Raw genomic sequence first — 113,775 nt, 5'->3', positions numbered from 1 at the left:
GATCCGCCATGCGTGCCGATCACGTTGCGGTCCGCCGGGCGCGACACGGTGCCGATCACCGGTCCACGTTCGCGCGCGCTAGGTGCGCCCCAGGTGATCGGGAATTTAAGCTTGGCACCCGGTGCCGGGTGCGACGTAATGCGAATATGATCAATCCGATTGGAACGAGTCATCGCCACGAACCCTGAAACGGCGACGGCCCGCCTAAATAGACGGGCCTGGTCACCAATAATTAAATCTCAGCAGCGGTTGCGGCTGAGACAGTAGTATAATCAGATTTCGAGCGAGCACAACGGCGATTTGAACGCGGCGCCGGTGGGCTACCGGCCGTTAACCCTTTCAGCGCGGGAAGGGCTGCCGGTTGTTGCGCCGCCACAAGTCATCGCCGAAACGGCGGGATCATTCGTCGTGCGCTCCGCGCACTCGATCAGGCGGGGTCGCGCGGCCCGTACCAAGACCCGTCGCTTCGTTGCGTTGGCGATCATTGCCGCATCAGAACTTCCGATCGCAACTGGCGAGCAGAAACGCAGAACTGACGTGCGTCACGCGAGCTGTCTGCGGAATTGACTTCGTGTGAACCAAAACTTTAACTGCTGACTTCGATCGAGTCCGACAGGACTCCAAGCTCCGCAGGCTGCTTCATTTTCATGCAAGCGCCGCCTCAAATGGAAGCATCCAGAAAGTTATCCATGCGCGTCATCAATGTTGCCGCCGCCCAGTTGGGCCCGATCCAGAAAGCCGACAGCCGCGAAGCCGTCGTCAAGCGCATGATCGCGCTGATGGATGAAGCCAAGGCGAAGGGCGCCGATCTGATCGTCTATCCGGAGCTCGCCCTCACCACGTTCTTTCCGCGCTGGTACATGGAGGATCAGGCCGAGGTCGACGCGTGGTTCGAACGCGAGATGCCGAATGCGGCGACAAGAGCTTTGTTTGAGCGAGCCGCCCATCACAAGATTGCAATGAATTTTGGCTATGCCGAACTGACGCCGGATGGCCATCATTTCAACACCTGCATCCTCACCGACAAGTCTGGAAAAATTGTCGGCAAGTACCGCAAGGTTCATCTGCCCGGTCATTCGGAGTTCGACACGAAACGCGCGTTCCAGCATCTGGAGAAACGCTACTTTGAGCCGGGCGACCTCGGTTTCGACGTCTGGCGCGCCCTCGGCGGAATCTTCGGCATGGCCGTCTGCAACGACCGGCGCTGGCCGGAGACCTATCGCGTGATGGGCCTGCAAGGCGTCGAGATGGTGCTGATTGGTTACAACACCCCCTCGGTCAATGCCGAGAAGAGCGAGGAGGGGCCCGAGAAGCGGCTGTTCCACAATCGGCTCTCCGCGCAGGCCGGCGCCTACCAGAATTCGACCTGGGTCGTATGCGTTGCCAAGGCCGGCGTCGAAGATGGCCATCCCTTGATCGGCGGCAGCCTGATCGTCGATCCGGACGGCGAGATCGTCGTCGAAGCCAAGACCGAAGAGGACGAACTGCTGGTTCACCCCTGCGATCTTGACGCCACTATCTTTGGCAAGAACACGATCTTCAATTTCGCGCGCCACCGCCGCATCGAGCATTACGGCCTGATCACCAGCCGCACCGGCGTGGTGCTGCCTCCGGAAAACTAGATGTCCGGTATCTCCTTCCGCGAACTTGATCCGCACGACCGGTACAAGTTGCTGTGCGGGGTGGTCGTGCCGCGGCCGATCGCGCTGGTCACGACACTTGACGAGAACGGTAGCGTCAACGCGGCGCCGTTCAGCTTCTTCAACGTCTTCTCCGAAGATCCACCGCTCGTGGTGCTCGGCCTGCAACACAAGGCCGATTTCAGCCCCAAGGACACCACGCGCAACATCCACCGCAGCGGGCAGTTCGTCGTGCATTTAGTGGACGAGGCGCTGGCGGCAGCCATCAACGATTGCGCGATCGACTTTCCCTCCGGTGACAGCGAAGTGGAGGCGACGGGGCTGAAGACATTGCCGTCGATCGATATTGACGTGCCGCGATTGGCCGCGGCGCCTTTCGCGCTCGAGTGCCGACAGCACGTCGCACTCGCCTTCGGTCCCGGCCGCGAGCTTCTTGTTGGGGAGGTGCTGCGCCTGCACGCGCGCGAGGGCCTGATCGACTATGAAAAGATGTATGTCGATTTCGATGTATACCGACCGATCGGGCGCTTGTTCGGCAATCTCTACGCTGCCCAGCGCGATACCTTTGCGCTGACGCGTGAAAGCCACGCGCAGTGGCTCGCGCGCAACGGAGCGGCCGAAACGTCCGACCAAAGTCAGTGATGCGAGAACTGCACGGTGCCCAGCGCCATGGTCACGGCTGCCTGGGTCGGATCGATCACGGGAATCCCGAGCGCCTGCTCCAGCGGCCGGCGGTGACGCGCCATGCCGGCACAGCCCATCACGATGGCGCCGGATCCGTCTTCGTCCTTGAGCGCGCGTCCGACCTCGATCATCTTCGCGAGCGTTCCTTCGCCCGACGCCGTCTCCGCCACGCTCATGTTGAGCGGCCGCTCCCTGGTCAGACGATCCATCAGGCCCATCTGCCTGAGGTAACGGACATGGCGGCGGATCGAGCGCTGCGCGATCGCAATGACGCCGAAGGTCTCGGCGCGCGCGAGCGCCGTCAGCACGCCGCATTCGGCGATGCCGAATACGGGTCGGTCGGTGGCTTCGCGGCAGACATGCAGACCCGGATCGCTGTAGCAGGCAATGACGAAGGCGGCCGAATGGTTGTCGCCTTCGACGAGGCGGCGCAGCGGCATCGCCACGCCGTCGACGTCGGCCTGGCTCTCGATCCCGTAGGGGCCCTCGGCCAGCGTTTCGCAGACGATCTCCGGTCCGCCTTCAAAGTCGAGCGGCTTCAAGGCTTGCTCCAGCCCTTGCGTCACGAGCTGGTTGGAATTGGGATTGATGACAAGAATGCGTGGCCGGGACATGGTGTTTTCCTGCGGGATGACGCGTCGGCCGATACGGTCAGACGACGCGCAACTGGACGGCAATGGAAGCAATGACCATGCCATCCAGTAATGCATGGTCCACTGTCTGCTGCGAAAGCGCAAGGGAGTGTAACGGCACGATCTGTGCTTTTATCCGGCGAACGCAAGACTTAGGATTCAGGACTTAGTAGTTGGGGAGTTTGCCATGACCGAGCCCGCCTACGACCTTCTCATTCGCGGCGGACGCGTCGCGACTGTGAGCGACGTGTTCGAGGCCGACGTCGCCATTTCCGGTGAGACGATCGTCGCCATCGGACGCGGGCTACAGGGCGCGCGGCGGGAGATCGACGCGCGGGGCAAGCTGGTGCTGCCCGGCGGTGTCGACAGCCACGCCCATATCGAGCAGCTGTCGGCCGCAGGTATCGTGAACGCCGATACGTTCGAGAGCGCGACCGTCTCGGCGGCTTTCGGCGGCACCACCACCGTGATCCCGTTTGCGGCCCAGCACGTCGGCATGAAGCTGCCGCAGGTGCTGGAGGAGTATCATGCGCTCGCGCGAAAGGGCGCGGTGATCGACTACGCCTTCCACATGATCATCGCCGATCCGACCAGGGAAACGCTGGAAGCGGATCTGCCTGCGCTGATCAAGCAGGGCCATGGTTCGATCAAGATCTTCATGACCTATGATCGCCTGAAAATCGACGACGAACCGCTGCTGGACATTCTGCTTGCGGCGCGCGACGGCGGCGCGATGCTCTGTGCGCATGCCGAGAACCACGGGATTATCTCCTGGATGGTGAAGCGGCTGCTGGCGCGCGGCTATACCGATCCAAAATATCACGCGATCAGCCACGCCCGCGTCTCGGAAGCGGAGGCCTTCAACCGGCTGATCGGCATGGCCGCGCTGATCGACCAGCCGATCATGATCTTTCACGTGTCGACAGCCGAAGGCGCCAAGGTGATCCGCGATGCGCGCGGGCAGGGGTTGAAAGTGTTCGCGGAGACTTGCCCGCAATATCTCTTTCTCACCGCCGACGATCTCGACAAGCCCGGCGTGGAAGGCGCCAAATGGATGTGCAGCCCGCCGCCGCGCCGCGCGGCCGACCAGGAAGCGCTGTGGCAGGCGCTTGCGCTCGGCGATCTCCAGACCGTGTCGTCCGATCACGCGCCGTACCGGTTCAATGAGACCGGAAAATTGCGCGCCGGCCCCAACCCGAATTTCAAGCAGGTGGCGAACGGTCTGCCCGGCCTCGAGGTCCGCCTGCCGCTGCTGTTCGACGCCATGGTTTCGAAGGGCCGATTGGGCCTCGAAAAATTCGTCGAGCTGACCGCGACCGCGCCGGCAAAGATCTACAATCTGCATCCGCGCAAGGGCTCGGTCGCGGTTGGCGCCGATGCTGACATCGCGATCTGGGACCCGCAGCGCGAGGTCACGCTGAGCGACGCGATGATGCATGATCTGGCGGGCTATACGCCGTTCGCCGGCCGCAAGCTGCGCGGCTGGCCGGTCACGGTGCTATCGCGCGGGCGCGTGATTGTCGCGGACGGCAAACGTTCGGTCGAAGCGGGCTCCGGGCGTTTCCTTCCGCGCACGGGAGGCGAGGCGGCGAAACCGACCGGTCGATTGGTATCCGATATGGACCCCGAGCAGAATTTCGGTGCGAGGCTGCTGTGATCCGTCCGCTGCGACGCGTTCGGATTAAACGATGAGAATCCTTGTCTTCGGCGGCACCGGTTTCGTCGGGCTCAATATTGCCGCGGCGCTACTGGCGCGCGGTCATGCGGTGACATTGTTCGACCGCGCGGGCTTGCCACCTGACGCAATGAAGGATTTTGCGTCTCACGGCGATCGGCTGACCGCTATCCAGGGCGATGTGACGGATAGTCAAACCGTGGAATCGGTGATCGCCAGGGGTTATGACGCCATCATTCTGGGAGCCGCGATCACCGCCGGGCCGGAGCGCGAGGCGAGCGATCCCGAGACTATCTTACGGGTAAACCTGCTGGCTCAGACGCCGATCCTGATCGCGGCGCGAAGCCGCGGCGTTAGACGCATCGTCAATCTGTCGTCTGCGGCAGCCTACGGTATGAGCGCATTCCGGAACGTGCTGCTCGATGAAGAAACGCCCTGTGATCCGGCCTCACTCTATGCCATCACCAAATTCGCGTCCGAGAAGGTCGCTGCGCGCCTGGCTGGTCTTTGGCAACAGGAGATCATCAGCGTGCGGCTGAGCGCCGTGTTCGGGCCGTGGGAGCGGAGCAACGACGTGCGTGACACGCCAAGCCCGCAGGCGCAGATTCTGACCGCGATGCAGGAGGGGTACGAGGCCGTTCTATCGCGTCCAGGCGTCAGGGACTGGATCTATGCCGTGGATGTCGCGGAGGCCGCGACAGTGCTGATCGAGGCCGCGAAGCCGAAGCATCAGCTCTATAACATTTCAACCGGCGTGGAATGGTCGGCGTTGCAATGGGGCCAAGAGCTTGCTGCGTTGCACCCGGGCTTTGTTTGTCGGCTGACGGATGCCGGTGAAGTGGCAACGGTCGACCTGCATAGTCCGGCCGACCGGGCACCGCTTTCGGTCGCGCGCATGGCAGAGGAGTTTGGCTGGCGCGCACGGTTCGGCTGCACGGACTCGGTTGCCGATCTGAGCCGCTGGTGGACCGGGCATCGAGGGGGAAACCTGACATGAGACTGGCAGGGCGGACCGCGATCGTGACGGGCGGCGGCTCCGGCATCGGCCGAGCCAGCGCAGTGCTTTTCGCGAAGGAAGGTGCCTTTGTTGCGCTGGTCGATCGCGACGGCGCGGGCTTGCAGGAGACGCTGGCGGCGATCGACGGCGTGAAGGGCGAAGCATCTCTCCATGTCGGCGATGTCGGCGAGGCCGATTTCGCGAACGACACCGTGGGCGATGTCATGGCCCGGCGTGGCCAACTCGATGTGCTGATGGCTGCTGCAGGCTTTTCCTGCGGGGGCACGGTGCTGACCACCGATCCCGCCGATTGGGACGCGGTGTTCCGCACCAATGTCGGCGGCACCTGGCTTTGGTCGCGAGCGGCGGTGCCCGAGATGCAGCGGCGGGGCGGCGGCTCGATCATCACGCTGGCATCGCAGCTCGCGGTCGCCGGCGGCAAGGGCAACAGCGCCTATATCGCCGCGAAGGGGGCCATCATCAGCCTGACTCGAACAATGGCGCTCGACTTCGCCACCGACGGCATCCGCGTCAATGCGATCGCGCCGGGTGCCATCGACACACCAATGCTACGGCGCAGTTTTGCCCGTCACGCCGACCCCGAGCCGGTGCGTGAAGCATCGCGCAACCGCCATGCCATGAAGCGGTTTGGCAAACCGGAGGAGGTGGCCGAGGCCGCGCTCCATCTTGCCAGTGATGCGTCTTCCTTTACGACCGGTACCGTGATGGTGGTCGACGGCGGTTGGCTCGCGGCATGAACAGCGCCCTGATCGCTCTCGAAGCCCAGGTTCGCGCCGATCTTGCCAAGACCGCGCATCCGAATGCTGCGTGGCTGACGCCCAAGCTCGGGCCGGACGGCAGACCGGCATTGGACGTGCTCGTGGTGGGCGCCGGGCAATCGGGTCTCGCGACAGCGTTCGGGTTGATGCGTTCGCAAGTGAGCAACATCCTTGTGCTCGACAAAGCGGAGGAGGGACAGGAAGGACCGTGGCTCACTTACGCTCGCATGCATACGCTGCGCAGTCCGAAGCATTTCACCGGGCCCGATCTTGATATCCCGAGCCTGACCTACCAGTCCTGGCACGAGGCACGCTTCGGTGAGGAGGATTGGCGGAATCTCGACCTGGTTTCGCGCGAGCTTTGGGCCGAGTATCTGCTCTGGTTCAGGCGCGTCGTGGATCTGCCGGTGCGCAATGGTTGCGAGGTCATCGAGATATCGCCCGCGGCCGATGGATTGCTTGCGGCCAAGATGCAGACCGCTGACGGCGTCGACACTGTTTTTGCACGGAAGATTGTGCTGGCGACGGGGCAGGAAGGTATGGGCGACTGGAGCATTCCGGAGCCGTTGCGCCATCTGCCGTCTTCAGTGTGCGCGCATGCGGCGCAGCCGATCGACTTCGTGGGCTTGCGCGGCAAGCGGGTTGCGGTGATCGGTGCCGGCGCCTCGGCCTTCGACAATGCCGCGGCGGCACTGGAGGCTGGCGCGGCAGAGGTGCATCTGTTTTGCCGCAGGGCGGAGATCCAGGTGATCCAGCCCTACCGTTGGCTCACCTTCCGCGGCTTCCTTCGACATTTTTGCGATCTGGATGATGCCTGGCGCTGGCGCTTCATGCGCGCCGTTCTGGAGATGCGGGAAGGCTTTCCGCAAGCGACCTACGATCGTTGTGCCCGCCATTCAAATTTTCACCTGCAGGAGGGCGCACCGATCGAAGCCGCCAGGGAAACGGCTCGCGGTGTCGAATTGCAGACGCCGAGGGGTGTGTTCGCAGCCGACTTCGTGATTTGCGGCACCGGTATCGACATGAATTTTGCAGGCCGGCCCGAGCTGCGAAACTGCGCCGCCAACATCGCGACCTGGGCCGACCGCTATCAACCGCCGCCGGACGAGCGCAGCCCGCGGCTCGGGCGTTTTCCCTATCTCGCTGATGACTACGCGCTGATGGAGCGCGTCGCCGGTGAAACCCCCTGGATTGCGGACATCCATGTCTTCGCGATCGCCTCCACCATGAGCTTTGGTGCTTCGGGCTCGTCGATCAATGCGATGACCACGGCGGTGCCGAAGCTGGTGCATGGGTTGACGCGCGGCCTGTTTCGCGCGGACATCGAACGGCACTGGGCTTCGTTCAAGGCGTACGACGTGCCGCAGGCAGTCGTCGCGCGGCAAATGCCGGCCGCGAGCGAGAAACGGTGAAACAATTTTCGATGATGCTGGGAAGCTCGGCTCACACCTACTATGCTTGCGCTTCCGGCGGGTCCGGTTGGCATATCCCTTGCTTTAAGTTGATGTTCTCATTCAGAAAATAAACGTGGCAAACAGGGAATAAGTCCGATGAGCGTTACAGTATCCAGGCGTCTGCTTACGGTGGTTGCCTCCATCGCTTTCTCACTGGCGGCTGGATCGGTGCAGGCGCAAACGCGCGCCGAAACGTTGCGCTACGTGACCGGAGCGTCGGTCAACACACTTGATCCCAATATTCCGGGTTCGACCCGCGAAGCCTTCGCGGTGAGTTTGAGCACTTACGACCGGCTGGTCTCCTTCGGCCGCAAGCAACTCAACGGCAAATGGGTGTTTGACCTCGGCAAGATCACCGGGGAGTTGGCGGAATCCTACGAAGTCAGCCCGGACGGGTTGAAGATGACATTTCGCCTGCGCAAGGACGCCAAGTTTCAGGACGGCACGCCGGTCACGGCGGAAGATGTCAAATGGTCGCTTGACCGGGTCGTCACGGCGCCGGTCCTCGGCAAGGCGCAACTCCTCACGGGATCGATGACGTCAGCCGACCAGTTCAAGGTGATCGATCCCCTGACCATCGAGGTGACCCTGCCGAAACCGGACAAGCTGGCGCTTCCCAATCTCGCTACCGTCTATCCGATCATCTTCAACTCCAAGGTTGCGAAGGCACATGCGACGGCGGACGATCCCTGGGCACTGGCATGGTTGAAGGAGAACACGGCCGGCAGCGGCGCCTACAAGATCGAGACCTTCAAGCCGGGTGAGCAGGTGATCATGGCCCGCAACGCGGAATGGAATCGCGGCACCGCCGACAAGTCCGCGTTCTTCAAGCGCGTCATCGTGCAGTCGGTGCCGGAGCCGGCGACACGCGCCAACCTGGTCGAGCGCGGCGATGCCGATCTCGTCATCGATCTGCAGGCGAGTGATGTCCAGTCGCTTGAGGCAAAGGCCAAGCTGAAGGTGATCTCGACGCCCCAGTATAATGCCGTCACTTTCATCTCGATGAACAATCAGATCCCGCCTTTCGACAACGTCAATGTGCGTCGCGCCATCGGCTTTGCGTTGCCCTATGACGACATGTTCAAGGCAGCACTCTTCGGCCGCGGCTCGCCGCTGTTCGGCGCGACATGGGCGGATGGCAAGCCAACGAGCGGCGCCTATCCGATCCCGCAGCCTGTGAAGCTCGACCTCGAGAAGGCCAAGGAATATCTGAAGGCGGCAGGCATGCCGGACGGCTTCTCGACCACGTTCAGCTTCAATGTCGGCCAGGCCTCGACCGCCGAACCGATGGCTGCCTTGGTGAAGGAATCGCTGGCCAAGATCGGCGTCAAGGTCGATATCCAGAAGCTGCCGGACGCGCAGATGTCGACGCAGATCAATGAGAAGAAGCTTCCCTTCTTCACCGAGGGCATCGTCGCCTGGCTGCCGTCGACCGACTATTTCTACCGCAATTTCTACACCGGCAATCAGCGCTGGAACTACTCATCGATCAACAATCCGGAACTAGTGGAGATCGCGCAGAAAGCCCGTTTCGAACCCGATGCGGCCAAGTATGAGGAAGACGGCGTAAAGCTCAACGCCATCCATTTCAGCGAGATACCGCAGATACCGCTCTGGCAGCCCAGCCAGGACGCCGTGATGGCGCCCTCGGTCGAGGGCTACACCTACCAGTTCCACCGCCAGGTGGATTATCGCGATCTCAATCGCAAGTAACCGGTAGGTCAGATGGCGGCCTTTGGAGCAACGGTGATACGGGCGGGCAGGCGCTTCCTGTCCTCGCTGCCGGCGCTCTTTGGCGTGCTCGTCTTCACCTTCCTGCTGATGCGGGTGCTGCCGGGCGATCCTGCGGTGTTCTTCGCTTCCGGGCCGAATGCCGGCAAGGAGGAGATCGAAGTCATCCGCAAGCAGATGGGCCTCAACAAGCCGGTGCCGGAACAATTGATGCTGTATCTCTATGATGTCGGCAGCGGCAATCTCGGTAGATCGATGATGACCGGGCAGTTGGTCACGAAAGATCTCCGCGAGCGGCTGCCGGCCTCGCTGGAACTCACCTTCACGGCATTGTTGATCGCGTTGCTGTCGGCGGTGCCGCTCGGTGTGTTGGCCGCCCTGAGACAGGGCTCCATCATCGATCATGGCGTGCGGTTTTTCTGCGCGCTCGGCGTCTGTGTGCCGACGTTCGTTTCGGGCCTGCTGCTGATCTATGTCTTCTATTATCTGCTCGGGCTTGCGCCCGACCCGACCGGCCGGGTCGATATCTTTGCGTCGCTGCCGCCAAGGCGGACCGGCTTCCTGTTGATCGATTTCCTGCTCGCAGGCGATTTTGATGGATGGTGGGCCGCCTTCAGGCAACTGATCTTGCCGGCGCTGAGCATGGCGCTGTTTGTGGTGGCGCCGCTGGCGCGCATCACGCGGGCCTCGATGCTGGTCTCACTTGGGAGCGATTTCGTGCGCACCGCGCGTTCCGTAGGCCTTCCCTGGTGGCGGGTCGTCGTCACTTATGCGCTAAGGAATGCCATTCTGCCGGTCATCACCATCGCAGGCATCGTGTTCTCGACCATGCTCGGCGCCAATGTCCTGGTCGAGAAGGTGTTCTCCTGGCCGGGCGTCGCTTCCTACGCGCTCGATGCGTTGCTCTCGTCCGATTATGCGCCGGTACAGGGCTTTGTGCTGCTGATGGCGACCGTGTTTGTGATCGTCAACCTGCTGGTGGATATCCTTTATGGCATTGCCGATCCACGGGTGACGATCGGATGACCAGCGCAACGCTTCGCCATGCCGGCTGGATTTTGCGCGGCAACCCGCTCACCGCCGTTGCCGCTGCAGGCGTCTTCCTGCTTACGCTGATCGCGATTTTCGGGCCGTGGATCGTGCCGTATGATCCGATCGTCTCGAACGTTTCGCAAGCCCTGATGCCGCCGAGCGCGGCACACATCGCCGGCACTGATCAGCTCGGCCGCGACGTGTTCAGCCGCCTTATCGTCGCGGCACGGCTCGACCTCGCCATCGCCGTCTCGGCGGTTGGAATCTCCTTTGCCATCGGCGCCGTCATCGGTGCGATCTGCGGCTATACCGGCGGCCGGCTCGATCGCGGCGTCGGCCGCTTCGTCGACGTCGTGATGGCCTTTCCGCTTTTCGTGCTGGCCATGGCGATGGTCGCAGCGCTCGGCAATCGGGTCGAAAACATCGTCATCGCGACCGCTATCATCAATCTGCCGTTCTACATCCGCTTTGCGCGGGCGGAGGTGAATGTCCGTCGCAATGTCGGCTGGGTCGAAGCGGCGCGCGCCTGCGGCGACAGCCACCTCTCGGTCGTGCTGCGCTTCCTATTGCCGAACGTGCTGCCGGCCATGGCGGTGCAAATATCGCTCAATCTTGGCTGGGCGATCCTCAATGCCGCCGGACTTTCCTTTATTGGCCTCGGCGTCAAACCGCCGACGCCGGAATGGGGCATCATGGTTGCGGAGGGCGCGCGCTTCATTTCCACCGGCAAATGGTGGCTGGTCGCCTTTCCGGGCCTGGCGCTGATGCTGACGGTGCTGTGCTTCAACCTGCTCGGCGACGGGGTGCGCGATATTCTCGACCCCCGCATGCGAACATGACCTCATCGCTGTTGGCATTAAGCGACCTGCACGTCACCTTCTCGACACGGCGTGGCCTTGTCGAGGCGGTGCGTGGTGTCACGCTGACGCTCGGCGAGGGCGAGATGCTCGGCCTCGTCGGCGAGAGCGGCTCGGGCAAGTCCGTCACCGGCTTTGCGATCACGCGGCTGCTCGATGCGGCCGGGCGGATCACGGCAGGCGACATCCGGTTTCGCGGGCAGGACATCACGCGGATATCGGCGGGTGATTTCCGCCATTTGCATGGTGCGGCGATGGCGATGATCTTCCAGAACCCGCGTGCAGCGCTCAATCCGATCCGTGCCGTCGGGGACCAGATCGCTGATGCGATAACGGCCCATAAGCGAATGCCCCGAGGTGAAGCGCGCGCGCAGGCGCTGGAGCTGCTGCGCGCCGTGCAAATTCGCGATCCCGAAAAGCGGATGGCCGCTTACCCGCACGAGCTCTCCGGCGGCATGTGCCAGCGCGTGATGATCGCCATGGCGATTTCCTGCAATCCGGCGCTGCTGATCGCCGACGAGCCGACCACCGGCCTCGACGTCACGACGCAGAAGGTCGTGATGGACCTTCTGACCGGGATTGCGGCCGAGCGCGGCATGGCGACCATCCTGATCACCCATGACCTCGGTCTCGCCGCGCGCTACTGTCGCCGCGTCGTGGTGATGGAGCAGGGTCGGCTGGTCGAGGAGGCCGAACCGAAAACTCTCTTCCGCGCGCCACAGCACCGCTACACCAAACGCCTGGTGGCGGCTTCGCCCACGGCGAATTCCCGGATTGCGGACCTGGTGCCGGAAGAGGAGAGGGGGCGGCGCATTGCGATGCAGGTCGCGCCCAGGCCGCGGCCTGCGCCGGGTACGCCGCCGCTGCTGGAGGTGCAGAAACTCGCAAAGCGGTTCGATCAGGGCGCCCCGGCGGTAGCAGACTTTTCCATGATGATCAGCGCCGGCGAGAGCGTCGGTCTGGTTGGCGAATCCGGCTCCGGCAAGAGTACGACGTCGCGCATCATCTGCCGGCTGATCGACCCGAGCGAGGGGGAGATCGCGTTCGAGGGACAGTCGATCGGCCACATCCCCGCGCGCGATTTTCACCGGTCGCCGTTTCGCAGGGATATCCAGATCGTCTTTCAGGATCCGAATGACAGCCTCAACCCGCGTTTCACCGCCTTTGACTGCATCGCCCATCCGCTGCTTCGGCTTGGTGGCATGCGCGCGGGCGACGCCTTGCGGGAGCGGGTGGAGGAGTGCGCGCAGCGCGTGGGACTGGAGATCGAATTGCTGACGCGCTTTCCGCATCAGCTCTCAGGCGGCCAGAAGGCCCGCGTCGGCATCGCCCGCGCCATCGCCTGCCGGCCGCGCCTCCTCGTGCTGGATGAGCCGACGGCAGCGCTCGACGTCTCGGTGCAGGCGGTGGTGCTGCAACTGCTCGACCGGCTGCGGCGCGAGGACAATTTGGCCTTCCTCTTTGTCAGCCACGACCTCAACGTCGTTCGCATGATGTGCGATCGAACCATCGTGCTGCAAAACGGCCGCATCGTCGAACAGGGCGAGAGCCGCGCGATGTTCGACAATCCCAAAACCGCTTACACACGCGAGCTGGTCGAAGCCGTGCCGCATATCGAGCCGGAACTGGCTGAGTTCGCGACCTGAGATCACTGACCGTCACGACGCCCGCAAGAAGCCGCTTTCGCTCGATCGATTGCAGCCGCACTCCGCTGCGTCCAATGGCATACAGGCGCCTGCGTTACCGGGTGACTACAAATTATGCAATTCGAGCTAAAAAGGCGGCAGATGGCACCGCGGTGCTCAATCGAACAGGGCAGCAGCGCTGTCGCGATTGGAGTGCGCCGCAACGATGCGCTGCATCATATCGACGAATACGGCTTGCTCCCTTTCGCTTAAGTTATCGAGCGTAGCGCGGTGCGCGGCCCGCGCCGAGGTCTCGATTTTTGCCAGAAGCGCTGCTCCCGCCGGCGTCAATCTACAGAGCCGCGCGCGGCGGTCCTCGTCATCTACGGCTCTCTCGACAAAGTTGCGCGCTGCCAGCCGCTTGAGCGCTCCGGTCGTCGTCGTCCTGTCCAGCGCAATATCGGCCGCCAACGTGGTCTGATCGGCGGTTTTCCGCACCGCAAGCGCCGAAAGCAGGCTGTATTGCAGCGGCGTCACCTCGAATTCTCCGCACGCTTCCTGGAACAGCGCGACGTGAATCTGATGCAGCCGCCGGATCAGAAAGCCCGGTCGTTCTGACAGCGGCCACGGGCGATGCCTGGTCTCGCCATGACGCTTTTTTGCTTTCCGCAACGCACTCTCCCCGCCTCGGAATATCGATGCGATTAGCTCGATTCGATGGGCTTCGCCACGGGAAGATCATGGCATGAAGTTTGCTCTTGTAAAATACGAAGTATGCTTCGTATTCTGGCGACGGCGGGGTAACGCCGCCGGCGAAGACAGGAGAGATTGTTCATGTCGATCAGCGCCACCTTCGACCAGCTTCTGCGCGGCGGCCGCGTGATCTGCCCGGCCTCCGGCATCGACGGGATCAAGGACGTCGCCATTCGCAACGGCAAGATCGCGGCGGTGCAGAGCGACATTTTGCCGACCAGCGCCAGAGAAGTGATCGATGTGACCGGCAAGCTGGTATTGCCGGGTCTCATCGATACCCACGCGCATGTCTATCAGTATGTCACCGGCCGCTTCGGCATGAATGCCGACATGGTGGGCGTCCAGTCCGGTGTGACGACGCTGGTCGATCAGGGTGGCCCGTCCTGCATGACGCTGCCCGGCTTCCGGCACTTCGTCGCCGAGCCTGCGAAATCGCGCGTTTACGCCTTCCTGTCGGCCTACCTGGTGGGCGGGCTCGAGGGCCATTACTATCCCAAGCTCTACAGCCCCGATGGCGTCGATATCGACGCTACGGTGAAGTCGGCAACGTGCAATCTCGACATTGTTCGCGGCATCAAGGCTCATGCTGAGATTGGTGGTTTCGCGCGTTGGGGCATTCGCGTCATCGAAATGGCGGCCGAGATCGGACGACGCGCCGATCTGCCGGTCTATGTGCATTTTGGTCAGCTCTGGGGCCTGCCCGAAAGCGGCACCAACGGCGAAGATGTCGACACAATTCTGGCGCGCGTGATTCCTTTGCTGCGAGAGGGCGACGTGCTGGCGCATCCGTTCACGCGCCATCCCGGCGGCTTCGTCAACCGTGAGGGTGAAGTGCATCCGGTGATTCAGGCGGCGCTCGATCGCGGCCTGAAGGTCGACGTCGGTCACGGCAGCCATTTCTCCTATCGCCTCGCCAAGAAAGCGATCGCCGCCGGCATTATTCCCACCACGCTCGGTGCGGACATTCACGGTTACAACACCCATGTGCCTGCGCCTGCCGGCACCCCGGACCAGCATGAGGACGACGAAAATCATCCCTTCGCCGGCCAGGCCAAGTTCAGCCTCGTTCAGGCGATGAGTTCGATGATGGCGCTCGGGCTTTCGCTTGAGCAGGTCGTACCGATGGTCACGTCCAACCCGGCCAAAATGCTCGGCCGTGCTGACGAAATCGGCGCCCTGAGGATTGGCAGGGAGGCCGACGTCTCGGTGATCGGGGAGCGAACCGGACGATTTGTCCTTCGCGACAACGAGAACAATGAAGTAATCGCCGAGCGTCTGCTGCAGCCTGAGTTCTGTCTGCGCGCCGGTGCGCGATACGACGCAGTAGCGCCAATTCTGCCGCAGGCCGTTGCAGCGTAGGAAGGTCCGCGTCAGTTCGATCGGGGAGAACGTCACCGTGCGCAATGAGCGCGAGTTTCCTTCCGCAGACGGAGCGGGCGCCGGACAAGGCGTCGGCGCGCGGCTACCGCGAAAGGAAGACGATCGGTTGATGCGTGGCCGCGGCCAGTTCGTGGCCGACATTCGCCTCGCCGGGTTGCAGGACGTCGCGTTTGTGCGCAGCCCTTTGGCGCATGCGCTGATCCGCGGCATCCACGTGCCGGAGCGCTATCGCGGCTGCGTTTTCACCGCGGCGGATCTTACCGGCGTCAATCCGATCCGCGCGGTGTCGGGGTTGCCGGGATTCAAGATTTCCGAGCAGCCGGTGCTTGCCACTGGCAAGGTGCGTCAGGTCGGCGAACTCGTCGCCATGTGCGTGGCGCCGACGCGTGCCGAAGCCGAGGACATTGCGGCGGCGGTGACGCTCGATCTCGAAGAGCTTCCTGCCGTCTATGACATGCTAAGAGCGCGCGAGCCGGGTTCGGCGCTGGTGCACGAGCATTGGGGTGATAACGTTTTTCTCGAAACCAATTTCGAGGTCGACATCTCCAGGGCGTTCGATGCGCCGATCAAGGTGTCGCGCGAAATATCGACCGCGCGGCAGTGCATGTCGCCGCTCGAGGGGCGCGGCGTGGTCGCGACCTTCGATCACCGCCTCGACCAGCTCACGCTCTATTCCTCAGCCCAGATGCCGCACATCACGCGCAGCGGTCTTGCCGAGTGCCTCGGCATGGAGCAGGGCCGAATCCGTATCGTTTCGTCTGACGTTGGCGGCGGCTTCGGACACAAGGGAATCTTGCTCCCGGAAGAAGTCTGCCTTTCCTGGTTGACGATGCGTCGCGGCCATCCGGTGCGCTGGACCGAGGATCGCCGAGAGCATCTCACCGCCAGTTCCAACTGCCGCGAGCACCATTACAAGATCACCGTCTTTGCCGATCGCGACGGACGGCTGCGGGGCATCGACTGCGAAGCGACCGTCGATTCCGGCGCTTACTCGTCCTATCCGTTCTCGGCGTGCCTTGAGGCGGCACAGGTCGCCAGCATCCTGCCGGGACCTTACTTGATGCCGGCCTATCGCTGCCGGACGTTTTCGGTCGCCACCAACAAGTGTCCGATCCTGCCGTATCGCGGCGTGGCGCGTACCGGCGTCTGCTTCGCGCTGGAACTGATGCTCGATCTGGTCGCGGTTGAAGCGGGGCTGGAGCCGGGCGAAGTGCGCCTGCGCAATCTGGTGCAGCCCGAGCAGATGCCGTTCGACAACATCACGAAGAAACACTTCGACAGTGGTGATTATCCCGAGGCGATGCGACGGGCGCTTGCGTCCATTGACGTCGAAGGTGTGCGGGTACGCCAGCGCAAGGGTGAGGCCGACGGGCGCCGGATCGGCGTCGGCGTCTCGATCTATTGCGAGCAGGCCGCGCATGGCACGTCGGTCTATTCCGGCTGGGGCATTCCGATGGTGCCCGGCCACGAACAGGCGTCTGCGCGCTTGACACCGGACGGTGGCCTCGAACTGAGGGTCGGTGTGCATTCCCACGGGCAAGGCATGGAGACGACGCTCGCGCAGGTCGCTCACGAGATGCTGGGCGTCGACGTCGCCAAGGTGCGCCTGATCCTCGGCGACACGGCGATGACGCCGTATTCGACCGGCACCTGGGGCTCGCGCTCGATGGTGATGGCGGGCGGCGCGGTCGCAACTGCCTGCCGCGAGTTGGGCGAGCGCGCCAGACGCATCGGTGCCAAGCTGTTGCAGCACGATCCGGCTGCGGTGGTGCTGCAGAACGGCGAGGTTCGCGGCGTCAACGGCAGCGTTACCTTGAAGGAAATCGCCCACACCTGGTATCGCCGGCCGCAGGATCTGCCGCCCGATGTCGATCCGGGGGGACTGGAAGTGACGTCGGGCTACAAGCCGCAGCGCGATAGCGGAACCTTCAGCTATGCCGCGCATGCCGCGGTCGTCGCGGTCGATCCCGATCTCGGAGAAATCGAAATCCTCGACTACGTCATCGTTGAAGATGGCGGTGTTCTCGTCAATCCGATGGTCGTGGATGGCCAGATCTATGGCGGCCTGGCCCAGGGCATCGGCACCGCGCTGTACGAGGAGATGCCGTTCGACGCGGCCGGTCAACCGCTGGCGACGACGCTCGCGGATTATCTGCTGCCTGGGCCCACCGAAGTGCCGGCACCGCGTCTCGATCACATGGAGACGCCGTCGCCCTATACGCTGTTCGGCGTAAAGGGCATCGGCGAGGGTGGCGCGATCGCCCCCCCGGCCGCGATCGCCAACGCCGTCAACGACGCCCTGCGCCCGCTTGGCGTGGAACTGATGCAGTCGCCGATTACGCCGTATCGCGTCGTCGAGGCGGTTCTGGCCGCGCGCGAAGCAGAAAGGCCGGCGGCATGAAACCGGCGCCTTTCGGCTACGAACGCCCACGCGACTTGCAGGCGGCACTTGCCGTGCTCGGCGAGGCCAAAACTTCCGCCAAGATCATCGCCGGCGGCCAGTCGCTCGGTCCCATGCTCAATCTGCGGCTGGTCGAGCCGCAGTTGATTGTCGACATCACCGGTCTTGCCGAGCTCAAGCAGGTCGAACGTCGTGGCGACGAACTCGTGCTCGGGGCCTGCGTTACCCACGCCGACGTCGAGGACGGACGTATTCCGGACGTCACGCGCGGCGCCATGCAGCGCGTCGCCGGCAACATCGCCTACCGCGCCGTGCGCAATCGCGGCACGGTCGGCGGATCGCTCAGCCATGCCGATCCTGCGGCAGACTGGGTGTCCGCGCTGTCGGCGCTGGGTGCGCGATTGACGCTGCGAAGCGGCGCGGGCGCGCGGATGGTGGCGATGGAGCATTTCATCGTCGGTGCGCTCGAATCTGCGCTGCGCGATGGCGAGATCGTCGAGACCATTCACGTCCCGGCGATGCGTGCATCGGCGCACTGGGGCTACGCCAAGAGTTGCCGCAAGACGGGCGAGTTCGCGCATGCGATCGGCGCGATCCTGATCGACCCGAGCGCCGCATCCGCCCGCGTGGTGATCGGTGCGATCGATTCCGCGCCGATTGTCATCACGAATGCGGCGGAATTATTCGGCGGCCGCATTGCCGGCGACTACAAGGATCGCTTCGACGCGCGCGTAGCTGATGTCATGCTGGCAACGGCGGGCGTCTCGAACGCGGCGCATCGCCATATTCATGTGAACGTGCTCAAGCGTGCGGTCCGCGAGGCCGCCGCATGAACATGATCGCACTCACCGTAAACCAGCGAGCGGTGCAGGCCTTGGCCGAGCCGCGTACCAACCTCGCGGACTTCGTTCGCGATAAGCTGGATCTGACCGGTACGCATCTCGGCTGCGAACACGGCGTCTGCGGGGCGTGCACGGTGCTGCTCGACGGCGAGCCGGCGCGTTCGTGCATCACCTATGCGGTGGCTTGCGAAGGCGCAGAGGTCACCACGATCGAAGGACTCGACGAGGACAACATTACGACAGAGCTTCGCGCGGCCTTCACCCGCGAGCATGCCCTGCAATGCGGCTATTGCACGCCGGGAATGCTGGTCTCCGCGCGCGATCTGGTGCTGCGCCTGCCGCACGCCGACGAGCGCCTGATCCGCGTCGGATTGAGCGGCAATCTGTGCCGGTGCACCGGCTATGTCGGCATCGTGCGGGCCGTCCGGTCCGTGATCGAGGCGCGGCGCGCCCGCGATATCGCGCCGACGCCGGATGGAGGACGAAAGATCCTGGGTCCCGTCGGCTCAGGTCGAAGCGACGCGGACCGGGCCGAACGCATGCGATCGGTCGGAAGCGAACAAACGTCGCCTGAAACGGCCAGTTCGGTTTCTGCGATTCCGGACTTCGTCCCGGCCACCGTTCTGAACCAGCATTTTAGCGTTGCACATCCGCCTGAGCAGGTATTTGCGATGTTCGACGACATCGCAGCCATCGCAGCCTGCCTTCCCGGCGCGTCGTTGACGGCGCCCCCGAAGCCGGAGCGCGTCGAGGGTGCGATCCGGGTCAGGATCGGTCCGATTGCCGCGACATTCCAAGGGGCCGCACGCGTCGAGCGAAGCCTCGCCGATATGTCCGGCCGTATTGTCGGCATCGGTAACGACCGGCGCAGCCGGTCTTCGACGCAGGGCGAAATTCGCTATCGGCTGGTGCCGATCGAGCAGGGGACGCGCGTCGATCTTTCCATCGGGTACACGCTGACGGGCATGCTGGCGCAGGTCGGAAGGCCGGGGCTGGTGCGCGATCTCGCGGCTCGACTGATCGCGGAGTTCGCCAGCAATCTCGACCGCCGCCTGTCGGGTACGTCACCGGGTGACGCCACGGCGGCCGAGCTGAATGGAATGGCGCTCGTTTTCAGCCTTTTGCGCGCGCGGGTCGCGGGTTGGGTTGGTCGTTTCGCGTCCAGCAAGGACGGGGCGACGTGATGGATCGAAGTCTTCGCGTGATGCGGAAACGACGGGGTTTGGACTGCGGATAGATGAACAGCGTGAGATTGGAGAACCACATGACACGGACTTTCAGACTTGTTCCGACGATAGCGCTGGCGGTCGCCTTGCTGGGTGGTACCGCCAACGCTCAGACGATCAAGATCGGCGTCAATGAACCCCTGACGGGCGCGTTCGCCGCGTCCGGTACCTACGTCGTCAACGGCGCCAAGATCGCGGCTGATGAGATCAACGCAAAGGGCGGCATTCTCGGCAAGAAGCTCGAACTCGTCATCGAGGACAACAAGAGCAATCCGACCGAGGCGGCCGCCGTCGCCGAAAAACTGATCACGAGCGACAAGGTGCCGGTGCTGATGGGAGCATGGGGCTCGAGCCTGACGCTTGCCGTGATGCCCAAGCTGATGGAATACGAAACACCGATGGTGGTCGAGACCTCTTCGTCGGGCAAGATCACCACGACTGGCAATCCCTACATCTTCCGTATCTCGCCGCCGTCGGCGATCGAGGCCGCGGCGTTCAAGGGGATCGTCGACAAGCTCGAATTGAAGAAGGTCGATTTCCTCGTCATCAACAATGACTGGGGTCGCGGTACCGCTGAAGACTTCAGCAAGATGATGAAGGAAAAGGGGATCACGGTCGGAGCTATCGAAACCATGGATCAGGGCGCCCAGGATATGAGCGCGCAGCTTTCCAAGCTGAAGGGCACCGATTCCGAGACCATCATCGTGACAACGGCGGTGGACCAGCTCACGCTGATCTTCAAGCAGGCGGCAGCCCTCGGCCTCAAGAAGCGCATCATCACCACCGGGGGCTCGCAGAATCCGGATCAGATCATTGCGCAGGCGGGTGCCGCCGCCAACGGCACCATGCACCTGACGACCTTCCTGCCCTGGTTTCCCGAGAAGACGCCGAACCCGGAGGCGACCAGCTACTTCATCGCCGAATGGAAGAAGCGCGGCTACGACTTCGCCGGCTGCACCGAGAGTTTTCGTGGCTATGACGGTATCCGTACCGCGGCGGCGGCGATCGAGAAGGCGGGCAAGGCGGAGCCTGCGGCGATCAAGGCGGCACTTTGGGACATCAAGGTGAAGGGCCTGAACGGCGACATCGTGTTCCGCAAGTCCGGTCCCGAAGGCAAGGAAAGCGGCCAGAGCCAGCCAAACGTCTATCTGATCGAAATCACCGACGGCAAGATCGGCATGAAGACACTTTGACGTCACGTGACTGACCGTCGAGGGCCGCCGGCAGGCGGTGGCCCTCGGGCGGCATCAGGATATCCGGGAGCTACCTTGAGCGAGTTTCTGCAACATCTGATCAACATGCTGGTCCTCGGCGGCACCTATGCGCTGTTAGGCATCGGGCTGACCTTGATCTTCGGCATCATGAACGTCGTGAATTTCACGCATGGGATACTGTACACATTTGGCGCCTACATCATGTTCATCGTGGTGCACCAGCTCGGGGTTAACTTCTTCCTGGCGCTGCCGCTCGCCGTTGCCGCTGGCTGGCTTCTAGGCGCCGCGATCGAGCTGACCTTGCTGCGGCCGCTGCGCGGCTCCGACATCGACACGACCATGCTTGTCATGATCGGTGCCTGGATCGCGATGCAGTCCGGCGCCTTGTGGATATGGGGCGGTGTGGCGAAATCGGTGACCACGCCGTTCCCCGAGGCGCCGCTGGTGCTGGGCCCGGTCTCGGTGTCCTGGCTGCGGCTGTTCGTACTCGCCGCGGCGGCGATGCTGATCGTCGTCACCTATCTCCTGATCAACAAGACAAAACTCGGCTGTGCGATGCGGGCGACGTTTCAGGATCAGGACACCGCCTCGCTGATGGGCGTCAATGTCGACCTGATCTACACCTCGACCTTCGCGATCGGTTCGAGCCTTGCCGCCGCGGCTGGCGCGCTGCTCGGCCCGGTCTACGTCATCTTCCCGCAGATGGGCGATCTCGCCGCCGTCAAGGCGTTCGCGATCGTGATCCTCGGTGGGCTCGGCAACATCACCGGCGCGGTCATTGGCGGTTTCATTCTGGCATTGGCGGAGGAACTGGGCGCCGGCTATGTTTCGTCGGGATACCGCGACGCGATGGGCTTCTTGATCATTATCGCGGTTCTGATCTTCAAGCCGACCGGGCTTTTCGCTCGCTCGGAGCGCGTCGGATGAAGTCAGCGATCGCCATTCTCACAGTCGTCGCGTTCGCATCGGTGCCGCTGTGGCTGCGCGATCCGTATCTCATGAACGCGCTGATCACGACCGGCATCTTCATCATCGGCGCGATGAGCCTCAATCTGCTGCTCGGGTTTACCGGCCAGCTCAGTCTCGGCCACATCGCGTTCTTCGGCATCGGTGCCTATGTCAGCGCATTGACATCGCTTGGCTTCGATGTCGGCTTGCCTTTTGGCTTTCGCATTGTTCACGATCCCTGGCCGCCAATTGTCGGCTTCGTGTTGGCCATCGTTGTTGCGGGGTTATGCGGATATCTGGTGGGGTTGCTCTCGTTTCGCGTGCGCGGCGCCTATTTCGTGATCGTGACGATTTCCTTTGCCGAAGTCGTTCGGCTGGTGGCGCTGAATTGGGTCGAGTTGACGCAGGGCCCGCTGGCGCTGACCAACATTCCCTCGATCACGATCGGATTGCCGGGTCTCGGAGATCTGACCCTCCGCACCAAGCTGCAGAACTACTACCTCGTGCTTGCTGTCGCGGTTGTCACCTATCTTCTGATCTCGCGCCTGGTCCATTCGCATTTCGGCCGCGCCATGCGCGGGTTGATGGAAAACGAGACGCTGGCAGTGTCGGTCGGCATCGACGTGACAAAGACGCTCACTCTGGCGGCAGTGATCTCGGCCGGGATCGCCGGCGCTGCCGGCAGCCTCTATGCGCACTACATCCGGATCATCGATCCCGAGGTGTTCGCCTTCATCAATACGGTGACGATGGTGATCATGGTCATCACCGGCGGTAAGGGATCGCTGGCCGGGCCTGTCGTCGGCGGGATGATCTTCGGGCTGTTGCCTGTGTTCCTGCGCCCGATCATGGCGCCGGAGGCGCAATGGATCGCGTATGGCGGCGTGCTGATCGGCATCCTGTTCGTATTGCCGCGCGGCATCGTGCCGTCGCTGGCGCTGCGCTTTGCGAAACCGCGGAAACGGATCGAACCGGTTACCGCGGTCGCTTTTTCCGAACGTGACGTCAAGGAGCATGCATGATGCCAGCTCCTGCGATGGCATTGAGGGTGGAAAAGGTGGCCGTGCATTTCGGGGGGCTTGTTGCACTCTCGGATATGAACTTCACGGTCGGCGAGGGCGAGATCGTCAGCCTGATCGGGCCCAACGGTGCCGGCAAGACGACGGCGTTCAACGTCGTTACCGGCTTTCTGGACCCAACCCGCGGTGCCGTGAGCTATCGTGGAACCGCTCTCAACGGATTGAAGCCGTATCAGATCGCCGATCTCGGTTTGGCTCGCACCTTCCAGCGCACCAGTGTTTTTCCGAACGATACCGTCTACGACAATCTCCTGGTCGGGCTGCATCGCCAGGGGAGGGTCAACCTTCTCGAAGCCATTCTGGGGCTGCCGCGCGCGCGGTCTTCGGAGCGCCGTTTGCGGGAACGCGCCAGCGAACTGGTCGAATGGGTTGGCCTCGAACGCCGCGCTCGCGACCTTGCAGGCTCGCTGTCCTACGGCGAGCAGCGGCTTGTCGGTGTGGCATTGGCGCTGGCAGCCGAGCCGTCAATGCTGCTGCTCGACGAGCCGGTCTCCGGCATGAACGCGTCGGAAACCCACACCTTCGTGGAGTTGGTCCGTAACATCCGAGACCGCGGCGTCACCATCCTGCTGGTCGAGCACGACATGCCGATGGTGATGAGCGTCTCGGATAGGATCGTGGTGCTGAACTACGGCCGGATCATTGCCGAAGGACCGCCGGACGTGATCCGGAACGATCCAGCCGTCATCGAGGCTTATCTCGGGCAGGGAGCAACGCGTGCTTGAGATCCACGACATGGTGTGTGGCTATGGCGGCGTCACGGCGCTGCGTGGCATTTCGCTGGAGGTCAAGGCCGGGCAGCTCGTCGCCCTGATCGGCGCCAACGGTGCCGGCAAGAGCACCACGCTGCGCGCGATCTCCGGGCTCGTTGCGCCGCGTTCGGGGTCGATGCTGTTCGAGGGCAAGGACATTGCAGGCGCGAAGCCGCCGCGCGTGGTGGCCAGCGGGATCGCGCATTGTCCGGAAGGACGGCGGGTATTTCCGCACATGACGGTCGAGGAAAATCTCGACATGGGAGCTTATCTGCGCAGTGGTGCGGCCGAGATTTCGGCAGACCGCGATCGGATCTATGCCGAATTTCCGCGCCTGGCTGACCGCAAGCGGCAGGCGGCCGGCACCTTGTCGGGTGGTGAGCAGCAGATGCTGGCGATCGGCCGGGCGCTGATGTCACGTCCACGCCTGATCATGTTCGACGAGCCCTCCCTCGGGCTTGCGCCCAACATCGTCGAGCGAACGTTTGCGATCATCCGCGGCATCCGCGATGCCGGAACGACCGTCCTGCTGGTGGAGCAGAACGCGTTTGCGGCGCTTGAGATGTGCGACCACGCCTATCTGCTGGAAGGCGGCCGCATCGTTCTGTCCGGACCAGGCGCGGAGATGATCGAGAACGAGCACGTGCGAAAGGCCTATCTTGGCGGATGAGTGGCCCGAAATGGCGGCGTTGTCGAGCGACGGGCAATGGATGCCGGTCTGCGGGCTCAGCCGGCTGATTTCGCAAACGATCGTCTGTGTCCGCGTGACTGGCGTCGATTTGATTCTGGTCTGGAGCGAAGGTCGCGCGGTAGCCTGCGAGCGGATCTGCCCGCACGAACAGGCTGACCTCAGTCTCGGACACCTGTCGGGAGGACGCTTGTTCTGCCCCCGTCACGCGGCCTCGTTCGATCTCCGTAACGGCCGGATTTCCTACGGCTGGCCGAGCCAGCCGTTGCGGCTATACCCGGTCCGGATCAGGGACGATCAGGTCTGGATGGACGCAGGCGCGATCAAGTCGCCGATGACCTAGAGCGGGATGGGTTGGAGTCGAATCGATTCGCCATTAGCGCGAAGCTAACGATCTCGTGCCCCGGACGCAGTGCAGATACTCTTCGGCGGTACACCGCAGGGCCTAGACACAAAATCGCGAAAACAACCCCATGCAAAGTAGAATGGGCCCCGGCGCACAGCACTCACGCCGCTTGCGTCCGGGCAAGACGGTCCCTCGTCACGGCCCAACCTAATCTCATCCTGCTCTAGCCGACGAGCTTTCGGGCGATTTCGACAAGCTCGCCGTCAGGACGCCGCAGCTCGCTGAGAATGCTGAAATGGTCTGCGCCTTCGATCGGGAACAGATTCCCTGGCGCGCCCGCGGCCATGCGCGATTCATGAAGCTTGATTGAATCGAAAATCAGCGCCGGCAGTTCGGCCGCGCCATAGGCAACGTCGAGCCGCTTGTGCACGGCGGGCAGGCGAAGCGGCGAAAGGCTTGCGATTTCCTGGTCGGTCAACTTCAGCGCATTGTTGAGCCCGGTATCGCGGATGGGTGCAAGGTCATACACGCCGGAAATCGCCAGTCCCGCGGTGACACGCGGGTGATTGAGTGCCATTGCGACGAGGTGGGCGCCGGCCGACCAGCCCGAGAGCACGACGGGCCCGGAGATGCCGTAGGTTTCGCCGTTTTCGGCCAGCCAATCGAGTGACCGGGATATCTCCGTTACGATCTCCGTCAACGAAGCGTCGGGCGCCAGCGAATATCCGGGGATGGCAACCGACCAGCCATGCGCCGCAACGCCTTCGACCAGCATGGCAAACACTTCGCGCGAATTGCGCTGCCAGTAACCGCCATGCAGGAACACCAGGCACGGTGCTGTCTTCTCGGCGGCCGGATAGAGGTCGATCTTTGTTCTTTCGCGGTCGCCATAGGGAACATCAAGAAAGGACTTGCGGCTGGCGCGCAGCGTTTCGGATAGCTGGTTTCGTTCCGCGATCAGTGCTGCGCTGTTCTTTACCGCGGCATTGTTGTCATAAGCGGCGTCACGCTCCGCCTGGGAAAGCGCGGCCCAGTTCAGCCGGGGATCGAGCAGCCCGCCCTTTGTCGCCGAGATGTCAGTCACGCACGTCACTCCTGCAGAAACCAAGGCGTTCGTTATTGTTCAAATCGCTCAGCGACGACACCAGTATATTGGCGCTGCCAATCCTCGCAATCGAAAGAAGAACGAGCGGCTACGAACATTTTCAGGTCCTCGAAAAGTCGTGGACAGGGCGTCGGTCCGGTTACCGTATCGCGATAGACGTCCGGGGCCTCATCACAACGACCGGCGAAGAAGTGAGCAAGTGGCGTTCGGCTTATCGGTTGATGAAGAGACCGCGGACCATGACTTCCCAATTGCGCCGCCGCGAGGCGAAGACGTTCAGGTTGTTGCGGTCTTCTTCGCCTCGCTCAATCAGATATGCGGCTGCTTCGCTGTCCTTGGGGACCTGACCAGCCGGCGAAATGTGGTCGGTCGTGATGCCGTCGGCGACGACCAGAATCGGATAGGCGCGGTAAGAGCCGAGGCGCGATCCCGAGCCGAAGCTGGCGAAGGGGGCGACGGATGTAGGTCGAAGCATTGTCCCACTGAAATAGCGCCCCCGGAGGGACGACCCGCCGAATAAGGGTTTGGGTGCGTTACATATTTCGTAAACAGTAATTTATTTCGAAAATTATTGCTAACGTCAGACGAAGGTCGTAGAGTTACGACAACGGTCGGGGGCGGGGTCTGCCTCTTAGCTGGAGCGCGGATCTCTCAGGGACGAGATGTGATGGCCAGAAGCCTGTTCGATCCCGCGTCATTGGGCGCCCTGCGACTTCCCAACCGGATCATCATGTCATCGATGTCGCGTGACCGCTCTCCCGGCGGCGTGCCGACGGCCCTCAACGCCTCTTACTATGCGCAGCGCGCGACGGCGGGACTCGTGGTTACGGAGTCAACCGCCATTTCGCCCCGCGGTGTGGGCTGGCCGAACACGCCCGGCATCTACACCGAGACCCAAATCGCAGGCTGGAGGGTCGTCACCGATGCAGTCCATCGCGCGGGCGGATGCATCTTCTCACAGCTCTGGCATTGCGGGCGCAATTCCCATCCGCTGACGCAACCTGGCGGCGTCCTGCCAGTCGGGCCGTCGGCCATTCTGCCGCCAGGCACCATTCGCACGGCCGAGGGCCGCAAGCCGCTTCTAGTGCCGCACGAATTGTCGGCCGACGAGATCGCCGGCATTGTCGAGGAATACCGCGCGGCCGCGCGGAACGCGCTCGTGGCCGGCTTCGATGGCGTACAGGTGCACGCGGGCAACGGCTTCCTGCTCGACCAGTTCCTGCGCGACTCTGCCAACCGACGCACCGATGCCTACGGCGGTTCGGCGCAAAACCGCTGTCGACTCCTCGTCGAAGTAGTGGCGGCGGTCTGTGAGATCTGGAGCCCGCAGCGGGTTGGCGTGCGCTTCTCGCCCGCCAACCCGACAAATTATCACTTGCGGGACTCCGATCCGGCGCGGCTGCTTGCCACCGCGCTCGAGATGCTGAGCGAGCTGCGTGTTGCCTATGTGGATGTGGTGGAAGGCTCCACCACGACGGAGCCGGCGACGCACGAACTCGATTACCCGGTGCTGCGTCGCAGCTTTACCGGCCCCTACGTGGCCAACAACGGCTTCTCGAGCCGCGCGCAGGCTGAACGCGCGCTCGCGAGCCATGCCGATCTGATCTCCTTCGGAAGGCTCTTCATCGCCAATCCCGATCTGCCGCGTCGGCTGAAGATCGGCGCGCGCATGAATCCGCTGAACCAGGACGAACTCTATTCGCTCGATCACCGCGGCTACACCGACTATCCCTTCCTTGACCATAACAACGATCAGAACAACGCCATCCCGGCACCACAGGAGGAACACCCGTGAAATCGACCTTCTCGCGTCGCGCAGTTCTCCAATCCTTGTGTGCGGCTCCGCTGGCGCTGCATGCTCCCGGAGCCTGGAGCAAGAGCGGTTATCCCGATCGTCCGATTCGCCTCGTCATGACGCTGCCGGCCGGCACGTCCGCCGATACCATGGCTCGTTTTATTGCCGAGAAACTCCATGCCGAACTGGGTCAGCCGGTGTGGGTGGACAATCGCCCTGGCGCCAGTTCCAACATCGGCTATCAGGCCGCAAGCACCGCGCCTGCCGATGGCCATACTCTGCTCTACGGTCTCTTGTCGGTGATCCTCAATCCGCATCTCTTCAAGACCCTGCCTTACAAGCCATCGGACTTCACGCCGATCATCCACTTGCTCGACGTACCCTTCGTGCTCGTTGTGCGCGCCGACTCGCCTTATCGCTCGGTGCAGGAGCTGCTCGATGCCGCCAAGGCGAACCCAGACAAGCTCACATACCCGTCCTACGGCCTCGGCTCTGCCAATCATGTGGCCGTGCTTCAAATGCTCCAGGCCACCGGGGCAAGCATGATCCACGTCCCGTACAAGGATGGTGGCTTGAACGATCTTTTGGGCGGACGCATCGACTGCTCGCTGGACGTGACGGCCACGACCATCCCCCACATTGTCTCAGGCGCCTTGCGTCCGCTGGTTGTTTCTACGCGTCAACGGCTCGAGGAGCTTCCCGACGTGCCGACGTTCGAGGAAGCCCGATTGGGCGTGCCGCTCTATTCCTGGAACGGCATGTTTGCCCGCGCCGGCACACCGCCTGATATCATCAACCGCTTGTCCTCTGCACTGCAGACGATCACCGCCAGGGACGACTTCCGCAAGAAGGTGAAGGAATTCCTGCAGATCCCGCAGGGCGGCACGCCCGAACAATTTGCGTCGTTCCTGGCACAGGATTCGGATAACTGGGGCCGGATCGTCTCCAAAGCCGGCATTCGGATTGAATGACCTGCCACGAAAGGGCGCGAACGCGCCTAGAGCACGATCCGGAAAAGTGGGTACCGGTTTTCCGAAAAGATCACGCTCTATTTGGCTGCGATGGCGCTCTCTCTGGCCACCTCGGCGAGCAGACCGCGCGCCCATTTGTGGAGACCAGATTTGGCAGTTCTCGCACTCCAGTACATGTCGATGCTGATCGGAACATGGAAGGGCAGGGAGGCGATATGCAGGCCGCCTTGCATGGCGCGGGCCAGATGATGCGGGATGGCTGCGATGAGATTGGTGCCGGGAATAATACGCTCGAGACAATCATGACTCGGCAGCGTGACCGCCGGCTCCAGCACGATCCCCTTGGCCTTGAGGACATCGATGTAGAGCGGTTGCCATTCACCATTATGGGTCACGAACACATGTTCCGCCTTGCGATAGGCTGAAAGCGTAATTCGGCCGCGGGCGAGAGGATTGGCGGGGTCCATCACGCACGCATAGTGGTCGGTGAGGACGTGTCGGCGATAAAAGTTGTCGCCGACAATCCCAACCGGACCAAGGACGATGTCGCACTGGTTCTGCTTGAGATGGACATTGCCGTGCCCCGCGGCGTCAAGCAGAACGAGCCGTGCATGCGGCGCTGTCGCTCGCATTGTGGCGCTGAATTGCGGGATCAGAGTTTGCCGTTCGTGATGGTTGCAGGAAATCGTCACCGTGCCCTTTGCGACGGACGGATCGAATTCCGCCGGCGAGGCGAGGCCCTCGATTTGCCCGATCGTCTCCCGAGCCCAATGCACCAGTCCCGCGCACCGTTCGGTGGCGGTGACGCCGTTGCCCTGCCGAACAAACAGTGGGTCCTGAAAGGCGCTGCGCAATCGCTCGACCGTGTAGCTGATCGTGGACTGGTTGACGTTGAGCCGTTCGGCCGCCGCGGAGAACGATCGCAGGTCGTACACCAGAACAAGCGTGCGTAACGCGCCGATGTCTACCGGATCGATGGAGTTGATCGTCAAGGCTGTGCCTCCATGCGCGCGCTTCCGGCCGCCAGCCTAGCACGGGTCATGCAATATTTCGATAGACTAAATCCAGTCTATCGAATTGAGCGATTGGTCCGCATTGAATAGCCTTCGCGGAAAGAATTCTTCTGGGAGGAGGAAATGATGAGCGCCGTACCGGCCATCGCAGATGTCTCTTATGACGCCCTGCTCGAAGACCCTTATCCGATTTTTCGACGGGTTCGCGACACGGCTCCTGCCGTGTTCGTAGCGGCGGCAAACCTGACGCTCGTTACGCGCTTCGATGACATCATGAGAATCGAGCGCGATTCCGCGACCTACTCGTCGGTCAATCCTGCTTCGCTGGTCAACAAGGTGATGGGTCCGACGTTCATGCGCAAGGACGGCGCTGAACACGCCGCCGGTCGCAAGGCTGTCGAGCCTGCCTTCCGGCCCGGCATTATCAAAGAGCACTGGGCGCCGAAATTCGCCGCGATCTGCGAGCGGCTGATCGACAAGCTCGTCGAAGCTGGTGAGGCGGACCTCTATTCGGCGCTCGCCGCGCCGATGGCTTCGCTCAGCTTGATGGAGATGATCGGCTTCAAGGAGATTGCGTGGGAGACGCTGGCATTGTGGTCCCAATCGCTGATCGATGGCGCGGGCAACTACTCACGCGATGCCGAGATCGACCGGAAGGCGATGGAGGCGGGCGCCGGGATCGATACGGCGATCGAGGCGGTGCTCGACCATCACCGCGCACATTCGAACCCCTCGATCTTGTCGGCCATGGTGCATGCGGACCCGCCGATGCCGATCGAGGAGATCCGGGCCAATATCAAGGTGATCATCGGCGGCGGGCTCAATGAACCGCGCGACGCGATTCTCACGCTCACTCTCGGCCTGCTCGCAGATCCCGATCAAAAGGAGAGTGTTCTTGCCAAGCCGGAACTGTGGCCAACCGCGTTTGAGGAGGCGGTGCGCTGGATCTCTCCGATCGGCATGTATCCGCGCCGCGTCGCCCGCGAGGTCGATCTCTCCGGCGTGACGCTCCCGGAAGGTCTTCAGATCGGGCTCTGCGTTGGAGCTGCGAACCGGGATGACAGGCGTTTCGCGGATCCGGATCGCTTTGACATTTTCCGCGCCAAGCAATCGCATCTGGCCTTTGGCGCCGGACCACATTTCTGCGCGGGCACCTGGGTCTCGCGGCAGACCGTCGGCAGGATCATGGTGCCGATGCTGTTCGAACGCCTCGCCAATCTTCGGCTGCGCGATGATACGCCGCCGCTCGTTCGCGGCTGGGTGTTCCGCGGTCCGATTTCACTGCCTGTTCGTTGGGACGCCTGACGGAGGAAGCATGCCAAAGATCATCTTTATCAACGCAGACGGGGCCACCCGCGAGGTCGTCGCCAGCACAGGCCAGTCCGTGATGGAGGCGGCTCTCGCCGCCGGCGTGAGCGGAATCGTGGCCGAGTGCAACGGCGCGGCCGCCTGCGCCACGTGCCATTGTTACTTCGACTCAAACGCCGGATGCACCGGCGAAATCGGCGAGCACGAGAATGAGATGCTCGATTTTGCCGCCTCGGAGCGCACGGCGGACAGCCGCCTGAGTTGTCAGGTGCGCGTCGTGGCGGAGATGGAAGGCATGACGATACGCGTGCCATCCGTGCAATAGGCGCAAGTGGGAATGGCCATGTCCCGCTCGCAAGCATTTGCAGCTAAGGTGGAGCGGGTCGGCTCAAGCAGCCAGGCCTGAGCGCAGTTCGCGCAGTAGCCCTTCGGCGTCACGCATGTCGCCGGCGGTCCCGAACACCATATGGTCGGGACGTACGAGAACAGCACATGCGCCTTTCGCCGAAAGCCAGTTGGCGAGCAGGCCGTCTTCTTCCGTCAGCGGCGCTCGTTCGGACGGACTCCGCGCAATTCGATGCACGGCCACACCCAATTCCCTAGCTTGCCCGAGCAATGCAGGCGGCACATCGATATCTCCCGCGAACAGAAGAACGAACCCGCGGGGAAGCATGTCATCGAGACGCGTGCGACCGCCCGGGCCTGCGACCCAAGGCTGGGGACTCGGCTCTCCGGCGCCCGGCGAAAGCGATCCGTTGACGCCACGACCGATGAGGCCGTGGCGGATCGGCGGAAACAGATTTTGGCGGATCTGGACTCCTTGGCCGGCCTCCATCGCCGCAATCAGTTCGGCATCGCGTGCGCGTGCCTTTTCCGGATCCAGTTCGCAGATGACCCGCCCGAGCCGCTTCGTGATTTCGATTATTTCCCGCAGCAAAGGCCGGCGCTCTGCCTCGTAGGTATCGAGCAGACGCTCCGAACCACCCCGAAGCGCATGGGCCAGCTTCCATGAAAGATTGGCTGTATCCTTGACACCCTGCACCATGCCTTGGGCGAGAAAGGGTGGCATCATGTGGCAGGCGTCGCCCGCAAGAAAGACGCGGCCCGTCCGCCATTTCTCCGCAACCAAAGCGTGGAAGGTGTAGGTCGCGGAACGCCACAAGCGCGCCCGGTCCGGTCGCAGCCACGGGGAGAGTAATTCCCAGATGCGTGTCTCGCGATTGACCTCGTCCGCGTTCTCACCCGGCAGGATCATGAATTCCCAACGTCGCAGCCGTCCAGGCCCTATGACATATGTGTGCGGTCGTGCCGGACTGCAGAACTGTATGTTGGTCTGTGGAAGCGGCGTATGCTCGTCCTCGACGATCATGTCCACCACCAACCAAGGCTCATGAAAATCTAGATCTTCGAAGCTGATGTCTAGACTACGACGGACGAAGCTGTTTCCGCCGTCGCAACCCACGACAAAACTCGGGGCCCGTGTGGTGATCTCCCCCGTCGCTTTATCCCTCAGCGTCAGGATTGGCTCATCGGGGTTCTTCAGCTCGATCAACTCAAGCCCCGGGCGCAAGGTGAGAGTAGGGAATTTCGTCGCATTTTGGCGTAGCACCCGCTCGAGCTCGGGCTGCAGGAATGTCAGGTAGGGCGGCCACGTGAGTGGATACGGTTCCGGCGGGGATTCGAACCGCCGCAGCAGAATACCTTGTTCAGAACGGTATTCAGAGGGGCGGTAGTCGCCGATCGCGCCCGCGAGGGCGTCCGTCGCGCCGATACTCTGAAAGATACGCATCACCTCGTGGTCCATGCCGATGGCACGAGGAAGGCTGTAGATTTCGCTGGCGGCATCCACGCCCTCGACTCTGATCCCCTGGGAAGCCAGCAGATTGCAAAGGGTGATGCCGACCGGTCCGAGCCCGACCACGACGACCTCCGGTGCATCGGCTGAAGACAATCGACTCTCCTTTTATTTTCTGCGATCGAGATCGTTGCCGCACCACTGCGCGGGGACGCAGCCAACTGCAGCCAAAGAAATCCCGACGATAACGGGAGCGCCGGCCAACAGGACGGGCGCTCTGGCTCGTTGCGGGGCTGCCGACCCCAGTGTTGGATCAGACGTTCAGGACGTCACGTCCGAGCCGCGCCCAACAGGACGAAGGCCAGCGTGGCTGGTTTGTCGCTTGGATTGCGCCACGCATGGCGTGCGCCTTGCTGAACAACCGTATCGCCGCTTTTGAGCTGCACGGTTACACCATCATCAAGCTCCAGCACGATCTGACCGTCGATCACGCAGGCATAGTCCAACGTCGGTGTGGTGTGCATCCCGGGATTGTCCATCTCGAAGGTCTCGGCGATGCCGGGTGCCGCCGCGACATGCTCGGGGCCGGCGAGCGCCGGGTTGAACTCCGGTGACATCATCACGTTGTCCGGCGGGAAGGTGACGACGAGAAAGGCCGAGCCGCCCGGTCCCGGCAGCAGGCTGCTGCCGGGAACGGACATTGGATCCTTGCCGTCCGCCGGTAGCGTCGGCGTGGCAGCGGCCATCCAGATCGGTGCGGAGACGAAGCCCGGGGTATGCTTGAGGGCCATTTCGCGAGGCGAGGTGCCATCGCTTACCACCACCGACTTTCCGGCACCGTTCTTGGCGGTGACGACACGTCTGAAGCTCATGTTTCCTCTCCTTGGGTGTTGTTGTCGTGGCTGGCTCGCCGCGGTTCTGCGGCGGCCATCATTGGTTCAGGGATAGATGACGAAGTTGGAGAACCCGCCGTGGCGCTGGGCGATGCCGGAGATGGCCTCGTTCACCTCGGAGAGCGGACGCCCTTGCGTCTCGAGCATCGACAGGTCCACCACGCCCGCGGCAACAAGGTCGGCCATTTCCTGTCCTTCCTCCGTGGTCAGCCAGGCGGAGCCATAGAGGCGCTGGTTGCGGTCCATCAGACGATGGACGTCGATCGAGACCGGTCCCATCACGGCACCGATATCGACGGCGATGCCGCCGCGGCGCAGGCTGTAAAGTCCTTGCAGGAACGTCTCGTGCAGCGCGCCCGGCCCGTTGCAATCCAGGAAAGCGTCTACGCCTTCGCCGTCAGTGTGCTTCATGACAAAGTCGGTGACGCTGCCGTCCTCGATCGAGAATACCTCAATGCGCGAGGGTGCAAGGGCCTTGACTTCCTCCAGCAGCTTGCGGTCGCGGCCGGTGCCGAGGATTTTCTTGACGCCCATGGCCGGACCGAAGATCGCCGCGGCGATGCCGAGCGTGCCGCTGATGCCGTTGACGAGAATCGTATCGCCCGGACCGGCATTGACCTTCTTCAGCGCCGAATAGACCGTGCCGAGGTAGCCGAGACGCGCCGCCTGCTCGTAGGTCATGTTGTCGGGGATCTTCACGATCGCCGAGGCCGGAGCCACGGTGTGTTCACTCAGGCCGCCGATCGGGTAATCGGCAAAGGTCTGCATGGCGTGCTCGCTGAAGCCGAAATAACCCTGAAACGCATAGTGCTTGCAGGAAATGGAGTCGCCCCTGCGGCAATGGCGGCACGAGCCGCATGAGCGGCCAGGATTGATATAGACGCGGTCGCCGGGTTTGAGCCCGTGTACCTGCCGGCCCACCGCTGCGATTTCGCCGGCCGGGTCCAGCCCGAACACCGCGGGAAGCGGCGGCTGCGGCATGTGAGGAAACCAGGTCGGCCAGTTGGCAAGGATGTTGCCGAGGTTTGGCACGATCCCGCAGGCCTTCACGCGGACCAGGACATCCATGTCGCCCGGTTTGGGGGTCGGCAGTTTTTCCAGCTTCAACTCGCCGCCGACCGTGTGCATCCGGGCAGCGATCATCGTTTCAGACACGGCCATCTAGTTCCTCCCTTTGTGATGTCGAACGCAGGCTTGGCGCCCGCTGTCCCCGAACACTCTGACAGCATATTTTCGAAAATACAACATCTTTTCGTAATATCTGCGCGAGGCAGGGCTCGACGCGCGGGCGTGCTCGCACAGCCGGATCAACCGGCGGCGTTAAGCAGGCCTTGCATTGAGAGAAAGGAGTGACGCGCTGCTGCGTTATTCAGCCGCGACGTGATCAGAGCGGGTGTGAGGTGCTTCGTCCGCGGCGTCAAAGAGATGACCGGCGTGCTTGATGACGTTTTCGGTCGTCTCGCGGATGTGACGCTCGATCAGTTCCTGAGCCTTTGCCGTATCCCGCGCGATTACCGAATCCATGATCATCTTGTGTTCGACATCCTTGGCGCGCCACTTTGGCCGGAACTGCGACGACATGCGGCGGTAGCGGTGTGCGCGTTCGAACAGCTTCTGGCGGATCTCCAGCAGATTGGGGGAGCCGCAGGCGGCGACGAGCGAAAAATGAAAGTCGCCATGAAGTTTGCCCCACTCGCCGGAAAGATAGTAGTTCGAGCCGAGGCGGGTCTGGAGGCGATCCATCCGATGGAAAGAGCCGATGATATCTGCTTCCCAACCGTCATTACCGTGCTTGATGGCAAGCCCGAGGCATTCGCGTTCGACGAGCACGCGGACGTAGGTGAGGTCATTCAGGTCGGCAATCGAGACCGGCGCGACCACAAAGCCGCGCTGGTCCTCTGCTACCACGAGGCCTTCAGCCACGAGACGCGACAGCGCCTCCCGCAGCGTAGAGAAGCTTACCGCGTACATGTCACGCAGCCCCTCGAACCGAAGCTTCGCGCCGGGCTTCAGCACGCAGCTGATGATGTCCGCGCGCATCCGGTGCAGTACGTCCGCCGCGCGTGTTTCTCCTGCTGGCTTGTCACGCATCCGCGTCGTCCTAGGTTGCTGTCCGCAACACAGTATAGGTTGCAGTCCCCACAGTATGGCTGATTTTCGAAAAAATCAAACCGCGTCCGATGTGTGGATGTGGATCGGCCAGGTGCGTGCGCTGGGGGACCGGTGCCATGTCGGCGGCCTCGGCCGAAACGGGGCAATCCGCAGATCCGCTGGAACCCGGCGAATTCCGGCACTTTCGTTTCCCTTAGGACCTTCTTCCTTAGAAGAAGGCCTGCAATCCAGTCTGGGCGCGGCCAAGAATCAGCGCATGCACATCATGGGCACCCTCATAGGTGTTGACCGTTTCGAGATTCAGCATGTGCCGCATGACACAGAACTCGTCTGAGATGCCGTTGCCGCCGTGCATGTCGCGGGCGAGCCGCGCGATCTCGAGCGCCTTGCCGCAATTGTTGCGCTTGATCAGGCTGATCATTTCGGGTGCCATGCTTCCTTCATCGAACAGTCTGCCGACGCGCAGCGCTGCCTGCAGTCCGAGCGCGATCTCCGTTTGCATGTCGGCGAGCTTCTTCTGGTAGAGCTGGGTATTGGCGAGAGGCCGTCCGAACTGTTTGCGGTCAAGCCCGTATTGACGCGCGGCATGCCAGCAGGCTTCGGCCGCGCCCATTGCGCCCCAGGCAATTCCGTACCGTGCCCGGTTGAGACAGCCGAACGGTCCGGCGAGGCCTTCCGCGTCAGGCAGAAGCGCTTCTTCGCCGACTTCAACGCCGTCGAGGACGATTTCGCCGGTTACCGAAGCGCGCAAGGAGAGTTTGCCCTCGATCTTCGGCGCCGACAGGCCGGCCAGCCCCTTCTCCAGAACAAAACCGCGGATTTTGCCGCCATGGGCTTCGGATTTTGCCCACACGACAAAGACATCGGCGATCGGAGCATTGGTGATCCAGATCTTTGCCCCGTTCAGCCGATAGCCGCCCGCGATCTTCGCCGCGCGTGTTTTCATGCTGCCGGGATCGGAGCCTGCGTCCGGCTCAGTCAGGCCGAAGCAACCGATCCATTCGCCGCTGGCGAGCTTGGGCAGATATTTGCGCCGTTGCGCCTCCGAGCCGTAGGCATGGATCGGATACATGACCAGTGACGATTGCACCGACATCATCGAGCGGTAGCCGCTGTCGACGCGCTCGACCTCGCGCGCGATGAGGCCGTAGGCGACGTAAGAGGCGCCGATGCCACCATACGTTTCGGGAATGGTCACGCCCAAAAGGCCAAGATCGCCCATTTCGCGGAATATCTCCGGATCGGTGCGCTCGTCCCGGAAAGCCTTCTGGACACGCGGCGCCAGACGCTCCTGCACATAGGCGCGTGCCGTGTCGCGAATCATGCGCTCTTCCTCGCCAAGTTGGGCCTCGAGCAAAAACGGATCGTCCCACGCGAATGGACTGCTACCCTTTGCGCCTGCCATGACTCCCACTGCTCCAATCCTCTCGAAACCTTCTCCGGCAGATCGCCGGCTTTGCCCAACCCGTCGTCGCATAAAATTTCGAAAATATCAATTTTAATCGAAAATATGTTGCCTCCGTCGCTCAGATGCGATAGCAGAACTCCAACATCTTGAAGTTTGGGAGGTGCAGATGCCGCATTTGGTGCACGCGATCGGGCATGTGAAAATCAACACCACCGTGACCGAGACGGTGGTGCGGGAGGCAACCGAAATACTCGGATTGCAGGTCACTTACTCGGACGAACGCCAGACCTGGCTAAGCTCCAACGGGCGCGCGGCCGAGCTGGTGTTGCTCAGGTCGCATGAGAACTCGACCCATACGATCGGGCTGGAAGCGCTCACGGTCGAAGCCGTCCGGGAAGCGGAGTCCCGGATCGAGGGCGCCGGCTGCCGGATTCTTTCTCGCGAACCCAGCCTCGAGTGCATGGCCGCGGGCGTAACCTTCGCGACGCCGGAGGGGCTGCGTTTCGAGATACACACGCCCACGCGCAACCAGCTTTATGGACGACGGTACCCGACCCATGGCGTCGGCCCGAACCGCATGGACCATCTCAACCTGACGACGCCTGATCCGGCTGCAACGCGCCGGCAGCTCGAGAGCATCGGCGGCCTTCGCTTGTCGGAACGCCTGGTCGACGACAGCCTGAGCTGGATGTATGGCGGCAACCGCCTGCATCACATCGTCGGTGTCGTTCGTGGCAAAGCGGGGCTGCATCACTACTCCTTCGAGTTCAAGGAATTCAATGACTACCTGAAGCTCGGCGATCTGCTCGATCGATTTGACAAGCAGATGCTCTGGGGACCGGGCCGCCACCGGCCGGGTGACAATACCTATGCGTATTACACCGACTCCAGCGGCGCGATGGTTGAATGCTCCGGCTCGATGGCGTCGATCGCGGACGATGAGGGTTTCGTTCCAAACGTCATCACCAATCTCGAACGTCCCGGCAATGTGCGCTCAATGAATGTCTGGGGCACGCCCGCGCCGCTCGAGTGGCGCCAGCATCACTTTCCCTTTACCGCCATCAACTGACCGATACAGGCAGACGACCTTGCGCCGGCAACATTCGCCTTCGCCGCAAGCGTGAATGCACAGGGACAGCGCAGCAGTACGAGGATACGACAATGCAAGAACGAATCTCTTTCCACTCTGATGGGCTCAAGCTTTCCGCCGTTATCCATGTGCCGGAAGCGAGGAAGCCGGGCCAACGGCTGCCGGCCTTCATTGTCCTGCACGGCTTCGTCGGATCCAAGGACGAATCCCACGCCGAAATCCAGGCGCGGATGCTGGAGGAGATGGGCTATGTGGCGCTGCGCTTCGACTTCCGCTGCTGCGGGGAGAGCGACGGCGAGCGCGCGCAGGTGCGCTGCTTCGACCAGGTGGCGGACGCCAAGAACGCTCTGACATTTCTCGCCGGGAGGGAAGAGGTCGACCCCAAGCGCATCGGGGTGGTCGGTCACAGCTTTGGCGCGGCTGTCTCGGTTTATGCGGCGGGTGTGGACGATCGGTTCGCCTGCGTGATCTCATCCTGCGGCTGGGGCGACGGCGAGCGGAAATTCCGTGGCCAGCACCCCACGCCTGAAGCCTGGGCAAAGTTCACTTCTCTTCTGGAAAAGGGCCGCAAGCACCGCCAGGAAACCGGTGAGAGCATGTGGATCTCCCGTTTCGACGCCGTTCCGATTCCCGAGCATTTGCGCAAAAATCTCTCCCCGAAGGCGATCATGGAGATTCCGGTGGAGACGGCGTTGAGCATGTACAATTTCCGTGCGGACGACGTGGTTGGAAACATCGCGCCGCGCCCGATCCTTTTCCTGCATACCGCCAATGACACGATTACGCCGACCGAGCAGTCGATCCGCATGTTCGAAAAGGCCGGCCAACCGGCCGAGCTCGTTCTGATCACCGGCACGTCCCATTTCCCGCTCGCGCAGGGAGATGCGCCGCGCACGAAGTCGATCATCAAAGGGTGGCTCGACAAGTTCTTTCCCTCGCCCTTGGGAGCGTGAGCGTGGGGGCAGATTCGGACACGGTCACGATCGGCTCCCTGACGCTCCAGGGCTTCGCCGCTGACCTGCTTCGGGCCGGCGGATTTACGGCCGATCAGGCCCAACAGACCGCGGCAATGCTGGTGTGGGCCAATCTGCGCGGCGCCGATTCGCACGGCGTGCTGCGAATTCCTCGTTACGTTGAGATGGTGCAACTAGGCCTGATCAATCCGTCGGCCGAGCCGCGCCAGGTTTCGGGCAAAGGCGCGGTGGCGGTGCTCGACGCAGATCGCGCGCCTGGCGCGGTGGCGATGAACCTCGCCGCGCGAACGGCCATGCAACTGTCGGATGTTCATGGCATCGGTTGGTGCGCGGTTCGCTCCATCAGCCATGCCGGTGCGATCGGATACTACGTGCAACAGGCCGCTCAAGCGGGTCGCGTCGGCATTGCCATGACGGCCTCAAAGCCTCTTATGATCTATCACGGATCCAGCGCGGAAGGGGTGTCGACGAATCCAATCGCGATTGCGGCGCCTACCACCAATCCGGACCGTCCGCTGGTCCTCGACATGTCGACGGCATCGGTGGCGCTCGGGAAGATCATGGCCGCAAGGGACGGCGGTCAGACGATTCCCGCCGGCTGGGGTGTCGACGCGGATGGTCGCGAGACGACGGACCCTCGCAAGGTGAAGGCGGTCCTGCCGATGTCGGGGCCCAAAGGCTCGGGCCTCTCCCTGATGATCGAAGTACTCGCCAGCGTCCTGACGGGGAATCCCCTCATTGCCGTTGCACTTGCCGGAGGCGGCGATCCTGGCGGCAATGGTCTGGTCGCTGTGCTCGATCCGTCAGCATTCGGCGAAGACTTCCCGATCGAAGTCGATCGCCTTGGCGCAGCCATCAAAGGCTTGCCGCCGGCGGCGGGATCGGAACGCGTTTATCTGCCGGGCGAACGCGGTTTCGAGGAGATGGAAAGACGGTCGCGCGCAGGCATTCCGCTCGTGCAGGGCACTCGGTCCCGGCTGCTGGCGCTCGCCTCAAAATTGAAGGTAGCGGTGCCCGAAGGTCTCACTTAGCGAAAGTGAAGACGAAGTTGAATTTCGCCGTTCGGCGCGCCGTCGTAAACGCACGGCGTGGCAAGCGATTGTGGCTCAGAGATCGTTCGCGTCGGCATATCGCAGCCCTTTCTCCTGCAGCCGCTCGCGCATGTTGTTGATGTCGAGACCTAGCTCGCGGTCCGCGATCCGTCCTCCTTCTTTTCGCCGTCGTAGCAGCGGAGGTTGACAATCGTCGCTTCAAGATACCAAATAGTATTTAAAAACTGTGAGGTACTTCAACTGCTGAATTGCAGCAGGGGTGGGCCTACGGCTGTTGAAAAGTCCGGGCTCAGATTAAGGGCGCAGAATCATGATCATCGATTGTCACGGGCACTACACCACGGAGCCGCGGCCTCACCACGCATTTCGTGAAGCACAGATCGCCTTCGCAGGGGGCGGCGGGGCGAGGCCATCCTATCCCGAGATATCGGACGACGAGATACGTGAGACGATCGGGGCCAATCAGCTTCGCCTGCTGCGCGAACGCGGTGCGGACATGACGATCTTCTCGCCGCGCGCTTCCGGCATGGGCCACCATATCGGCGACGAGTCGATCAGCCGGACATGGTCGCGGCACGCAAACGACCTCATCGCGCGTATCGTCGCCATGTTCCCGGATAATTTTGTCGGAGTTTGCCAACTCCCGCAGTCGCAAGGCGTCCCGATCTCCGGCTCCATCGAGGAACTGCGGCGGTGCGTTGGCGAACTGGGCATGGTCGGCTGCAATCTCAACCCGGATCCTTCCGGCGGGTACTGGACCGCGCCGCCCCTTACCGACAGGTCCTGGTATCCCTTCTACGAGGCGATGGTCGAGCTCGACGTTCCGGCCATGATCCACGTCTCGGGATCATGCAACGCGTGCTTTCACACCACCGGCGCACACTATCTGAACGCCGATACGACGGCCTTCATGCAATTGCTGCAGGGCGATCTCTTCAAGGATTTTCCTGACCTGCGCTTTATCATCCCGCACGGCGGCGGAGCCGTGCCCTACCATTGGGGACGCTTCGCGGGCTGGCGATGATGCTTGGCAAGCCTTCGCTTGCCGAGCATCTGATAAACAACATCTTCTTCGATACCTGCGTCTATCACCAGCCTGGTATCGATCTGTTGTTCGAGGTCATTCCCATCGACAACATCCTGTTCGGGTCCGAGATGCTTGGCGCTGTCAAAGGCATTGACCCGGAGACCGGACATCCTTTCGATCACACGAAACGTTACATCGAGAAGCTGGAACTTTCCCCGCAAGATCGTGCAAAAGTGTTTGAGCGGAACGCGCGCCGCGCCTATCCGAGAATGGATGCACTGCTAAGGCAACGCGGACTATAGCTTGGCGGTGGCCACGGTTCGCTTGCCATATGCGTCGTACATTGCGGTCAGTGCGGTTTTCACAAGGCCCTTCACGGATGGTCCGCGTGTGAAACTTGCGGCGGCGCCATAGGTGAGTTCGAAAACGATTCCGCCAAGCGTTTCCGCATCGGCCGGCGCGCGCCCCTTCGGAAACATGCCGATCAGGATTTCGCCCAGACCTTTCCACTGTTTCTCGAACAAGTGGGCGTGACGCTTCCCGAACGTCGAATCCTGCTTCGCGCGACGGAAGAGATCCAGCGCCAGCATACCCCAGCTCGGATCCTTCGCGCGGGATTCCGCCCAGTCACTGATGACCTCGATCATCTTCCGCGGGTCGTTGACGTTTCTGAGCAGCCCTGTGATCTCGCCGACGTCCTGCACCGAGTGCGTTTCAAGCAGTTCAAGGAAGATTTCCTCCTTGCTGTCGAAGTTGGAATAGAACGCGCCCTTGCTAAATCCCGCTTCCTCGGCGATCCGGTCGATGGAGGCCCCTTCATAGCCCTCGCGTGCCATGACTTCGTAGGCCGATGCCAGTAGCTTCTCCCTTGTCACGGCACGGCTTTCTTCCCGCGTGAGGCGTTTGGGAGCAGGCTTTTTTCTCTGCGCTACGACCATCTCTGAACTCTTCTTTCCTTTGCGAACATCCAATAGATGCCCACAAGGAGCCCACCGTAAGGACGGGCCCGGCCAGGCGGATCTTCTGAAGTGCTATCCCATGACGGAGAATATGCACGCACAAGCCCAGAAAATCATATATTCCGGTCCCTGCTTCTGCCACCGCCAGTTAAACCCGTTGATTCTTATGATGGCGTAGCTCGCTCCCGCCAGCACCAGCGCCGCCAGTGCGGCGGCGATCTTTTCGAAAATGCCGGCCACCAGCCCGATGCCGGCGACCACTTCCAGCGTGACCGTCAGGTAGACGAACATGCGCCCCGGTCGAAGTCCCACCTTCTCGAAGGTCGGCGCAGCGCGCTCCATGTTCCGCAGCTTTCCGACAATATGCGGCAGGAACCAGATGCCGCAGAGGATTCGAAGCGCCGTCAACGCGTCAAAATGCATGTCCATGTTTCGGGTGCCTTACTGCGTGTCCACGAGATCGTCGAGGTACCGCCTGTCGAACGTGAAGCCGGCTTTCTCCCGCGCAGAACTTTCAAGCAGGCCCGCCTTGATCATGAGATCGACCGTCGTATTGAAGGCGGAGTCCGGTATCTCCAGGCGCGGAGGAAACAGGGCCATGTCGCGCATGTAGGCAAGTGCGCGTCGGGCATGAGGTTCGCTGGACTTCGAGATCTCCGCCAGGATCGGAACGACGTCTTCATCCCTCGCAGGGTCATTTATGGTGCTCGTCGCTTCGATCAGAGCCGTCAACAGCCTGCGGACGCTGGCCTGGTTCTGCTCGAGCCAGTTGCCGGCGCCGATCACGGTGGTGAACGCAATCTCGGGAATCGCGTCGGTGACTTCGCCGAGGTTCGAATATCCAGCGTCGATCGCCACGAAGTTCAGCGGCGCGGGCTGGACGGCCGCGTCGATCCTGCCGTCCTGCAGCGCCTGCCACCGCTCGGGGTGCACCCCGACCACCGCAAACTCGTAGTCGCCTGGATATTTGAGGCCATGCTGCGACAGCATCTCCATGGTGTAGATCGCGGTGCCTTCGGTCAGTGAGGACGTTCCGAGCACGCAGCCTTTCAGATCGCTGATCTGCTTGATGCGCGGATGCGCCACGAGCGTCATGGGCAGCCGGTTTGCGTTGCCGGCAACGATTCGCAACCGACCTCCCGAAACAGCATCGGCGATCGCGCCTTCAGGCGGCGTGATGGCCAGATCGGCTTCGCCGGCCTTGATTGCTGCAGTGGCCTTAGCCACCGTGCCCATCCGCTTCAATGTCACGCTCACGCCGTGACGGGCGAGGATTCTCAACCGGTCAGCGACAAAAACCGGCAGCCAGTTGAAACCCAGTGCCCCGCCGACAAGCGTCAAGTCCACAACCCCTCGCGTCGTGGCTGCATGCATGTTCCATCCCCCTGTTGTGCACCTGCCGGACGGCAATCCGGTTCACGGGTCGGACACGTCTGTCCTTGCCAGATGCGCTGATTATTTTAGATACTGATCGGTATTTGAAGTCAGTAAGGTATGTCAAGCCGCACAAAGAATGTCGGTCCTGGGGGCGGTTTGCCGCTCAAGCGCCTTGACCTTTATAATTTTCGAAAATAAAAGATAATATCGAAAAGAAGAAAATTCCGAAATGGGAGGTTGCCGGGGGAGAGGGCGATGTCCGTCTTCAGTCCTGCCGGCGAAAGCAAGGGGAGGATCTAATGCTCAGACGGACGTTCAATTCGCTGATGGTTTCGGCCGCGCTGCTTGCCTTCGGGGCGGGCTCTGCGTCCGCCAACGAAACGCTGAAAATCGGTGTGAGCGCGCCCAAGACCGGGCCGCTGACGGCCGGCGCCACCGCCGTCTACTGGCCAAACGTGAAGCTCTGGGTTCACGATGTGAATCAGAAGGGCGGCATCAAGGTCGGCGACAAACTGCTGAAGGTCGATCTCGTCGAGTACGACGACAAGAGCAGTCCCGAAGAGGCGGTCAAGAACATCCAGCGGCTGGCGACCGTTGACAAGGTCGACTTCATCGTCGCGCCCTATACGACCGGCATCAACCTGGCGACGGCGCCGCTGATCTCGCGCTACGGATACCCGCAGCTCGTCGCCACCGGCAACGCCAACGAGCTCGAGGCATTCGTCAAGCGCTGGCCGAACTCGTTCTGGTTGCTCGGCAAGGCATCGGATCTGTCCACCGGCATCGTCGCGACACTGAAGACGTTGCGCGACAAGGGCCAGATCGGCAACAAGGTCGCGCTTGCCCACGTAGCCGAGGCGTTTGGCCTGGAGATGATTCAATCCGCCAAGCCCGCGTTCAAGGAGGCGGGATTCGACGTCGTATACGAGACGTCATATCCGCTCGGGACACAGGACCTGGCGCCGGTGATCAGCGGCGCAAAGGCTGCCAAGCCGGATGCCTTCGTCGCCTACTCGTATCCGCCCGACAGTTTTGCCCTCACCGAGCAGGCCCGAATCCAGGGTCTCAATGTCGATGCCTTCTATGTCGGCGTCGGGGGAGCTTTGAGCGGTTACTCCCAGCGCTTCGGCAAGCAGGTTGAAGGCGTGCTGGCGATGGGCGGCATCAACCCCGGCGACGAGGTCTACAAGGCGTATCGCGAGCGACACAAGCAGGTTACCGGGCAGGACGCGGATTATTGGGCCAGCCCGGTGGTCTATTCCTCCCTCCAGATCCTCGAGCAGGCAATCGTGAAGGCCGGCAGCACGGATCGCGCCGCAGTCGTGAAGGCGATCGCGACCGGGACGTTCGAGACGGTCATCGGCAAGGTCTCGCTTCAAAACAACCTCATCGGCAGGGTCTGGACCGTTGGGCAGTGGAATAACGGCGTACTCCAGGGCGTCAACGGCCTGGGTGTCGACGGCGCCAAGGCGCCGGTCAAGAAGCCGGCTTGGAATTGATCTGTAGACGAGGACAGGCGCGGAATTGTCCGCGCCTGTCCTCCGCTGACTTTTCGGGACCTTTCACATGCAGATCATTGTCACGGGCACGCTGCTCGGCGGAACCTATGCGCTGATCGCGCTGGGGCTCACGCTGCAATACGGCGCCGCGCGCATCATGAACCTCGCCAACGGCGAGACGCTCGTTGCCGCGGGCTTCGTTGCGTTCTGGTTGTTCACCGCCTTGGGGGTGAATCCTCTTCTCGGCATGGTGCTGATCGCGCCGATGGCCCTTGCACTGAACTGGCTGATCTATGCGTGGCTCCTGCGGCCGCTCGTCCGTCGCGCGAAGAACCGCGGCATGCTCGAGGTCGATTCGATTCTGGCGACCTTCGGGCTTCTGTTTCTGTTCCAGGGCCTGATGCTGCTTGGCTTCGGCGGAGGGTATTTCAGCTACAAGTTCCTGGCTGAGCCTTTCCTGATCCTGGGTGAGCCATACGGCTTGAACCGCGTCGTGGCTTTCGTTGCGGCCGTGATCGTCGCGTCTCTGCTCTATCTCTTTCTGTACCACACCAGGCAGGGCACGGCGGTGCGTGCGGTCGCCGTCGACCCCGCATCGGCGCGACTCGTTGCCATCGATGTCGCCAGGACTGCAGCCTTCGCCTTCGCGCTCGGCGGCGCGCTGACGGCTTGCGGAGGAATACTGCTCTCCACTTTCTACACGTTCAACGCCTCGATGGGCGTCATCTTCACCATGAAGGCGCTCATTATCGTCATCATGGGTGGTGTGGGGGACGTGCGCGGGGCGACGCTTGCGGCGCTGATCCTGGGCATCACCGAGACTGCCGTAGCGAGCCTGATTGATCCGGGCCTGACGCTCGCTGCCAACTATGCGCTCTTCGTTCTGGTGCTGTTGTTCCGGCCCCAGGGCATACTGGGGAGGGCCTCCGCATGATGAGCCTGCGTCGCGATGAGCTGGCGGTTGCGGGCAGCGGGATTGCCGCGGTTGCACTGCTTTCGCTCCTGCCGCTCTTGAGCGACGGCTTTGTGCTCTCGTTTGGTGTAAACCTGATGCTCTATGCCGCGATGTGTACGGCATGGGCACTGTTCTCGGGCCCGACTCGTCTCGTATCCCTCGCGAGCGCCGCTTTTTTTGGTGTGGGAACCTATTCTGTTGCGCTGGGTCTGGATTCCCTTCCGTTCCCTGCACTCATCGCCATCGCCGCGTTCGTCTCCGCTGCACTGGCGGGGCTGGTGGGCGCGGCGACCCTCAGATTGTCCGGCGTCTATTTCGTGATTTTCACGCTCGGACTTGCCGAGCTTATCCGGCAGGTCGTCGCATGGTCGCAATCGCGCTTCGCCCACAAGATGGGACTCTACGTCTTCACTGATTTTACCGAGCGCGACCTCTACTGGATGCTGCTCGCGCTGACGACGCTGGTTTTTGGCGTGGGCTGGCTGATCAACCGGTCTCGCCTGGGCTTCGCGCTGCGGATCATCGGCGATGACGAAACAGTGGCGCGTCATGTCGGCATCGCAACAGCCCGCGCCAAGATCGTCTTGTTCATGACATCAGGCGCTTTCATAGGTGTCGCCGGCGCGATCGTCGCGCCGCGCTACGCCTATATCGAACCGCAAGCCGCTTTCAATCCGATGATCTCCTTCCTCGTGGTGATCATGGCACTGCTCGGCGGCACTCGCCGGCTGTGGGGACCGTTGGTCGGCGTCGTTCCTTTCACCATCGTGATGGAGTTCATCACCGCCCGTTTCCCGAACCACAGTTCGGTCGTTATCGGCATTGCGTTCCTGGCGATCGTCTATCTGTTGCCCGAGGGGATAACGGGTTTCATCGAGGGCATGCGCGATCGGATCCGGCGCCGGGCCGCGGCCAGGACCGGCATCGAGGCGCCCGAGGCAATCGAGGAGAAAGCGGCATGAGTGCCACGGTCCTCAGCATAGCGCACGCGCGCAAGGCATTCGGTGGGCTGGTCGCCGTCAACGATGTCAGCTTCGATGTCGGTGAAGGCGAACTCATCGGGCTCATCGGACCCAATGGTTCGGGCAAGACCACGATGCTCAATTTGATCTCGGGTGCGCTCCGGCCGACATCCGGCGAAATCAGGCTTGCCGGCATTCGTATTTCAGGGCTAGCGCCGGAGAAGGTCGCGAGGATCGGTATCGCCCGAACCTTCCAGCTCGTGCGCGTCCTGCCTTCCATGACGGCGATCGAGAATGTGATGGCAGGCGCGGTGTTTGCGCGCAACCGCCTGTGGGGCTCGCCCGCCCGCGATTTCGCGGGTGGCCTCCTGGCCCGCGTCGGCCTGACTGGTCGCGAAGGCTCTCCGGTCGCGGCCATGACCTACATCGACCAGAAGCGGGTAGAACTGGCGCGCGCTCTCGCTGCCGATCCAAGACTCCTGCTGCTCGACGAGTGGCTCGCCGGCCTTAACCCCTCCGAACTTCTGATTGGCATCGATCTCATTCGCGACATCAGCCGGGAGGGGCGCACCATCATTATGGTCGAACATGTGATGGATGCGATCCGAACGCTGTGCAGCCGCTGCGTCGTCATGAATTCCGGCGTCAAGATCGCCGACGGAGCCGCGGCGGCGGTGCTGGCGGACCCGGACGTCATTCGCGCCTATCTCGGAGACGACGATGCTTGAGGTCAGCAATCTCGGCGTCTGCTACGGGCGTCATACTGCCTTGCAAGGCGTGTCGCTGCACGTCGAAAAAGGTGAAATCTCCGTCATGCTCGGGGCGAACGGCGCCGGGAAATCCAGTCTCCTCAAGGCGGTCGCCGGCATCGTGCCGGCTGAACCGGGAACCGAAATCCGCATGAATGGCCGCGCGATCTCAGGATTGGACGCGCATCTGATCGTCGAGCAGGGTATCGCGCTCGTTCCCGAGGGGCGCGGTGTATTCGGCGAACTCACCGTGGAGGAGAATCTGGCACTCGGCGCCTTCGCGAAGCGTGCGCGCGGGAGCGAGAAGTCGACGCTCGGGCTTGTGCACGAACTCTTCCCGCGCCTTGCCGAACGCAAGCGCCAGCAGGTACGCACGATGTCGGGCGGCGAGCAGCAGATGGTGGCGATCGGCCGCGCGCTCATGTCCAGGCCTGACATTCTGATGCTGGACGAGCCCTCGCTCGGTCTGTCGCCACTGCTGTCGAAGGATCTGTTCAAATCGCTGAAAAGGATCGCCGTCAGCGGTTTTGGCATCCTGCTCGTCGAGCAAAACGCCAAGCTGAGCCTGAAAATAGCGGATCGCGGCTATTTGATCGAGAATGGAGCCATAACTGGCGAAGATACTGCCGATAATCTCCGACACAACCCCGCAGTCATCAACGCCTACCTCGGCGGCCATCGAGGAAACGCCTGAACCGGCTGCACTGCAGGCGAAGCGCGAGTGGCGTCATCGCCGCATTCGTCATGACCACCGCAAATTTGTTGGCGACGTTGGTATGAGGCTTGCCGTCCTCACCCCGCCCAGCACTGTCCTCCGCCGTCGACGCGCAGCACCTGGCCTGAGACAAACGCGCCCAGCGGTCCTGCAAACACCTCTACGACGCGGGCTACTTCGTCGACGGTGGCGATGCGGTCCAGCGTGCCGGTTTCGACCATTCGTTCTTCGTCCACCGCGCGCGTGCCCATGAACCGTCCGGTGCGGGTGTCGCCGGGGGCGATGCAGTTCACGGTGATGTCGTGGGATCGGAGCTGGTCGGCGAGGCAGCGGGTGTAGTGCGTCATGCCGGCCTTGGCCACCGCGTAGATCGAGCCGTTGGTGCGGCCCTTGAAAGCCGCGACCGAACCGATGGTGACGATGCGGCCCTGACGCCGCGCCATCATCTCCTTCGCCACCGCCTGGCAGGTCAGGATGGTTGAGAGCAGGTTGCGATCGAGCACCGCGCGCACGTCTTCCTCGCGGATGCCGACAGCATCGTTCGGATCGGGCTTGCCACCCTTGGCGGCGATGTCGCCGCCGGCGTTGTGGACGAGAATGTCGATCGGCCCCAATTCTTTCGTCGTGGTCTCGACCACCCGCGCGATGTCGGCGCCTTGTGTGAGATCGCCGAGCACGCGGATGGTGCGGACGCCATGCGCCGCTGCAACGTCCGCGGCGACTGCCGTCAGCGTCGATCCCTCGCCATATTCCGCCGGGCCATGCTCGCGCATGCCGTGGATGGCGACATCGGCGCCGAGGCTCGCGAGCCGCTCGGCGAACGCCCGGCCAAGCCCGCGGCCGGCGCCGGTGACCAGCGCAACCTTGCCCTTCAGCGTCCGGGGGGTGTCGTGTGTCGGCATGATGTCTTCTCCTGATGTGAAAAGTCAGTCTGTAGCGGAAGCGCCCCGCGCCGGTCGCAGGGCCGTACTCAGTTGAATCGGCTTTGCAATCCGGCCGGGCTTCGATCATAAAGGCGCCTGATCTTCAGCCGGTCGATTTCGCCATCCGGCGACAATAAAAGAGGGAGCAAGTCTCTTGGCATATTCCAATACGCAATTGTTCATCAACGGCAAATGGCGGCCGAGCCAATCGGGCAGGACCATCGCCGTGCTCAATCCGGCGACGGAGGAAACCATCGGCACCGTAGCCCATGCCGATCGCGCCGACCTCGACGAGGCGCTGGAAGCAGCCGCCAAGGGCTTTAAGGTCTGGCGCGCGGTGGCGCCGTTCGAGCGCTGCAGGATCATGCGCAGGGCGGCCCAAATCATGCGCGAGCGCAATGATGAGATCGCGCCGCTCTTGACCATGGAGCAGGGCAAGACGCTGGCCGAGGCCAAGATGGAAGCCATGGCCGCCGCCGACGTCATCGAATGGTTTGCCGAGGAAGCCAAGCGCGCCTATGGCAGGGTAATCCCGGCCCGCGGCCCCGGCATCTACCAGATCGCAGTCAAGGAGCCGGTCGGCCCGGTCGCGGCCTTTACGCCGTGGAATTTCCCGATCAACCAGGTCGTGCGCAAGCTCTCGGCGGGCCTCGCGGCGGGCTGCTCGATCATCGTCAAGGCGCCCGAGGAAACGCCGGCGTCCCCGGCGCAACTGATCAAGGCGTTCGTCGATGCGGGCGTGCCTGATGGCGTGATCAATCTCGTTTACGGTGTGCCGTCGGAGATTTCGGAATATCTCATTCCGCACCCGGTGATCCGCAAGATCTCGTTCACCGGATCGACCATCGTGGGCAAGCAGCTCTCCGCATTGGCGGGCCTGCACATGAAGCGCGCCACCATGGAGCTTGGCGGCCATGCGCCGGCTATCGTGTTCAAGGACGCGGACGTCTCGTCGGCGGCGAAGATTCTGGCGGCGGCGAAGTACCGCAATGCTGGCCAGGTCTGCATTTCGCCGACCCGCATGCTGGTGCAGGACGACGTGTTCCGCGAATTCGTCGACAAGTTCGTCGAGGGTGCCAAGTCGATGAAGGTCGGCAGCGGCCTGGATCCGGACTCGAAGATGGGTTCGCTCGCCAATCCGCGCCGCGTCACCGCCATCGAGGGCATGGTTCAGGACGCCGTGGGCAAAGGAGCAAAACTCGAGACCGGCGGCCATCGCGTTGGGAACAAGGGATACTTCTACGAGCCGACCGTGGTCAGCGATGTGCCGAAAGATGCGCGCGCCATGAACGAGGAGCCGTTCGGCCCGCTGGCGCTGATCTCCCGCTTCTCGACCTTCGACGAGGTGGCCGAGGAAGCCAACCGCTTGCCGTTTGGCCTGGCGTCCTACGCCTTCACCAGCTCGACCAAGACGGCGACCGCGATCGGTGCGGCAATCGAAGCCGGCATGGTTTCGATCAACAGTTTCGGTCTCGCGCTGCCTGAAGTGCCGTTCGGCGGCGTCAAGGATTCCGGCTACGGCTCGGAGGGAGGCACCGAGGCGATGGACGGGTATTTCAACACCAAGTTCATCACCCAGACCGGGGTGTGAGCCTGATCGCGAGCCAACGCGGTTGGCTTTGCTCATGTGAAATAGCCCGACGCTCCACCGGAGCGTCGGGCTAATGTCGTACCGACCATGCCAGAAGCAGGATGACGAGCACGATCAGTCCTGCGGACAGGCTCTTCCAGAACACGAGCGGATCGCGCTCGTAGAGCGAGCGCCGTGACGCGACGGCCGGCTTCGCCCACATCGCGCCGTTCTCGAGTTCGTGCGAGAACTCGATGACATCGCCGTAGCGTTGTGCCGGATCGACGTTGAGCGCCTTGCCGACCACGGCGTCCAGCCAGGCCGGCAGGTCGGGGCGATAGCGGGAGAGGGAAGCGGGCTTGCCGAAGCGGGGCCGCGAGAATGGCTCGATCTCACCATAGGGGTACGCGGCGGTGAACGTCCGGTACACGGTGACGCCGAGCGCATAGAGATCCGAAAACTCGTCGCCGGGCCGGCCGCCGAACAGCTCCGGCGCCATGTAGCTCGGCGTGCCCGGAATATCCTCGGCCGGGAAATCCTCGAGCAGCGGCACGCGTGCGACGCCGAGGTCGACCAGCCGCAATCCGCCGGCTTTTAACAGGATCACGTTGTCGGGCTTGATGTCGCGATGGATGATGCCGGCGCGATGCAAGGTGGCGACGGCGCGCGCCAGCTTGGTCGCGATCCCGATGCCTTCGGCGAGCGAAAGCTGCGGTGAACGGTTGAGCCGCTGTTCCAGCGTCTCGCCTTCGTAAAGCGGCATCACCGAATAGAGGCGGGTCTGCCGTTCGGCAGGCAGTTCGACGACTTCTCCGATCCACAGGCTCCGCACGCGAGCGGCGACCCACGCCTCGCGGACGAAGGCGAGGCGATAGGAGCCCTCGCTGGCTACGCGTGGATGCGGAAACTTCAGCACGAGCTCGCGGCCCTGCTGCTTATCGATCGCCTTGAACAGCCGGCTGTAGCGTCCGTCTGACAATATTTCGCCGAGCGTGAAATCGTCGATGACGTCGCCGGTTTCGGGGAGATCCAGGATAGGAAGCGTCGCGATCGAATGGGTGAGTTCGTCACGGTCAGCGGGCGGCAGGTCGACGACGTCGAGCACCAGAGCGGTCATGTTGTCGCTGGAGCCGGCATCCAGCGCCGCGTCGACCAGTGCGCGCGCGGATTCTTCCGGCGAGGTGCGCTCGCTCAACAGCACCTGGAGCCGGTGATCCGCCAGCACGCCATGAACACCGTCGCTGCAGACCAGGATCCTGTCGTGCTGGCGCAGTCCGACGGTGGCGTAATCGAAGCGGGCAAAATCCTCGAAGCCGATGGCGCGGTTGAGCAGATGGGCGAGATCGCCGCGGCCGGCGATGTGGTCCGTGGTCAGCCGCTCCAGCCGCCCCTCGCTCAGGCGATAGGCGCGGGTGTCGCCGATGTGAATGACATGGCACAGCCGCCGCGACAGGATGATCGAGGAAAAGGCGCAGCTCATACCGCTGAGCAGGGGATCGGTGCGGCCCTGCGTGTAGATCCAGCTGTTGGCGGCTTCCAGCGAACGCGATGCTCGCCGTCGCACGCCGAGCGTTTCGGGGAGGGAATAATAGGCGTCGATGAAGCATCGAACCGCGAGCTCGGCGGCTTCGCGTCCGCCCTTGTGTCCGCCTACGCCGTCGGCGACCGCGGTGACAATGTCGCGGTTGCTCACGCCGGACCGGCCGAGGCAGGTCGCGACGTAGTCCTCGTTGGCGGACCGCTTGCCGGTCTCGCTGACGAAGCCGACGCGAACCCCGAGATTTCGTTGCGAACCGATCGTCACCCGCGGCCTGTCAAGTTAGCAGCGCGCGTCGTCAGACCCGCGCTCCCGATGCGGCGCCCCATGTGGTGCGCCAGCGGACCTTGACCATGGCAAGTCCCAGGAAACCAAGCAACGCCAGCAGGCCGAAAAACAGGAAGCCCGCGCCAAATCCGCCGGTCATTCCCTTGGCGACGCCGAGCGCCTTGGCAAGGAAGAAGCCGCCGATGCCGCCGGCGCAGCCGACCATGCCCGTCATCATGCCGATCTCCTGACGGAAGCGAAGCGGAATGAGCTGGAACACCGCACCATTGCCCATGCCAAGCGCGAGCACGCCGATCGAGAACAGCAGCACCGACACCCACGCAATGCGTGGCAGCTGGGTGAGCGACCAACCCCCAGGCGTCGATGCGGCCGGCCCTTCCGGCATGAAGGCGATGACGAGGTACGCCGCCACGACGACCCCAAACAATATCGACAATGAACGGATGCCGCCGATGCGATCGGCGATCATGCCGCCGACCGGCCGGAAGCCGGAGCCGAAAGCGACGATCAAGCCCACCAGCAGGCCCGCCGCGACGCCGGACACATGATACTGCACGGTGAAATACAGCGGCAACGCGTTGGCCAGCCCGACAAAACCGCCGAAGGTAATGAAGTAGAAGAACATGAACCAGCGACTGTCGGGATCGCGCAGCAAGGTGCCATAGGCCTTCAGCGAAATCGGCTTCCGCTCTCCGGGCGCATCCTTGGCGGCGAAGACGTAGTAGGCGAGGATCAACAGCATCGGAACGAGCAGCACGCCGAACACGGCCTGCCAGCCCCAATGTTCGGCGATCGTCGGTGCGAACAGCGTATCGAGCACGACACCCATATTGCCGGCGCCGGCGATCCCCATCACCACGCCCTGATATTGCGGCGGATACCAGCGGCTTGCCTGCGGCAGCGCCACCGCGAACGACGCGCCACCGATGCCGAGCGCGAGACCGAAGACCTCGATCGCAAGCTTGCTGTTGAGGCCGAAGTGCCAAACCCAGGCCGTTGCAATGATGACGACGACCTGCGCGATGATTCCGGTCCGCTTGGCGCCGATGATATCGGCGAGGATGCCCATCGGAACCCGCAGCAGCGCGCCGGCCAGCACCGGTATGGCGACGAGGGTAAACTTCTCGTCGACGGCAAGGTTCATGTCTTGCGCGATGTAGACGATCAACGGACCGAGCGCGACCCAAGCCATGAAGCTTATGTCGAAATAGAGGAAGGCGGCGAGCAGCGTGGGCCAGTGGCCAGCCTTCTTGAATTCAGCAAACTTCATCGAGCGGCCTCGAACATCGGTGCGTGACACCGCGCAAGCGCGGTGATCTCGGCACAAAGGGATTGAATTTTGGAAAGCGAGAGGTCGTCTCTTCGTTGAGACACACTCTGGTGTCGCTACGTCAGCAATTCGTGTGCCAGAAAAAACAAGCGCGCCACTTTGCGTATATTTGCAGTGCCTTGCTGCGGGGGGACAACCGGCCGCGAAGGCGGTCGCTGCTCTGTTTGTTGGCAAAAACAGCCGCGCGAACGCGCATTCTGGTGTTTTATTATGCGGTGCCGGTTATCAGCGGAAAAGCGCTCCTGAAAGGCCGTCTGTCCGCGCCGTGACATTTTCGCGGGCAAATGAACGCCCGCTCATGGTTAAGCATTGATGCTCTGCACAATGGATAGCCCGCGTAGATGATTTTTTGGGCATTCGCGCACGCGCAGGTGCCGCCAATTACCGATTCATCGGCTGAAGCCGTGCGTTGCGCCCGGGAAGTTGCGGGTCTGGTGTTGGCACGTCTCTTGAATACCCAAAGATATCAATCGTCATAGCCGACGGTTCTCTGCCCGCCGATGGGCGCTCCCAAATCATCAATACTTTTTGCCAATCGGCGATGCAGAGCTGCGTTGCCGAGCGGGGCCCATCGGAACCAGGATTAGTAGGCAGAGCATGCTCGAGAAAGTAATCAAGCAAAAGTTGGTGGTGATCGGCAACGGTATGGCCGGCATCCGTACGGTCGAGGTGCTGCTGGACCGTGCGCCCGATCTCTACGACATCACCGTCTTCGGTTCTGAACCATACGGCAACTACAACCGAATTCTGCTGTCGCCCGTGCTCGCCGGCGAGAAGACCGTCAATGACATCATGCTCAACACGGAGCAGTGGTACGAGGATAACGGCATCACGCTGCGCAAGGGCGAAATGATCGAGATGATCGATCGGCGTACCTGCGAAGTCGTCACCGCTGATGGTGCGCGGGTGCCGTATGATCGCCTGCTGATCGCCACCGGTTCGAACCCGATCATGTTGCCGCTTCCGGGCAAGGACCTCCCGGGCGTCATCGGCTTTCGCGACATTCAGGACGTCGAGCGCATGGTCCAGGCCTCGACGAGCTACAAGAATGCCGTCGTGATCGGCGGTGGTCTGCTCGGCCTCGAAGCCGCCAACGGACTGATGAAGCGCGGCATGAACGTCACCGTGGTGCATCTGCTCGACACGCTGATGGAGCGCCAGCTCGATCAGGTCGCGGGCGGATTGCTGCGCAAGTCGCTCGAAGAGCGCGGCATGGTGTTCAAGATGCCCGCGCAGACGGAAGCGATCCTTGGTGAGGATCGCGTGACGGGCGTGCGCTTCGCTGACGGCGAGGAGATCTCGGCCGATCTGGTCGTGATGGCGGTCGGCATCCGCCCGAATTTCGAACTGGCGCGCAAGGCTGGCCTCTATTGCGAGCGCGGCATCGTCGTCTCCGACACCATGCAGACCTATGACGGGCGCATCTATGCCGTCGGTGAATGCGTGCAGCACCGTCGCCAGACCTATGGCCTCGTGGCTCCCTTGTTCGACCAGGCCAAGGTTTGCGCCAACCATCTCGCCATGAAGGGCTTTGCCACCTATGACGGTTCGGTCGTCTCCACCAAATTGAAGGTGACCGGAATCGACCTGTTCTCCGCCGGCGACTTCGCGCCGGGTGCGGACAAGGAAGAGATCGTCATGCAGGACGCTTCCCGCGGCGTCTACAAGCGGATCATTCTGCGCGACAAGAAAATCATCGGCGCCGTGCTTTATGGCGATACCATCGACGGCCCGTGGTATTTCCAGCATCTGCGCGACGGCACCGACGTTTCGCACATGCGCGAGCGGCTGGTATTCGGCGCCGCCAATCTCGGCGACGGCGGCCATAGCGGCAACAACTCCGTCGCCGCCATGAGCGATGAGACGGAAATCTGCGGATGCAACGGCGTCTGCAAGGGCACGATCGTCAAGGCGATCAGCGAGAAGAAACTGTTCACGATCGACGATGTGCGTGCCCATACCAAGGCATCTTCGTCCTGCGGGTCCTGTACCGGCCTGGTCGAGCAGGTTCTCGCCTTCACGCTCGGCGGCGACTATTCGGCGGCCCCGAAGGTCAAGCCGATGTGCGCGTGCACCGATCACAGCCATGATGACGCGCGCCGCGTCATCATCGAGAACGGATTGAAGACCATTCCCGACGTCATGAGGTTCATGGACTGGAAGACGCCGAACGGTTGCCACTCCTGCCGGCCCGCCCTGAACTATTACCTGCTCGCCACCTGGCCCGGCGAGTATCGCGACGATCAGCAGTCGCGCTACATCAATGAACGCGTCCACGCCAACATCCAGAAGGACGGCACGTATTCGGTCGTGCCTCGGATGTGGGGCGGCGTCACGACGCCGGATGAATTGCGCGCCATCGCCGATGTCGCGGACAAGTTCAAGATTCCGACCGTCAAGGTGACCGGCGGACAGCGTATCGATCTTCTCGGCGTGAAGAAGGAGGATCTGCCCGCGGTCTGGGCGGACCTCAACGATGCGGGCATGGTGTCGGGCCATGCCTATGCCAAGGGACTGCGGACGGTGAAGACCTGTGTCGGTTCGGAATGGTGTCGTTTCGGCACGCAGGATTCGACCGGCCTCGGCGTCAAGCTCGAAAAATTCATGTGGGGCTCGTGGACGCCGGCCAAGGTGAAGCTTGCGGTGTCCGGTTGCCCGCGAAATTGCGCGGAGGCCACTTGCAAGGACGTCGGCGTCGTCTGCGTCGATTCCGGGTTCGAGATCCACTTCGCCGGCGCCGCCGGACTTCACATCAAGGGAACCGAGTTCCTGACCAAGGTTGCCACCGAGGAGGAGACGCTCGAAGTCATCGCCGCGTTGACACAGCTCTATCGCGAGCAGGGCTGGTACCTCGAACGTATGTACAAGTGGTGCGATCGGGTCAGTCTCGACGCCATCCGCAAGCAGGTGGTCGACGATGTCGCCAACCGCAAAGCCCTGTTCAGCCGCTTCGCCTATTCGCAGCAATTCTCGCAAAGCGATCCCTGGGCGGCGCGCGCCAAACGCGGCGTCGACCGCAACGAATTCACCCCGCTCGCGGAGCTGGAACTCGCATGACGAAATGGATCGAAATCGGGACGCTGAACGATATTCCCGTTCTCGGCTCGCGCGTCGTGCGGACGGCGTCCGGAGACATCGCGGTATTCCGGACCGCCGATGACGAGGTGTTCGCGCTCGACGACCGCTGTCCGCACAAGGGCGGACCGTTGTCGCAAGGCATCGTCCACAACAAGCGCGTCACCTGTCCGCTGCACAATTTCGTCATTGAGCTCAAGAGCGGTACGGCGGTCGCTCCCGACGAGGGATGTACGCGCGCGCATCCGACCAAGGTGGAGAACAACACCGTCTGGCTTTGCGTCCAGACGGCGGCGGCCGTGCCCGCCGAGTGAGGGTGATCGCCCGTGCCAGTGAAGACAACCTGTCCGTATTGCGGCGTCGGCTGCGGCGTCATCGCTGACAGGGATGCTTTGGGCGCGGTGACCGTCCGGGGCGATCCGCTGCATCCCGCCAATTTCGGACGGCTGTGCGGGAAGGGCTCGGCGCTCGCCGAGACCATCGGCCTCGAGGGGCGGCTGCTCGCGCCTGTGGTCAACGGGCAGGAAGCGACTTGGGATGCGGCGCTCGATCATGTCGCGGAGGGTTTTGGCAGAATCGTCCGTGAGCACGGACCGGATTCGGTCGCCTTCTATGTCTCCGGCCAGATTCTGACCGAGGACTATTACGTCATCAACAAGCTCGCCAAGGGCTTCATCGGCACCGCCAACATCGACACCAATTCCCGGCTGTGCATGGCGTCGAGCGTGGCGGGTCACAAGCGCGCGTTCGGCAGCGACACCGTTCCCGGCTGCTATGAAGATCTCGAAACCGCCGATCTGCTGGTCCTTGTCGGCTCCAACGCCGCCTGGTGCCATCCGATCCTTTATCAGCGCATGGTGGCCGCCAAGGCCAGCAATCCTGCGTGCCGCATCGTCGTCATCGATCCGCGGCGGACCGCGACATGCGATGGCGCCGATCTGCACCTGCCGCTTCGCTCAGGCAGCGATTCGGTGCTGTTCAACGGGTTGCTCGCGCATCTTGCGTCCCGCAATGCCATCGACCGCGCGTTCGTGGATGGATCCACCACCGGCGCCGAAGCCGCGCTGCAACAGGTCGCCGGCCAGACGGTTGCGCAGACTGCCGAAATCTGCGGCCTGACCGAGGGCGCGGTGGCGTTGTTCTTCGACTGGTTCGCCAGAACCGAGCGGGTCGTCACGCTCTATTCGCAAGGCGTCAACCAGTCGAGCAGCGGCGTCGACAAGGTCAATGCGATCATCAACTGTCATTTGTTGACGGGTCGTATCGGGCGGCCCGGCATGGGGCCGTTCTCGCTGACCGGACAACCCAACGCCATGGGCGGCCGGGAAGTCGGCGGGTTGGCCAATCAATTGGCCGCCCACATGGAGATCGAGAACCCGCGGCACCGCGACGTCGTTCAACGCTTCTGGCAGTCGCCAATTATCGCGGACAAGCAGGGCCTCAAGGCCATCGACATGTTCGATGCGATCGCCGACCGGCGCATCAAGGCGGTCTGGATCATGTCCACCAATCCGCTGGTCAGCCTGCCGGATGCCGATCGCGCCCGCGCCGCGCTCGATGCATGCGAACTCGTCGTCGTCTCCGATTGCATGCGCCACACCGACACCACGCGTCATGCCCACGTATTGCTGCCTGCGCTTACCTGGGGCGAAAAGGACGGCACCGTCACCAACTCCGAACGCCGCATCTCCCGGCAGCGGCGGTTCCTGCCGCCGCCCGGTGCTGCAAAGGCTGATTGGCAGACCGTCTGCGACGTCGCGCAGCGTATGGGTTTTTCGGGGTTCGACTATCCGAACGCTGCCGCGATCTTCCGTGAGCACGCGAGACTCTCCAGTTTCGAGAACGAAGGGAGCCGCGATTTCGATCTGTCCGCCCTGAATACGCTCGACGATCGCGCCTACGATGCGCTTACCCCGATCCAGTGGCCGGTGACGCGCGAATATCCGACCGGCACGCCGCGGATGTTTGAAACTGCAAAGTTCTTCACGGCCGACCGCAAGGCGCGTTTCGTGCCGGTGACGCCGCGTGCCGCCGTGAACGCGACCAGCCGCGACTATCCGCTGGTACTCAATACCGGGCGGGTCCGCGATCAATGGCACACCATGACGCGGACGGGAAAATCGGCGCGGCTGCTGGCGCACATGTTCGAGCCTTGTGCCGAATTCCATCCCGACGATGCACGCATGGCCGGCGTCGAGAATGGCGGGCTTGCGCGACTGACCAGTCCCTGGGGCGAGATGGTGGCGCGCGTTGTCGTCACCGCCGAACAGCGGCGCGGCTGCGTGTTCGTGCCGATGCACTGGAACGGCGAATATGCCGGGGACGGCCGGGTCAACGCGTTGGTCAATCCGGCGACCGATCCGATCTCCGGGCAGCCGGAGTCCAAGCACACGCCGGTCAAGGCGGCAGCTTACTTGCCGAAATGGCATGCCTTTATCCTCAGCCGCCAGGAGATCGAGCGTCCCGAAGCGGGCTACTGGGTCGGCGGGCTTTCAGGGACATGCTGGCGGATGGAACTCGCCGGTGACGAGCGGCCGACGAGCTGGCGCGATTGGGCGCGGGCGCAGCTCCGCGTCGGATATGACGACATCGAATGGATCGCCTATCGCGATCCGAAGGCCGGCCGTTTCCGCTACGCAGCCGTTCGCGACGGCCGGCTGGAAGGTTGCGTGTTCATCGCACCCGATCACAAGCTGGTCTCGCGGTCGTGGCTGTCAGGGCTATTCGCAGAGCAGGCCTTGTCGGCGAATGCGCGGATGTCGCTGCTGACGGGGCAACCGCTCGATGCCGGCCAGGACGTCGGGCCGATCGTCTGCTCGTGCTTCGGCGTCGGACAGCATCAGATCTCGGCCGAAATCCAAAGGGGGGCGGCGAGCGTCGACGACGTCGGCCGGCGCCTGAAGGCCGGCACCAATTGCGGCGCCTGCAAGCCGGAGATCAGCAAGCTGCTGCGCGGCGCGGCCGTGCGGGATTCGCAGCCGGCGTGAGCTTGCGGCAATCTGGCCGCTAATTCTTGATCGCGTAGAGCGGCGTTCGCAGCGTTAGCTGGTACGACGGCTTCGGTGTCCAGGCGATTTGCGCGGTGATGCCGAACAGCCGATTGTCGTCGTCATCCATGCGGTCGAGGTCGAGCCGAAGGATCGGCTGGGTGAACGCGGGAAACGGCGTCAGGTTCAGAAGCTGCGCGCCGCCGAAGTGCTGCACGCCGAAGCGGCCGGTGAACTTCCAGTTGTTGTCCCACTGATAATAGCCGCCGACATAGCCCATGATATCGGGGCTGACGCGGGCAAGCGGGGTATCGACGAGGACCTTGGCGTACTGCATTCCCGCGAGCAGGCCTCGCGTCTCATCCGCATTCAGCGCGTAGCCGGCCTCCAGGATCGTGTTGTAGGTCGTCGAGGCCAGCGGAGAGTCCGAAGTCGATCGCGACACGTTGGATTGAACGGTGATGGTCGGAAACATTCCGCCGTTCTGCTGATAGATGTCGGCCTGGAATCCGAGCGTAAAGCTGAAGATCGAGAAAGCGGTCCAGGGATCGGTGCCGGCCTGCGACGTAGCACCACTGACGCCGCCATAGACCGAGAGCCGATCGTTGACATCGACCGTCAACGGCAGGTCGATCGAGACACTTTGGCTGGAGGGTGAGTTAAGGGTTCGGAGCGCGGAAAGGTTCGCCAGCGTCGCCAGCAAAGGTGGGGCGCTAAATCCGATCGACAGCGTGCCGGCAGGCAGCGTCGAGTAGATGGTTCGCATATCGAGGTAGACGTTCGGCAGGGTCGGCTTGGCTTTGGCCGCATCCTCCTCACCGTCGTCTTCGTCTTTTCCAAGCGCAAGGCCGGTAACGCAAAACGACATCAGCATGCCGAGCGCTAAGCTTCTGACGGATCGCGCTAGCGCGAATTTCAGACGGCGCGGTGCAGTGGATCTGGTAAAGCTCGTGCTCAACCGGCGTTGCCCTTGACTGGACAAGCTAGATCATTTGCCGGTGGCGAATTCAAGCAGCGGCTGCCATCCGGGCTTCGATCTCATGGCGGGTGTGGCGCGTTTGCTCCGCCCCTATCGCGAAGCCGGAACTCCGTTCGATCGGCCGAGGGCCGCAAAAAGCAGCGCGGCGACGATGCCGGACAGCAGCGAAGCCGCGAGGACGCCGAGCCGGACCTGTTTCAGCACCGCCTCGTCGTCGAAGGCCAGCGTGCCGATGAAGAGGCTCATGGTGAAGCCGATACCGGTCAGGATGGCCATTGCATAGAGCTTTGTCGTGGTCGTTCCTTCCGGCATCGCAGCCAGGCCCAGCCTGATCGCAAGGATCGAAGCGACAAAGACCCCGATCTGTTTGCCGACGAAAAGCCCTGCGATGATGCCGAGCGGTATCGGCGCCGCCAGCTTTGACAAGGTCAGGCCATGAAGCGATACACCGGCATTCGCGAAAGCGAAGATCGGCACGATGGCGAAAATAACCCACGGCTTGAGTGCGTGTTCGGTATCCTCGAGCAGGCTGTGCCCGTCATGCCGTGTCATCGGCATCGCGAGACCGACGGCGACGCCGGCCAGCGTCGCATGTACGCCCGATTTGAGCACGCAGACCCAGGTGAACAATCCCGCGATCAGATAGAACGACGCTCTGCGCACATCGAGCAGGTTGAGAACCGCGAGCGCGGCGACGCCGAGCCCGCCTAGCGCCAGCGCCGTGACCGAAAGGTTTGCGGTATAGAAGATCGCGATGACGATGATGGCCATCAGGTCGTCGATGATCGCTAGCGCCAATAGAAAGGTCTTCAGTGACGCCGGCACCCGTCGTCCCAGCATGGCGCAGACGCCGAGCGCAAAGGCGATGTCGGTGGCTGCCGGTATGGCCCAACCGCGTAGCGCGTGCGCGTCGCCCCAGTTCACCGCGGCAAAGATCGCGGCCGGTGTGACAAAGCCGCCGAACGCGGCGATCACGGGCAGTGCGGCCTGCTTTGCGCTCGCCAGCGCGCCCTCGATCGCCTCGCGCTTGATCTCGAGTCCCACCAGGAGAAAGAATATCGCCATCAAGCCGTCATTGATCCAGTGATCGACGGTCTTGCTCAGTCCGATCGATCCGATCCGGACTTCGCCGGTCGTTCGCAACAGCGCCTCGTATTGTGGCCCGAGAGGCGAGTTTGCAACGGCGAGCGCTGCGACGGCCGCAATACCAAGAACCATGCCGCCATAGAGGCCCTGATTGTCAGTGTCGTCGGATGCCGGCGCCGTTGCCGTCACCGGCCTGCCTTGCCAGCCGCCTCGATCGCCACCGACAGCGCGAGCTTTGTTTCCTCGACGATGTCCTCGACCAGTTCTTCCCGGCTGACATGGGCTACCTGGCCGGTGAGCAATCCCTGTTCGGCGAGCATGACCACGCCGTGCAGCGAGGCCCAGACCTTCAGGGCGCTACGCTCGCGCAAGAGCCCGACGGCGGGGGCCTCCAGCGCTTCTACCAGAAGTTCGAAGGTTTCCATTGCTGCGCTGTGCAACTCGCTGCCTTTCGGCGCGCATGCCATGGTTCGCGAAGCGAACATCAGGCGATAGATGCCGTTGCGGCGCAGACCGAAATCAAGCGTGAGCTGCGCGAAGCGCGACAGCTTCGACTGCTTCGACGGTTTTTCGATCGCCGTGCGCATCATCGCGCTGAACTGGCGGAACGCTTCGGCCGTCACTGCCGTCAGCAGCGTCTCGCGATCGGCAAAATGCTTGTAGGGCGCCGGCTGCGAGACGCCGAGTATCTTGGCAAGCGCGCTGATGCTGATCGCCTCGGGGCCGCCGAGCTCGACTTCATGCAACGCGGCCTGCACCAGGGCATCGCGGAGATCCCCATGGTGATAGGCGTTGAGCGCTTTGCGTGCGGGTCGAGGCGGCATTTCAACGTCATGATCTATAACTTTTGACTTGACAGCACAACGGCATCGCGAATGTAATATGATATAACTTCGCGGTGCGCCGGCGGGTCTGCGCCGTCGCGCCGAAGGAAGGGCGCGCGAGACAATGCGCGCCACACAAAAGGGAAACGCTGCGATGGCCGGAAAGCTGAAAATCCGCGTCGACCAGGACAAATGTCAGGGCCACGCGCGCTGCAAATCACTGGCACCCGAACTGTTCGACCTCGACGAATTCGGCAACGCACACGAAGTCGGCGACGGTTCCGTGCCCGAGGCTCTTGAAGACAAGGCCTGGCTCGCCCAGAGCAACTGCCCCGAGATCGCGATCGAGGTGACCGAGGAATAGTCGGTCGCGCGATACTTAATCCACCAGGATGTGAACGAACCAAACAGAGGATTTGCTCCGATGTCCGATTCCGCCAGCATCATGCCCGAACATCCCCCGGTCACCGACTGGGTCAACGATTTCGACCACACCGATCCGACCTGGACGGAAAACCCGTTTCCGATCTGGGAAAAATTGCGCGCGGCCTCGCCCGTCGTTCACACCGAACGCTTCCTCGGCTGCTATATGCCGACCACCTACCAGGCGGTAAAGGAAATCTCCTACGATACCGACCATTTTTCGTCCCGGCGCGTCATCGTGCGCGACGTGCGGCCGGAGATCACGGCCAGGGCGCCGCCGATCACCTCCGATCCGCCCGAGCACAAGCCTGCCAAGCAGTTGCTATTGCCGCCGTTCACGCCGGACGCGATGAAGAAGCTCGAGCCGCGGGTGCGCGCCATCTGCAACGAACTGATCGACGAGTTCATTGCCGACGGCAAATGCGACGCCGCCGCGCGATACACCAAGCATATCCCGGTCCGCGCCATCGCGCACATGCTCGGAATCCCCGAGAAGGACGGCGATCTCTTCATCAAATGGATCCACGGCATCCTCGAACTCGGCATCAAGGATGACAACGCGCTGATGGAGGCGGTGAGGGAGATGACCGGCTATTTCGCCGGCCACATCGAGCAGCGCAAAACGAATCCGACCGACGACCTGATCTCGACGCTGATGAATGCGAGGGACAAGGACGGAAATCCGCTGGCGGATGAGCATGTGCTGGGTTCGCTGCGGCTGCTTCTGATCGCCGGCATCGACACCACCTGGAGCGCGATCGGCTCCTCGCTCTGGCATCTGGCGAAGACGCCGGCGGACCGCGAGCGCCTTGTCGCGGAGCCCGAACTGATGCCGCTCGCCGTCGAAGAACTCCTGCGCGCCTATTCGCCGGTGACGATGGCGCGCGAGGTGATGAAGGAGACGACGATCAGCGGCTGCCCGGTCAAGGCCGGCAACATGGTACTGCTGTCGTTCCCGGCCGCCAACCGCGATCCGGCGATGTTCCCCGATGCCGACAAGGTGGTGATCGACCGCAAGGAAAATCGCCACGCCGCGTTCGGTCTCGGCATTCACCGGTGCGTCGGCTCCAACCTGGCGCGCATGGAAATGACCGTTGCGATCGAGGAGTGGCTGAAGCGGATTCCGGATTTCAGGCTCGATCCCGCCGGCAAGGTCACCTGGTCGGAAGGCACCGTGCGCGGCCCGCGCCAGTTGCCCATGCTGTTCGGCAAGGCGAGCTGAGGGCTCGAGGAGTACAGCGGGGAGGGCCGATCGTCTCGGCCCTCCTCTTGCGTTCAATCGCTACTTGACCTCGATCTTCGCGTCGCTGGCGACCTTCTTCCAGGCTTCGATGTCGCGCGCGTTGATGTCACGCTGCTGATCTCCGGCGATGAAGTCCGCCGAGATGCCGAGCGCCAACAGCTTCTCGGTGATGTCGGGCTCGGCCAGCGCCGCCTTCAGCGCGGCTGAAATTTTTTGCGCAACGGAAGCGGGAACGCCTGCGGGCGCATACATCACCCAGGACAGGCTCCGTTCGAAATCGACGCCTTGCTCCTTGTAGCTCGCTACGTCAGGCAGGCTAGGGGATCGTCCCCCGCATACCGCAAGCGCCTTCAGCTTTCCGTCCTTCACTAGCGGCGTCCCGGTCGCCATGTCGACCAGTCCCACCAAGATATGCCCGCCCATCAGGTCGTTGGCGAGTTTCGCCGCGCTGCTGAACGGGACGTGCTGCAGGCGCACGCCCGCCTTCTGGGAGAGGATTTCGCCGCAGAAATGTCCGGTCGAGCCGACGCCCCAGCTTCCATACTGGATCGGCTCACCCTTCGATAGCTCGGTCAGCCCGCGCAGATCGTTGGCGGCAAAATCCTTCGTTGCGATGAGAAGAATGGACGACGTTCCAATACGTCCGATGGTCGTAAAGTCCTTGATCGGGTCATAGGGCAGGTTCGGATAGACCGCCGGCGCGAGCACATGGGTGGTCATGCCGCCGATCGTGATGGTGTAGCCATCGGGCGGGGAGGTTGCCGCCTGCTGCGCGCCGATGGTGCCCGCGGCGCCGGTACGGTTTTCGACGTAGATGGTTTGGCCGAGACGGTTGCCCATCCGGTCGGCAAGCAGCCGGCCGAGCACGTCGCCGCCGCCACCGGCCCCGAACGGCAACAGCATCTTGATCTTCTTGGAGGGGTAGTCGGTCGCGTCCTCGGCGCGGGCCGAACATGCCACCGACGCGAGCGTAAGCAGCGAAAGCATTATCGCGCGTAACTTCATTTACTCACTCCCAGGGTTTCCCGTTTTTTTGTTTTGGTCGTTCGTCGCCGGCGTTCTTCGCCGGTCGTGGAGATCGGTGACGCAGTCGCGCGATCAGGGTGCGCGCGGCTTGGCGCCGGAGTGTCGAAGGATGAAACGAGTCGGCAGGTAGACCGGCCGGATCTTGCGGGCCTCGTCGCCGCCGCGAATCCGGTCGAGCAGGATGTTGGCGGCGACCCGGCCCATCTGGTCCAGATCCCATGTCAACGCCGAGATGCCCGGCGTTGCATGGCGGGCGAGATCAGTGTCGCCGATGCACACCAGCGACATGTCGTCGGGGTAGCGGAGGCCGTTGCTGGCAAGCGCGTCCATCACGCCGGCCAGCATGTGCGTTCCGAGCGTAATGATCGCGGTCGGACGGTCGGCGCCCTGCAGCAATTGGCAGACGTCGCTGAACGCAATGCTGGAGCCCTGCGTCTGCGGCCGGATCAGGTCGGGATCGACCGCGAGCTTCGCCTCAGTATGGGCCTGCCGATAGCCGGCAAGGCGCTCCGAACTCGGCAGCAACGCGGCGCGGCCGGTGAGCAGCGCGATGCGGCGATGGCCGAGCCCGATGAGATACCGCGTGATTTCGAGGCCACCGCCGCGATGATCCGCACGCACTGAGGGGACGCCGGGCACATCGCGATCGATCGCGACGCAGGGCAGGTCCAGGTTTGCGAGCGCGCCGGTGAAGTCGGTATGGGCGTTGTCGCCGGCGAACAGCAGCAACCCGTCCATCCGCCGCCGGCGCACCGCTGATACGAACGCCGTCTCGCGGTCTTGCTCGTGCCGGGTTGCGGCGAGCATCAGCACGTAACCGGCGCGCTGGAATTCTTCCTCCGCGCCATTGATCATCTCGCTGTAGAGCGGGTTGGAGAGGTCGGCGACCATGCAGCCGATCGTCTTGCTCTCGCGCGAACGCAAGGCCTGCGCGGCCGAATGCGGCTCGAAGCGCAGGCGGTTCACCGCCCGCATGATGCGGGCGTGCAATTCCGGGCTGATATGCGGCTCGCCGTTCATGACGCGGCTGACGCTGCTGACCGATACGCCGGCCTGGGCTGCGACATCGCGAATTGTGGCGCGTGCAGGCTGGCGCAACGACATTGCAGGGCTCCCTTGAGCATCGCCGCTCGGGCGTAGCTGGGCCAAATTCTAGCGCAACTTGGAAACGATATACAAGATAAAGCCCGATAAAAATCAGCCTTGAACAAAAGTATGAGACAAAGTATGGAAACGTTTCCAAAGAATGCCGGGAGCAGGGGCGGGCACGCCGCCGTTCCCGAAACAACAAACCGGCCGAATGGCCGCAGGCGGGAAACGGGACCGAGACATGACGCGGCGTGTCGAAGGAAAAGTCGCTTTGGTGACCGGCGCCGCCAACGGCATCGGACGCAGCGCAGCCCTGGTGCTGGCGCGCGAGGGCGCCAGGATCGTCGCAACCGATCTGCAGGACGAGAAAGGCGAGGGCCTGCTGCGCGAACTGCGCGCCGTCGGATGCGAGTGCGAGTACTACCACCACGACGTGACGCGCGAGGAGGACTGGCAGTCGATCGTGGCCCAGACCCGGGCGCGGTTCGGCAGGCTCGACGTTCTCGTCAACAATGCCGGGATTGGCCTCTCGGGTCCGGTGGTCGACATGGCGTTCGCCGACTGGAAGCGGCAGGTCGCTGTCAATCTCGACGGCGTCTTCCTCGGCGTGAAGCACTCGCTCCCGCTGATGCGGGCAGGCGGGGGCGGAAGCATTATCAACGTTTCCTCGATTGCGGGGATCAAGGCGTCGCCGAACGTCTCGGGCTATTGCGCGACCAAGGGCGGCGTGCGGCTGTTCACGAAATCGGTCGCGCTGGAATGCGCAGCCGCCAGGGACGGCGTGCGTGTCAACTCGCTGCATCCCGGCATCACCGAAACCGCGATCTGGGACACGCTGATCGGCACCGTCGAGGATGGCTCGAATGCCGGGCCGGCGCGTGGGCCAACGCTGGATAAACTCACCGAACGCGCCGTCCCGCTTGGATACAAGGCCGCGCCTGAAGATATCGCCAACGGCATCCTGTGGCTCGCCAGCGACGAAAGCCGCTACGTCACCGGTACCGAACTCGTCATCGACGGCGGCCGGTCGATCGGCTGACGGAAGACTTCAAGGAAGAAAAGAGAAGAGTGGAGGAGTAAGCGATGTCCAAGATTACGTTCTGGCCGGCTCTTCTGGCCGGCGTCGTTGTCGCGGCACTGGCGATAGAGCCTGTGTGTGCGCAAAAGAAGTACGATCCCGGCGCGTCCGATAGCGAAATCAAGATCGGCCAGACCATGCCCTACAGCGGTCCGGCCTCTTCCTACGGCACCATTGGTCTGGCGATGGCCGCGTACTTCGAAAAGGTCAACGCCGAGGGGGGCGTCAACGGCCGCAAGATTACCCTGCTGTCGCGCGACGACGGATTCCAGTCGAGCAAGACCGTCGAAATGACCCGCATGCTGGTCGAGCAGGATGAGGTGCTGTTCGTGGCTGCCTCGCTCGGCACCGCGCCCAATATCGCCGTGCAGAAATATCTGAACGGCAAGAAGGTGCCGCAGCTGTTCGTCGCTACCGGCGCGACCCGCTGGAGCGATCCAGCCAATTTTCCGTGGACCATGGGATGGCAGCCCAGTTATCAGATCGAGGGGGCGATTCTCGCCCGCTACACGATGCGCGCCCATCCGGCCGCCAAGATCGGCATCCTGTATCAGAACGACGATTCCGGAAAAGACTACCTCAAGGGATTCAAGGCCGGACTCGGCGACGCGGCCAAGCAGATCGTGGCCGAAATCTCCTACGAACTCTCTGACCCGACTGTCGACTCGCAGGTCGTCGCGCTGAAAACTGCCGGTGTCGACACCTTCTTCCTGCATGCCAATCCACGCTTCTCGGCGCAGGCGATCCGCCGTGCCTATGAGCTGAACTGGCGTCCGGCGATGATCATGGCGAGCGTGGGTGCGTCGGTCGGCGCCGCGCTGGCGCCCGCAGGACTGGAGAAGTCGGTCGGCGCGGTCACGGCCGCGTACATGAAGGATGCCACGGACAGCGCCTGGGAGAACGACAAGGGCATGGTCGAGTGGACCGCTTTCATGAAGCAGTGGTATCCGCGCGGCAGTCTGAATGACGGCAGCAATCTCTATGGCTATTCGCTGGCGCAGACGATCGTCGCCGTGCTGAAGCAGTGCGGGGACAATCTGACGCGCGAGAACGTCATGAAGCAGGCGGCGGCGCTCAAGAACGTCGAATTGCCGCTGCTGCTGCCGGGTGTCCGTCTCAACACCAGCTCCGAGGATTTCTCACCCATCAAGGACATGCGGCTGGCCCGCTTTGATGGAAAATCGTGGGTGCTGCTGGAGGAAAAGCCCTGATGAGCCTTCCAGAACACGTCGCCCTCGACGGCGAGTATGACGCCGTCGTCGTCGGAGCGGGGTTCGGCGGCCTCTATGCGCTGCACAGGCTTCGCGAACTGGGCCTGTCGGTCATCGGATTCGAGGCCGCTCCCGAGGTCGGAGGGACCTGGCACTGGAACCGTTACCCCGGCGTCCGCTGCGACGTTCCCAGTCTCTATTACTCGTATACGTGGTCTTCCGATCTGCGGCGCGAGTGGCGCTGGTCGGAGAAATACGCCACGCAGCGCGAGATCCTGGACTACGCCCGATACGTTGCCGAGCGTTTTGAATTATGCGACCTGATCCGGTTCGAGACCCGCGTCACTGCGGCCGCATTCAATGAGGCCGAAGCGGTCTGGCAGGTGACGACGGATCGCGGTGACCGCATCCGTGCCCGCTTCTGCGTGATGGCGAGCGGCTGCCTGTCGGTGCCAAATAATCCCAAGGTGGGGGGCCTCGAGAGCTTCCGCGGCCCGATCTATCACACCGCCCGTTGGCCGGAAGAGCCGGTCGACTTCTCTGGCCTCCGCGTCGGGGTGATTGGCACGGGGTCATCGGGCGTGCAGGCCATTCCCCTGATTGCGGAGGCGGCGGCGAAGGCCGTGGTGTTCCAGCGCACACCGAATTTCTCGGTGCCTGCGCGCAACCGGCCGCTTCATGACGCGGATTACGAGCAATTCGAGGCGGCCTATCCGGCCTACCTCGAAAGCCTCGAGAGCCCGAATTTCGGACGTGTGAATGCCGCAGCATTTGAAGCGCCGATTCCCTCGCGCGAGGAGCAGTGGCGGCGCTATGAGGAGCTTTGGCAGGAAGGCGGCGGCGGCTTTCTGCTGTCGTTTCCAAACCTGCTGACCCATGAAGCCGTCAATGACGTGGCTTGCGATTTCGTGCGCGAGAAGATCAGCCAGATCGTGAAGGATCCCAAAACCGCGGCGGCATTGAGCCCCACCGGCTACCCGTTGGGGGTCAAGCGCATCTGTGTCGATACCAACTACTATGAGACCTTCAACCGCGAAAACGTCGAACTGGTGAACCTCAAGGAAGAGCCGCTCGATCGGATCACGACCGATGGCGTGACGACATCGGCGCGCCAGTTCGAACTGGACGCGCTCGTCTTCGCGACCGGCTTTGACGCCATCACGGGCGCCCTGTTCGCCATGGACATCCGCGGAAGAAATGATCTCGCCCTGCGCGACGCGTGGAAAGACGGGCCGCGCGCCTATCTCGGCCTCACGGTAGCGGACTTTCCCAACCTGTTCATCATCACCGGCCCCGGAAGCCCGTCGGTGATCGGCAACATGATCAACGCATGCGAACAGCACGTCGACTGGTTGGCGGACTGCATCGATTACATGCGCAAGCGCGGCTCGCGAATCCTGGAGGCGGAGCCTGCGGCCGAACGCGCCTGGATGACGCACGTCGCCGAGATGGCCGAGCGTACGCTCTTTCCGAAGGCCAATTCCTGGTACCTTGGCGCCAACATCGCGGGCAAACCTCGCGTCTTCATGCCCTATGTCGGCGAAGGCTACAGGTTCAAATGCGCTGAGATCGCGGCGCGCGGCTACGAAGGTTTTCGTCTGGTTTAAGCAACAACGGGACGAAGCAGCGCTCGGGTTCAAGATGCGCGCCGTGACTGTCGACAAATACACAGGAGGTCGTGATGAGCCGTATCTTTGGTGCAGTCTGCCAGAACGGGTATGTCGTGCGGGATATCCGCGCCGCCATGGATCACTGGGTCAAAGTGATGGGCGTCGGGCCCTGGTATTACATCGACAAGGTCAAGACCGATTACTTCCGCCACCGCGGCCAGAACTCCGCCATGGAGATGAGCGTGGCGCTCGCCAATTCCGGCGATCTCCAGATCGAGCTGATCCAGCAGCGCAATGAAGCGCCCTCGATGTACAAGGAGTTCCTCGACTCCGGTCGCGAAGGACTGCAGCACATGTCGTACTGGACCAAGGACTATCAGGCCCTCTACGACCGCGCGCTGTCGCTTGGCTACAAAGTGGGACATGAAGGCCAGATCGGCGGCGAAAAGGGCCGCTTTGCCTATTTCGATACGCAAGCCCATCCCGGCACCGTGGTGGAGATTTCAGACATCAGCGGCAGCAAGGGGAGTTTCTTCGCGCACATCCGCAAGGTCGCCGCCGGTTGGGACGGCTCCGATCCCATCCGCGAAGTCGGCGGACGCTGAGTGATGCGCGTATCGCGCGGCAGCAGTAAGTTCGAACCCGTGCGCGGAAGCGCGCAGCGGTAGAAAGAAACAAAAAACGTAAGGAACAAGCGGATGGCAAGACTTCCCCTGATCGACCCGGCAGCAACCAGCGGTGACGTGCGCACGTCCTTTGACAGGATGCCGGTCGTGCTGAACATCTTCCGGATGATGGCGCATGCCGAGGCCAATTTCATTCCGGCGATGCGGTTCGCCAATTCGATCCTGCATCGCCAGAAGCTCAGCCACGTCAATCGCGAATTGCTGATTCTTCAGGTCGCACAGTGGGAGCATGGCGTCTATGAGTGGCGGCAGCATGTTCCGATCGCGCTCGGCGTCGGCGTCACGCAAAAGCAGATCGACTGCATCGAACAAGGCAAATACGAGGACGCCGCGTTCAATGCTGCCGAACAGGCGCTGCTGGCGTTCGGCCGGGAAGTCATCGAGAACGTGCGGGTCGCCGAGCCGGTGTTCGCGGCGATGCGTAAGCATTTCAGCGAGCAGGAAATCGTCGAGTCGATCCTGGCGATCGGCTTTTACATGACGATGGCGCGCCTGACGGAGGCAACCGAGGTTGACCTCGACCCCGCCGCTGGTATGACCGTCTTCGAGAGCAGCAAGAAGCGGTCGGGCTGACACCCACATTGACCACGCGGCCGGTTGCAGCGATCCTCGACCGGTTCAACGCAATATGGTGTGGAGCGAAGGCATGACGGGTGAGCCGGGGGCGGGCGGTCCGCGACCATTAGGCGAAATCGCGAGCTACCACGCCCATATCTATTACGATCCGGCCACGACGCGGGCCGAGGCCGAGCAGTTGCGCGCCTGGATCGGCGAGCGGTTCTCGGTCACGCTCGGACGGTGGCACGACGTCAAGGTCGGCCCGCACGACCAAGCCATGTACCAGGTGGCCTTTGCCCGGGAGATATTCCCCGAACTGGTACCCTGGCTGATGCTCAATCATGGCAATCTAAGCGTTCTGGTCCATCCGAATACGACCAATCCGCGCCGGGACCATCTCGCCGATCCGATCTGGATCGGGCCGGCGCTCGCCGTGCATGCCGACAAGCTGCCGGAGCACGCGGAGATGGAAGAGGCGCCCGCGCCGAATACCAATCCGGTTCTGCGGCCCTGAGTGTGGCCTCGCCGGAAAAGTCTCGGCCCGGTCTACCATTACATGGCTTGAATCCGTGGCTTCGGCCGGTCATGATGGCGCCGAGCAACTGTCTCGATTATGCCTTACTTTGGTTTGCATTATGGTGGGACTTATTCGGTGAATCCATTAGGAATCAGACGTGATTCCGAAGCGCCGAGCCGGGGACGGATGGATAGAAGGACGACCAGCAAAGCCGGGCCTGCTTCGAGCCGCGGTACCCGTTTGCTCCGCGAAGCGGCATTCGGCACAGCGGCGCTCGCCATGGTGCTGGGGCTGGCCGCGTGGGTGACCGATTTCGACCCTGCCGCCTGGGTCAACCCCGCATCCGCGAATGTCGGCAGCACATCCTCGTTCGACGAGCGCTTCGGTTCGGGCTCGGTGCGCCGTTCGCTGGCCGTCAACTACCCCTGGCGTCCCGCCGCCCGCTCGGAGCGCCCGGATTTCGATGCGGCGTTCGGGCACATCGAAAGCTCGCTGGGAGCGCAGCCGCGCGATGCCGCGAATGTTCAACCCGAGCAACCGGCGCCGTCTGCCGAAGTTGCGATACCGCTGCCGCGCTCCCGCCCGGTCCTGGCCAATCTTCAGTCCGTGAGAAACGATCCGGCGCCGGTTTCGTCGGATAACCGCTCCATGTTCGAGAAGCTCGCCGATCTGGTGCCGATGCGCTTCTCACTGGCCTCGCTGACGCCGGGGGATGGGCTGCTCAGCGAGCGCAAGGATCTGACGGCGCTGGGCTATGACGGCCAGACCGCCGTTTACGATATTTCGGCGCGCACGGTGTACCTGCCGAACGGTACCAAGCTTGAGGCACATTCGGGACTGGGCAGCCTGATGGACAATCCGGCGTTTGTCGACAAGCGCATGGTCGGTGCAACGCCGCCGAACGTCTACGATTTGAAACCGCGCGAGAAGCCGTTTCATGGCGTCGAGGCGCTGCGCATGACGCCGGTGGGTGAAAACGAAATGCATGGGCGAACGGGATTGCTCGTGCATAGCTACCTGCTCGGCCCCAACGGCGATTCCAACGGCTGTGTCTCGATCAAGGATTACGATCGCTTCCTCGCAGCGTATAAAAACGGCGAGGTCAAGCGGCTCGTCGTCGTGCCGAACCTCCGTGAAGGCCTCACTGCGGCGCGGCGTTCACCGTCGCCGTCATGAGCGCAGTCGCCGGCGATGCCGCCGCTTCCGACACGCCACTGCGAGCGGTTTTCAAGATCAACCTGAACGGCAAGACGGTGTCGATCGACACCGTTGGCCAGGCTTATCGCTTCATCACCAATCTCAGTTCGATCGAATGGATCGAATTCCGCGCGTTGCACGCCGATGCCGTCAGTGCACTGCGGGGCGCCGCTGATAATGCGATGCTGACCGTGCAGGCGACCAACGCCCTGCGTGCGCTGTTCGTTCGCGCAAAACTACTGTGAGTTAGCATGCCCGGAAGTGCCGCCGAGATTGAAGACGACCGCCTGATCCGGGAATTGTTGCAGAACTGGGCGGTCTGGCGCGATGCCGGCGACTGGGAGCGTTTCCGTACGGTCTGGCATTCCGATGGTCGCATGATGGCGACCTGGACGCAGGGCACCGGCGACGAGTTCATCGAGATCAGCAAGAAGGCCTGGGCCAAGGGTATCAGCATCCTGCATTTCCTCGGCGGCATCTCGGTCGATCTCGCCGGAAACCGCGCCATCTCGCAGACCAAGATGACGATCTCGCAGCGCGCCGAGGTCGAAGGCGTGCTGTGTGACGTGCTCTGCACCGGGCGGTTCTACGATTTCCTCGAAAAGCGCGAGGGGCGCTGGGGCATCGTGCTGCGCCAGCCGATCTATGAAAAGGACCGCATGGATCCCGTCACGCCGGGCACCGCGCCGGTGCTGGACAAAGCTCTTCTCGAGCAATTCCCACCAGGCTACCGGCACCTCGCTTATTTGCAGACCCGCATCGGTTACACGGTGAAGCGCGACATGCCCGGCCTGATGGGCCCTGAAGTCGAGGCTTTGTACGCGCGCGGCGCGGCGTGGCTTCAGGGCAAGCCGATCTAGGAGATTCTTGCGCGCAGCGCTATCGCCTTGCGCCTTTGACTTAGATCAAGGATCCTGCCTGCCCGGGTGTCAGGATGAATGACCTCCCTAGGCAGGGGAATAGCATGATCACCCAAACTGAGTTGAGCTTGCGGGCGGCACTTTGCCGGCAGCTCGCGCAGCGCGAACCGACCAGCAGGGTGTATTGGCTGGCCGAGGCTGAAAAATGGTCGCGTCTTTGCCATAAGCCGATCCATCTGGAACGGACCGGCGACAAGGATCCGCTCGAGCAGTTTCTGGCCCGGATGGATAAGCGGTCCCGACCCTAGCTGATCTCCTTGCGAACGACAGCGGCCGCGTCGCACATCGCCTTCAGTTTTCCGAAAGCGACATGGCGCGGCATATATTTCATGCCGCAATCCGGGGCGACGACCAGCCGGTCCGCCGCGACGTGCTTGAGGCCGTTGCGTATGCGGTCGGCCACCACATCGGCGGATTCGATCTCGGGATTGCCAAGGTCGAGCACGCCGAGCATGATCTTCTTCGACGAGAGATCCTTGAGCACGCCGAGATCGAGCCTCGGCTGCGCCGCCTCGATCGAGATCTGCTCGGCGCTTGTGTCGGCGAGTTCGGCGAGGAAGGAATAGCCGGCGGGCTTGGTCGAGCCGGGCACGACGGCGGCGTAGCCAAAACACAGATGCACTACGGTCGGTACCGTAATGCCTTCGAGCGCGCGGTTGATCGCCTTCACCGCATAGCGGCGGGCGAGGTCGGGATTGTTGCGAACCCAGGGTTCGTCGAGCTGGATCACGTCGGCGCCGGCCTTTTGCAGGTCGAGCGCTTCGGCGTTGACGGCGGCGGCGAACGCCATCGCCAGTTCCTCGTCGTCCTTGTAGAATTCGTCTCTCGCCTGCTGGCTCATCGTGAACGGGCCGGGCAGGGTGATTTTTGCTGCGCGATCAGTGTTCTGGCGCAGGAATTTCATGTCGTGCAGCTCGACCGGGCCGCGGCGTTTCACCGGGCCTGTGACGCGCGGCACCGGCGTCTGGTGTCCGCTGCGTGAGGTGATCATCGCCGGATTTTCGTCATCGATGCCTTCGAGCGCGGTGGCAAAACGGTTGGAGTAGCTCTCGCGGCGGATTTCGCCGTCGGTCACGATGTCGATGCCGGCGCGCTCCATGTCCCTGATCGCTACGATGGTAGCATCGTCCTGGGCCTCCTCCAGATGCTCGGCCGGCAGCCGCCACATCGCATGCAGGCGCGTGCGCGGCACCACCTTCGACAGCATCGCGCGATCGACCAGCCATTCCGGCTGGGGGTAGCTGCCGACGACGGTGGTCGGCAGCAGGTGCTTTGGCAGGTTCATGATCGTCTCCTTGCTCTTGTTATTATTACTCAATCCTCAGGCCGCACGGGTCGCCGCGGCCGCAGCCTCATCCTTGACCGGGTTGCGCAGTACGCCGATGCCGGAGACTTCGACCTCCACAACGTCGCCATCCTTCATCCAGAGCGGCGGCGTGCGGTAGGCGCCGACACCACCGGTGGTGCCGGTCACGATGACGTCGCCGGGGACGAGTTCGGTGAAGGTCGAGCAATAGGCGATCAGGGCAGCGACGTCGAACACGAGATCCGAGATCGGCGCTGCCTGCACCTCGACGCCGTTGAGGCGGGTCGCGATGGTCTGCTTGCTGATGTCGGGGATTTCGTCCGTCGTGACCATCCACGGCCCGAACGCGCCGGTGCCGACGAAGTTCTTCCCCGGCGCGAACTGCGAGGTGTGGCGCTGCCAGTCGCGGATGCTGCCGTCATTGTAGCAGGCATAGCCCGCGACATGCGCCAGCGCGGCCTCGCGCGAAATGCGCCGGCCGGTCTTGCCGATGATGACGGCCATCTCGCCCTCATAGTCGAAGCGCTCCGACTCCAGCGGTCGGATCATCGGCTGGCCGCCGCCCACCTGGCTGTTGGCAAAGCGGGTGAAGATCATCGGGTGCGGCGGGGTGGGGTGGCCGCTTTCGGCGAGATGCGTAGCGTAATTGACGCCGATGCAGAAGATCTTGTCCGGATCGGGAACGGTCGGCAGCAGCTCGATTTCGGCGAACGCGTAGTCCGGTCGTTCGCTTTGCAGCGCGCGCAAGGCATCGAGCGATCCGTTCGCGAGCAACGCCTTCAGGGTCGGGTAATCCTTCAGCCGCTTGCCGGCGTCGATGATGCCGGCATTTGTTACCAGGCCGTAGGTTGCCGTCGGACCTGCCTTGAAACTCGCGATCTTCATTATTCGGTACCTTCTTCGATAGAGGACACATAGGGTTCGATGGATTGTACGATTTCGCCCGAACGGATCGGAACGCAATCGGACGGAAAGTCCTGATGGAAACGCGCGCCGGCCTTCCCGGCGCGGTCGATAAAGCGATCGAGATGGTCCATCGCGCCGCTGGGCAGGTCGTGCAGAACCATCAGGCTCCACGGCTGCGACCGGCACTGCTGCAGGGCCCGGTCGGCCCAGCCGTCGGGGTCGTCCCAGTCGCGCGGGATCGCGTTCCAGAGCACGCAGCTATGCTTGTTGCGCGTGAGATATTCGACCACGGAAGGCTTCAACAGTCGCTCGTCGAGATTACCGCCGCCGCCGAATGGCCGGAACCAGCGATTGGCGTGCGTGAGGTCTCCGATCGCTTCCTGCGTTCGCCCGATCTCATGCTGTGCCGCATCGGGATCGTGTTGCTGCCCGAGTGGCACCGAGTGCGTAAAAGTGTGATTGCCGATCCAGTGGCCTTCGTCATGGGCCCGCGCCGCAAGCCGGCGGCGTTCGGGAGCGCCAAGCTTCTCGCCGATCACGAAGAAGGTCGCCTTGATGCCGCGCTCGCGCAAGATATCGAGCACGCGCGGCGTCACGTCGGGCTCAGGACCATTGTCGAATGTCAGCGTCAGGTCGAACACGCCGCTGCTCCGTCAGGTCGCAGGCTGGATCGCGCCGGCGGTGATCTCGTCGGCTGCGCGCTGGCCGGCACGTGACCCCGTCTGCCAGATCGCGGCCTTGCGCTCGATCCATTTGATCGCGGCGTTGAAGGCAATCGCCATTGCGAGCACCAGGAGTACGCCAGCGAACACGTGCGGGCTGTCGAGAATGGTGCGGTAGCGCGAGATCAGATAGCCGATGCCGGCGGATGAAATCAGCATCTCGGACACGACCACGCCGACGATGACGAGCGCGCCGCCGACGCGAAGTCCCGACAGCACCGTCGGTATCGCGGCCGGGATGATGACGCGAACCAGCCGCTGGCTCAACGTTGCGCCCATGCTGCGCGCGGCCAGCAGCAATTGCGGATCGATGGTCTGGATCCCGGCGGCGGTCGCCAGCATCGTCGGCAGGAATCCATAAATGGAGGCGAATGCGATCTTGGATTCCGAGCCGATGCCGAGCCACACCGTGAACACCGGATAGAGAATGACCAGCGGCACCGCATAGAGGCTCGACACCATCGGCATGATCAGGATCCGTGGCCGCGGCAGGCTGCCGACGATGGCGCCGAGCAGGATGCCGCCGCCGCAGGCGAATGCCATCGAGATCGCGACCTCATAGAGCGTGACGGCGAGGGCATGGCCGTATTCGCCCGCGTCGTTCCAGCCGGCGGCGAGCGTCGACGACAGCGACGGCAGAAAGAGCTCGGGAATGACGCCTGCGCGCGGCAGGATCTCCCACAGCGCGATCAGGCCGATTACGATCAATCTGCGAAGCGTTGTTGCGGTCATCTCTGCCTCACGCCGATTTGCGGATATGCCGCCAGATGCGGTCGCGCAGGCTGCCGAATGCGTCACCGCTCAGCATCTCATAGGTGCGCGGGCGGGGCAGTGAGACCTGCAGATGATCGACGATGCGGCCGGGCCGCGGCGACATCACGATCACTTCGTCGGCGAGATAGACTGCTTCGGTCAGGCTGTGAGTGACGAACACCACCGTCTTGCCGGTGGCAGCCCAGATCCGCAGCAGTTCGTCGCCCATGGTCATGCGGGTCTGCTCGTCGAGGGCGGCAAACGGTTCGTCCATCAGCAGTACCGGCGGGTCCTGAACCAGCCCGCGCGCGATCGAGACGCGCTGCTTCATGCCACCGGACAGTTCGTGCGGATGGCGCCTGCCGAAACCGTCGAGGCCCACCAGTTTTAGCGCATCCTGTGCCCGGGCGCGGCGATCGCTTTTTGCGACGCCGCGCAGCGCCAGCGGAAACTCGACGTTCTCTTCCGCCGTCAACCAGGGAAACAGGCTCGCTTCCTGAAACACCACGCCGACCCGGTTCGGGTCGGGCTCGGGGATCGGCGCGCCGCTGATGGTGATGGTGCCCGAGGTCTGCTGGCGCAGGCCCGCCATCATCATTAGGAGCGTGGACTTGCCGCAGCCGCTCGGGCCGACCAGCACGACGAAGCGGCCGGGTTTGACGTCGAGCGAAACGTCCTCGAGCGCAACGACGTCCTGCGTCGTGGTCTTGAAGATCTGCCCGACATTGCGGACTTCGATCGCACCGGCCGGCTTCAGCGGGGTTATGTTCGCCAATGGCTGCATCGTGTCTCCACCCATCTGACCAGTTCATTGAAGGCGATCGCGATCACGGCGATCATCACGACGCCGGCCAGCAACTGCTTCATCTGGAAGTTCTCGCCCCAGGTCGCGATCTGATGGCCGATGCCGTCGCGCGAGGCGTACATTTCAGCGAGGATCACGCCGGTGAGATTGAAGATCATCGAGATCCGCAGCGCCTCCAGCAGAACGGGAAGCATGCTCGGCAGATAGACGCGGAACGCGGTCTGCATCGGCGTCGCGCCATAGGAGCGGGCGACGGTCAGATGCTCGACCTTGACCGACTCCACCGCGGTCGTGGTCGACATGATCACGATGAAGATGGTCGAGAAGAAGCCGAAGCCGACCTTCTGCGCAAAGCCGACGCCGAACACCAGGATGAACATCGGCAGGAATATCGATTTCGGGATGCTGAAGGCGAAGAAAAGCAGCGGCTTTGCCACATCGGCAAAATAGCGATTCTCCGCGATCAGGAAGCCGATCAGCGCGCCGACGGGAACGGCGAGCGCGAACGCGGTCACCACCTCGGTCGCGGTGACAGCAAGGTCCTTGCGCACGCTCGCCCGCTGTAAGAGATCGCCGAGTGTTGCCAGTGTGTCGGACGCGGATGGCAGCAGGCGCGGATTAACGAGGCCGGTCCGCGACAGGATTTCCCATATCGCAAACAGCGCCACTACAATGGCGACCCGCGCCGCCTTTACACCCAGCCCGCTTTGCATTGCGGCTGCCTCAGAATTTGGTCGGAACCGGCTTGAACTGTGTCGAAATGATTTCGGCGGCGGGTCCAAGGTCTTTCATGCCGCCGGCCTTGGCCATGTCGAGCGCGAGCTGGAGCTGTTCCGGAATCTTCGGACCCTCCATGCTGCCATCGGTTTCCAGCTTCATGATGGTGTTTTCATATTCCAGCGCCGCGATCTCGGCGGGAATTTCATAGAGTTCGGTGATCAGTTTGACGGAAGCGTCCTTGTTGGCGCGCATGAACATCAGCGCGCCGTACAGTGCGTTCAGCGTCTTCTGCACCATCTGCGGCTTGTCCTGCACGTATTTGTCGAGTGCGATCCAGCCGGCGGCGAGGTTCGGCGGCACCTCCTTGGAGAAGTCGAGGATGGTGCGCGCTTCGCCCGATTTGGAAATCTGGAAGCTCAGCGGCGAATAGACCACGGCCGCGTCGACATTGCCGGCGAGCAGGTTCGGCACCAGGCCGCCGCCGCCGACGGGCACGCGGGTGAATTCGACCTTCTTGTCCTGCTGGGTCCACAGTGCCAGCAGGTCGGAACCGGAGCCGGCGGAGGTGATGGCAACCTTCTTGCCTTTCAGATCGTTGACGCCGAGCGTCGATTTCGAAAGCGTCATCAACTGCCAGCCGTAATAGCCCATGGCGGCGTTGGCGAGCACCTTGGAGTTCACGCCCTTCTTTCGTCCGGCCGACACCAGCGAGGTGGCGTCGAGAATGACGTCGGCGGCGCCCGCCGCCATCGCCTCGAACGTCTCGGCGCCGCCGCGATAGATCGTCAGCTCGGCGGTGATGCCTTCCTTCTCGAACAGCTTTTGGCGCACAGCGGTTTCCGCGATCGTGGTCGGCCAATAGGTTTTGGTCGGAAGCCCGATGCGGACGGTGTCGGCGGCTTGCGCGATGCCTGATGCACCAAGCACGGTGGCCGCCGCGATGGTTGCCAATATGTGGCGTCGGGTGATGCTCATGGTGACGTTTCCCTTTTGCTTTTCTTGAATTTGGTTTGGTCTTCGAACGATCGATCAGATGGTAGTGCTGCTCCCGGAAGCGTTGGGAGTTGCGAGCTCGACCAGACGCATGGTCGTCAGAAAGTGGGTGGAGAGCGCCGCAACCGCGGCATCGGCATCGCGCTTGAGCGTGGCATGCACGATGGCTGCGTGTTCGGCCTCGACGTTGCGGGATTTTTCGGTGTTGCGCCGGATCGCCAGCCTCCGATACCGCTCGCTCTGCTCATGCAGCACATCGCGGAATCCGAGCAGCCATTGTGAGCCGCAGGCGCTCACCAGCGTGCGATGAAAGACGTGGTGCCGCACCACCCATTCCTCGTAGTGATGGGTCGGATCGTCGGGATAGGTGTGGGGGACGGCGCAGAGCGCCGTGAAAGACTTCTCCACCGACTCAAGCCAAGCCGCGTCGCCGTGCTCGATCGAGCGCCTTAGCGCCAGCCCTTCGATATCGACGCGGGTCTGCGTCACGTCGCGCAGATCGGCTGATGATACCGGGCTGACGCGAAAGCCGCGCTGGTCGGAGGCCTGCACCAGCCCGTCCGCGACCAGCCGCGACAGAGCCTCGCGCACTGCGGCGAGGCTGACGGAAAACTGTTTGGCCAGGCCAGCGATATGCAGCTTCTGGCCGGGCAGCAGCCGGGTCGAGAGAATGTCCGCGCGCAACCGCTCCTGAACAGCCGACGTCAGGCTTCGCGGCCGTTCGTCGGCGAGACTCTCACCAAAACTCAACCCGATACTGCTCATGGCGGCGCAGATTGGCGAGGGGAGGCGATGTCGTCAATCGAAAATCGATTTTATTCCTAGCACATTGGCCGTGCTGTGGTTTTCCAATCCGGTTGCGGCGCCCAGCGCCGTTTGTCGGGGATCGGGGTTCAGAAATCATAGTGACAATCGTCCGGCGCTAACGTAGATAGTTCGCATGCGAAATAAATTCCCGGACCCGGTTTTCAGGTGACCGCCCGCCGCGAGCATCGCCTGGTTTTCCTGCTCAGCGTCGCGCAACGCCGGTTGCAGCGATGGATCGCGGCGCAGACCCAGCAAAGCGGGGTCACGGCCGCGCAGTCCGGGTTGCTGTTCGTCCTGGGCCAGCGCGACGGCGTGCTGATGGGCGAGGCGGGCGCGGCGCTCGATCTCGGTCCGCCCGGCATCAGCGGGCTGGTGGACCGGATGACGTCGGCGAACCTGATCAGGCGGCGGGCCGATCCGGATGACGGGCGGGCGTGGCGCCTGTGGCTGACACCGGCCGGCCGCACGGCGCTGGCGCAGTCGAAAACGGGGCTCGCTGAGATCAACGCGCGCCTCACGGACGGATTTACCGACGCCGAGATCGACGTCGTCGCGCGCTGGCTCACCAGCATGCAAAGCAGATTTCCCAGAGAAGACGAATGACCGAGCATATCAAGATCGAGAAAGAAGACGGAATTCTAAGCCTGACGATGGCCCGCCCCGACAAGAAGAACGCGCTGACCAACGCGATGTATGGCGCGCTGGCTGATGCGATCGAAGCCGCTGAAACCGACACTTCCGTCCGCGTCCTGCTGATCCGCGGCGAGGGCGACATGTTCACCGCAGGCAACGACGTCGGCGAGTTTGCAGCTATTGCGGCAGGCGCTGTTCAGGGCGAGCGGCATGTCGGCCGTTTCCTGCAGGCGCTCGCAAAATCAAGCCGACCGCTGGTCGCAGCGGTTCAAGGACGCGCCGTCGGCATCGGCACCACGATGCTGCTGCATTGTGATCTGGTCGTGCTGGCCGAGAACGCGCTGCTGTCGACGCCGTTCGTCAATCTCGCACTGGTGCCGGAAGCGTCTTCCAGCCTGTTGATGCCGCTCCGCATCGGTTACGCGCGCGCCTTTGAGATGTTCGCGCTCGGCGAAGCCGTCGATGCCAAGTCCGCGTTTGCGTGGGGGCTCGCCAACCGAGTCGTTCCGCTCGACAAGCTCGATGCGGAAGCAAGAGCGCTCGCGTCCCGGCTGGCGAAACAGCCGGCGGGTGCCGTCAGCACGACGAAGCGGCTGATGCGCAATCCGGAGCTTCTCATGGCGCAGATCAAGGCGGAAAGCGAGCAGTTCGCAGCACGCCTGCAAACCGCCGAGGCGCGCGAGGCTTTCACGGCTTTCGCCGAGCGCCGGCCGCCGGACTTTTTGAAACTCGCAAAACAGCCGGCCTAACGGCTTTCTCTCCCCGCCCGCGGCCGGGAGGCAATTGACCGCCCGTGACGGCCCCGCTACCTGTTTCAGGTTGCGTGCGGGGAAACAAATGAACAAGAACAATGAAGCTTCCGAATTCGATTACGTGATCGTCGGCGCCGGCTCGGCCGGATGCGTGCTCGCCAACCGCCTGAGCGCCGACGGCAAGCACTCCGTGTTGCTGCTGGAGGCCGGGCCGAAGGATACCAATCTCTGGATCCACGTGCCGCTCGGCTACGGAAAACTGTTCAAGGAAAAATCCGTCAACTGGATGTACCAGACCGAGCCGGAGCCGGGATTGAACGGCCGGCAGGTGTTCCAGCCGCGCGGAAAAGTGCTCGGCGGTTCGAGCTCGATCAACGGCCTGCTTTATGTGCGGGGCCAGCATGAGGATTACGATCGCTGGCGTCAGCGCGGCAATGCCGGCTGGGGCTATGACGACGTGCTGCCCTATTTCAAGAAGGCCGAGAGCCAGCAGCGCGGGCCTGACAAATACCACGGCAGCGACGGACCGCTGCCGGTGTCCGATTGGCGGCACCATGATCCCTTGTCGGAGGCCTTTGTGGTCGCCGCCGCCGAGACCGGCATTCCGACCAATCCCGATTTCAACGGCGCGACCCAGGAAGGCGCGGGATTTTTCCAGACCACGACAAGGCGCGGCCGCCGCGCCAGCACGGCGTTCTCCTATCTGCGCCCGGCGAAGACCCGCAGCAATCTGCACATCGAGACCTCGGCGCTGGCCCAGCGTATCCTGTTCGAAGGCCGCCGCGCCAAAGCGGTCGAATACAAGCAGGAAGGCCGCGTGCGCACGGCGCGGGCGCGCAAGGAAATCCTCGTCTCCAGCGGCGCGTATAACTCGCCGCAGCTGCTGCAGCTCTCGGGCGTCGGACCGGCCGACTTGTTGAAGCAGCATGGCATCGAGATCGTGCTCGACGCACCCGGCGTCGGCAATGATCTGCAGGACCACTTGCAGGTCCGGCTGATCACGCGCTGTGCGCAAAAGGTGACGCTGAACGATGTCGTCAATCATCCGATACGCAAGATGATGGCGGGCATTCAGTACGCCGCCTTGCGCAAGGGACCGCTGACGATCGCCGCCGGCACCTCGGGCGCCTTCTTCAAGACCAGTCCGCGGCTGGCCTCGCCCGATATCCAGATTCACTTCCTGCCGTTCTCGACCGACAAGATGGGCGAGAAGCTGCATGCGCTCTCGGGCTTTACCGCTTCCGTCTGCCAGTTGCGCCCGGAAAGCCGCGGCTCGCTGCGCATCAGGAGCGCCGATCCTTCCGTTCCGCCGGAAATCCGCATCAACTATCTCGCGACCGAAACCGATCGCCGCGCCTTTATCGACGGCATCCGCATTCTGCGCAATATTCTCGCAGCACCCGCGCTGAAGGCCTACGCGGTCGCGGAGGTCGATCCCGGTCCGAAAGTGCAGAGCGACGACGAATTGCTGGACTTCTGCCGTCGCACCGGCAGCACGGTCTATCACCCGACCTCGACCTGCCGCATGGGCAGCGACGATCTCGCCGTCGTCGACCAGCGCTTGCGCGTGCGCGGCATCGACGGCCTGCGCGTGGTCGATGCGTCCATCATGCCGGACCTGATGTCGGGCAATACCAACGCGCCGACCATCATGATCGCCGAGAAGGCATCCGACATGATTCTGGAGGACGCGCGGTAGCTGGCTGATCGTAGCCCGGATGGAGCGCAGCGTAATCCGGGGCTCTCACCCGCGGAGCAGCTGTCCCGGATTGCGCTGCGCTCCATCCGGGCTACGAAGCTAACCCTTAAACGTCCGCACCCGCTTCAGCATCTGCTCGACATGTGCGATCGGGGTTTCCGGCTGGATGCCGTGGCCGAGGTTGAAGATCAGCCGCCCTTGCGCATAGTTCGCCAGCACGTCGTCGACGGCGCGATCCAGCGCCGCGCCGCCTGCGATCAGCGCCAGCGGGTCGAGATTGCCCTGCACCGCGACGCGGCTTTGCACGCGCTCGCGGATCAATGACGGCTCCGCCGCCCAGTCGATGCTGACGGCATTGACGCCGGTCGCGTCCACATAGGCAGGCAGCATGGCGCCGGCGCCGCGGGGAAAGCCGATGATCTTTGCGTCAGGCGCTTTCGCGCGTACGCCGGCGACGATGCGTTTCGCAGGCTCAATCGACCAACGCTCGAATTCGCGCGGCGGCAGCACGCCGGCCCAGGTATCGAAGATCTGCAACGCGTCCGCGCCGGCCTCGAGTTGCCCGAGCAGATACTGGATCGAATTCTCGACCAGCACGTCGATGATTTCAGCGAACGCCTCTGGACAACGATAGGCCATCATCCGCGCCGGCGCCTGGTCCGGCGTGCCCTGTCCCGCGACCATGTAGGTCGCGACCGTCCACGGCGCACCGCAGAAGCCGATCAGCGCAATCTCAGGCGCGAGTTCGCGCTTCACGCGGCGCAGCGCCTCATAGACCGGCTCGAGCTTGCCGAAATCGGCGGCGCGCGCCAGCGTCGCGACTTGCTCCGGCGTATCCAGCGGATCGAGCCGCGGGCCTTCACCAGCCTCGAAGCGCACCGAGCGGCCGAGCGCATAGGGAATCACGAGAATGTCAGAGAAGATGATCGCGGCGTCGAAGTTGAAACGGCGGATCGGCTGCAGCGTCACTTCTGCGGCATATTCCGGCGTGAAGCACAAATCGAGGAAGCCACCGGCCTTGGCGCGCAGCTCGCGATATTCAGGCAGATAGCGGCCGGCCTGCCGCATCATCCATACCGGCGGCACTTTCTGCCTGCGTCCGGCCAGCACTTCTATAAAGGGTTTCACGGCGGATTTCTGTGACAATCGAAAGTTCCTGCGCGAGTTGCTGATCTCTGGGCTCCTGATACACGCAGGTTCCGGATTGGCCAAGGCGCGATGTGGAACCGACTGAAATTCCCGGCGTTACCCCTGCCACGGAGGTACCCTATGGCTGAGAAATTCAACCCTGCACCGCATGACAAGCACGCCGCCGATCCGCAAGAGGCGATGCTGGCCGACCGCGAAATCCACGAGAAGCTCGAAAAGGGTCTGGTGGGTAGCTTTCCGGCTTCCGATCCCGTGAGCGCCGCGCAACCTTCGCCGTCGAAGGCGGATGGCGATCGCGAAAACGAGTCGTTGTGGGACAAGATCCGAGGCGTCTTTCGCTGACACCGCTCGACGGACCCGGCGATGAAGACCGAATTCAACCACGCCCCAAACGACTCGCCGCGGAGTGGCAGCACCAAGAAGGTCTCGCCGGTGGTATGGGCCGTGATCGTCGCTGTGGCGGTGGCCGCGACGGTCTGGTTTACGACGCACGGATGATGCAAGCGCCTGCCGACCGATGTTTGAACGCATGAAAGCGGCCTCCGTCGCGGAGGCCGCTTTCTTGTTGGCTGTTCAGTAGTGCGGTGGTGGCTCGTTGACCGGACCAGACAGGTTGCTTTCGGCCTCCCGCAGCCGCTCTTTCAGTTCGGACAGCTGCCGCGTCAATCTGTCGATCTCGGTCCATTGCGCCGTGATCGTCTGGTTCAGCGTCTCGATGGTCACGTCCTGATAGGACAGCCGCATTTCCAGCGCGTCGATGCGCTCGCTAAGTGCGTCGACATCACTCATGACAGCCATCATTCGGTGGTCGCTGCCGCAGCCCGTGGCCCAGCGCCACGCGTTCGTCGAATACAAAACACTCGCCGCGCCAGCGGCTCTCTTGCTCCGGCACGCCTTCGAGATAGCGGAGGATGCCGCCCTTGAGGTGATAGACCTCACCAAACCCCTGCGCCAGCAGATAGGCGCTGGCCTTCTCGCACCGGATGCCACCGGTGCAGAACATCGCGATCCTCTTGTGCTTCGCCGGATCGAGTTTCTGTGCGGCGAACTCCTTGAACTGCCCAAAGCTTTTGAGACCGGGATCGACCGCGCCTTCGAACGTGCCCATCGCCACCTCGAAGGCGTTGCGGGTATCGATGACCAACGTGTCGGGCGCTGTTATCAGTTCGTTCCAGTCCGACGGCTCGACATAGGTGCCGACCTGCCGCGTCGGATCGACAGCGGTATCTCCGAGCGTGACGATTTCTTTCTTGAGGCGGATCTTCAGCCGCTGGAACGGCATCTCGGAAGCGCTCGAAAACTTGAGTTCGAGATTGTCGAGCCGGCCACCGAAGAGGGGGCCGTGCTGCAACTCGCCGACGAACGCGTCGATGCCCTCATCGCCTCCCGCAACCGTGCCGTTGATGCCCTCATGCGCCAGCAGCACACTGCCCTTGATCCCAAAGCCGGCCGCAAGCGCGCGCAACGGCTCGCGCAGCTCCCGGAAATCCGGCAGTGCGGCGAATTGGTAGAGGGCGGCGACCTTGAGCGGCATGGCGACCGTTTATCAGGCAGGCCGGGCAGGGGAAACCCCGTAAAGCTCTGCATATTCCGCGTATTGCCACCGCCAGACCTTGGCATGCCAGCCATTGCCCAGCAGGGGATGAATATGCCAAAGAACCATCTGTAAACCCACCCGATCGTCCCCAGCGGGATGCCCAAGAAATATTGAAGAAACGCTGAAAGAAAGCACTCGCGATGAGGAATTTCCATTTCGCCGGCCGCTCCACGGTCCATGCCCAGAACGCGATGGTGGCGACGTCGCACCCGGAGGCCGCGCTTGTCGCCATCGACGTGATGCGGGCGGGCGGTACGGCTGCGGACGCCGCGGTCGCGGCCTGCGCGCTGCTCGGGGTGATCGAGCCGCAATCGACCGGCATCGGCGGCGATTGCTATGCGCTGATCCAGCCGAAGGGCGAGGGCAAGATAACAGCCTATAACGGCTCCGGCCGCGCGCCGATGGCGGCAACGGCCGAATGGTATCTGGAGCGCAAGATCCACTCGGTGCCGCTGACTTCGGCCCACTCGGTGAGCATTCCCGGCGCGATCGACGCCTGGGATACGATCCTGCGTGACCACGGCAAGATGGGGCTCGACACACTGCTGCAGCCCGCGATCAAGGCGGCCGAAGAAGGCTACATCGTTGCGCCCCGCATCGCCTTCGACTGGAAGAACCAGTTCGAGAAGCTGAAGAACGGCACCAACACCGAGCGCTACCTGCTGCCGCATGGAAAACCAGCGGTGGCCGGCGACATCATTCATCAGCCGGAACTGGGCAAGACGCTGCGCGCGATCGCCAAGAACGGGCGCGACGCGTTCTATGCCGGCGAGATCGCCGCCGACATGGTGGAGACGCTCCGCGGGATCGGCGGCCTGCACACGCTGGAAGACTTCGCTGCGCATTCGACCGAAACCACGTCGCCGATCGGCACGATGTACAAGGGGCACGACGTCTGGCAGTGCCCGCCGAATGGCCCGGGCATTACCATGCTGGTGATGCTGAACATCCTCTCCCGCTTCGACCTGACGAAATTTGCGCCGCTCAGCATTGAGCGCTTCCATCTCGAAGCGGAGGCCGCGCGCATCGCCTACATGATGCGTGAGCAGTACATCGGCGATCCGCAGCAGGTGCACGTCGACGTCGCCGGCATCCTCGCCAAGGAATTCGCCGAGGAGCACATCAAGAATATCAGGATGGACCGGCTGCTCGACCTGCCGAACGTTGCACCGCCGATGAATCCGTCCACGGTCTACATCACCGTGGTCGACAAGGACCGTAACGTCTGCTCGTTCATCAACTCGATCGCGCATTCCTTCGGTTCGGCGATCGTGTCCAACAAGACCGGCATCCTGCTGCAGAACCGCGCCGGCGGTTTCCGGATTCAGCCCGGCCATCCCAACTGCATCGCGCCGGGCAAGCGGCCGCTGCACACGATCATTCCGAGCCTCGCCACCAAAAACGGCCGCGCGGTGATGCCGTTCGGCGTCATGGGCGGGCAATATCAGCCGGTGGGGCAGAGCCATGTGCTGACCAACATCCTCGACTATGGCTGCGACGTGCAGGAAGCCATCGATATGCCGCGCGGCCTGCATTACGAGGGCTTCTACCAGCTCGAGGACAGCGTGCCGGCCGAGATCGTCGAGGGCCTGAAGAAGATCGGCCACAAGACCACCAGCGTGGTCGGACCGCTCGGCGGCGGCCAGGCGATCTGGATCGACTGGGACAAGGGCACGCTGACCGGCGGCTCCGATCCCCGCAAGGACGGTTGCGCGCTGGGCTACTGAGCCCTTCGGTTCTCACTACTTCCGGAACAACAGCCCGTCGCTTTCGTTAGAGCGATGGGCCGCAGCCGTCCGCATGGCAGCGGCCGGTTGTCTGTTGCCAGAGGTTTATTATCAGCATTCTTGATTCAGATGATACGCAACAGGCCGACCTGCGCGGCGGCCGTTCGCCGTGGTTTGCAAAGTCAGGACGTCCGTCGCGCCTCGAAATGGGCGAAAATCTTAGATGTGATGCGCTCATTGTCGGGGCCGGCATTACGGGATCATTGGTCGCCGAGCGCCTGACCCGGCAGGGGCTTAACGTCGTCATCGTCGATCGTGAGTTTCCCGGCCACGGCAGCACGGCGGCTTCCACGTCGATGCTGCTATGGGAAATCGACCAGCCGCTATGGCAACTGAGCGAAGTCTATGGCTTCGAGCGCGCCGCGCGGGCCTATCGCGCCAGCTTCGATGCCGTCGCCGGCCTGAAATCGCTCGTGGGGCAACTCGGCATTACCTGCGACATGCGCGCGAAAAATTCGCTGTGCCTTGCGGCAGGCGATAGCATCGGAGAGCTGCTCGAAGAGCATCGGTTGCGCGAGCGCGCCGCGCTGCCCGGCGATTTTCTCGATCATGGCATGCTGCTCGATCGTTTCGGGTTCGCGCGTGCCGGGGCGATCGTCTCCCCGGGTGCGGCCGATGCCGATCCCATACAATTGGCGCACGGGCTGCTCGGGCTGGCTGTCGCGCGCGGCGCGCGGTTGTTCGAGGGCGAGGCCGTCGCATTCGATGCCGCCGGACGGTCGGTGGGCGTTCGTCTCGCAAGTGGTGGCGAGATCGAGGCGCGGTCCGTCGTTCTTGCCACCGGCTATGTCATGCCCGATATCGTTCAGTCCACCGTGCATGCGGTGTCGTCGAGCTGGGCGATCGCAACCGTGCCGCAGCCGCAAAATATCTGGAAGGATGACACGCTGATCTGGGAGGATGCGAAGGATTATCTCTATGCCCGAACGACCCGGGCAGGGCGCATCATCATCGGCGGCGAGGACAGCACGGAGATTGTCGAACCGGAGGCGCGCGATCGCCTTATCCCCCAGAAATCGCGCGCACTCGCGCAACGGCTCGCGGCGCTTTGGCCCGCCGCAAGGACCGACATCGAGTTTAGCTGGTCCGGCACATTCGATACCACGAGCGACGGCTTGCCGCTGATCGGCCCGGTCCCCGGCGCCAAGGGCGTCTATGCGGCTTACGGCTATGGCGGCAACGGCATCACCTTCAGTTTTCTCGCCGCGTGCCTGATCGGTGATCTGATCGCCGGAAAAACCTCGCCGCTGCTCACAGATTTTGCGATCGATCGTGACGGCGGCAACAGCGGCTGAAACATGGCCGACGGCCGAAAAATGGCTATGGAAATGGCCCGCTCTGGGCTAGAGACGTCGGTCTCCCGAACGAGGTGCAGAAGATGCGATCTTCCCGACGCACGATTATCCGGACCGCTCTCGCCGCCATGGCGGCCGCGGTTTCCACGCCGATCGCCACCCAGCTGGCATCGGCCCAGACCGCAGGAAAAAAACCCATGACCACAGCTTCAGGCTTGCAGATCATCGACAGCAAGGAAGGTACCGGCGCCACGCCGAAGACCGGCCAGACCTGCGTCATGCATTATACGGGATGGCTCTACGAGAACGGCCAGAAGGGCAAGAAGTTCGACTCTTCGGTCGACCGCAACGAGCCGTTCGAATTCAAGATCGGTATGCGGCAGGTTATCGCCGGCTGGGATGAGGGCGTCGGCTCCATGAAGGTCGGTGGCAAGCGCACGCTGATCATTCCTCCTGAACTCGGCTACGGCGCGCGCGGCGCCGGCGGCGTCATCCCGCCGAATGCGACGTTGATGTTCGACGTCGAATTGCTGGCGGTGAAGTAACGCGCGCTGACAGGGGAGCGCATCGTGAAGGTTTCGATCCTCGACGATTATTTCGACACGGTGCGCACCCTCGACTGCTTCCGCAAGCTGGCCGGACATGACGTCACCATCTGGAACGATCACGTTCAGGACGTCGATGCATTGGCGGAACGGCTGCGCGACACCGAAGCGCTGGTGCTGATCCGCGAGCGTACGCAGATACGCACGCCGCTTCTGGAGCGGTTGCCGAAACTGAAGCTGATCAGTCAGCGCAGCGTCTATCCGCATATCGACATCGACACCTGCACCCGGCTCGGCATCGTCGTATCGTCGGGCCAGCATGCCGATACGCCGTCCTATGCGACCGCCGAATTCACCTGGGGCCTGATCCTGGCGGCGATGCGCGCCATCCCGCAGCAGATGGCGGCGCTCAAGGCCGGCAAATGGCAGATCGGCGTCGGCCATACCCTGCGCGGCAAGACGCTCGGTATCTACGGCTACGGGCGGATCGGCGCCGTCGTCGCCGGCTACGGCAAGGCGTTTGGCATGAAGGTGCTGGTGTGGGCGCGCGAGCCGGCGCTCGCGAAGGCGCGCGCCGACGGCTACGAGACCGCAAGCTCCAAGGCTGATTTCTTCGAACGGTGCGACGTGCTTTCGCTGCACATGCGCTTGGTCGATGCCACGCGCGGGATCGTGAAGGCGGAAGACCTCGCGCGCATGAAACCCTCGGCGCTCCTCGTCAACACCAGCCGCGCGCCGCTGATCGAGCCGAACGCGCTGGTCAATGCGCTGCGCGCCGGGAGGCCTGGCATGGCGGCGATCGATGTCTATGAAAAGGAACCGCTGCGCGACGTCAATGATCCGCTGCTGACCATGGACAACGTGGTCTGCACGCCGCATCTCGGCTACGTCTCGCGCGACGAATACGAAATCCAGTTCACGGATATTTTCGACCAGATCCTGGCCTATGCCGCGGGCACGCCGACGAATGTCGTCAATCCGGATGTGATGAATAAGCGGCGTTGACGGGACCCTATCCGCGTCATGCCCGGGCTTGCCCCGGGCATCCACGTCTTTTGATGCCGCGAGTTCGAGAAGTGGATGGCCGGGACAAGCCCGGCCATGACGAAGGGGATGTATGCTGCATAAGAAAAAAGACCGGCCCTAAGGACCGGTCCTTTCATTCCAGATCGAGTATCGATCAAAGGTTCTTGTTCGCCGCAGCGGCCGCTTCATTCGCGGCATCCTTGGCGGCTTGCTTGGCATCGCCCATGGCCTTCTGGCCCTTGCCCTTCACTTCCGGGATCACGCCTTCGCCCTGAAGGCGGTCGGAACCGGTGGCTTCGCCGACGCCCTGCTTTGCCTTGCCGATGGCCTCATTGGTCGCACCCTTGATCTTGTCTGCGGTCGCACCCATCAAAATACTCCTTCCAGGTTGATAGAACTTCGCAAGGACAACCCGCAACAGGCCTCCGCAGTTCCTCGATTTGGCTGGTTTGCGATCACGGTTTTATGTACGTTGCCGCGAGCAACCATTCAGAAAGCAACAAGATGAGCGGCACTCACGACCACACCCATTCCCATCATTCCCATGATCATTCGCCCGGCGATGACGAGCGCTGGAAGCATGACGGCGTCCGCGTCATCCCCGGCAATCAGCTCGATCCCAACGTGCCGTCCACCGCCGGCATGGACCGCAAGGCCGCGATCAATTTCGCCCGCGTCGGCGCGCAGAAATTATGGGCGGGCACCGTGACGATCCGGCCCGACGCCAAGACCGGCGCGCATCATCACGGCCATCTCGAAAGCATCATCTATGTCGTGAAGGGCAAGGCGCGGATGCGCTGGGGCGAGCATCTGCAATTCACTGCGGAAGCCGGTCCCGGCGATTTCATCTTCGTTCCGCCCTACGTGCCGCATCAGGAAATCAATGCCAGCCGCGACGAGGTGCTGGAATGCGTGCTGGTGCGTAGCGACGGCGAGGCGGTGGCGATCAATCTCGACATCGAGCCGGTGGAAAAGCCGGAGACCGTGCTGTGGGTCGATCCCGTGCACCGCGATCCCGCCGAGAAGAAATAATAACAAAGGCCGCCATCGTGCGGATGTCGGGGGAGTACCATGACGCTTGTTCGCTATGAGAGCGTGGGCCACGTCGCTACCATCACCATGGATCGCGCGTCGGCGCACAATGCGCTCAACAACGCCCTGTGCGATGAACTGCGCGAAGCCTGGCTCCGCTTTCACGAAAGCGACGACCGCGTTGCGGTGCTTGCGTCATCCGAAGAGAAATATTTTTCGGTCGGCGCCGACGTCAGGGATCTCCCCGTCAACATGTGGCACGCGGTGCCTGGCCTTGGCGTCGAACTCGACAAGCCGGTCATTGCCGCGACATCCGGATGGGTCGTCGGCGGCGCCTTCGTGCTGGTGCAGATGGCCGACATGTGCGTGGCGTCGGAGACCACACGCTTCATCTACCCCGAGGGCAAGATCGGCACCACCGCCGGCGGCATCTCCTCGGTGATGGCGCGGATGCCGCACAAGATCGCCATGGAGTTTCTGCTGGTCGGCGAGGAAATGTCGGCGGAGCGCGCTTACCAGATCGGCTTCGTGAACAAGGTCGCGCCGAAGGGACAGCATGTCGCACTCGCCCAGGAGATGGCCGCGAAAATTGCCGCCAATGCGCCGCTGGTGGTCCGCGCACTGAAGAAACTTGCCCGCGACGCCATGCCCAAGGGGCCACTGGAAGGCGTTGCCGAGGTCCGCCGGCTGCTCGATGTCATCAGGGACAGCGAAGACCTCAAGGAAGGCGTCAAGGCGTTCGCCGAAAAGCGCAAGCCCGACTTCAAAGGCAAATAGCGTCCATTCGCCGCCGGATGCCGGCGACGGCACGCCGTTTCCCCGCCTGAAAAAAATTTGAAAAGGGATGTCGGATCCGTCTCCGCGGGTTCGTCCTTGGCTCGAACCCCCTCGAAAGGAACCTGATTATGGCCAAAATGATCTTCGTCAACCTGCCGGTTAGCGATCTCGCCCGTTCCACCGCCTTCTACCAGGCGATCGGCGGCGAAAAGAACCCGCAGTTCTCCGACGACACGGCGTCCTGCATGGTGTTTTCCGAGAGCATCTACGTGATGCTGCTGACCCACGATAAGTATCGGCAATTCACCTCGAAGAAGATCGCCGATGCCAAGGCCACCAGCCAGGTCCTGATCTGCCTGTCTGCCGACGGCCGCGACGCGGTGGACGATATGGTCGGCAAGGCGCAAGGCGCGGGCGGCGGCGCCGATCCGGGCCCGAAGCAGGATTACGGCTTCATGTATGGCCGCAGCTTCGAGGATCCGGACGGTCACCACTGGGAAGTGATGTGGATGGATGTCGCGGCCGCAACCGCTGCACAGCCGGCCACCGCCTGATCGTTCAACCAGTCGCAACCCGGAGTTCTCCCGATGTCCAAGATTTCTCCCTGTCTGTGGTTTAGCGGTGAGGCCGAGGAGGCCGCGAACCTCTACGTTTCGCTGCTGCCGGATTCCAGGATCGAGAAGATCCAGCGCAATCCCATCGACGGCCCTGCCGGAAAGGCCGGTACCGTGCTGGTGGTCGACTTCACGCTGGCCGGCCAGAGTTACATGGCGCTGAACGGCGGCATGAAGATGGAATACACGCACGCGGTCTCCTTCAAGATCGACTGCGCCGATCAGGCCGAGGTCGACCGACTCTGGGACGCACTACTGGCTAATGGCGGCAAGGCCGAACATTGTGGCTGGCTGAAGGATCGCTACGGCGTGTCCTGGCAGATCGTGCCGACGGTGCTGGTCGAATATGTCGGCGGCGCGGATAAAGCCGGCGCGCAGCGCGCCATGCAGGCGATGCTGGGCATGGTCAAGCTCGATATCGAAGGGCTGAAGCACGCCTATGAAGGCAAGAGCGCGGCGTAGCGCCGGTTTCGTAGGGTGGGCAAAGCGGCAGCGTGCCCACCATTCACGATGACAATCTACCGAGAGATGGTGGGCACGGCGCAAAGCGCCTTTGCCCACCCTACACCCACCTAATAGCTGACCCGCAACCCCACGCCGCCGTGAAGCGTGTTGCCGACCGGTTGCGGACCGGCGGTGCCGTTGAGGAAGAGGTCGGCGACCCAGCCCTTGGTGATACGGAAGCCGAGCCGGCCGCCATATTCGAACCAGCCCTGATTGCCGATCGTTGGCACGATCGTGCCGTCGCCGGTCACGCTGGCGACGATGCCGGATCGCGTCCCGAAGGACTGCACCCATCCGCCGTTGATGTTGGCTTCGACGCTTGAGCCGAACAGATGCGTCCACTGTCCGCCGACCTTGACGAGGGTGGTGCGATCGGTGCCCGTGGCGATCGAGGCGTCGAACGGATTGAAGGCTGTGGTGGGGTCCATGTAGCCCTTTACCCGCTGCCATAGCTGCCAGACCTCGACGGAAGCCGCCACCTCATCGCGCGGCGACAGTCGGCTCATCCAGCCGGCGCGGCCATAGACGGCGTAATTCTCGCTCGTGGTCGAACTTTCGAGCGACACCGCGCCGAGGCTTGTCGTGTAGCTGCGCGAATAGCGCACCTTCTGGAATGGCGACAGGATCGTGCCGATATCGAAGAACGGCCGCGATGATCCCCAGTCGACGAAATCGTAGCGCAGTGCGAACGCGCCGATCGGCGAACTGGTGACGCGGTAGCCGCCTTCATTGTACTGGGCATAGGCGATGCCGGCGAGCAGCGACAAATTGGGCGTCAGGTTCTTGCGGCCGTGAATGCCGGCTGAGAACGAACCCGCTGAACCGAACGCGCTGACGCAATCATTGCAATTGACCTGCTCGTTGACCCCCAGCAGCACGTTGCCGAGCACGCGGTTGGTGATCATCTGGTTGAAGCGCTGTCCGGCCAGGTCGTTGATCGATCCGGCGTTCGAACCGGGTCCGGCCACTGGTGGCGCGTTGTTGGTTGGTGTCGATGTGGGGCTTGGCGTCGGGGAAGGCGAAGGCGAAGGCGACGGCGTTGGCGTTGGCGTGGGGGATGGGCTCGGCGTTGGCGACGGGGAGGGCGATGGTGACTGCGCCCATGCCGCCGACGATTGCGTCGCGAGCAGCGCGACAATGAGCGTTGCGGATAACAGAACGCTGCGGATGAAATTTGCCACGGTTAGCGCCCGCACAGCATGCCCGTAGGATCGCTGCCGTCATCGACAATGACGGGCGCCGCATCCGCATACTGCGTCTTGCTGCAAAGCCCTGCCGCGGCGCTGCAGGTTGCGGCAAAGGTCCATGGCGGGTTGTTGGTCTTCTTGATCGTCGACCTGCCGCCGCCGCCCGAGGTGATGATGGCGGTGTCGCCGGGGCGGGTGAGCTGGATGCATTCAAAGCTGACCGTGCAGACCGAGGCCGCGCCGTCCTGCAGGTTGACGATGGTCTGGCCGCGCTGCGACAGGATATCGAGCGTGGTGCCGCGCACGCCAATGGTCGCCAGCGGCGTCGTGATCTTGTAGGCGGCCTTGTCCGAATGGCCGGTGACGAAACGAAATGCGCCCGAGGTCATGCGCACCGCGACTTCGCGATAGTGATGCTCGTCGTCGAAAACGGTGCGGTCGAGCTTGAGCGTCGCGTTGGGTCCGAGTGAGAGGTTGGTGCTGTCGGCCATCACCAGCCGCGTTGCGCTGTCGATTCCGGTGCGCACGGTTTCGTCGCGGACCAGTCCATCGCCGACCTTGATCTGGGTGGTCGAAGGTCCGGCAACGCGGAGCACTTCATTCTTGACGACGGCTGCTTCGCCGACGCGCGTTTGCGCGTGTGTGGAAGCACTCAACAACGCCGTTACGAGACCAATTGCAGAAAGCAAACGAAACCAATTACAGAAATTCATTTCAAAACCGATCGATTATTCCCGGCATCGCGCCGGATCGCGCGGGCGATGTGGCAGAATTATCACTCGCGCGGCGCACACGCCCGTTGGTTAGTGATTGTGAAAGCGAAATGCGTTCAATGCGATGGACATAAAAAACTGGAGCCGTCACACTCAATTTTGCTGCAATGTCGTCTAGTCCCTGATTCCTTGTCAGATTGTCCGTGAAGCCATTAGCTCGATCTTCTTATGTTAATCATAATTCAATGTTGCGCGCAAGCATTGTCGCGGCAGTGCTCTTTGTTCTCGCGCATTTCGCGATGCTGATCGGCGTCACCACGCCGGAGAAATTCTATTTCGACGAGGTGCATTACGTGCCGGCGGCGCGGCAGATGCTCGAGCCGGTGATGCGTGAACCGATGCTCAATCCGATGCATCCGCCGCTCGCCAAGCAGTTCATCGCGCTGTCGATCCATTCGTTCGGCGACGGGCCGCTGGGCTGGCGCTATCCGGGCGTACTGTTCGGATCGCTCGCGATCGTCGCGGTGTATCTGTGCGGCCTGGCGCTGTTCGCGGCGCAAGGGCCGGCCATTGCGGCGAGCCTGCTCGCCTTCTTCAACCAGATGCTGTTCGTGCAATCGCGGATCGCGATGCTGGATATTTTCGCGCTCACCTTCAGCCTGTTCGCGATCGCGGCGTTCACGCATGGCTTTCGAAGAGAGCGGCCGCATGTGTGGTTCGCGCTTGCCGGGATCGGCTTCGGCCTGTCGATCGGCTGCAAGTGGAGCGGGCTGTTCGTGCTCGCGGTCTGCATCGTCATCGTCGCCGTGATTCGCCTGATGCAGAACTGGCGCACCCAATTCGCCGACGCCCGGCCCGATGACTGGTACCGGCCTGATCTCTGGCCCGATTTCAGGTGGTGGCATTTCGCCATCTGCTTCGTGCTGATTCCTGCGGCCGTCTATCTTGCGACGTTCATTCCGCTCTACGGATTTTCGTTCCCGGATATTCTGCAAGCGCAACGGCGGATCTTCAGCGATAACACCACGACCGCGATCGCCGGCCACACCTATATGAGTTCATGGCCGTCCTGGCCGTTCCTGGTGCGCCCGGTCTGGTATCTCTTCGACAAGATCGGCGACGACCGGATCGCCGCCGTCGTCTTTCTCGGGAACCCGCTGATCCTGTGGCCGGCGCTGATTGCGGTCGCGATCTGCCTGCGCGACTGGATCGTGACGCGGCGGGCCGACGCCTTCCTGGTACTGGCGTTCTTCTTCGGCACATACCTCGCATGGGCGTTGCTGCCGCGAACGCTCGGGTTCATTTACTACTACCTTCCGGCGGCGACCACGGCGAGCTTTGCGCTGGTCTATGCCTTGAAACGCGGCGGCATGCCCGGTTGGCTGCTGTGGGCCTATGTTGCGGTTGGTTTTGTCGGCTTTGCCGCAATGTTGCCGATATCGGCCGCGTTCATAAGCACTTCGATGGCGACGTTCAGCCGCCTGATGATCTTCCAGAACTGGATTTGAGCGGCCGCTGCGCCGATCGCGCAACGCGCAGTCGAATGATGGGTCCACTTGTACGTTGTGGGCTCGCCGTAGATTCGTCGTCGTATGAGTCGCTCGAATCCCCGTTTTAAGGAACGAACGGCATGTGGGCCTTCTTCGAACGTCTGCTCGATTCATCGATGTTCGCACCGCACGGAATATGCCTGCTGTGGGAACCGCAGTTGATCTGGCTCCACGTCGCGTCGGATATGGTTATTGCCTCCGCCTATTTTTCGATTCCCGTTGCGTTGTCGATCTTCGTCTCGAAGCGCCGCGATGTGGATTTCGGATGGGTGTTCTGGGCGTTCGCGCTGTTCATCATGGCGTGCGGCGTCGGGCACATTATGTCGATCATCACGCTTTGGTATCCGGTCTATGGCATCGAAGGCATTGTCAAGGCGATGACCGCGGCGGCGTCGATCGTGACCGCGGCGATGCTGTGGCCGCTGTTGCCGAAGGTGCTCGCGCTGCCCTCGCCATCGCAGCTTCGTGCGGCCGAAGTCGCCCTGGCGCAGGAGGGCATGTACCGGCGCGAAGCCGAAGACATGCTGCGACAGTCGCAGAAGATGGAGGCGATCGGACAATTGACCGGCGGCGTGGCGCACGATTTCAACAATTTGCTCACCATCATCAGCGGCAATCTCGAGATCGCCGATCGCTGTTTGCACTCGTGGAGCGATGCCACCCGCGAACGGCTGACGCGCGTGATCGCCAACGCCGCGAACGGCGCGCAGCGCGCGGCGATGCTGACGCAGCGCTTGCTGGCGTTTGCGCGGAGGCAGCCGCTCGATCCCAAACTGACCAACGTCGGTCAATTGATCGCCGGCATGTCGGATTTCTTCAGGCGTACGCTGGGCGAGAACGTCGAGCTCGAAGTCGTGGAGGGAGCCGGCCTATGGCAGATCGAGGTCGACCCTAGCCAGCTGGAAGCGGCGATTCTCAATCTTGTCGTGAACGCCAAGGACGCCATGAACGCCAAAATTTCGGGCGCGATGGCCAACAGCGGCAAGCTGACGATCGAGACCAGCAACGTTTCTGTCGACGAGGGCTATCTGCAACAGAACGCAGGTGTGCCGGCCGGGCAATATGTATTGGTCGCCGTGAGCGATACCGGTTCCGGAATGCCGCGGGAAGTTCAGGAGAAAGCGTTCGACCCGTTTTTCACGACCAAGCAACCGGGGCAGGGCACCGGCCTCGGATTGAGCCAGGCCTATGGCTTCGTCAAGCAGTCCGGCGGCGAGATCAAGATATCCAGCGAAGTCGGGCAGGGAACGACAATCAGGATCTACTTGCCCCGCGCCGCTGCCGCTCCCGAGACCGTCGGACAGAGCGAGGCGCCCCTGGTCGGCAGTTCGGGGAGCGAGACCGTCCTGGTGGTCGAGGACGAATGCGATGTGAGGTCCTATCTGGTCGAGACGTTAAAGGACCTGAACTACCGGGTTCGTGAGGCGGCGAACGGAGCTGCCGCGCTGGCACTGTTCGACGCCAGTCCGTTCCGGATCGATCTGTTGCTGACCGACATCGTAATGCCCGGCCTCAACGGCCGCGAGCTGGCCGATCAACTGCATCACCGGCAATCCGGCCTGAGGGTCCTGTTCATGACCGGATATTCGCGGGATGCGATCGTGCATCAGGGCCGGCTGGATGCCGGCGTGTCGCTGCTGCAAAAGCCCGTCACCCAGGTTTTGCTGGCGGCAAAGATCAGGGAGATTCTCGATAAGACGTAGATTGCGACGGATCGAGAGCCAGTTAGTCGCTGGCGTTTCGGTTCTCATATTGCCCACGGATCGGCCGACTGATGGACCCGTTCAAGCCGCTGCCTCAAATAGCAATTTGATATGGTTGCAGGTCCCTGCAACCACTTTGTTATAATTCACTCACCGTCCCGGTCTAACCGCCGGGACGGGCTTAGTTTTTCCCGGGACCGCGGGGGCGCGCGACGGAGCAGGCCCGGCTACGGGCAGCGTTACTAGGTTGAATTGTAAACCCCGCAGCCGAGAACCAAAGCGCGCCTCCTCAGCACGATTCCAGACTCTGACTTCCATCCTGGTGCCGGTCTGCCGCCTCTAATATGTTGCAAAAGGACTGCTACTTCTCACGAAAGGCAAGCACGATCTGGTCGCCAAGCGACTTGGTAAGAAACGAAAACACCGTGCGCGGAGTCGTCTGTACAAAGGCTTCGACAGGCATACCCGGAATGAGCTTGAGCTTACCCAACCGCTTGAGCTCGTTCTCGGGGATGCTTATGCGAAGCGTGTAGTAGCGAGCGCCGGTTTTCTGATCCTCGCTTACATCTGCCGAGATCTGCTGCACCAACCCATTCAATTCAGGTGTTGTGCTTTGGCTGAAAGATGAGAACCGCAAAACTGCTTTCTGCCCGATATAGACTTGGTCGACATCCTGGGACTGAACCTTGGCTTCCACGTTGAGTAGGTCGACGCTGGGTACGATCAGCATCATCTGCTCACCTGGAGCGACGACGCCTCCGACGGTATGAACGGAGAGCTGGTGAACATAACCCGACTGTGGTGCGCGAATATCGACGCGTTTGAGCTGATCCTCGGCCGCGACTTTCTTTTCGACTGACTCCGCGATTTTTCCCCGAATGTCGGCGAGATCCTTCCCGACTTCGGTGCGCATGTCCTGGTCGATCTGTAAGATCTGGATTTCGATTTCAGCGATCTTTCCCTTGGATTGCGCAATCGATGCGAGCAGTTGACCGCGGTCCCCTTCAAGGCGTTCCTTCTCGCGCTCCAGACTTGTCACGCGGGCGTAAGGAATGAGGTTCTGACGCCAAAGCTTGTTTACGCCTTCAAGCTCTTTGGTGATCCATTCAACCTGTTTAACTTTTGAACCTATCTGCGCCTCATAGCCCGCAGCCTCTTCATGCAGTTGAACAATACGTTCCTTCAACTGGGAGCGTTGGCCAGTACGGCCTAGGCGGCGCGTCTCAAATTGCTTCTGCTCTCCGTTGACGGCTTCTGAAACGTTATGGTCATCCATCCGATCGAGCAACCATTGAGGAAACCGGATGAGATCTAGCCCGTCCCGCTCAGCCTGTTCGCGTGCCTGGCGCGCTCCGAGATCATCAAGTGCCTTGATCACGATCGCCAGGTTCGCCCGCGTTTGCGTCTCATCCAGCCGCGCGATGATGTCCCCGGCTTGGACTTCGCTACCGTCCCGAACCCGCAGTTCGCTGATCACCCCCCCTGTCGGATGCTGAACCTTCTTTACATTGGTTTCGACAACAAGTTGGCCGGAGGCGATTACCGCACCAGAAAATTCCATGGTCGTCGCCCAACCGCCGAGGCCAATGACCAAGATGACCGAAATTGTCGCAACAGCCCAGATGTGGCGCCGCAACGACGACCTCATGTTTGGCAGGGAGTCACTCATGGCGGTGACACACCGATTTCGTTCAGGACCCTGCGCGCTCCTAGTGTTGGTGGTGCAGAAGGACGACGAGGCATATTCGACAATACCTCCTCTTTAGGTCCAAACGCTTGACACCTCCCCTGCGCCATGACCATGACGAGATCAACACCGGACAGCGCGCTCGGGCGGTGTGCAACCACAATGGCGATCCCGCCACGTGCGCGAACGGCAAGTATGGCCCGGGTCAAAGCTTCCTCGCCCTCAGGGTCGAGATTAGAGTTCGGCTCATCAAGCACCACAAGAAACGGGTCACCATAGAGCGCGCGCGCAAGAGCAATGCGCTGCCGCTGCCCGGCCGAAAGCGAACTGCCATTTTCGCCGATATTGGTCTCGTATCCGTTCGGCAACCTCAGGATCAGATCATGGACCCCCGCAAGATTTGCGGCTGCCAAGACTTTGGCGGCGTCGGCGCCAGGCTCAAACCTTGAAATGTTCTCCGCCACGGTACCAGCGAGAAGCTCGACATCTTGCGGCAGATAGCCGATATACTGGCCCAACGTTTCCGGAAGCCATTGATCGAGCGCTGCGCCGTCGATGCGGATTGTGCCCCGGACGGGCTTCCAAATTCCTACCAGCGCACGAACGAGGCATGACTTGCCGCCGGCACTCGGCCCGACGATGCCGAGGCCGCGGCCCTTCTCGAGACGAAGGGATACGTCATGAACCACGATCCGCGTTTCGCCAGCCGGAACGACGCTGATTGTCTCAACCTCGAATGTGGCAGCGGGCTTTGGCAGCGCCATCTGATTTGGGGGCTCAGGAAGCAGCCGCAGCAGGTCATTGAGACGGTGCCAGCTTTGCCGGCAAGAAACGAAGTTCTTCCAATGCACAATTACCAGATCGATCGGCGCCAGGGCTCGCCCGCCTATGATCGAGCCGGCGATGATGACGCCACCCGTCGCCTGTTGATTGATAACGAGATAGGAGCCGATGCCGAGCATAGCGGATTGCAGCACCATGCGCGCTGTTTTTGAGATCGCGCCGAAGCCGCCGCCGATGTCGCTCGTTCGCTGCTGGGCATCAAGATATTTTACATTTGCCTCGCCCCACTGAGCCGCCAGACGCGAGGTCATTCCCATGGTATAAAGAGCTTCGGCATTTCTGCGGGAAGATTCGGCAAGAGCGTTTCGCCGGACTGCGAAAGCTGTGGCCGCCCGCTGCGGCCCTTTGGTGAATCGGTCAGTGAGGACAGTCAGCATCACGAGAAACAGGGCGCCAAGGAGAGCCGCGCACCCGATCCAGAAATGAAATAAAAAACAGATTCCGACATAGAACGGGAGCCAGGGTAGGTCCAAAAACGCCAGCGGCCCTGGACTCGAAAGAAAACCGCGCACCTGATCGAGGTCCCGCATCGGCTGCAACCCGTCGCCGACGCTTCGGCTCGTCAGCGACAGCCGTGAAATCGAATGATAAACGCGCAGGCTTAGGTCTTGCCCGAGAGATCGGGCAATCCTGACAAGCATTCGCCCACGGATCAAGTCGAGTATCGCCTGGAATCCATAGAGCAGCATGACGAGTATGGAGAGGCCGACGAGCGTTGCGACGCTGCGACTGGGAATCACTCGATCGTAGACTTGCAGCATATAGAACGAGCCGGTCAAATAGAGAGCATTGATGATCGCACTGGCGATCGCGACCACCACCAATGCGCGGTGGCACGCAGCCAGTGCCAGCCGCAACTCGTCTTCCGGAACTTTGCTTGCCATGTCTCTCAAGCCTGGTAGGCGTATCCCTCATGGTAAAGCCGACTCATACGTTTCCGATGATTCTGTGGCCGTCGCGCAGCGCATCGTTTTCAGCCACGATCATCGATGAAGTTTGCTCTGCAGTGGCAGAAGGACATCATCGCCTTCCGTGCCGATGATGTTCGGCACGGAAGGGACAGAAGCTGCTGCGCTGATGATGTGAACCCGATCCCAGATGGCTTTGCCGGCGAATGCGATCAACTCCAATCTATCCGCCGGCTAACAGGAACCCGGATCTTTCTGAAACGCGAATTGCTGATCAACCAGAAGGGAGTCGCCGGTTGCCAGTATTTCGCCCATTCCGCTAAGAACTCGCGGCTAGAGCAGAAGATCCTCGTGCTGCAGGGGGAGCGCCTGCAATTGCAGGACCTCGTGGCCGTCGAATGAGACGGGGGCGTAGTCGGCCGAGGCGTCCGGTTGAGCCGCCCGCGCCATAGGCGATGGCGAAAGCAGCGTCGTCAGATCATATCCGTTGCCGTCGCTGCCGATGGCGAATTCGACAACATTGTTGCCGCCTAGGAAGAAGTTGTAGATGGCCACGCCACTGTCGATGAATCCATCCGAGACATCGGCCGCGTTGGTGACCAACAAATCATTGCCGTTCTGGAATAACATCAGGGTCGCGCCGGTACTATCCAAAACACGGATAGTATCTGCTGTTCCCCCGCCAAAGCCGGTGACATTGGCGGCGCTGAGATCATCGGCGGCGATGTCGATGCCAGCATTACTGATCCGAATTTGATATTCGTCGTTGCCTTGATTACCACGCATGACGTCGCCACCGGCTCCGCCATCAAGGATATCGTTGCCTATCCCGCCGGTCAGGTTGTCGTTACCGCCATTACCTATCAGCGTGTCATTGCCATCGCCGCCGAGCAGGATGTCGGCAACATTGCCACCGGTGACTCGGTCGTTACCGGTCCCGCCGTCGATGATATTCGACAGCGTGTTGCTGCCTATGATCTGATCATCGCCGCCAAAACCATTCATGGAGTGCCCAGTGTCGCCAGTTCCGTCGAGTGGACGCGTGCTCCAGTCGATAAGATCGTTAGCGCTGCTTCCGTTCCATAATGCCATGTGAGCCTCATTGGGAGTGACAATGCGGTGGCCGGTACCAGCACGATGCGAACACTCGACCCGAACCGCATGCCGTGTATAACACGCGCGTCAATCTAAGGTAGTGTGTGAATTTGACTACACGGGCTGCGCCAGCTGCATGGATGAGCCGGCGAATCGCTTTGCGCTTGTGGGCAGAGATTGTCTATGACGACGTCGTCGGGCAAAGCGTAGGGGCAAGAACTTTCCCGACACAAATTTGAAAGCTCCGACCATCGAACGGGGCTGTTAAGAAGCCACGGTCGGCGATCCGATCTTACGCAGCAGATATTACATTCAACATTGATTGAAATTCGAAGAAAGCCAAGGGAGCAGAGGGCGTCGCTTTCATCGTCAGATATCGTGGCGCTTTCAATCCAAGTTATGGCTGTTCGGCGCTTGGCCCACTTGGAACTGCTTGTGTGCTCAAATCACATTGGCAAAATTTCTTGGCAGACAAGACGCGCATTCAAATATTGTCTTTGGCATCTCCGTAAATCCATTCGACCTGAGTCCGGCATTCCGGGTTTGGTTTGCACTCAGGATTCCACGTCAGAGCCGAATCGACGTCGGCCGGCGTCAGTGCCGTCCTGTATGTTTGCAGGGCGCAAATAGCTCATTGCAATGGTCATTCGCACTCCTCGTCCTCAGCACTCGTGCCCGCCAGGAATCCGAGCGAACCGGATTTCGGCGAGCAGATCGTTACTGGTGTCGCCAGGGAGACAAGCCATTCATATCATGGTCAGGCGCTGAAATCCGCGCTTGTGCCGGCCTGCGCCTGTGACGCGAGGTAGGACGATTGGCGTTGCGCAGTGGCCTTTTGACCCTCAGCCAACATTGCCTGGAACGCCGCGTCGAGTTGATCGCGGCTATAGGTAGTGGAGTTGCTTTCGTGCGGCGTCCATTGAGACTGCGTGATTGCGGTGGGAGCTTTCTCGACTGTTCCGCCAAGCAGTCTTGCATAGTTGTCGGCTCGCCACTGCGCTAGGTTTGGTCCGCTGAGACCCGGTGGGTCCTGCAGGTCGCCGAGCTTCGCCGCCGCCTCGTTGGTTATCGTCGAGGATCCGCCGTTGTACAGGGTGGCGACCACCTTGCCGTCGACCTTCACCTGCGCGTAGGTGTTCTGGGGCGCATCGTCTGAGACGAACGATTGCGTTGCGCTCGTGCCATGGGTCGTCAGCCAGTTCGTCGCCAACAAGTCGTGCAAAACGGGATCGTCGGCCGCCGATATGAACCTGGCCCCTTGCAGCGGCTTGAGTTGAGAGACGTTGATCCGGGGGCTGTTCGCCCCCGCATCCGTCGGGGCCGACGCATCCGACTGGGCGTCGGCCGGTGTCAATGTCGAACTTGGAGTGAACGTCGATGCGGGGCGTAAGTAACTCGACGCGACGTTAGACATACCTGAGATCATGGATCTTCCTTTCCTCAGCACTCAACTTGATTCCCCAGTACTCAACCTAAAGGCAAGTCTTGGGCCAGGGGGAAAAGGCTTGAAAATACCGATGTTTCCGTGGCCAATGCACGCAAGGGATCGGCAAGTCCTGCCGGAGAAGGCAGGACTTGCCGATCCTAGCTGTTAACTGTGGACCCTCAACAGGTTTCCGCAGCGAAGCTGAACCGCGCCCCGGTTTGCCGAACTCCTTAGAGGTAGAGCCATGACAGGCAAAACGACGAACAAGTTTCACCGAGCGCCCGGGCCCGTGCGGTTCAGATGGCTTGGGATCACGAGGGCGAGGACCCTTCGCGCTGGACGGCGGTGACATCGATCACAGCCAAGATCGTTGAACGCGTGCACCGAGCTCCATCGTGGACAGCCTTACGACGTGTTGTCGCAGGCACGCGCCCGGCTCACTCCGGCCGACGACGGATTCTGAAGCTACACTCGCTGAGGGATGCGCCCCTCACCGGTTGGTCCGGGGATGGAAAAGAAGTGTCCCTCTTTGGTGGGGCGGGCGCCGTTGCTATGCAGCGAGCCGTGGAATTGCCCGTTCAACCAATCGCAAGAATCGGTAGTTGCGTATCCCCGATTTGAACCTGCTCGATAGCTTTCGAAGCCGTAGTTGGATCGCACAAAAGGCAGCACTTGGCGGACTGTCAAAGCGCCCTAAGCCAGTTATGCTGCGCGCCGATAGCGATGTAGCGGATCCCCCGCGGCAAGACACCCAGGCTTGGCCACGGACTTGGCAAAGGTTGGATATCGTTCCGGCACGTTAGCTAGAGCCGTCATGTCGCGTCGCGGTCGTGACAAATGGAAATCCGCCTGCCGCAAGCGGCAGGCGGATTGGCCTTCAAGACCTCACTTCGACGCGGTCTTGGTGTCCATGTTGACGACCTGAACGCGGCGGTTGGCCGGGTCCATCGGTGCATTCGCATCCTTCGGCTTGGTCTTGCCGTAACCGACGGTCACGAGGTTGGAACCGGTGATGCCGTACTTCTCGGTCAGGTACTTCTTGATCGTGTCGGCGCGGCGCTCGGAAAGATCCTGGTTATATGCTTCGCCGCCGATCGCGTCGGTATGACCGGCAACCACGAAGGTCGACCCCTTCAGGCTCGCATCGGAGAGCGCCTTGCCGAGTTCCTGCACGGCGGTCACCGAGCCCTTGCTGATGTCGGCCGAGTTGTAGTCGAACTGGATTTCGAGATCGATCTTCGGCTTGCTCGCGGCAAGTTCCGCAATTTCCTGGCGCTCGCCGAGCGACAGCGACCGCGTCTTGCGATTGCGCAGCGTGTTGACGAAGCCGATTTCCTTGGCCTGTACGGCGGAGTCGACCGGCTGCTGCGGGCCGGTCGAAAGGCCGCGGGTCGCGCCCGGCTTCGGCTTCAGGGCATCCAGGATCTTGTCGGCCGAGACGGTGTCGCCGGCGGCAGCCAGGCCTGCCGTCATCGACAGCGCGGCGCTGATAGTCATGATGGAAAGAAAGCGGGTCATTGTCTTAATCCTCACTGTTAAACGCCCTGCAAAGTGGCGTGCATGACGTTTTGATGCTTCGAGGATAGGACGGGTTCAAAGCGGACAATGTGATTCAAGTCACATTGATAACGCCAGCTTTCCGACTAGGGCTGGCTTGAGTCGGCATCGCAGGGATGTTTGAAGCCGATACGCCGTCATTTTTACGTCTCGCGGCATCTTCGGTAGACCAATCATCCAATCTGGCTTGCGTGATCTGAAGCACCCTTTCGATCAGCGACGCGGAAGCGGGTCGCCTTCTCGCAGACGCTACCCAGGCCGGACGTCGCAGGCTCAACCGCGACCCGCTGCCGCGATGTCGGGCGCCGCCTGGCTGGCCTCGACTTCGACATCAGGGCTTCCGGCAAGGTGGAGGCAACTCGCGCTGCGTGGCGCGGCGATCTCAATGTGCCGCAGCACAACGCACTGCAGTGACAGGACGGTGCGGGCTGGCATCCGTAGTCTTGCGGGATAAGCGACCGCTGCATCACTTCACGCCGCAGGCTACAGAAAAGAAAAACTGTGTGCCGTCGCGCCAGCGCCGATCTGTGGACAACAAATCGGCCAGATGCGCGCCTAGCAAATCTACTCACAAAAAATCTGAAGAAGAATTCGTTCGGGGCAACCAAACGGGCGGGGCGGGTGTTACAGTCAGTCAAGCGTCAGCGTGAGTACCAGGGTTATCGCACCAGCGCATCGGAGCCTGCTGGTTCCGGAAGTTCAATGCCAACACTGATCGGCGCGGCGATGATCGCCGCTGCAATTTTGCTGTCGACGCTGATCAACGCGCTCGGCAGCCGCTATGTCGGGTTTGAAAGCCCGACAGAGGAGAGCGCGTGGCTGGTCGATCGCCTCACCGGCCACGTCTACAAATGCCATGCGCCCCAGGCCGGCCGCGCCTCCTGCGAGGCCGAAATCGCAACCGGCAGCGTGGGGGAGCGGCAAAAGCGGTGAGGTGAGTTTGCGCGGCGAAGTGGCGACCTCGGAACCCGGGACTCCCCACGCGCGCGAATCCCGCTACATTGCCGCGCGATGCCCCGCGCGACTGAACCCCACCCCCTGGCCAAAACCGAGGCCCGGCGAATCTGGCTGCATGCCCAGCGGCTCGATACGAACGAGCCGTTCGGCGCCGGACCGCAGGCGGTTGCGGCGGCGGTGGACCATCTCGGCTATGTGCAGATCGACACCATCCACGTCATCGAGCGCTGCCATCATCACATTCTCTATAGCCGCATCCCGGCCTATGCCCGCGCGGACCTGCGCCAGGCGCAGAGCGTCGACAAGAGCGTGTTCGAATACTGGACGCATGCGCTGTCCTATGTGCCGGCGAAGGATATTCGCTTCTTCGTCCCGGCGATGCGAGAGCACCGGCGCGAGGGCCACAGATGGTTTGCTTCCGTCAAGCCGGAGGACACAAGGAAGGTGATGCGGCTGCTGCGGCGCGACGGCGCGCTGACCATCCGCGACATCGAGGACGACGTGCTGACCGAGAAGGAACATCTGTGGCAGAGCCGCAAACCCTCGAAGCGGGCACTGCAGCTTGCCTTCTACACCGGCGAGGTGACGATCTCCGAACGCACCGGCATGCTCAAGACCTATGAGCTGATGACGCGGCATTTCGGCTGGGACAAGCCGCCGAAGCCGGCGACCTCGGCGGAACTCACCGCCTACCTGCTCGATCGCGCGTTGCGCTCGCAAGGCCTCGTCAGCCTCGATTCCATCTGCCATCTCGACGCGCCGAGCAAGGCGGCGGTACGGCGATTGATCGAGGCGCGGGTGCGGCGCAAGGAATTGGTGCCGGTCGCGCTCGAAGGCGCCGGCAAGCAGGAGCATTGGGCGCTGCCCGAGGTGCTGGAGGTTACCCCGCCGGCAGAGGCGGGCGATGGCCCGGTGCACATCCTCTCGCCGTTCGACCCCCTGATCATCCAGCGCAAGCGCACCGAATTGTTTTTCGATTACGGCCACCGCTTCGAGGCCTATGTGCCGAAGGAGAAGCGCCTGTTCGGCTATTTCGCGCTGCCGGTCCTGGCAGGCAGCGACATCGTCGCCGCTATCGATCTGAAGACCGACCGCCAGAACAAGAAATTGCTGATGCAGAAATGGAGCTGGGTCGGCAAGGGCTCAGCGAAGGGCGCGCGCAAGGACTACAAGCGCCGCATCGAGGAAGAACTGGACCGGTTCGAGCGGTTTCAGTTGGCGGAGTAGGGGTTTCCGTCCAGGAACCCGGCGCCGTCGGGTTGGTTAGTTCCATGTCAGGAAGCTGAGGGAGCCGACATGGACAAGGACAAATCGATTTTGGAAAAATTCACCGACGCGGTGAAGGACATTGCCAGCACCGCGACGGAAGCTGCGAGCCAGGCGCTGAAGTCGGATGAACCGGCCTTGAGAGCCGACGAACGCGCGGCAGCCTATGTGCCGCTCGCCGCCGACGGCCTCGTTTCCGATCCGCTGATGGTGCCGCCGGTTGCAGCCGCCCCCGAACGGCGGAAGCGCGCGGCGAAGAAGCGGCGCAGCGCGCCGGCAGCCAAGGCAACGAAAGCTGGTCCGGCCAAGGCAAGGACGACGAAATCTGCGAGCTCGAAGAATACGGCCAAGAAGGCCGCCAGCAAGAAATCGAGCAACAAGAAGTCCGGTCCTGCGCGGAAGGTCGCGAGGAGTGCCAGGAAGAGCGTTCCTACAAAGACGCGCAAGAAAGCCCGCCGCGCCGGATAAAATAACGGCAGGTTTCGGCGGAGTAGCGAAGCAGCCGCATAGCCCGGCTTTCACCGCTTCAATGCAGGCTACGTTTACTGGGGACGGGCACGGTTTTGGCCGTCCCGTCCACCACCGGTTTCTAAGAAAGCAATTACCTCATAACCCCATTTTCCATCACGAAATGATGACCACTGACGAATGTTGACAATCGTCAGTGAGCATTCAATACTCTTCATCAGATCCTGCGATGGAGAGTCCGATGTTCGCCCGTTCCATTTTTGCTAGCTATTACAGGCTCTTGACAGGGGCGTCGCTGGCGTTTGCGGTGTTCGCCTTGACCGGCTGCAACGAGAAAGCCGCTGAAACGGCCGCCCCCGGTCGCCCGGTTCTGGTCGCCACCGTCCATTATGTGGCTGAGACGCCCGAGCGAAGCTTTGTCGGCACCATCCGCCCCCGCATCGAAACTGACATGGGCTTCCGGGTTCCCGGCAAGGTCGCGAGGCGCTTGGTCGAAGTTGGCCAGACCGTCGATATCGGCCAGCCGCTGGCCACTCTAGACGAGGTCGACCTGAAGCTGCAGGCCGAGCAGGCCGAGGCCGAATTCCGCGCCGCCACTGGCGTGCTGGCACAAGCTGGCGCGTCCGAGCAGCGCGCCAAGGATCTGCGCGCCAAGGGCTGGACCACCGACGCCCAGATGGATCAGAGCCGCGCCGCCGCCGATGAAGCGCGCGCCCGTCTCAATCGCGCCGAGCGCTCGGTCGAACTCACCAAGAACTCTCTCTCTTATGCAACGCTGCTGGCCGACAGCCGCGGCGTCGTCACCGCGACCCTGATCGATCCCGGCCAGGTCGTGGCCTCCGGCCAGACCGCGATCCGCGTCGCGCGCTTTGCCGAAAAGGAAGCCGTGGTCGCGATCCCCGAGACGCTGGTCGGCCGCGCGAAGTCCGGCACTGCCACCGTGACGCTGTGGTCGGATGCGGAAAAGAAATATACCGCGAAGCTGCGCGAGATCGCGCCCTCGGCCGATCCGGCGACCCGGACCTATCTTGCAAAGTTCTCGCTGCCGGAAGCCGATGACAAGGTCTCGCTCGGCATGACCGCGACGCTGACGCTGGCGGATGCCGCCACCGAGCGCGTCGCCAAACTGCCGCTGTCGGCGCTGTTCAGCCAGGGCAGCAACCCCTCGCTCTATACCGTCGATGATGCCGGCGCGGTGAAACTGCAGCCGGTCGTCGTGAAGTCCTACGAGAGCAATGCCGTCGTGATCTCCGGCGGCGTCAACGACGGCGCCAAGGTGGTCGCGCTCGGCGTGCAGAAGATCGATCCGGCTCAGAAGGTCCGGGTGGTCTCGTCGCTGTCGTTCTAGTCCCGTCATTGCCTGGCCGTCATTGCGAGGAGCGTACGCGACGAAGCAATCCACTCTTTCTTTCCGTGGCTGGATGGATTGCTTCGCTTCGCTCGCAATGACGGTGGAAATGCAAACAGATTTCGAAGTTGGAGAGTGACATGAAGCGCTTCAATCTCTCGGGCTGGGCGGTGAGCCATCCGACCCTGATCCTGTTCCTGATGATCATGCTGGGCGCTGCCGGCTTCTTCTCCTACGAGCGGCTCGGCCGCGCCGAGGATCCGTTCTTCACGGTGAAGGTGGTCAACGTTTCGGCGATCTGGCCCGGCGCGACCGCGCAGGAAATGCAGACCCAGGTCGCCGACCCCATCGAGAAGAAGCTCCAGGAATTGCCGTACTTTGAGAAGGTGCAGACCTATTCAAAACCGTCGTTCACGGCGATGCAGGTCACGTTCAAGGATTCGACCCCGCCCAAGGACGTACCCTACCTGTTTTATCTGCTGCGCAAGAAGCTCGCCGACGTGCAGGGCCAGTTGCCCGCGGGCCTGCTCGGGCCGACCGTCAACGACGAATTCTCCGACGTCGATTCCATTCTCTACATGATGACCGGCGACGGCGCCGATTACGCGCAGTTGAAGAAGACCGCCGAAGGCATGCGCCAGCGGCTGCTGAAGGTCACCGGCGTCACCAAGGTCAATCTCTACGGCGCCCAGGACGAGCGCATCTTCGTCGAATTCTCGCACGCCAAGCTGGCGACGCTCGGCATCACGCCACAGGCGCTGTTCGATTCGCTCGCCAAGCAGAATAACGTCACGCCCGCCGGCACGGTGGAAACCTCCTCGCAGCGCGTGCCGCTGCGCGTCACCGGCGCGCTGGATGGCGCCAAGGCGGTTGCCGAGACCCCGGTCGAAAGCAACGGCCGCGTGTTCCGGCTCGGCGATATCGCGACCGTCACGCATGGTTTCGTCGATCCGCCGACCTTCGTCGCCCGTCAGGAAGGCAAGCCCGCGCTCGGCATCGGCGTCGTCACCGCCAAGGGCGCCAACATCCTCGAGCTCGGCAAAGAGGTCGAGAAGGCGACCAACGATTTCATGAAGGCCGTGCCGCAGGGTATCGAGGTCGAGCAGATCGCCGACCAGCCGAAGGTGGTCGAACGCGCCGTCGGCGAGTTCGTGCATTCCTTCATCGAGGCGCTCGCGATCGTGCTGTTCGTCTCTTTCGTGGCGCTGGGCTGGCGCACGGGCATCGTGGTCGCCATGTCGGTGCCGCTGGTGCTCGCCATCGTCTTCATCGTCATGAATGCGATGTCGATCGACCTGCACCGCATCACGCTCGGCGCGCTGATCATCGCGCTCGGCCTGTTGGTCGATGACGCCATCATCGCCGTGGAAATGATGGTGGTGAAAATGGAACAGGGCTGGGACCGCGTCCGCGCGGCGTCCTTTGCCTGGGAATCAACTGCGTTTCCGATGCTCACGGGGACGCTGGTCACGGCCGCTGGCTTCCTCCCCATCGGCTTTGCCAATTCGGCGGTCGGCGAATATGCCGGCGGCATTTTCTGGATCGTGGCGATCGCGCTGGTCGCCTCCTGGTTCGTCGCGGTGATCTTCACGCCCTATATCGGCGTCAAGCTGTTGCCCAATATCACCGTCCACCACAACCACGATCCGCACGCGGTCTATGAGACACGGATCTACCGCATCCTGCGCAGCATGGTGCAGTGGTGCGTCGACCACCGTGTCAAGGTGGTAGTGGCGACCGTCGGCGTGTTCGTGCTCTCGATCGTGGGCTTCGGCAATGTCCAGCAGCAGTTCTTCCCGTTGTCGGAGCGGCCCGAACTGTTCCTGCAGTTGCGCCTGCCGGAAGGCACCGCCTTCAACGTCACGGAAAAATCCGTGAAGAAGGCGGAAGCGCTGCTGAAGGACGACAAGGATATCGCGACCTATACCTCCTATGTCGGCCAGGGTTCGCCGCGCTTCTGGCTCGGCCTCAATCCGCAACTGCCGAACGAGGCC

General features: G+C 62.5%; 110 protein-coding genes and 2 pseudogenes (2 of these 112 cut by a window edge). 71 read left to right on the top strand and 41 right to left on the bottom strand.

Features of this window, described 5'->3' with window-relative positions; translation table 11 throughout:
• Positions 1-173, bottom strand: the beginning of a protein-coding gene (locus KIP88_RS09490; protein WP_214487631.1) for a GTP cyclohydrolase II. It extends 1,078 nt beyond the left edge of the window; 173 of the gene's 1,251 nt are visible here — the first part of the coding sequence; its start codon is at positions 171-173; its stop codon lies beyond the left edge, outside the window.
• 516 nt (positions 174-689) lie between these two features.
• Here KIP88_RS09490 and KIP88_RS09485 point away from each other — a divergent pair.
• Positions 690-1,622: an N-carbamoyl-D-amino-acid hydrolase gene (locus tag KIP88_RS09485; RefSeq protein ID WP_214487630.1), complete on the top strand. Its 933-nt coding sequence runs from the start codon at positions 690-692 to the stop codon at positions 1,620-1,622.
• Complete coding sequence (locus KIP88_RS09480; protein WP_214487629.1) at positions 1,623-2,282, top strand: flavin reductase family protein; 660 nt, start codon at positions 1,623-1,625, stop codon at positions 2,280-2,282. It begins immediately after the preceding gene.
• Here the strand turns inward: KIP88_RS09480 and KIP88_RS09475 are convergent.
• Positions 2,276-2,938 (bottom strand): aspartate/glutamate racemase family protein, encoded by a 663-nt coding sequence (locus tag KIP88_RS09475; RefSeq protein WP_212420487.1) that lies wholly within the window; start codon positions 2,936-2,938, stop codon positions 2,276-2,278. The genes KIP88_RS09480 and KIP88_RS09475 overlap by 7 nt on opposite strands.
• Before the next feature lie 205 nt (positions 2,939-3,143).
• Here KIP88_RS09475 and hydA point away from each other — a divergent pair, with 205 nt between their 5' ends.
• The 8 genes from hydA (at position 3,144) to nikE (ending at position 13,127) form a co-directional block, all read left to right on the top strand.
• Positions 3,144-4,613, top strand: coding sequence for a dihydropyrimidinase (gene hydA / locus KIP88_RS09470; RefSeq protein ID WP_214487628.1), 1,470 nt, complete (start codon positions 3,144-3,146; stop codon positions 4,611-4,613).
• A gap of 31 nt (positions 4,614-4,644) precedes the next feature.
• Positions 4,645-5,628: an NAD(P)-dependent oxidoreductase gene (locus KIP88_RS09465; protein WP_214487627.1), complete on the top strand. Its 984-nt coding sequence runs from the start codon at positions 4,645-4,647 to the stop codon at positions 5,626-5,628.
• Complete coding sequence (locus KIP88_RS09460; RefSeq protein WP_214487626.1) at positions 5,625-6,386, top strand: SDR family oxidoreductase; 762 nt, start codon at positions 5,625-5,627, stop codon at positions 6,384-6,386. The genes KIP88_RS09465 and KIP88_RS09460 overlap by 4 nt, the downstream gene beginning before the upstream one ends.
• Complete coding sequence (locus KIP88_RS09455; RefSeq protein ID WP_214487625.1) at positions 6,383-7,819, top strand: NAD(P)-binding domain-containing protein; 1,437 nt, start codon at positions 6,383-6,385, stop codon at positions 7,817-7,819. The genes KIP88_RS09460 and KIP88_RS09455 overlap by 4 nt, the downstream gene beginning before the upstream one ends.
• 138 nt (positions 7,820-7,957) lie before the next feature.
• The gene (locus KIP88_RS09450; protein WP_214487624.1) at positions 7,958-9,574 is read left to right on the top strand and encodes an ABC transporter substrate-binding protein; all 1,617 of its coding nucleotides are present in this window, start codon (positions 7,958-7,960) and stop codon (positions 9,572-9,574) included.
• A gap of 12 nt (positions 9,575-9,586) precedes the next feature.
• On the top strand, positions 9,587-10,618 hold the full coding sequence (locus KIP88_RS09445; RefSeq protein ID WP_214487623.1) for an ABC transporter permease: 1,032 nt from the start codon (positions 9,587-9,589) through the stop codon (positions 10,616-10,618).
• The gene (locus KIP88_RS09440; protein ID WP_214487622.1) at positions 10,615-11,463 is read left to right on the top strand and encodes an ABC transporter permease; all 849 of its coding nucleotides are present in this window, start codon (positions 10,615-10,617) and stop codon (positions 11,461-11,463) included. The genes KIP88_RS09445 and KIP88_RS09440 overlap by 4 nt, the downstream gene beginning before the upstream one ends.
• Complete coding sequence (nikE, locus tag KIP88_RS09435) at positions 11,460-13,127, top strand: ABC transporter ATP-binding protein (protein ID WP_214487621.1); 1,668 nt, start codon at positions 11,460-11,462, stop codon at positions 13,125-13,127. The genes KIP88_RS09440 and nikE overlap by 4 nt, the downstream gene beginning before the upstream one ends.
• Positions 13,128-13,283: 156 nt before the next feature.
• On the opposite strand, the gene KIP88_RS09430 is transcribed toward nikE, so the two are convergent.
• On the bottom strand, positions 13,284-13,778 hold the full coding sequence (locus tag KIP88_RS09430; protein WP_249790645.1) for a MarR family winged helix-turn-helix transcriptional regulator: 495 nt from the start codon (positions 13,776-13,778) through the stop codon (positions 13,284-13,286).
• Positions 13,779-13,940: 162 nt separating this feature from the next.
• Here KIP88_RS09430 and KIP88_RS09425 point away from each other — a divergent pair, with 162 nt between their 5' ends.
• The 10 genes from KIP88_RS09425 (at position 13,941) to KIP88_RS09380 (ending at position 24,732) form a co-directional block, all read left to right on the top strand.
• Entirely contained in the window at positions 13,941-15,218 is a 1,278-nt protein-coding gene (locus KIP88_RS09425; RefSeq protein WP_214487620.1) for an amidohydrolase/deacetylase family metallohydrolase, read from the top strand.
• Between the two features lie 130 nt (positions 15,219-15,348).
• On the top strand, positions 15,349-17,640 hold the full coding sequence (locus KIP88_RS09420) for a xanthine dehydrogenase family protein molybdopterin-binding subunit (RefSeq protein WP_249790697.1): 2,292 nt from the start codon (positions 15,349-15,351) through the stop codon (positions 17,638-17,640).
• The gene (locus KIP88_RS09415) at positions 17,637-18,473 is read left to right on the top strand and encodes a xanthine dehydrogenase family protein subunit M (RefSeq protein ID WP_214487618.1); all 837 of its coding nucleotides are present in this window, start codon (positions 17,637-17,639) and stop codon (positions 18,471-18,473) included. Before KIP88_RS09420 ends, KIP88_RS09415 begins: the two co-directional genes overlap by 4 nt.
• Positions 18,470-19,666 (top strand): 2Fe-2S iron-sulfur cluster-binding protein, encoded by a 1,197-nt coding sequence (locus KIP88_RS09410; RefSeq protein WP_214487617.1) that lies wholly within the window; start codon positions 18,470-18,472, stop codon positions 19,664-19,666. Before KIP88_RS09415 ends, KIP88_RS09410 begins: the two co-directional genes overlap by 4 nt.
• An 80-nt stretch (positions 19,667-19,746) precedes the next feature.
• The gene (locus KIP88_RS09405; protein WP_214487616.1) at positions 19,747-20,901 is read left to right on the top strand and encodes an ABC transporter substrate-binding protein; all 1,155 of its coding nucleotides are present in this window, start codon (positions 19,747-19,749) and stop codon (positions 20,899-20,901) included.
• Between the two features lie 75 nt (positions 20,902-20,976).
• The gene (locus KIP88_RS09400; protein WP_214487615.1) at positions 20,977-21,849 is read left to right on the top strand and encodes a branched-chain amino acid ABC transporter permease; all 873 of its coding nucleotides are present in this window, start codon (positions 20,977-20,979) and stop codon (positions 21,847-21,849) included.
• On the top strand, positions 21,846-22,892 hold the full coding sequence (locus KIP88_RS09395) for a branched-chain amino acid ABC transporter permease (protein WP_214487614.1): 1,047 nt from the start codon (positions 21,846-21,848) through the stop codon (positions 22,890-22,892). The genes KIP88_RS09400 and KIP88_RS09395 overlap by 4 nt, the downstream gene beginning before the upstream one ends.
• Positions 22,892-23,674 (top strand): ABC transporter ATP-binding protein, encoded by a 783-nt coding sequence (locus KIP88_RS09390; RefSeq protein WP_214487998.1) that lies wholly within the window; start codon positions 22,892-22,894, stop codon positions 23,672-23,674. The genes KIP88_RS09395 and KIP88_RS09390 overlap by 1 nt, the downstream gene beginning before the upstream one ends.
• On the top strand, positions 23,667-24,371 hold the full coding sequence (locus KIP88_RS09385; RefSeq protein WP_214487613.1) for an ABC transporter ATP-binding protein: 705 nt from the start codon (positions 23,667-23,669) through the stop codon (positions 24,369-24,371). The genes KIP88_RS09390 and KIP88_RS09385 overlap by 8 nt, the downstream gene beginning before the upstream one ends.
• On the top strand, positions 24,361-24,732 hold the full coding sequence (locus KIP88_RS09380) for a Rieske (2Fe-2S) protein (RefSeq protein WP_249790644.1): 372 nt from the start codon (positions 24,361-24,363) through the stop codon (positions 24,730-24,732). Before KIP88_RS09385 ends, KIP88_RS09380 begins: the two co-directional genes overlap by 11 nt.
• Before the next feature lie 226 nt (positions 24,733-24,958).
• Here the strand turns inward: KIP88_RS09380 and KIP88_RS09375 are convergent, their stop codons facing one another.
• Both KIP88_RS09375 and KIP88_RS09370 read right to left on the bottom strand, forming a co-directional pair.
• A complete protein-coding gene (locus KIP88_RS09375) occupies positions 24,959-25,819 on the bottom strand; it encodes an alpha/beta hydrolase (protein ID WP_214487612.1) in 861 nt (286 codons plus the stop codon).
• Between the two features lie 235 nt (positions 25,820-26,054).
• Positions 26,055-26,343: pseudogene (locus KIP88_RS09370) on the bottom strand (aconitate hydratase AcnA); the annotation flags it as partial.
• A gap of 164 nt (positions 26,344-26,507) precedes the next feature.
• On the opposite strand from KIP88_RS09370, the gene KIP88_RS09365 reads away from it, so the two are divergent.
• Together KIP88_RS09365 and KIP88_RS09360 are read left to right on the top strand one after the other, a co-directional pair.
• Entirely contained in the window at positions 26,508-27,635 is a 1,128-nt protein-coding gene (locus tag KIP88_RS09365) for an alkene reductase (protein ID WP_214487610.1), read from the top strand.
• The gene (locus KIP88_RS09360) at positions 27,632-28,606 is read left to right on the top strand and encodes a tripartite tricarboxylate transporter substrate binding protein (protein WP_214487609.1); all 975 of its coding nucleotides are present in this window, start codon (positions 27,632-27,634) and stop codon (positions 28,604-28,606) included. The genes KIP88_RS09365 and KIP88_RS09360 overlap by 4 nt, the downstream gene beginning before the upstream one ends.
• Before the next feature lie 77 nt (positions 28,607-28,683).
• Here KIP88_RS09360 and KIP88_RS09355 read toward each other — a convergent pair whose 3' ends face one another.
• The gene (locus KIP88_RS09355; protein ID WP_214487608.1) at positions 28,684-29,598 is read right to left on the bottom strand and encodes a LysR family transcriptional regulator; all 915 of its coding nucleotides are present in this window, start codon (positions 29,596-29,598) and stop codon (positions 28,684-28,686) included.
• A gap of 147 nt (positions 29,599-29,745) precedes the next feature.
• Here KIP88_RS09355 and KIP88_RS09350 point away from each other — a divergent pair, with 147 nt between their 5' ends.
• Entirely contained in the window at positions 29,746-30,924 is a 1,179-nt protein-coding gene (locus KIP88_RS09350; RefSeq protein WP_308163347.1) for a cytochrome P450, read from the top strand.
• A gap of 10 nt (positions 30,925-30,934) precedes the next feature.
• Positions 30,935-31,252: a 2Fe-2S iron-sulfur cluster-binding protein gene (locus KIP88_RS09345; RefSeq protein WP_214487606.1), complete on the top strand. Its 318-nt coding sequence runs from the start codon at positions 30,935-30,937 to the stop codon at positions 31,250-31,252.
• A gap of 63 nt (positions 31,253-31,315) precedes the next feature.
• On the opposite strand, the gene KIP88_RS09340 is transcribed toward KIP88_RS09345, so the two are convergent.
• The 5 genes from KIP88_RS09340 to KIP88_RS09320 form a co-directional block, all read right to left on the bottom strand.
• Positions 31,316-32,878 (bottom strand): bifunctional 3-(3-hydroxy-phenyl)propionate/3-hydroxycinnamic acid hydroxylase, encoded by a 1,563-nt coding sequence (locus KIP88_RS09340; protein WP_214487605.1) that lies wholly within the window; start codon positions 32,876-32,878, stop codon positions 31,316-31,318.
• 173 nt (positions 32,879-33,051) lie between these two features.
• Entirely contained in the window at positions 33,052-33,594 is a 543-nt protein-coding gene (locus KIP88_RS09335) for a cupin domain-containing protein (RefSeq protein ID WP_214487604.1), read from the bottom strand.
• Positions 33,595-33,660: 66 nt separating this feature from the next.
• Positions 33,661-34,776: an alcohol dehydrogenase catalytic domain-containing protein gene (locus KIP88_RS09330; RefSeq protein WP_214487603.1), complete on the bottom strand. Its 1,116-nt coding sequence runs from the start codon at positions 34,774-34,776 to the stop codon at positions 33,661-33,663.
• Between the two features lie 204 nt (positions 34,777-34,980).
• Positions 34,981-35,706, bottom strand: coding sequence for an FCD domain-containing protein (locus KIP88_RS09325; protein WP_214487602.1), 726 nt, complete (start codon positions 35,704-35,706; stop codon positions 34,981-34,983).
• A 229-nt stretch (positions 35,707-35,935) separates the two neighbouring features.
• Positions 35,936-37,132, bottom strand: a complete 1,197-nt coding sequence (locus KIP88_RS09320; RefSeq protein ID WP_214487601.1) for an acyl-CoA dehydrogenase — start codon at positions 37,130-37,132, stop codon at positions 35,936-35,938.
• A 169-nt stretch (positions 37,133-37,301) separates the two neighbouring features.
• Here KIP88_RS09320 and KIP88_RS09315 point away from each other — a divergent pair, with 169 nt between their 5' ends.
• The 4 genes and pseudogenes from KIP88_RS09315 (at position 37,302) to KIP88_RS09300 (ending at position 41,580) form a co-directional block, all read left to right on the top strand.
• Positions 37,302-38,204 carry a VOC family protein gene (locus tag KIP88_RS09315; RefSeq protein ID WP_214487600.1) on the top strand — a complete coding sequence of 301 codons (903 nt, stop codon included), beginning with the start codon at positions 37,302-37,304 and terminating at the stop codon, positions 38,202-38,204.
• 92 nt (positions 38,205-38,296) lie between these two features.
• The gene (locus KIP88_RS09310; RefSeq protein WP_214487996.1) at positions 38,297-39,178 is read left to right on the top strand and encodes an alpha/beta hydrolase; all 882 of its coding nucleotides are present in this window, start codon (positions 38,297-38,299) and stop codon (positions 39,176-39,178) included.
• A gap of 2 nt (positions 39,179-39,180) precedes the next feature.
• A complete protein-coding gene (locus tag KIP88_RS09305) occupies positions 39,181-40,230 on the top strand; it encodes an Ldh family oxidoreductase (protein ID WP_214487599.1) in 1,050 nt (349 codons plus the stop codon).
• A gap of 331 nt (positions 40,231-40,561) precedes the next feature.
• Positions 40,562-41,580 (top strand): annotated as a pseudogene (locus KIP88_RS09300) (amidohydrolase family protein).
• On the opposite strand, the gene KIP88_RS09295 reads toward KIP88_RS09300, so the two are convergent.
• From KIP88_RS09295 to KIP88_RS09285, 3 genes are all read right to left on the bottom strand, one after another.
• Positions 41,575-42,153 carry a TetR/AcrR family transcriptional regulator gene (locus KIP88_RS09295; protein WP_308163344.1) on the bottom strand — a complete coding sequence of 193 codons (579 nt, stop codon included), beginning with the start codon at positions 42,151-42,153 and terminating at the stop codon, positions 41,575-41,577. The pseudogene KIP88_RS09300 and the gene KIP88_RS09295 sit on opposite strands and share 6 nt — an antisense overlap.
• Before the next feature lie 156 nt (positions 42,154-42,309).
• Complete coding sequence (locus tag KIP88_RS09290; protein WP_214487597.1) at positions 42,310-42,666, bottom strand: DoxX family protein; 357 nt, start codon at positions 42,664-42,666, stop codon at positions 42,310-42,312.
• A gap of 12 nt (positions 42,667-42,678) precedes the next feature.
• Positions 42,679-43,611, bottom strand: coding sequence for an ABC transporter substrate-binding protein (locus KIP88_RS09285; protein ID WP_214487596.1), 933 nt, complete (start codon positions 43,609-43,611; stop codon positions 42,679-42,681).
• A 302-nt stretch (positions 43,612-43,913) separates the two neighbouring features.
• Here KIP88_RS09285 and KIP88_RS09280 point away from each other — a divergent pair, with 302 nt between their 5' ends.
• The 5 genes from KIP88_RS09280 (at position 43,914) to KIP88_RS09260 (ending at position 48,473) form a co-directional block, all read left to right on the top strand.
• Positions 43,914-45,113 carry an amino acid ABC transporter substrate-binding protein gene (locus tag KIP88_RS09280; RefSeq protein ID WP_214487595.1) on the top strand — a complete coding sequence of 400 codons (1,200 nt, stop codon included), beginning with the start codon at positions 43,914-43,916 and terminating at the stop codon, positions 45,111-45,113.
• A 67-nt stretch (positions 45,114-45,180) separates the two neighbouring features.
• Positions 45,181-46,047: a branched-chain amino acid ABC transporter permease gene (locus KIP88_RS09275; protein ID WP_214487594.1), complete on the top strand. Its 867-nt coding sequence runs from the start codon at positions 45,181-45,183 to the stop codon at positions 46,045-46,047.
• Positions 46,044-47,030 carry a branched-chain amino acid ABC transporter permease gene (locus KIP88_RS09270; protein ID WP_249790642.1) on the top strand — a complete coding sequence of 329 codons (987 nt, stop codon included), beginning with the start codon at positions 46,044-46,046 and terminating at the stop codon, positions 47,028-47,030. The genes KIP88_RS09275 and KIP88_RS09270 overlap by 4 nt, the downstream gene beginning before the upstream one ends.
• Positions 47,027-47,758, top strand: a complete 732-nt coding sequence (locus KIP88_RS09265; RefSeq protein ID WP_214487593.1) for an ABC transporter ATP-binding protein — start codon at positions 47,027-47,029, stop codon at positions 47,756-47,758. Before KIP88_RS09270 ends, KIP88_RS09265 begins: the two co-directional genes overlap by 4 nt.
• Positions 47,751-48,473, top strand: coding sequence for an ABC transporter ATP-binding protein (locus KIP88_RS09260; protein WP_214487592.1), 723 nt, complete (start codon positions 47,751-47,753; stop codon positions 48,471-48,473). Before KIP88_RS09265 ends, KIP88_RS09260 begins: the two co-directional genes overlap by 8 nt.
• Positions 48,474-48,571: 98 nt before the next feature.
• Here KIP88_RS09260 and KIP88_RS09255 read toward each other — a convergent pair whose 3' ends face one another.
• Complete coding sequence (locus tag KIP88_RS09255; protein WP_214487591.1) at positions 48,572-49,396, bottom strand: SDR family NAD(P)-dependent oxidoreductase; 825 nt, start codon at positions 49,394-49,396, stop codon at positions 48,572-48,574.
• Positions 49,397-49,571: 175 nt separating this feature from the next.
• On the opposite strand from KIP88_RS09255, the gene KIP88_RS09250 reads away from it, so the two are divergent.
• On the top strand, positions 49,572-51,008 hold the full coding sequence (locus KIP88_RS09250) for an NAD-dependent succinate-semialdehyde dehydrogenase (RefSeq protein ID WP_214487590.1): 1,437 nt from the start codon (positions 49,572-49,574) through the stop codon (positions 51,006-51,008).
• A 70-nt stretch (positions 51,009-51,078) separates the two neighbouring features.
• Here the strand turns inward: KIP88_RS09250 and KIP88_RS48140 are convergent, their stop codons facing one another.
• Together KIP88_RS48140 and KIP88_RS09240 are read right to left on the bottom strand one after the other, a co-directional pair.
• A complete protein-coding gene (locus KIP88_RS48140; protein ID WP_308163343.1) occupies positions 51,079-52,791 on the bottom strand; it encodes a protein kinase in 1,713 nt (570 codons plus the stop codon).
• Positions 52,792-52,822: 31 nt separating this feature from the next.
• A complete protein-coding gene (locus tag KIP88_RS09240) occupies positions 52,823-54,082 on the bottom strand; it encodes a NarK/NasA family nitrate transporter (RefSeq protein ID WP_214487589.1) in 1,260 nt (419 codons plus the stop codon).
• A 23-nt stretch (positions 54,083-54,105) separates the two neighbouring features.
• On the opposite strand from KIP88_RS09240, the gene KIP88_RS09235 reads away from it, so the two are divergent.
• From KIP88_RS09235 to KIP88_RS09220, 4 genes are all read left to right on the top strand, one after another.
• Positions 54,106-54,411: a hypothetical protein gene (locus KIP88_RS09235; RefSeq protein WP_214487588.1), complete on the top strand. Its 306-nt coding sequence runs from the start codon at positions 54,106-54,108 to the stop codon at positions 54,409-54,411.
• 328 nt (positions 54,412-54,739) lie between these two features.
• Positions 54,740-57,199, top strand: a complete 2,460-nt coding sequence (nirB, locus tag KIP88_RS09230; RefSeq protein ID WP_249790641.1) for a nitrite reductase large subunit NirB — start codon at positions 54,740-54,742, stop codon at positions 57,197-57,199.
• Positions 57,196-57,531, top strand: a complete 336-nt coding sequence (gene nirD / locus KIP88_RS09225) for a nitrite reductase small subunit NirD (protein ID WP_214487587.1) — start codon at positions 57,196-57,198, stop codon at positions 57,529-57,531. Before nirB ends, nirD begins: the two co-directional genes overlap by 4 nt.
• A 12-nt stretch (positions 57,532-57,543) precedes the next feature.
• On the top strand, positions 57,544-60,204 hold the full coding sequence (locus tag KIP88_RS09220) for a nitrate reductase (protein ID WP_214487586.1): 2,661 nt from the start codon (positions 57,544-57,546) through the stop codon (positions 60,202-60,204).
• Between the two features lie 19 nt (positions 60,205-60,223).
• Here the strand turns inward: KIP88_RS09220 and KIP88_RS09215 are convergent, their stop codons facing one another.
• From KIP88_RS09215 to KIP88_RS09205, 3 genes are all read right to left on the bottom strand, one after another.
• Positions 60,224-61,078: a hypothetical protein gene (locus tag KIP88_RS09215; protein WP_249790640.1), complete on the bottom strand. Its 855-nt coding sequence runs from the start codon at positions 61,076-61,078 to the stop codon at positions 60,224-60,226.
• 195 nt (positions 61,079-61,273) lie between these two features.
• The gene (gene nhaA / locus KIP88_RS09210; protein WP_308163341.1) at positions 61,274-62,458 is read right to left on the bottom strand and encodes a Na+/H+ antiporter NhaA; all 1,185 of its coding nucleotides are present in this window, start codon (positions 62,456-62,458) and stop codon (positions 61,274-61,276) included.
• Complete coding sequence (locus tag KIP88_RS09205; RefSeq protein WP_214487585.1) at positions 62,455-63,093, bottom strand: TetR/AcrR family transcriptional regulator; 639 nt, start codon at positions 63,091-63,093, stop codon at positions 62,455-62,457. The genes nhaA and KIP88_RS09205 overlap by 4 nt, the downstream gene beginning before the upstream one ends.
• Before the next feature lie 154 nt (positions 63,094-63,247).
• Between KIP88_RS09205 and KIP88_RS09200 the strand changes: the two genes are divergently transcribed.
• A complete protein-coding gene (locus KIP88_RS09200) occupies positions 63,248-63,457 on the top strand; it encodes a ferredoxin (RefSeq protein WP_214487584.1) in 210 nt (69 codons plus the stop codon).
• Positions 63,458-63,517: 60 nt separating this feature from the next.
• Entirely contained in the window at positions 63,518-64,738 is a 1,221-nt protein-coding gene (locus tag KIP88_RS09195) for a cytochrome P450 (protein ID WP_214487583.1), read from the top strand.
• A gap of 60 nt (positions 64,739-64,798) precedes the next feature.
• Here KIP88_RS09195 and KIP88_RS09190 read toward each other — a convergent pair whose 3' ends face one another.
• Together KIP88_RS09190 and KIP88_RS09185 are read right to left on the bottom strand one after the other, a co-directional pair.
• Positions 64,799-65,764 carry a tripartite tricarboxylate transporter substrate binding protein gene (locus KIP88_RS09190; protein ID WP_214487582.1) on the bottom strand — a complete coding sequence of 322 codons (966 nt, stop codon included), beginning with the start codon at positions 65,762-65,764 and terminating at the stop codon, positions 64,799-64,801.
• A 93-nt stretch (positions 65,765-65,857) separates the two neighbouring features.
• Positions 65,858-66,889 (bottom strand): LacI family DNA-binding transcriptional regulator, encoded by a 1,032-nt coding sequence (locus KIP88_RS09185; RefSeq protein ID WP_214487581.1) that lies wholly within the window; start codon positions 66,887-66,889, stop codon positions 65,858-65,860.
• Between the two features lie 226 nt (positions 66,890-67,115).
• Between KIP88_RS09185 and KIP88_RS09180 the strand changes: the two genes are divergently transcribed.
• From KIP88_RS09180 to KIP88_RS09135, 10 genes are all read left to right on the top strand, one after another.
• On the top strand, positions 67,116-67,913 hold the full coding sequence (locus KIP88_RS09180) for an SDR family NAD(P)-dependent oxidoreductase (protein ID WP_214487580.1): 798 nt from the start codon (positions 67,116-67,118) through the stop codon (positions 67,911-67,913).
• A 44-nt stretch (positions 67,914-67,957) separates the two neighbouring features.
• On the top strand, positions 67,958-69,163 hold the full coding sequence (locus KIP88_RS09175) for an ABC transporter substrate-binding protein (RefSeq protein WP_214487579.1): 1,206 nt from the start codon (positions 67,958-67,960) through the stop codon (positions 69,161-69,163).
• Positions 69,163-70,770 (top strand): NAD(P)/FAD-dependent oxidoreductase, encoded by a 1,608-nt coding sequence (locus tag KIP88_RS09170; protein ID WP_214487578.1) that lies wholly within the window; start codon positions 69,163-69,165, stop codon positions 70,768-70,770. The genes KIP88_RS09175 and KIP88_RS09170 overlap by 1 nt, the downstream gene beginning before the upstream one ends.
• Positions 70,771-70,844: 74 nt before the next feature.
• Positions 70,845-71,378: a VOC family protein gene (locus KIP88_RS09165; protein WP_214487577.1), complete on the top strand. Its 534-nt coding sequence runs from the start codon at positions 70,845-70,847 to the stop codon at positions 71,376-71,378.
• A 93-nt stretch (positions 71,379-71,471) separates the two neighbouring features.
• A complete protein-coding gene (locus KIP88_RS09160) occupies positions 71,472-72,032 on the top strand; it encodes a carboxymuconolactone decarboxylase family protein (protein ID WP_214487576.1) in 561 nt (186 codons plus the stop codon).
• Between the two features lie 73 nt (positions 72,033-72,105).
• Positions 72,106-72,531 carry a DOPA 4,5-dioxygenase family protein gene (locus KIP88_RS09155; protein WP_214487575.1) on the top strand — a complete coding sequence of 142 codons (426 nt, stop codon included), beginning with the start codon at positions 72,106-72,108 and terminating at the stop codon, positions 72,529-72,531.
• A gap of 189 nt (positions 72,532-72,720) precedes the next feature.
• The gene (locus tag KIP88_RS09150; protein WP_214487574.1) at positions 72,721-73,710 is read left to right on the top strand and encodes a DUF2778 domain-containing protein; all 990 of its coding nucleotides are present in this window, start codon (positions 72,721-72,723) and stop codon (positions 73,708-73,710) included.
• Positions 73,707-73,976 (top strand): hypothetical protein, encoded by a 270-nt coding sequence (locus KIP88_RS09145; RefSeq protein WP_214487573.1) that lies wholly within the window; start codon positions 73,707-73,709, stop codon positions 73,974-73,976. The genes KIP88_RS09150 and KIP88_RS09145 overlap by 4 nt, the downstream gene beginning before the upstream one ends.
• A 6-nt stretch (positions 73,977-73,982) precedes the next feature.
• Positions 73,983-74,591 (top strand): nuclear transport factor 2 family protein, encoded by a 609-nt coding sequence (locus KIP88_RS09140; protein WP_214487572.1) that lies wholly within the window; start codon positions 73,983-73,985, stop codon positions 74,589-74,591.
• 104 nt (positions 74,592-74,695) lie between these two features.
• Positions 74,696-74,899 carry a hypothetical protein gene (locus tag KIP88_RS09135; RefSeq protein WP_214487571.1) on the top strand — a complete coding sequence of 68 codons (204 nt, stop codon included), beginning with the start codon at positions 74,696-74,698 and terminating at the stop codon, positions 74,897-74,899.
• On the opposite strand, the gene KIP88_RS09130 is transcribed toward KIP88_RS09135, so the two are convergent.
• From KIP88_RS09130 to KIP88_RS09095, 8 genes are read right to left on the bottom strand one after another with little or no spacing between them, the layout of a single operon-like run.
• Complete coding sequence (locus KIP88_RS09130) at positions 74,896-75,936, bottom strand: uroporphyrinogen decarboxylase family protein (RefSeq protein ID WP_214487570.1); 1,041 nt, start codon at positions 75,934-75,936, stop codon at positions 74,896-74,898. The two genes, KIP88_RS09135 and KIP88_RS09130, sit on opposite strands and share 4 nt — an antisense overlap.
• A gap of 36 nt (positions 75,937-75,972) precedes the next feature.
• The gene (locus KIP88_RS09125) at positions 75,973-76,842 is read right to left on the bottom strand and encodes a fumarylacetoacetate hydrolase family protein (RefSeq protein WP_214487569.1); all 870 of its coding nucleotides are present in this window, start codon (positions 76,840-76,842) and stop codon (positions 75,973-75,975) included.
• Entirely contained in the window at positions 76,842-77,504 is a 663-nt protein-coding gene (locus KIP88_RS09120; protein ID WP_214487568.1) for a polysaccharide deacetylase family protein, read from the bottom strand. The genes KIP88_RS09125 and KIP88_RS09120 overlap by 1 nt, the downstream gene beginning before the upstream one ends.
• A 12-nt stretch (positions 77,505-77,516) precedes the next feature.
• Positions 77,517-78,317, bottom strand: a complete 801-nt coding sequence (locus KIP88_RS09115; RefSeq protein WP_214487567.1) for an ABC transporter permease — start codon at positions 78,315-78,317, stop codon at positions 77,517-77,519.
• A gap of 7 nt (positions 78,318-78,324) precedes the next feature.
• The gene (locus tag KIP88_RS09110) at positions 78,325-79,122 is read right to left on the bottom strand and encodes an ABC transporter ATP-binding protein (RefSeq protein WP_249790639.1); all 798 of its coding nucleotides are present in this window, start codon (positions 79,120-79,122) and stop codon (positions 78,325-78,327) included.
• Positions 79,101-79,856: an ABC transporter permease gene (locus tag KIP88_RS09105; RefSeq protein ID WP_214487565.1), complete on the bottom strand. Its 756-nt coding sequence runs from the start codon at positions 79,854-79,856 to the stop codon at positions 79,101-79,103. The genes KIP88_RS09110 and KIP88_RS09105 overlap by 22 nt, the downstream gene beginning before the upstream one ends.
• Positions 79,857-79,866: 10 nt before the next feature.
• The gene (locus KIP88_RS09100) at positions 79,867-80,838 is read right to left on the bottom strand and encodes an ABC transporter substrate-binding protein (RefSeq protein ID WP_214487564.1); all 972 of its coding nucleotides are present in this window, start codon (positions 80,836-80,838) and stop codon (positions 79,867-79,869) included.
• Positions 80,839-80,892: 54 nt separating this feature from the next.
• Positions 80,893-81,621, bottom strand: a complete 729-nt coding sequence (locus tag KIP88_RS09095; protein WP_214487563.1) for a GntR family transcriptional regulator — start codon at positions 81,619-81,621, stop codon at positions 80,893-80,895.
• A gap of 207 nt (positions 81,622-81,828) precedes the next feature.
• On the opposite strand from KIP88_RS09095, the gene KIP88_RS09090 reads away from it, so the two are divergent.
• The 3 genes from KIP88_RS09090 to KIP88_RS09080 all read left to right on the top strand — a co-directional run bounded on the left by KIP88_RS09090 (position 81,829) and on the right by KIP88_RS09080 (position 84,747).
• Positions 81,829-82,266 (top strand): MarR family winged helix-turn-helix transcriptional regulator, encoded by a 438-nt coding sequence (locus KIP88_RS09090; RefSeq protein ID WP_308163339.1) that lies wholly within the window; start codon positions 81,829-81,831, stop codon positions 82,264-82,266.
• Entirely contained in the window at positions 82,263-83,045 is a 783-nt protein-coding gene (locus tag KIP88_RS09085) for an enoyl-CoA hydratase (protein ID WP_214487562.1), read from the top strand. Before KIP88_RS09090 ends, KIP88_RS09085 begins: the two co-directional genes overlap by 4 nt.
• 88 nt (positions 83,046-83,133) lie before the next feature.
• Positions 83,134-84,747, top strand: a complete 1,614-nt coding sequence (locus KIP88_RS09080) for a GMC family oxidoreductase (protein WP_214487561.1) — start codon at positions 83,134-83,136, stop codon at positions 84,745-84,747.
• A 99-nt stretch (positions 84,748-84,846) separates the two neighbouring features.
• Here KIP88_RS09080 and hemE read toward each other — a convergent pair whose 3' ends face one another.
• Complete coding sequence (hemE, locus tag KIP88_RS09075; RefSeq protein ID WP_214487560.1) at positions 84,847-85,893, bottom strand: uroporphyrinogen decarboxylase; 1,047 nt, start codon at positions 85,891-85,893, stop codon at positions 84,847-84,849.
• A 123-nt stretch (positions 85,894-86,016) separates the two neighbouring features.
• Between hemE and KIP88_RS09070 the strand changes: the two genes are divergently transcribed.
• Both KIP88_RS09070 and KIP88_RS47845 read left to right on the top strand, forming a co-directional pair.
• Positions 86,017-86,238, top strand: a complete 222-nt coding sequence (locus KIP88_RS09070) for a hypothetical protein (RefSeq protein ID WP_214487559.1) — start codon at positions 86,017-86,019, stop codon at positions 86,236-86,238.
• A gap of 21 nt (positions 86,239-86,259) precedes the next feature.
• On the top strand, positions 86,260-86,394 hold the full coding sequence (locus KIP88_RS47845; protein ID WP_283848502.1) for a hypothetical protein: 135 nt from the start codon (positions 86,260-86,262) through the stop codon (positions 86,392-86,394).
• A 75-nt stretch (positions 86,395-86,469) separates the two neighbouring features.
• Here the strand turns inward: KIP88_RS47845 and KIP88_RS09065 are convergent, their stop codons facing one another.
• Positions 86,470-86,685: a SlyX family protein gene (locus KIP88_RS09065; RefSeq protein WP_214487558.1), complete on the bottom strand. Its 216-nt coding sequence runs from the start codon at positions 86,683-86,685 to the stop codon at positions 86,470-86,472.
• Positions 86,678-87,430 carry a rhodanese-related sulfurtransferase gene (locus KIP88_RS09060; RefSeq protein ID WP_214487557.1) on the bottom strand — a complete coding sequence of 251 codons (753 nt, stop codon included), beginning with the start codon at positions 87,428-87,430 and terminating at the stop codon, positions 86,678-86,680. Before KIP88_RS09060 ends, KIP88_RS09065 begins: the two co-directional genes overlap by 8 nt.
• Before the next feature lie 203 nt (positions 87,431-87,633).
• Here KIP88_RS09060 and ggt point away from each other — a divergent pair, with 203 nt between their 5' ends.
• The 4 genes from ggt to KIP88_RS09040 all read left to right on the top strand — a co-directional run bounded on the left by ggt (position 87,634) and on the right by KIP88_RS09040 (position 92,125).
• Positions 87,634-89,220 carry a gamma-glutamyltransferase gene (ggt, locus tag KIP88_RS09055; RefSeq protein WP_214487556.1) on the top strand — a complete coding sequence of 529 codons (1,587 nt, stop codon included), beginning with the start codon at positions 87,634-87,636 and terminating at the stop codon, positions 89,218-89,220.
• A gap of 107 nt (positions 89,221-89,327) precedes the next feature.
• Positions 89,328-90,575, top strand: a complete 1,248-nt coding sequence (locus tag KIP88_RS09050) for an NAD(P)/FAD-dependent oxidoreductase (protein WP_374226449.1) — start codon at positions 89,328-89,330, stop codon at positions 90,573-90,575.
• Positions 90,576-90,658: 83 nt separating this feature from the next.
• Positions 90,659-91,120 carry an FKBP-type peptidyl-prolyl cis-trans isomerase gene (locus KIP88_RS09045; RefSeq protein ID WP_249790638.1) on the top strand — a complete coding sequence of 154 codons (462 nt, stop codon included), beginning with the start codon at positions 90,659-90,661 and terminating at the stop codon, positions 91,118-91,120.
• Between the two features lie 24 nt (positions 91,121-91,144).
• Entirely contained in the window at positions 91,145-92,125 is a 981-nt protein-coding gene (locus KIP88_RS09040; protein WP_214487553.1) for a D-2-hydroxyacid dehydrogenase family protein, read from the top strand.
• Between the two features lie 175 nt (positions 92,126-92,300).
• On the opposite strand, the gene KIP88_RS09035 is transcribed toward KIP88_RS09040, so the two are convergent.
• Positions 92,301-92,516, bottom strand: coding sequence for a CsbD family protein (locus KIP88_RS09035; RefSeq protein WP_214487552.1), 216 nt, complete (start codon positions 92,514-92,516; stop codon positions 92,301-92,303).
• 134 nt (positions 92,517-92,650) lie between these two features.
• Between KIP88_RS09035 and KIP88_RS09030 the strand changes: the two genes are divergently transcribed.
• The 4 genes from KIP88_RS09030 (at position 92,651) to KIP88_RS09015 (ending at position 95,031) form a co-directional block, all read left to right on the top strand.
• Positions 92,651-93,178, top strand: a complete 528-nt coding sequence (locus tag KIP88_RS09030; RefSeq protein WP_214487551.1) for a cupin domain-containing protein — start codon at positions 92,651-92,653, stop codon at positions 93,176-93,178.
• 39 nt (positions 93,179-93,217) lie between these two features.
• On the top strand, positions 93,218-93,955 hold the full coding sequence (locus KIP88_RS09025) for an enoyl-CoA hydratase/isomerase family protein (RefSeq protein ID WP_214487550.1): 738 nt from the start codon (positions 93,218-93,220) through the stop codon (positions 93,953-93,955).
• A gap of 128 nt (positions 93,956-94,083) precedes the next feature.
• Entirely contained in the window at positions 94,084-94,509 is a 426-nt protein-coding gene (locus KIP88_RS09020; protein WP_214487549.1) for a VOC family protein, read from the top strand.
• 33 nt (positions 94,510-94,542) lie between these two features.
• Positions 94,543-95,031 carry a VOC family protein gene (locus KIP88_RS09015; RefSeq protein ID WP_214487548.1) on the top strand — a complete coding sequence of 163 codons (489 nt, stop codon included), beginning with the start codon at positions 94,543-94,545 and terminating at the stop codon, positions 95,029-95,031.
• Between the two features lie 110 nt (positions 95,032-95,141).
• Here the strand turns inward: KIP88_RS09015 and KIP88_RS09010 are convergent, their stop codons facing one another.
• Positions 95,142-96,269 (bottom strand): hypothetical protein, encoded by a 1,128-nt coding sequence (locus tag KIP88_RS09010; protein ID WP_214487547.1) that lies wholly within the window; start codon positions 96,267-96,269, stop codon positions 95,142-95,144.
• Positions 96,257-96,973, bottom strand: a complete 717-nt coding sequence (locus KIP88_RS09005) for a FecR domain-containing protein (protein WP_214487546.1) — start codon at positions 96,971-96,973, stop codon at positions 96,257-96,259. The genes KIP88_RS09010 and KIP88_RS09005 overlap by 13 nt, the downstream gene beginning before the upstream one ends.
• A gap of 245 nt (positions 96,974-97,218) precedes the next feature.
• Here KIP88_RS09005 and KIP88_RS09000 point away from each other — a divergent pair, with 245 nt between their 5' ends.
• Together KIP88_RS09000 and KIP88_RS08995 are read left to right on the top strand one after the other, a co-directional pair.
• Positions 97,219-98,481 (top strand): phospholipid carrier-dependent glycosyltransferase, encoded by a 1,263-nt coding sequence (locus KIP88_RS09000; RefSeq protein ID WP_214487545.1) that lies wholly within the window; start codon positions 97,219-97,221, stop codon positions 98,479-98,481.
• Positions 98,482-98,603: 122 nt separating this feature from the next.
• Positions 98,604-100,226, top strand: a complete 1,623-nt coding sequence (locus tag KIP88_RS08995) for an ATP-binding protein (RefSeq protein WP_214487544.1) — start codon at positions 98,604-98,606, stop codon at positions 100,224-100,226.
• Between the two features lie 361 nt (positions 100,227-100,587).
• On the opposite strand, the gene KIP88_RS08990 is transcribed toward KIP88_RS08995, so the two are convergent.
• Together KIP88_RS08990 and KIP88_RS08985 are read right to left on the bottom strand one after the other, a co-directional pair.
• The gene (locus tag KIP88_RS08990; RefSeq protein WP_214487543.1) at positions 100,588-101,895 is read right to left on the bottom strand and encodes an HlyD family type I secretion periplasmic adaptor subunit; all 1,308 of its coding nucleotides are present in this window, start codon (positions 101,893-101,895) and stop codon (positions 100,588-100,590) included.
• The gene (locus KIP88_RS08985) at positions 101,892-103,640 is read right to left on the bottom strand and encodes a type I secretion system permease/ATPase (RefSeq protein WP_214487542.1); all 1,749 of its coding nucleotides are present in this window, start codon (positions 103,638-103,640) and stop codon (positions 101,892-101,894) included. The genes KIP88_RS08990 and KIP88_RS08985 overlap by 4 nt, the downstream gene beginning before the upstream one ends.
• A gap of 105 nt (positions 103,641-103,745) precedes the next feature.
• Between KIP88_RS08985 and KIP88_RS08980 the strand changes: the two genes are divergently transcribed.
• On the top strand, positions 103,746-104,066 hold the full coding sequence (locus tag KIP88_RS08980; RefSeq protein WP_214487541.1) for a hypothetical protein: 321 nt from the start codon (positions 103,746-103,748) through the stop codon (positions 104,064-104,066).
• Here the strand turns inward: KIP88_RS08980 and KIP88_RS08975 are convergent.
• The 3 genes from KIP88_RS08975 to KIP88_RS08965 form a co-directional block, all read right to left on the bottom strand.
• Positions 103,998-104,756 (bottom strand): calcium-binding protein, encoded by a 759-nt coding sequence (locus KIP88_RS08975; RefSeq protein WP_214487540.1) that lies wholly within the window; start codon positions 104,754-104,756, stop codon positions 103,998-104,000. The genes KIP88_RS08980 and KIP88_RS08975 overlap by 69 nt on opposite strands.
• Positions 104,757-105,516: 760 nt before the next feature.
• Positions 105,517-106,185 carry a hypothetical protein gene (locus KIP88_RS08970; RefSeq protein WP_214487539.1) on the bottom strand — a complete coding sequence of 223 codons (669 nt, stop codon included), beginning with the start codon at positions 106,183-106,185 and terminating at the stop codon, positions 105,517-105,519.
• A gap of 885 nt (positions 106,186-107,070) precedes the next feature.
• Positions 107,071-107,703, bottom strand: a complete 633-nt coding sequence (locus tag KIP88_RS08965) for an OmpA family protein (protein WP_214487538.1) — start codon at positions 107,701-107,703, stop codon at positions 107,071-107,073.
• Positions 107,704-108,444: 741 nt separating this feature from the next.
• Between KIP88_RS08965 and KIP88_RS08960 the strand changes: the two genes are divergently transcribed.
• The 5 genes from KIP88_RS08960 to KIP88_RS08940 form a co-directional block, all read left to right on the top strand.
• A complete protein-coding gene (locus KIP88_RS08960) occupies positions 108,445-108,675 on the top strand; it encodes a hypothetical protein (protein WP_214487537.1) in 231 nt (76 codons plus the stop codon).
• Positions 108,676-108,753: 78 nt separating this feature from the next.
• A complete protein-coding gene (locus KIP88_RS08955) occupies positions 108,754-109,926 on the top strand; it encodes a winged helix-turn-helix domain-containing protein (RefSeq protein ID WP_214487536.1) in 1,173 nt (390 codons plus the stop codon).
• A gap of 69 nt (positions 109,927-109,995) precedes the next feature.
• On the top strand, positions 109,996-110,433 hold the full coding sequence (locus KIP88_RS08950; RefSeq protein ID WP_214487535.1) for a hypothetical protein: 438 nt from the start codon (positions 109,996-109,998) through the stop codon (positions 110,431-110,433).
• A gap of 241 nt (positions 110,434-110,674) precedes the next feature.
• Entirely contained in the window at positions 110,675-111,781 is a 1,107-nt protein-coding gene (locus tag KIP88_RS08945) for an efflux RND transporter periplasmic adaptor subunit (protein ID WP_214487534.1), read from the top strand.
• Positions 111,782-111,921: 140 nt separating this feature from the next.
• Positions 111,922-113,775 carry the 5' portion of an efflux RND transporter permease subunit gene (locus KIP88_RS08940; protein WP_214487533.1) on the top strand. Its footprint extends 1,287 nt past the window's final position, so 1,854 of the gene's 3,141 nt are visible here — the first part of the coding sequence; the start codon lies at positions 111,922-111,924; the stop codon falls past the right edge of the window.

Source organism: Bradyrhizobium sp. SRL28, from assembly GCF_018596315.1.
Taxonomy (GTDB): domain Bacteria; phylum Pseudomonadota; class Alphaproteobacteria; order Rhizobiales; family Xanthobacteraceae; genus Bradyrhizobium.
This window is presented reverse-complemented; position numbering and strand designations above follow the sequence as displayed.

Coding starts and splice junctions, on each gene's coding strand:
- KIP88_RS09485 (WP_214487630.1), top strand. CDS start 690: ATGCGCGTCATCAATGTTGCCGCCGCCCAGTTGGGCCCGATCCAGAAA.
- KIP88_RS09480 (WP_214487629.1), top strand. CDS start 1,623: ATGTCCGGTATCTCCTTCCGCGAACTTGATCCGCACGACCGGTACAAG.
- KIP88_RS09475 (WP_212420487.1), bottom strand. CDS start 2,938: ATGTCCCGGCCACGCATTCTTGTCATCAATCCCAATTCCAACCAGCTC.
- hydA (WP_214487628.1), top strand. CDS start 3,144: ATGACCGAGCCCGCCTACGACCTTCTCATTCGCGGCGGACGCGTCGCG.
- KIP88_RS09465 (WP_214487627.1), top strand. CDS start 4,645: ATGAGAATCCTTGTCTTCGGCGGCACCGGTTTCGTCGGGCTCAATATT.
- KIP88_RS09460 (WP_214487626.1), top strand. CDS start 5,625: ATGAGACTGGCAGGGCGGACCGCGATCGTGACGGGCGGCGGCTCCGGC.
- KIP88_RS09455 (WP_214487625.1), top strand. CDS start 6,383: ATGAACAGCGCCCTGATCGCTCTCGAAGCCCAGGTTCGCGCCGATCTT.
- KIP88_RS09450 (WP_214487624.1), top strand. CDS start 7,958: ATGAGCGTTACAGTATCCAGGCGTCTGCTTACGGTGGTTGCCTCCATC.
- KIP88_RS09445 (WP_214487623.1), top strand. CDS start 9,587: ATGGCGGCCTTTGGAGCAACGGTGATACGGGCGGGCAGGCGCTTCCTG.
- KIP88_RS09440 (WP_214487622.1), top strand. CDS start 10,615: ATGACCAGCGCAACGCTTCGCCATGCCGGCTGGATTTTGCGCGGCAAC.
- nikE (WP_214487621.1), top strand. CDS start 11,460: ATGACCTCATCGCTGTTGGCATTAAGCGACCTGCACGTCACCTTCTCG.
- KIP88_RS09425 (WP_214487620.1), top strand. CDS start 13,941: ATGTCGATCAGCGCCACCTTCGACCAGCTTCTGCGCGGCGGCCGCGTG.
- KIP88_RS09420 (WP_249790697.1), top strand. CDS start 15,349: ATGCGTGGCCGCGGCCAGTTCGTGGCCGACATTCGCCTCGCCGGGTTG.
- KIP88_RS09415 (WP_214487618.1), top strand. CDS start 17,637: ATGAAACCGGCGCCTTTCGGCTACGAACGCCCACGCGACTTGCAGGCG.
- KIP88_RS09410 (WP_214487617.1), top strand. CDS start 18,470: ATGAACATGATCGCACTCACCGTAAACCAGCGAGCGGTGCAGGCCTTG.
- KIP88_RS09405 (WP_214487616.1), top strand. CDS start 19,747: ATGACACGGACTTTCAGACTTGTTCCGACGATAGCGCTGGCGGTCGCC.
- KIP88_RS09395 (WP_214487614.1), top strand. CDS start 21,846: ATGAAGTCAGCGATCGCCATTCTCACAGTCGTCGCGTTCGCATCGGTG.
- KIP88_RS09390 (WP_214487998.1), top strand. CDS start 22,892: ATGCCAGCTCCTGCGATGGCATTGAGGGTGGAAAAGGTGGCCGTGCAT.
- KIP88_RS09365 (WP_214487610.1), top strand. CDS start 26,508: ATGGCCAGAAGCCTGTTCGATCCCGCGTCATTGGGCGCCCTGCGACTT.
- KIP88_RS09350 (WP_308163347.1), top strand. CDS start 29,746: ATGAGCGCCGTACCGGCCATCGCAGATGTCTCTTATGACGCCCTGCTC.
- KIP88_RS09345 (WP_214487606.1), top strand. CDS start 30,935: ATGCCAAAGATCATCTTTATCAACGCAGACGGGGCCACCCGCGAGGTC.
- KIP88_RS09335 (WP_214487604.1), bottom strand. CDS start 33,594: ATGAGCTTCAGACGTGTCGTCACCGCCAAGAACGGTGCCGGAAAGTCG.
- KIP88_RS09330 (WP_214487603.1), bottom strand. CDS start 34,776: ATGGCCGTGTCTGAAACGATGATCGCTGCCCGGATGCACACGGTCGGC.
- KIP88_RS09325 (WP_214487602.1), bottom strand. CDS start 35,706: ATGCGTGACAAGCCAGCAGGAGAAACACGCGCGGCGGACGTACTGCAC.
- KIP88_RS09320 (WP_214487601.1), bottom strand. CDS start 37,132: ATGGCAGGCGCAAAGGGTAGCAGTCCATTCGCGTGGGACGATCCGTTT.
- KIP88_RS09315 (WP_214487600.1), top strand. CDS start 37,302: ATGCCGCATTTGGTGCACGCGATCGGGCATGTGAAAATCAACACCACC.
- KIP88_RS09310 (WP_214487996.1), top strand. CDS start 38,297: ATGCAAGAACGAATCTCTTTCCACTCTGATGGGCTCAAGCTTTCCGCC.
- KIP88_RS09290 (WP_214487597.1), bottom strand. CDS start 42,666: ATGGACATGCATTTTGACGCGTTGACGGCGCTTCGAATCCTCTGCGGC.
- KIP88_RS09285 (WP_214487596.1), bottom strand. CDS start 43,611: ATGCATGCAGCCACGACGCGAGGGGTTGTGGACTTGACGCTTGTCGGC.
- KIP88_RS09280 (WP_214487595.1), top strand. CDS start 43,914: ATGCTCAGACGGACGTTCAATTCGCTGATGGTTTCGGCCGCGCTGCTT.
- KIP88_RS09275 (WP_214487594.1), top strand. CDS start 45,181: ATGCAGATCATTGTCACGGGCACGCTGCTCGGCGGAACCTATGCGCTG.
- KIP88_RS09270 (WP_249790642.1), top strand. CDS start 46,044: ATGATGAGCCTGCGTCGCGATGAGCTGGCGGTTGCGGGCAGCGGGATT.
- KIP88_RS09265 (WP_214487593.1), top strand. CDS start 47,027: ATGAGTGCCACGGTCCTCAGCATAGCGCACGCGCGCAAGGCATTCGGT.
- KIP88_RS09260 (WP_214487592.1), top strand. CDS start 47,751: ATGCTTGAGGTCAGCAATCTCGGCGTCTGCTACGGGCGTCATACTGCC.
- KIP88_RS09255 (WP_214487591.1), bottom strand. CDS start 49,396: ATGCCGACACACGACACCCCCCGGACGCTGAAGGGCAAGGTTGCGCTG.
- KIP88_RS09240 (WP_214487589.1), bottom strand. CDS start 54,082: ATGAAGTTTGCTGAATTCAAGAAGGCTGGCCACTGGCCCACGCTGCTC.
- nirB (WP_249790641.1), top strand. CDS start 54,740: ATGCTCGAGAAAGTAATCAAGCAAAAGTTGGTGGTGATCGGCAACGGT.
- nirD (WP_214487587.1), top strand. CDS start 57,196: ATGACGAAATGGATCGAAATCGGGACGCTGAACGATATTCCCGTTCTC.
- KIP88_RS09215 (WP_249790640.1), bottom strand. CDS start 61,078: ATGCTGATGTCGTTTTGCGTTACCGGCCTTGCGCTTGGAAAAGACGAA.
- KIP88_RS09205 (WP_214487585.1), bottom strand. CDS start 63,093: ATGCCGCCTCGACCCGCACGCAAAGCGCTCAACGCCTATCACCATGGG.
- KIP88_RS09200 (WP_214487584.1), top strand. CDS start 63,248: ATGGCCGGAAAGCTGAAAATCCGCGTCGACCAGGACAAATGTCAGGGC.
- KIP88_RS09195 (WP_214487583.1), top strand. CDS start 63,518: ATGTCCGATTCCGCCAGCATCATGCCCGAACATCCCCCGGTCACCGAC.
- KIP88_RS09190 (WP_214487582.1), bottom strand. CDS start 65,764: ATGAAGTTACGCGCGATAATGCTTTCGCTGCTTACGCTCGCGTCGGTG.
- KIP88_RS09185 (WP_214487581.1), bottom strand. CDS start 66,889: ATGTCGTTGCGCCAGCCTGCACGCGCCACAATTCGCGATGTCGCAGCC.
- KIP88_RS09180 (WP_214487580.1), top strand. CDS start 67,116: ATGACGCGGCGTGTCGAAGGAAAAGTCGCTTTGGTGACCGGCGCCGCC.
- KIP88_RS09175 (WP_214487579.1), top strand. CDS start 67,958: ATGTCCAAGATTACGTTCTGGCCGGCTCTTCTGGCCGGCGTCGTTGTC.
- KIP88_RS09170 (WP_214487578.1), top strand. CDS start 69,163: ATGAGCCTTCCAGAACACGTCGCCCTCGACGGCGAGTATGACGCCGTC.
- KIP88_RS09165 (WP_214487577.1), top strand. CDS start 70,845: ATGAGCCGTATCTTTGGTGCAGTCTGCCAGAACGGGTATGTCGTGCGG.
- KIP88_RS09160 (WP_214487576.1), top strand. CDS start 71,472: ATGGCAAGACTTCCCCTGATCGACCCGGCAGCAACCAGCGGTGACGTG.
- KIP88_RS09155 (WP_214487575.1), top strand. CDS start 72,106: ATGACGGGTGAGCCGGGGGCGGGCGGTCCGCGACCATTAGGCGAAATC.
- KIP88_RS09150 (WP_214487574.1), top strand. CDS start 72,721: ATGGATAGAAGGACGACCAGCAAAGCCGGGCCTGCTTCGAGCCGCGGT.
- KIP88_RS09145 (WP_214487573.1), top strand. CDS start 73,707: ATGAGCGCAGTCGCCGGCGATGCCGCCGCTTCCGACACGCCACTGCGA.
- KIP88_RS09140 (WP_214487572.1), top strand. CDS start 73,983: ATGCCCGGAAGTGCCGCCGAGATTGAAGACGACCGCCTGATCCGGGAA.
- KIP88_RS09135 (WP_214487571.1), top strand. CDS start 74,696: ATGATCACCCAAACTGAGTTGAGCTTGCGGGCGGCACTTTGCCGGCAG.
- KIP88_RS09130 (WP_214487570.1), bottom strand. CDS start 75,936: ATGAACCTGCCAAAGCACCTGCTGCCGACCACCGTCGTCGGCAGCTAC.
- KIP88_RS09125 (WP_214487569.1), bottom strand. CDS start 76,842: ATGAAGATCGCGAGTTTCAAGGCAGGTCCGACGGCAACCTACGGCCTG.
- KIP88_RS09115 (WP_214487567.1), bottom strand. CDS start 78,317: ATGACCGCAACAACGCTTCGCAGATTGATCGTAATCGGCCTGATCGCG.
- KIP88_RS09110 (WP_249790639.1), bottom strand. CDS start 79,122: ATGCAGCCATTGGCGAACATAACCCCGCTGAAGCCGGCCGGTGCGATC.
- KIP88_RS09105 (WP_214487565.1), bottom strand. CDS start 79,856: ATGCAAAGCGGGCTGGGTGTAAAGGCGGCGCGGGTCGCCATTGTAGTG.
- KIP88_RS09100 (WP_214487564.1), bottom strand. CDS start 80,838: ATGAGCATCACCCGACGCCACATATTGGCAACCATCGCGGCGGCCACC.
- KIP88_RS09095 (WP_214487563.1), bottom strand. CDS start 81,621: ATGAGCAGTATCGGGTTGAGTTTTGGTGAGAGTCTCGCCGACGAACGG.
- KIP88_RS09085 (WP_214487562.1), top strand. CDS start 82,263: ATGACCGAGCATATCAAGATCGAGAAAGAAGACGGAATTCTAAGCCTG.
- KIP88_RS09080 (WP_214487561.1), top strand. CDS start 83,134: ATGAACAAGAACAATGAAGCTTCCGAATTCGATTACGTGATCGTCGGC.
- KIP88_RS09070 (WP_214487559.1), top strand. CDS start 86,017: ATGGCTGAGAAATTCAACCCTGCACCGCATGACAAGCACGCCGCCGAT.
- KIP88_RS47845 (WP_283848502.1), top strand. CDS start 86,260: ATGAAGACCGAATTCAACCACGCCCCAAACGACTCGCCGCGGAGTGGC.
- KIP88_RS09065 (WP_214487558.1), bottom strand. CDS start 86,685: ATGAGTGATGTCGACGCACTTAGCGAGCGCATCGACGCGCTGGAAATG.
- KIP88_RS09060 (WP_214487557.1), bottom strand. CDS start 87,430: ATGCCGCTCAAGGTCGCCGCCCTCTACCAATTCGCCGCACTGCCGGAT.
- ggt (WP_214487556.1), top strand. CDS start 87,634: ATGAGGAATTTCCATTTCGCCGGCCGCTCCACGGTCCATGCCCAGAAC.
- KIP88_RS09045 (WP_249790638.1), top strand. CDS start 90,659: ATGCGATCTTCCCGACGCACGATTATCCGGACCGCTCTCGCCGCCATG.
- KIP88_RS09035 (WP_214487552.1), bottom strand. CDS start 92,516: ATGGGTGCGACCGCAGACAAGATCAAGGGTGCGACCAATGAGGCCATC.
- KIP88_RS09030 (WP_214487551.1), top strand. CDS start 92,651: ATGAGCGGCACTCACGACCACACCCATTCCCATCATTCCCATGATCAT.
- KIP88_RS09025 (WP_214487550.1), top strand. CDS start 93,218: ATGACGCTTGTTCGCTATGAGAGCGTGGGCCACGTCGCTACCATCACC.
- KIP88_RS09020 (WP_214487549.1), top strand. CDS start 94,084: ATGGCCAAAATGATCTTCGTCAACCTGCCGGTTAGCGATCTCGCCCGT.
- KIP88_RS09015 (WP_214487548.1), top strand. CDS start 94,543: ATGTCCAAGATTTCTCCCTGTCTGTGGTTTAGCGGTGAGGCCGAGGAG.
- KIP88_RS09005 (WP_214487546.1), bottom strand. CDS start 96,973: ATGAATTTCTGTAATTGGTTTCGTTTGCTTTCTGCAATTGGTCTCGTA.
- KIP88_RS09000 (WP_214487545.1), top strand. CDS start 97,219: ATGTTGCGCGCAAGCATTGTCGCGGCAGTGCTCTTTGTTCTCGCGCAT.
- KIP88_RS08995 (WP_214487544.1), top strand. CDS start 98,604: ATGTGGGCCTTCTTCGAACGTCTGCTCGATTCATCGATGTTCGCACCG.
- KIP88_RS08990 (WP_214487543.1), bottom strand. CDS start 101,895: ATGAGTGACTCCCTGCCAAACATGAGGTCGTCGTTGCGGCGCCACATC.
- KIP88_RS08985 (WP_214487542.1), bottom strand. CDS start 103,640: ATGGCAAGCAAAGTTCCGGAAGACGAGTTGCGGCTGGCACTGGCTGCG.
- KIP88_RS08980 (WP_214487541.1), top strand. CDS start 103,746: ATGAAGTTTGCTCTGCAGTGGCAGAAGGACATCATCGCCTTCCGTGCC.
- KIP88_RS08975 (WP_214487540.1), bottom strand. CDS start 104,756: ATGGCATTATGGAACGGAAGCAGCGCTAACGATCTTATCGACTGGAGC.
- KIP88_RS08970 (WP_214487539.1), bottom strand. CDS start 106,185: ATGATCTCAGGTATGTCTAACGTCGCGTCGAGTTACTTACGCCCCGCA.
- KIP88_RS08965 (WP_214487538.1), bottom strand. CDS start 107,703: ATGACCCGCTTTCTTTCCATCATGACTATCAGCGCCGCGCTGTCGATG.
- KIP88_RS08960 (WP_214487537.1), top strand. CDS start 108,445: ATGCCAACACTGATCGGCGCGGCGATGATCGCCGCTGCAATTTTGCTG.
- KIP88_RS08955 (WP_214487536.1), top strand. CDS start 108,754: ATGCCCCGCGCGACTGAACCCCACCCCCTGGCCAAAACCGAGGCCCGG.
- KIP88_RS08950 (WP_214487535.1), top strand. CDS start 109,996: ATGGACAAGGACAAATCGATTTTGGAAAAATTCACCGACGCGGTGAAG.
- KIP88_RS08945 (WP_214487534.1), top strand. CDS start 110,675: ATGTTCGCCCGTTCCATTTTTGCTAGCTATTACAGGCTCTTGACAGGG.